Annotated in this window: 91 protein-coding genes, 2 tRNA genes, 1 rRNA gene and 3 pseudogenes (1 of these 97 cut by a window edge); 43 read left to right on the top strand and 54 right to left on the bottom strand. The window is 70.9% G+C overall.

Translation table 11 applies throughout. From position 1 onward, the window contains the following. The 4 genes from BLS99_RS17830 to BLS99_RS17815 form a co-directional block, all read right to left on the bottom strand. Nucleotides 1-123, bottom strand: a 16S ribosomal RNA gene (locus tag BLS99_RS17830); the annotation flags it as partial. A gap of 967 nt (nucleotides 124-1,090) precedes the next feature. Next, a complete protein-coding gene (gene rpmA, locus BLS99_RS17825; RefSeq protein ID WP_091052687.1) occupies nucleotides 1,091-1,360 on the bottom strand; it encodes a 50S ribosomal protein L27 in 270 nt (89 codons plus the stop codon). A gap of 11 nt (nucleotides 1,361-1,371) precedes the next feature. Next, on the bottom strand, nucleotides 1,372-1,671 hold the full coding sequence (gene rplU, locus BLS99_RS17820; protein WP_091052684.1) for a 50S ribosomal protein L21: 300 nt from the start codon (nucleotides 1,669-1,671) through the stop codon (nucleotides 1,372-1,374). A 290-nt stretch (nucleotides 1,672-1,961) separates the two neighbouring features. Continuing rightward, nucleotides 1,962-4,514: an Rne/Rng family ribonuclease gene (locus BLS99_RS17815; protein WP_218126614.1), complete on the bottom strand. Its 2,553-nt coding sequence runs from the start codon at nucleotides 4,512-4,514 to the stop codon at nucleotides 1,962-1,964. A gap of 658 nt (nucleotides 4,515-5,172) precedes the next feature. Between BLS99_RS17815 and BLS99_RS17810 the strand changes: the two genes are divergently transcribed. Next, on the top strand, nucleotides 5,173-5,856 hold the full coding sequence (locus tag BLS99_RS17810; RefSeq protein WP_091052679.1) for a hypothetical protein: 684 nt from the start codon (nucleotides 5,173-5,175) through the stop codon (nucleotides 5,854-5,856). Between the two features lie 503 nt (nucleotides 5,857-6,359). Further along, nucleotides 6,360-7,223, top strand: coding sequence for a flagellar basal body-associated FliL family protein (locus BLS99_RS17805; RefSeq protein WP_091052676.1), 864 nt, complete (start codon nucleotides 6,360-6,362; stop codon nucleotides 7,221-7,223). A gap of 63 nt (nucleotides 7,224-7,286) precedes the next feature. Here BLS99_RS17805 and BLS99_RS17800 read toward each other — a convergent pair whose 3' ends face one another. Further along, the gene (locus tag BLS99_RS17800; RefSeq protein WP_091052674.1) at nucleotides 7,287-8,948 is read right to left on the bottom strand and encodes a hypothetical protein; all 1,662 of its coding nucleotides are present in this window, start codon (nucleotides 8,946-8,948) and stop codon (nucleotides 7,287-7,289) included. Then, complete coding sequence (eccE, locus tag BLS99_RS17795) at nucleotides 8,945-10,201, bottom strand: type VII secretion protein EccE (RefSeq protein ID WP_176953415.1); 1,257 nt, start codon at nucleotides 10,199-10,201, stop codon at nucleotides 8,945-8,947. The genes BLS99_RS17800 and eccE overlap by 4 nt, the downstream gene beginning before the upstream one ends. A 186-nt stretch (nucleotides 10,202-10,387) precedes the next feature. On the opposite strand from eccE, the gene BLS99_RS17790 reads away from it, so the two are divergent. After that, a complete protein-coding gene (locus tag BLS99_RS17790; protein WP_091052670.1) occupies nucleotides 10,388-11,707 on the top strand; it encodes a S8 family peptidase in 1,320 nt (439 codons plus the stop codon). A gap of 246 nt (nucleotides 11,708-11,953) precedes the next feature. Here the strand turns inward: BLS99_RS17790 and BLS99_RS17785 are convergent, their stop codons facing one another. Both BLS99_RS17785 and BLS99_RS17780 read right to left on the bottom strand, forming a co-directional pair. After that, a complete protein-coding gene (locus BLS99_RS17785) occupies nucleotides 11,954-12,238 on the bottom strand; it encodes a WXG100 family type VII secretion target (protein WP_091052668.1) in 285 nt (94 codons plus the stop codon). Nucleotides 12,239-12,276: 38 nt separating this feature from the next. Continuing rightward, nucleotides 12,277-12,570: a WXG100 family type VII secretion target gene (locus BLS99_RS17780; protein WP_091052666.1), complete on the bottom strand. Its 294-nt coding sequence runs from the start codon at nucleotides 12,568-12,570 to the stop codon at nucleotides 12,277-12,279. A 487-nt stretch (nucleotides 12,571-13,057) separates the two neighbouring features. Between BLS99_RS17780 and BLS99_RS17775 the strand changes: the two genes are divergently transcribed. Next, the gene (locus BLS99_RS17775) at nucleotides 13,058-13,648 is read left to right on the top strand and encodes a hypothetical protein (RefSeq protein ID WP_143034855.1); all 591 of its coding nucleotides are present in this window, start codon (nucleotides 13,058-13,060) and stop codon (nucleotides 13,646-13,648) included. Between the two features lie 41 nt (nucleotides 13,649-13,689). After that, nucleotides 13,690-14,967 carry a hypothetical protein gene (locus tag BLS99_RS17770; protein WP_091052661.1) on the top strand — a complete coding sequence of 426 codons (1,278 nt, stop codon included), beginning with the start codon at nucleotides 13,690-13,692 and terminating at the stop codon, nucleotides 14,965-14,967. 116 nt (nucleotides 14,968-15,083) lie between these two features. On the opposite strand, the gene BLS99_RS17765 is transcribed toward BLS99_RS17770, so the two are convergent. Then, nucleotides 15,084-16,559, bottom strand: coding sequence for a S8 family serine peptidase (locus tag BLS99_RS17765; RefSeq protein WP_091052658.1), 1,476 nt, complete (start codon nucleotides 16,557-16,559; stop codon nucleotides 15,084-15,086). Between the two features lie 272 nt (nucleotides 16,560-16,831). Between BLS99_RS17765 and BLS99_RS17760 the strand changes: the two genes are divergently transcribed. Then, on the top strand, nucleotides 16,832-17,200 hold the full coding sequence (locus tag BLS99_RS17760; RefSeq protein ID WP_091052656.1) for a hypothetical protein: 369 nt from the start codon (nucleotides 16,832-16,834) through the stop codon (nucleotides 17,198-17,200). Further along, on the top strand, nucleotides 17,197-18,918 hold the full coding sequence (locus BLS99_RS17755; protein ID WP_091052653.1) for an alpha/beta hydrolase: 1,722 nt from the start codon (nucleotides 17,197-17,199) through the stop codon (nucleotides 18,916-18,918). The genes BLS99_RS17760 and BLS99_RS17755 overlap by 4 nt, the downstream gene beginning before the upstream one ends. A gap of 26 nt (nucleotides 18,919-18,944) precedes the next feature. Here BLS99_RS17755 and BLS99_RS17750 read toward each other — a convergent pair whose 3' ends face one another. Next, the gene (locus tag BLS99_RS17750; protein WP_091052650.1) at nucleotides 18,945-20,597 is read right to left on the bottom strand and encodes a hypothetical protein; all 1,653 of its coding nucleotides are present in this window, start codon (nucleotides 20,595-20,597) and stop codon (nucleotides 18,945-18,947) included. A gap of 108 nt (nucleotides 20,598-20,705) precedes the next feature. Beyond that, nucleotides 20,706-24,746: a type VII secretion protein EccCa gene (eccCa, locus tag BLS99_RS17745; protein WP_091052648.1), complete on the bottom strand. Its 4,041-nt coding sequence runs from the start codon at nucleotides 24,744-24,746 to the stop codon at nucleotides 20,706-20,708. A gap of 249 nt (nucleotides 24,747-24,995) precedes the next feature. Between eccCa and eccD the strand changes: the two genes are divergently transcribed. From eccD to BLS99_RS26350, 3 genes are all read left to right on the top strand, one after another. Further along, complete coding sequence (eccD, locus tag BLS99_RS17740; protein ID WP_176953414.1) at nucleotides 24,996-26,399, top strand: type VII secretion integral membrane protein EccD; 1,404 nt, start codon at nucleotides 24,996-24,998, stop codon at nucleotides 26,397-26,399. 36 nt (nucleotides 26,400-26,435) lie between these two features. After that, nucleotides 26,436-28,025: a type VII secretion protein EccB gene (eccB, locus tag BLS99_RS17735; RefSeq protein ID WP_091052644.1), complete on the top strand. Its 1,590-nt coding sequence runs from the start codon at nucleotides 26,436-26,438 to the stop codon at nucleotides 28,023-28,025. A gap of 130 nt (nucleotides 28,026-28,155) precedes the next feature. Then, the gene (locus BLS99_RS26350; RefSeq protein ID WP_176953413.1) at nucleotides 28,156-29,007 is read left to right on the top strand and encodes a hypothetical protein; all 852 of its coding nucleotides are present in this window, start codon (nucleotides 28,156-28,158) and stop codon (nucleotides 29,005-29,007) included. A 57-nt stretch (nucleotides 29,008-29,064) separates the two neighbouring features. Here BLS99_RS26350 and BLS99_RS17725 read toward each other — a convergent pair whose 3' ends face one another. Together BLS99_RS17725 and BLS99_RS17720 are read right to left on the bottom strand one after the other, a co-directional pair. Continuing rightward, entirely contained in the window at nucleotides 29,065-29,838 is a 774-nt protein-coding gene (locus BLS99_RS17725; RefSeq protein ID WP_218126600.1) for an SGNH/GDSL hydrolase family protein, read from the bottom strand. Nucleotides 29,839-30,012: 174 nt separating this feature from the next. After that, nucleotides 30,013-30,816, bottom strand: a complete 804-nt coding sequence (locus BLS99_RS17720; RefSeq protein WP_176953412.1) for a GntR family transcriptional regulator — start codon at nucleotides 30,814-30,816, stop codon at nucleotides 30,013-30,015. Between the two features lie 226 nt (nucleotides 30,817-31,042). On the opposite strand from BLS99_RS17720, the gene BLS99_RS17715 reads away from it, so the two are divergent. The 10 genes from BLS99_RS17715 (at nucleotide 31,043) to BLS99_RS17670 (ending at nucleotide 41,896) form a co-directional block, all read left to right on the top strand. Beyond that, nucleotides 31,043-31,945 carry a transporter substrate-binding domain-containing protein gene (locus tag BLS99_RS17715; protein ID WP_176953411.1) on the top strand — a complete coding sequence of 301 codons (903 nt, stop codon included), beginning with the start codon at nucleotides 31,043-31,045 and terminating at the stop codon, nucleotides 31,943-31,945. A gap of 9 nt (nucleotides 31,946-31,954) precedes the next feature. Further along, on the top strand, nucleotides 31,955-32,677 hold the full coding sequence (gene ehuC / locus BLS99_RS17710; RefSeq protein ID WP_091052636.1) for an ectoine/hydroxyectoine ABC transporter permease subunit EhuC: 723 nt from the start codon (nucleotides 31,955-31,957) through the stop codon (nucleotides 32,675-32,677). Then, nucleotides 32,677-33,342 (top strand): amino acid ABC transporter permease, encoded by a 666-nt coding sequence (locus tag BLS99_RS17705; RefSeq protein ID WP_091052634.1) that lies wholly within the window; start codon nucleotides 32,677-32,679, stop codon nucleotides 33,340-33,342. The genes ehuC and BLS99_RS17705 overlap by 1 nt, the downstream gene beginning before the upstream one ends. After that, a complete protein-coding gene (gene ehuA, locus BLS99_RS17700; RefSeq protein ID WP_281243616.1) occupies nucleotides 33,329-34,159 on the top strand; it encodes an ectoine/hydroxyectoine ABC transporter ATP-binding protein EhuA in 831 nt (276 codons plus the stop codon). Before BLS99_RS17705 ends, ehuA begins: the two co-directional genes overlap by 14 nt. A 194-nt stretch (nucleotides 34,160-34,353) precedes the next feature. Continuing rightward, entirely contained in the window at nucleotides 34,354-35,034 is a 681-nt protein-coding gene (locus BLS99_RS17695) for a potassium channel family protein (protein WP_091052632.1), read from the top strand. Then, complete coding sequence (locus BLS99_RS17690) at nucleotides 35,031-36,377, top strand: TrkH family potassium uptake protein (RefSeq protein ID WP_091052630.1); 1,347 nt, start codon at nucleotides 35,031-35,033, stop codon at nucleotides 36,375-36,377. Before BLS99_RS17695 ends, BLS99_RS17690 begins: the two co-directional genes overlap by 4 nt. A gap of 138 nt (nucleotides 36,378-36,515) precedes the next feature. Then, nucleotides 36,516-38,888 carry a sensor histidine kinase gene (locus tag BLS99_RS17685; RefSeq protein ID WP_143034854.1) on the top strand — a complete coding sequence of 791 codons (2,373 nt, stop codon included), beginning with the start codon at nucleotides 36,516-36,518 and terminating at the stop codon, nucleotides 38,886-38,888. Between the two features lie 11 nt (nucleotides 38,889-38,899). After that, nucleotides 38,900-39,301, top strand: a complete 402-nt coding sequence (locus BLS99_RS17680; RefSeq protein WP_091052626.1) for a roadblock/LC7 domain-containing protein — start codon at nucleotides 38,900-38,902, stop codon at nucleotides 39,299-39,301. Between the two features lie 235 nt (nucleotides 39,302-39,536). After that, entirely contained in the window at nucleotides 39,537-41,213 is a 1,677-nt protein-coding gene (gene ctaD, locus BLS99_RS17675) for an aa3-type cytochrome oxidase subunit I (RefSeq protein WP_091052623.1), read from the top strand. A gap of 128 nt (nucleotides 41,214-41,341) precedes the next feature. Next, nucleotides 41,342-41,896, top strand: coding sequence for an isochorismatase family protein (locus BLS99_RS17670; RefSeq protein WP_091052620.1), 555 nt, complete (start codon nucleotides 41,342-41,344; stop codon nucleotides 41,894-41,896). 71 nt (nucleotides 41,897-41,967) lie between these two features. Here the strand turns inward: BLS99_RS17670 and BLS99_RS17665 are convergent, their stop codons facing one another. The 11 genes from BLS99_RS17665 to BLS99_RS17615 form a co-directional block, all read right to left on the bottom strand. Continuing rightward, the gene (locus tag BLS99_RS17665) at nucleotides 41,968-43,200 is read right to left on the bottom strand and encodes a hypothetical protein (RefSeq protein WP_091052618.1); all 1,233 of its coding nucleotides are present in this window, start codon (nucleotides 43,198-43,200) and stop codon (nucleotides 41,968-41,970) included. After that, nucleotides 43,197-43,754 (bottom strand): RNA polymerase sigma factor, encoded by a 558-nt coding sequence (locus BLS99_RS17660; RefSeq protein WP_218126596.1) that lies wholly within the window; start codon nucleotides 43,752-43,754, stop codon nucleotides 43,197-43,199. The genes BLS99_RS17665 and BLS99_RS17660 overlap by 4 nt, the downstream gene beginning before the upstream one ends. Nucleotides 43,755-43,913: 159 nt before the next feature. Then, nucleotides 43,914-44,819 (bottom strand): hypothetical protein, encoded by a 906-nt coding sequence (locus tag BLS99_RS17655; protein WP_091052613.1) that lies wholly within the window; start codon nucleotides 44,817-44,819, stop codon nucleotides 43,914-43,916. Beyond that, nucleotides 44,816-45,355 carry an RNA polymerase sigma factor gene (locus BLS99_RS17650; RefSeq protein ID WP_218126593.1) on the bottom strand — a complete coding sequence of 180 codons (540 nt, stop codon included), beginning with the start codon at nucleotides 45,353-45,355 and terminating at the stop codon, nucleotides 44,816-44,818. Before BLS99_RS17650 ends, BLS99_RS17655 begins: the two co-directional genes overlap by 4 nt. Before the next feature lie 92 nt (nucleotides 45,356-45,447). Next, on the bottom strand, nucleotides 45,448-46,215 hold the full coding sequence (locus BLS99_RS17645; protein ID WP_091052610.1) for an isoprenyl transferase: 768 nt from the start codon (nucleotides 46,213-46,215) through the stop codon (nucleotides 45,448-45,450). A 63-nt stretch (nucleotides 46,216-46,278) separates the two neighbouring features. Further along, nucleotides 46,279-48,081, bottom strand: coding sequence for a phosphoenolpyruvate carboxykinase (GTP) (locus BLS99_RS17640; RefSeq protein ID WP_342761287.1), 1,803 nt, complete (start codon nucleotides 48,079-48,081; stop codon nucleotides 46,279-46,281). A 664-nt stretch (nucleotides 48,082-48,745) separates the two neighbouring features. Beyond that, on the bottom strand, nucleotides 48,746-49,300 hold the full coding sequence (locus BLS99_RS17635; protein WP_091052604.1) for a hypothetical protein: 555 nt from the start codon (nucleotides 49,298-49,300) through the stop codon (nucleotides 48,746-48,748). A gap of 93 nt (nucleotides 49,301-49,393) precedes the next feature. After that, entirely contained in the window at nucleotides 49,394-50,074 is a 681-nt protein-coding gene (locus BLS99_RS17630) for a hypothetical protein (protein ID WP_091052602.1), read from the bottom strand. 8 nt (nucleotides 50,075-50,082) lie between these two features. After that, nucleotides 50,083-52,920 (bottom strand): FtsK/SpoIIIE domain-containing protein, encoded by a 2,838-nt coding sequence (locus BLS99_RS17625; RefSeq protein WP_245712289.1) that lies wholly within the window; start codon nucleotides 52,918-52,920, stop codon nucleotides 50,083-50,085. Beyond that, nucleotides 52,917-53,720, bottom strand: a complete 804-nt coding sequence (locus BLS99_RS17620; RefSeq protein ID WP_091052600.1) for a hypothetical protein — start codon at nucleotides 53,718-53,720, stop codon at nucleotides 52,917-52,919. The genes BLS99_RS17625 and BLS99_RS17620 overlap by 4 nt, the downstream gene beginning before the upstream one ends. Nucleotides 53,721-53,733: 13 nt before the next feature. Further along, nucleotides 53,734-54,000 carry a hypothetical protein gene (locus BLS99_RS17615; RefSeq protein ID WP_198667119.1) on the bottom strand — a complete coding sequence of 89 codons (267 nt, stop codon included), beginning with the start codon at nucleotides 53,998-54,000 and terminating at the stop codon, nucleotides 53,734-53,736. A 216-nt stretch (nucleotides 54,001-54,216) separates the two neighbouring features. Between BLS99_RS17615 and phoH2 the strand changes: the two genes are divergently transcribed. The 3 genes from phoH2 to BLS99_RS27060 all read left to right on the top strand — a co-directional run bounded on the left by phoH2 (nucleotide 54,217) and on the right by BLS99_RS27060 (nucleotide 57,027). Next, entirely contained in the window at nucleotides 54,217-55,521 is a 1,305-nt protein-coding gene (gene phoH2 / locus BLS99_RS17610; RefSeq protein WP_425432621.1) for an RNA 5'-3' helicase PhoH2, read from the top strand. A 69-nt stretch (nucleotides 55,522-55,590) separates the two neighbouring features. Continuing rightward, on the top strand, nucleotides 55,591-56,274 hold the full coding sequence (locus BLS99_RS17605) for an aggregation-promoting factor C-terminal-like domain-containing protein (protein ID WP_091052596.1): 684 nt from the start codon (nucleotides 55,591-55,593) through the stop codon (nucleotides 56,272-56,274). A gap of 81 nt (nucleotides 56,275-56,355) precedes the next feature. Beyond that, nucleotides 56,356-57,027: an aggregation-promoting factor C-terminal-like domain-containing protein gene (locus BLS99_RS27060; RefSeq protein WP_091052594.1), complete on the top strand. Its 672-nt coding sequence runs from the start codon at nucleotides 56,356-56,358 to the stop codon at nucleotides 57,025-57,027. Between the two features lie 84 nt (nucleotides 57,028-57,111). On the opposite strand, the pseudogene BLS99_RS27795 reads toward BLS99_RS27060, so the two are convergent. Continuing rightward, nucleotides 57,112-57,588, bottom strand: a pseudogene (locus BLS99_RS27795) (DUF998 domain-containing protein); the annotation flags it as partial. Nucleotides 57,589-57,830: 242 nt separating this feature from the next. Here BLS99_RS27795 and BLS99_RS17590 point away from each other — a divergent pair. From BLS99_RS17590 to BLS99_RS17565, 6 genes are all read left to right on the top strand, one after another. Then, complete coding sequence (locus tag BLS99_RS17590; RefSeq protein WP_091052589.1) at nucleotides 57,831-59,612, top strand: thioredoxin domain-containing protein; 1,782 nt, start codon at nucleotides 57,831-57,833, stop codon at nucleotides 59,610-59,612. Between the two features lie 74 nt (nucleotides 59,613-59,686). Further along, nucleotides 59,687-61,372, top strand: a complete 1,686-nt coding sequence (locus BLS99_RS17585; RefSeq protein WP_176953409.1) for an ABC transporter transmembrane domain-containing protein — start codon at nucleotides 59,687-59,689, stop codon at nucleotides 61,370-61,372. Further along, a complete protein-coding gene (locus BLS99_RS17580; RefSeq protein ID WP_091052585.1) occupies nucleotides 61,372-63,120 on the top strand; it encodes an ABC transporter ATP-binding protein in 1,749 nt (582 codons plus the stop codon). The genes BLS99_RS17585 and BLS99_RS17580 overlap by 1 nt, the downstream gene beginning before the upstream one ends. 124 nt (nucleotides 63,121-63,244) lie before the next feature. Continuing rightward, nucleotides 63,245-64,147, top strand: coding sequence for an alpha/beta fold hydrolase (locus tag BLS99_RS17575; protein WP_091052582.1), 903 nt, complete (start codon nucleotides 63,245-63,247; stop codon nucleotides 64,145-64,147). A gap of 575 nt (nucleotides 64,148-64,722) precedes the next feature. Next, the gene (locus BLS99_RS17570) at nucleotides 64,723-64,983 is read left to right on the top strand and encodes a hypothetical protein (RefSeq protein ID WP_091052580.1); all 261 of its coding nucleotides are present in this window, start codon (nucleotides 64,723-64,725) and stop codon (nucleotides 64,981-64,983) included. 51 nt (nucleotides 64,984-65,034) lie between these two features. Then, the gene (locus BLS99_RS17565) at nucleotides 65,035-65,820 is read left to right on the top strand and encodes a hypothetical protein (protein ID WP_091052578.1); all 786 of its coding nucleotides are present in this window, start codon (nucleotides 65,035-65,037) and stop codon (nucleotides 65,818-65,820) included. A gap of 440 nt (nucleotides 65,821-66,260) precedes the next feature. Here the strand turns inward: BLS99_RS17565 and BLS99_RS17560 are convergent, their stop codons facing one another. Both BLS99_RS17560 and BLS99_RS17555 read right to left on the bottom strand, forming a co-directional pair. Further along, nucleotides 66,261-66,782: an NUDIX domain-containing protein gene (locus BLS99_RS17560; protein ID WP_176953420.1), complete on the bottom strand. Its 522-nt coding sequence runs from the start codon at nucleotides 66,780-66,782 to the stop codon at nucleotides 66,261-66,263. Then, complete coding sequence (locus BLS99_RS17555; RefSeq protein WP_143034852.1) at nucleotides 66,748-67,278, bottom strand: phospholipase D-like domain-containing protein; 531 nt, start codon at nucleotides 67,276-67,278, stop codon at nucleotides 66,748-66,750. The genes BLS99_RS17560 and BLS99_RS17555 overlap by 35 nt, the downstream gene beginning before the upstream one ends. A 198-nt stretch (nucleotides 67,279-67,476) precedes the next feature. Here BLS99_RS17555 and BLS99_RS17550 point away from each other — a divergent pair. Continuing rightward, nucleotides 67,477-67,791: pseudogene (locus tag BLS99_RS17550) on the top strand (tyrosine-type recombinase/integrase); the annotation flags it as partial. Between the two features lie 58 nt (nucleotides 67,792-67,849). Here the strand turns inward: BLS99_RS17550 and BLS99_RS17545 are convergent. The 4 genes from BLS99_RS17545 to BLS99_RS17530 form a co-directional block, all read right to left on the bottom strand. Beyond that, nucleotides 67,850-67,925 (bottom strand) — tRNA-Ala (locus tag BLS99_RS17545). Nucleotides 67,926-67,994: 69 nt separating this feature from the next. Next, on the bottom strand, nucleotides 67,995-69,545 hold the full coding sequence (locus BLS99_RS17540) for a dolichyl-phosphate-mannose--protein mannosyltransferase (protein ID WP_091052569.1): 1,551 nt from the start codon (nucleotides 69,543-69,545) through the stop codon (nucleotides 67,995-67,997). 22 nt (nucleotides 69,546-69,567) lie between these two features. After that, the gene (locus tag BLS99_RS17535) at nucleotides 69,568-71,709 is read right to left on the bottom strand and encodes a transglycosylase domain-containing protein (RefSeq protein ID WP_143034851.1); all 2,142 of its coding nucleotides are present in this window, start codon (nucleotides 71,707-71,709) and stop codon (nucleotides 69,568-69,570) included. A 257-nt stretch (nucleotides 71,710-71,966) separates the two neighbouring features. Continuing rightward, nucleotides 71,967-72,803, bottom strand: coding sequence for a hypothetical protein (locus tag BLS99_RS17530; RefSeq protein WP_143034850.1), 837 nt, complete (start codon nucleotides 72,801-72,803; stop codon nucleotides 71,967-71,969). A gap of 186 nt (nucleotides 72,804-72,989) precedes the next feature. Between BLS99_RS17530 and metG the strand changes: the two genes are divergently transcribed. Further along, on the top strand, nucleotides 72,990-74,783 hold the full coding sequence (metG, locus tag BLS99_RS17525; RefSeq protein WP_176953408.1) for a methionine--tRNA ligase: 1,794 nt from the start codon (nucleotides 72,990-72,992) through the stop codon (nucleotides 74,781-74,783). A 47-nt stretch (nucleotides 74,784-74,830) separates the two neighbouring features. Here metG and BLS99_RS17520 read toward each other — a convergent pair whose 3' ends face one another. After that, nucleotides 74,831-75,946, bottom strand: a complete 1,116-nt coding sequence (locus BLS99_RS17520) for a hypothetical protein (protein ID WP_091052561.1) — start codon at nucleotides 75,944-75,946, stop codon at nucleotides 74,831-74,833. Nucleotides 75,947-76,298: 352 nt separating this feature from the next. On the opposite strand from BLS99_RS17520, the gene BLS99_RS17515 reads away from it, so the two are divergent. Next, the gene (locus tag BLS99_RS17515) at nucleotides 76,299-77,159 is read left to right on the top strand and encodes a TatD family hydrolase (protein WP_218126582.1); all 861 of its coding nucleotides are present in this window, start codon (nucleotides 76,299-76,301) and stop codon (nucleotides 77,157-77,159) included. A gap of 43 nt (nucleotides 77,160-77,202) precedes the next feature. On the opposite strand, the gene BLS99_RS17510 is transcribed toward BLS99_RS17515, so the two are convergent. Next, nucleotides 77,203-78,924, bottom strand: a complete 1,722-nt coding sequence (locus tag BLS99_RS17510) for a copper resistance CopC/CopD family protein (RefSeq protein ID WP_091052558.1) — start codon at nucleotides 78,922-78,924, stop codon at nucleotides 77,203-77,205. 69 nt (nucleotides 78,925-78,993) lie between these two features. Here BLS99_RS17510 and BLS99_RS17505 point away from each other — a divergent pair, with 69 nt between their 5' ends. Beyond that, the gene (locus BLS99_RS17505; protein WP_091052556.1) at nucleotides 78,994-79,737 is read left to right on the top strand and encodes a DsbA family protein; all 744 of its coding nucleotides are present in this window, start codon (nucleotides 78,994-78,996) and stop codon (nucleotides 79,735-79,737) included. Nucleotides 79,738-79,796: 59 nt separating this feature from the next. Here BLS99_RS17505 and BLS99_RS17500 read toward each other — a convergent pair whose 3' ends face one another. The 4 genes from BLS99_RS17500 to BLS99_RS17485 all read right to left on the bottom strand — a co-directional run bounded on the left by BLS99_RS17500 (nucleotide 79,797) and on the right by BLS99_RS17485 (nucleotide 82,447). Next, the gene (locus BLS99_RS17500) at nucleotides 79,797-80,567 is read right to left on the bottom strand and encodes an energy-coupling factor ABC transporter ATP-binding protein (protein ID WP_091052553.1); all 771 of its coding nucleotides are present in this window, start codon (nucleotides 80,565-80,567) and stop codon (nucleotides 79,797-79,799) included. After that, nucleotides 80,546-81,307, bottom strand: a complete 762-nt coding sequence (cbiQ, locus tag BLS99_RS17495) for a cobalt ECF transporter T component CbiQ (RefSeq protein ID WP_091052551.1) — start codon at nucleotides 81,305-81,307, stop codon at nucleotides 80,546-80,548. The genes BLS99_RS17500 and cbiQ overlap by 22 nt, the downstream gene beginning before the upstream one ends. Nucleotides 81,308-81,389: 82 nt before the next feature. Then, nucleotides 81,390-81,740, bottom strand: a complete 351-nt coding sequence (locus BLS99_RS17490; protein WP_091052549.1) for a PDGLE domain-containing protein — start codon at nucleotides 81,738-81,740, stop codon at nucleotides 81,390-81,392. Continuing rightward, nucleotides 81,737-82,447, bottom strand: a complete 711-nt coding sequence (locus BLS99_RS17485; RefSeq protein ID WP_091052546.1) for an energy-coupling factor ABC transporter permease — start codon at nucleotides 82,445-82,447, stop codon at nucleotides 81,737-81,739. The genes BLS99_RS17490 and BLS99_RS17485 overlap by 4 nt, the downstream gene beginning before the upstream one ends. A 264-nt stretch (nucleotides 82,448-82,711) precedes the next feature. On the opposite strand from BLS99_RS17485, the gene bcp reads away from it, so the two are divergent. Further along, nucleotides 82,712-83,185, top strand: coding sequence for a thioredoxin-dependent thiol peroxidase (bcp, locus tag BLS99_RS17480; protein WP_091052543.1), 474 nt, complete (start codon nucleotides 82,712-82,714; stop codon nucleotides 83,183-83,185). 438 nt (nucleotides 83,186-83,623) lie between these two features. On the opposite strand, the gene BLS99_RS17475 is transcribed toward bcp, so the two are convergent. Next, nucleotides 83,624-83,881, bottom strand: coding sequence for a hypothetical protein (locus BLS99_RS17475; RefSeq protein WP_091052541.1), 258 nt, complete (start codon nucleotides 83,879-83,881; stop codon nucleotides 83,624-83,626). A 69-nt stretch (nucleotides 83,882-83,950) separates the two neighbouring features. Further along, nucleotides 83,951-85,357, bottom strand: a complete 1,407-nt coding sequence (locus BLS99_RS17470; protein ID WP_091052538.1) for an aminotransferase-like domain-containing protein — start codon at nucleotides 85,355-85,357, stop codon at nucleotides 83,951-83,953. Between BLS99_RS17470 and BLS99_RS17465 the strand changes: the two genes are divergently transcribed. Continuing rightward, nucleotides 85,356-86,273: a DMT family transporter gene (locus tag BLS99_RS17465; RefSeq protein ID WP_091052536.1), complete on the top strand. Its 918-nt coding sequence runs from the start codon at nucleotides 85,356-85,358 to the stop codon at nucleotides 86,271-86,273. The genes BLS99_RS17470 and BLS99_RS17465 overlap by 2 nt on opposite strands. Nucleotides 86,274-86,315: 42 nt before the next feature. On the opposite strand, the gene BLS99_RS17460 is transcribed toward BLS99_RS17465, so the two are convergent. After that, nucleotides 86,316-86,975, bottom strand: coding sequence for a hypothetical protein (locus tag BLS99_RS17460; RefSeq protein WP_143034849.1), 660 nt, complete (start codon nucleotides 86,973-86,975; stop codon nucleotides 86,316-86,318). Nucleotides 86,976-87,164: 189 nt separating this feature from the next. Then, nucleotides 87,165-87,246: transfer RNA gene (locus BLS99_RS17455), tRNA-Leu, on the bottom strand. A gap of 155 nt (nucleotides 87,247-87,401) precedes the next feature. Between BLS99_RS17455 and rph the strand changes: the two genes are divergently transcribed. Both rph and rdgB read left to right on the top strand, forming a co-directional pair. Beyond that, nucleotides 87,402-88,130: a ribonuclease PH gene (rph, locus tag BLS99_RS17450; RefSeq protein ID WP_091052532.1), complete on the top strand. Its 729-nt coding sequence runs from the start codon at nucleotides 87,402-87,404 to the stop codon at nucleotides 88,128-88,130. Continuing rightward, a complete protein-coding gene (gene rdgB, locus BLS99_RS17445) occupies nucleotides 88,127-88,711 on the top strand; it encodes an RdgB/HAM1 family non-canonical purine NTP pyrophosphatase (RefSeq protein ID WP_091052530.1) in 585 nt (194 codons plus the stop codon). Before rph ends, rdgB begins: the two co-directional genes overlap by 4 nt. A gap of 40 nt (nucleotides 88,712-88,751) precedes the next feature. Here rdgB and BLS99_RS17440 read toward each other — a convergent pair whose 3' ends face one another. Beyond that, complete coding sequence (locus tag BLS99_RS17440) at nucleotides 88,752-89,204, bottom strand: peroxiredoxin (RefSeq protein WP_091052527.1); 453 nt, start codon at nucleotides 89,202-89,204, stop codon at nucleotides 88,752-88,754. A 193-nt stretch (nucleotides 89,205-89,397) separates the two neighbouring features. On the opposite strand from BLS99_RS17440, the gene BLS99_RS17435 reads away from it, so the two are divergent. Both BLS99_RS17435 and BLS99_RS17430 read left to right on the top strand, forming a co-directional pair. Further along, entirely contained in the window at nucleotides 89,398-90,534 is a 1,137-nt protein-coding gene (locus tag BLS99_RS17435; RefSeq protein ID WP_091052525.1) for a lytic polysaccharide monooxygenase auxiliary activity family 9 protein, read from the top strand. Nucleotides 90,535-90,666: 132 nt separating this feature from the next. Then, the gene (locus tag BLS99_RS17430; protein WP_091052523.1) at nucleotides 90,667-91,551 is read left to right on the top strand and encodes a CHAD domain-containing protein; all 885 of its coding nucleotides are present in this window, start codon (nucleotides 90,667-90,669) and stop codon (nucleotides 91,549-91,551) included. Nucleotides 91,552-91,605: 54 nt separating this feature from the next. Here the strand turns inward: BLS99_RS17430 and BLS99_RS17425 are convergent, their stop codons facing one another. From BLS99_RS17425 to BLS99_RS17415, 3 genes and pseudogenes are all read right to left on the bottom strand, one after another. Continuing rightward, a complete protein-coding gene (locus BLS99_RS17425; protein WP_091052520.1) occupies nucleotides 91,606-93,252 on the bottom strand; it encodes a DUF885 domain-containing protein in 1,647 nt (548 codons plus the stop codon). Between the two features lie 50 nt (nucleotides 93,253-93,302). Then, nucleotides 93,303-93,794: an NADH-quinone oxidoreductase subunit J family protein gene (locus BLS99_RS17420; RefSeq protein WP_091052518.1), complete on the bottom strand. Its 492-nt coding sequence runs from the start codon at nucleotides 93,792-93,794 to the stop codon at nucleotides 93,303-93,305. After that, nucleotides 93,700-94,270 (bottom strand): annotated as a pseudogene (locus BLS99_RS17415) (4Fe-4S binding protein); the annotation flags it as partial. The gene BLS99_RS17420 and the pseudogene BLS99_RS17415, both read right to left, overlap by 95 nt. Nucleotides 94,271-94,474: 204 nt before the next feature. Between BLS99_RS17415 and BLS99_RS17410 the strand changes: the two are divergent. Continuing rightward, nucleotides 94,475-94,951: a hypothetical protein gene (locus BLS99_RS17410; RefSeq protein ID WP_143034848.1), complete on the top strand. Its 477-nt coding sequence runs from the start codon at nucleotides 94,475-94,477 to the stop codon at nucleotides 94,949-94,951. 69 nt (nucleotides 94,952-95,020) lie between these two features. Continuing rightward, the gene (locus BLS99_RS17405) at nucleotides 95,021-95,701 is read left to right on the top strand and encodes a class F sortase (RefSeq protein WP_176953407.1); all 681 of its coding nucleotides are present in this window, start codon (nucleotides 95,021-95,023) and stop codon (nucleotides 95,699-95,701) included. On the opposite strand, the gene BLS99_RS17400 is transcribed toward BLS99_RS17405, so the two are convergent. After that, on the bottom strand, nucleotides 95,698-95,958 hold the full coding sequence (locus BLS99_RS17400) for a hypothetical protein (protein WP_091052510.1): 261 nt from the start codon (nucleotides 95,956-95,958) through the stop codon (nucleotides 95,698-95,700). The two genes, BLS99_RS17405 and BLS99_RS17400, sit on opposite strands and share 4 nt — an antisense overlap. Nucleotides 95,959-96,331: 373 nt before the next feature. Here BLS99_RS17400 and BLS99_RS17395 point away from each other — a divergent pair, with 373 nt between their 5' ends. Together BLS99_RS17395 and BLS99_RS27675 are read left to right on the top strand one after the other, a co-directional pair. After that, nucleotides 96,332-97,177 (top strand): helix-turn-helix domain-containing protein, encoded by an 846-nt coding sequence (locus tag BLS99_RS17395; RefSeq protein WP_091052508.1) that lies wholly within the window; start codon nucleotides 96,332-96,334, stop codon nucleotides 97,175-97,177. 34 nt (nucleotides 97,178-97,211) lie between these two features. Continuing rightward, nucleotides 97,212-97,538, top strand: a complete 327-nt coding sequence (locus BLS99_RS27675) for a DUF397 domain-containing protein (protein ID WP_091052506.1) — start codon at nucleotides 97,212-97,214, stop codon at nucleotides 97,536-97,538. Here BLS99_RS27675 and BLS99_RS17385 read toward each other — a convergent pair. The 8 genes from BLS99_RS17385 to BLS99_RS17350 all read right to left on the bottom strand — a co-directional run. Further along, nucleotides 97,518-98,150, bottom strand: a complete 633-nt coding sequence (locus tag BLS99_RS17385) for a hypothetical protein (protein ID WP_091052504.1) — start codon at nucleotides 98,148-98,150, stop codon at nucleotides 97,518-97,520. The genes BLS99_RS27675 and BLS99_RS17385 overlap by 21 nt on opposite strands. Before the next feature lie 80 nt (nucleotides 98,151-98,230). Further along, nucleotides 98,231-99,943 carry an alpha/beta hydrolase gene (locus BLS99_RS17380; RefSeq protein ID WP_091052502.1) on the bottom strand — a complete coding sequence of 571 codons (1,713 nt, stop codon included), beginning with the start codon at nucleotides 99,941-99,943 and terminating at the stop codon, nucleotides 98,231-98,233. Next, nucleotides 99,943-100,329: a hypothetical protein gene (locus BLS99_RS17375; protein WP_091052500.1), complete on the bottom strand. Its 387-nt coding sequence runs from the start codon at nucleotides 100,327-100,329 to the stop codon at nucleotides 99,943-99,945. The genes BLS99_RS17380 and BLS99_RS17375 overlap by 1 nt, the downstream gene beginning before the upstream one ends. Before the next feature lie 208 nt (nucleotides 100,330-100,537). Beyond that, nucleotides 100,538-101,350 carry a sugar phosphate isomerase/epimerase family protein gene (locus tag BLS99_RS17370; protein ID WP_091052497.1) on the bottom strand — a complete coding sequence of 271 codons (813 nt, stop codon included), beginning with the start codon at nucleotides 101,348-101,350 and terminating at the stop codon, nucleotides 100,538-100,540. After that, nucleotides 101,347-102,438: a dihydrodipicolinate synthase family protein gene (locus tag BLS99_RS17365; protein WP_091052494.1), complete on the bottom strand. Its 1,092-nt coding sequence runs from the start codon at nucleotides 102,436-102,438 to the stop codon at nucleotides 101,347-101,349. The genes BLS99_RS17370 and BLS99_RS17365 overlap by 4 nt, the downstream gene beginning before the upstream one ends. Continuing rightward, nucleotides 102,435-103,592 (bottom strand): Gfo/Idh/MocA family protein, encoded by a 1,158-nt coding sequence (locus BLS99_RS17360; protein ID WP_091052491.1) that lies wholly within the window; start codon nucleotides 103,590-103,592, stop codon nucleotides 102,435-102,437. Before BLS99_RS17360 ends, BLS99_RS17365 begins: the two co-directional genes overlap by 4 nt. Nucleotides 103,593-103,838: 246 nt before the next feature. Further along, nucleotides 103,839-104,204 (bottom strand): hypothetical protein, encoded by a 366-nt coding sequence (locus BLS99_RS17355; protein ID WP_091052758.1) that lies wholly within the window; start codon nucleotides 104,202-104,204, stop codon nucleotides 103,839-103,841. Then, nucleotides 104,201-104,214, bottom strand: the 3' end of a protein-coding gene (locus BLS99_RS17350) for an SseB family protein (protein WP_091052488.1). Its footprint extends 2,452 nt past the window's final position; only the last 14 of its 2,466 coding nucleotides appear in the window; its start codon lies beyond the right edge, outside the window — the gene reads right to left on this strand; the stop codon is at nucleotides 104,201-104,203. The genes BLS99_RS17355 and BLS99_RS17350 overlap by 4 nt, the downstream gene beginning before the upstream one ends.

Here is a 104,214-nt window from a genome sequence, read left to right as displayed (position 1 = left end):
TTACCCACGTGTTACTCACCCGTTCGCCACTCGAGTACCCGCAAGCGGGCCTTTCCGTTCGACTTGCATGTGTGAAGCACGCCGCCAGCGTTCGTCCTGAGCCAGGATCAAACTCTCCAACAAAAACTTGTCGCGCACCGCGCTCTTGCGAACCCGGTGACTCACAGTATGTGTCGAAGCATGCCCTGACCGATTTTCACGAGACACTCAAGCAAAGTGCCCCAAGGAAAAGACAGTCAAAAACAGTACCAGCCAGAACCACTCAGGAACCTAGCCCCAAGCATCCCAGCCAGCCCACACGCTGACCATCCAAACACCCTGTTGAGTTCTCAAACAACACGCCAACTGAAGTGATCCACCTTCGGGATTCGGCCTCAGCCGGAGCAACCTCTCAACTCTAACAGTCTCGGATCGCTCTGCAAACTTCAGGTCGATTAACCTGTGTCACACACGATCGAGCCTCTAGTGAGTCTCAAGAACACCCGCGATTCAGCTTCCGGACCGCGCCTGACTCATTGAGTCTGTCGCTGGTCTCCGGCGGCTTCCGGACCAGACCTTCTCGGTTCTGTTCCGTTCCCCCGCGGGCAATGACAAATATACACGGGGTTTTGAGCGCACGAATCAGGGGGGTCCCTTTCCGCTCGCGACCGCGTTGACCTGCCGCCTTATCGCTGCGGCGCAGTCGAGTCGGCATTCGCCGACTGTGGTCGCCTTCGGTGCCAGCCGCAGATTCGCGCGGCCCCTCCGGGGTTCCCGGATTCGAACCTACGGGAGGGGTACGACATCCGAGGGTCGGCGCTGTGAACGGATGGTGTCGTTCAGTGTGTAGAGGAGGAGCGAAGCACTGGGGCCGGCCGGCGGAGGGAGGGGTGGAAGGAAGGAAGGGCTGAGGAGAGAAGGAGGGGAACGGAGGAACGGGCTTCCGCGTTCGCGCGGACACGACGCGATCGGCTTGGTCGACATCGGCGTCCGGGACCGAGCGGTCGCGTCCGCTCGAACACGTCCACTCCACGGGGACGGCAAAAGGGGCCGGGCCCGTCTTTCGACGGGCCCGGCCCCTTTGATGCCTTCGAGCGTTGCCGCTCCGGTCTTACGCCGCGACCTCGGTGGAGATCGGGACGATGTTGACCAGCTTGCGTCCGCGCTTCTGCGAGAACAGCACTTCACCCTCGGCGAGGGCGAAGAGCGTGTCGTCGCCGCCGCGGCCGACGAGGTCGCCCGGGTGGTACTTGGTGCCGCGCTGACGGATCAGGATCTCGCCCGCGCTGACGTGCTGGCCGCCGAAGCGCTTGACGCCAAGTCGCTTGGAGTTGGAGTCACGCCCGTTGCGGGAGCTGGATGCGCCCTTCTTGTGTGCCATCGTGCAACCCCTTACTTGGTGATACCGGTGATGCGCACGCGGGTCAGCGGCTGGCGGTGACCCTGGCGCTTGTGGTAGCCGGTCTTGTTCTTGTACTTGTGGATCTTGATCTTCGGGCCCTTGGTGTGCTCGAGAAGTTCACCGCTCACCGTGACGCCGGAGGCGTCGGTGACCACAGTGCCTTCGTCGACGAGCAACACCGCAGGCAGCGTAAGCGTGTCGCCGGACTCGCCCTGAAGCTTCTCGACTTCGAGGACGTCGCCCTCGGCGACCTTGTACTGCTTTCCGCCAGTCTTGACGATTGCGTACATGTCGACGCGGTCTCCTTGGGTCCTCCCCGATGCGGGGACATGCTGTCAGTTCCCCGCAGGGGAACGGTGTCTGTCAAATTTCGCGGTGTCACGCACCGTGCCAACTCCGGCTTCGCGAACGTCGCCTGGGCTGGCCCGCCGATCGAGCTCCGCGCTCGTCCCCGCTTGCGCGGGGACGAAAAGCTGAGGGCTCTATAGGCCGCTCACTAGGGTACGTCATGTACCCGCTGGTTCCGGCATGGGGATCAGGCGGACGCCGCGAACGTCACAGTCCGCGGCGCCGCCCGAACCTAAGTCCGGTCCGAATCGGTGCCGGCGTCGCCGGTGTCCGGTTCGGCGTCCGCCGGGTCGGGGTCCGACTCGGCGGAGGTCTGCTGCTCCTCGGCCAGGACCTGGTCGGCGTCCGCGGGGACGGCCTCCTCGGTCGCGGCCGCGGTGTCGGTCGTCTCGGTCTCGACCACGAGCGCGGTGTCGGGCCCGGTCGCCTCGGCGATCGGCTCGGCGGCCGCCTCGTCGACGATCTCGACCTCGACGGCGTCGTCGTGCTCGGAGGCGGCCGCGATCTTCGCGGTCGCGTCCGCCACGGACTTGGCGGGCTCGGACTTGTCCTGCTGGTCCTGCTGCTGTTGCTGCTGTCGGCCGTTCTTGGACTTGTCCTTCTTCTTCTTGCCGCCGCCGTTCTGACCCTGGCCCTGATTCTGGTTCTGCTGGCCCTGGTGCTGGTGCTGGCCGGCGTTGCCGCCGCCGTTGCCCTTCTTGCGGCCGTTGCCGAGGATCTCGTCGGTGTGGATCATGACGCCGCGGCCCTTGCAGTGGTCGCAGGGCTCGGAGAACGCCTCGATGAGGCCCTGGCCGACCCGCTTGCGGGTCATCTGCACCAGGCCGAGCGAGGTGACCTCGGTGACCTGGTGCTTGGTCCGGTCGCGGCCCAGGCACTCGGTCAGGCGACGGAGCACCAGGTCGCGGTTGGACTCCAGGACCATGTCGATGAAGTCGATGACGATGATGCCGCCGATGTCGCGCAGGCGGAGCTGGCGCACGATCTCCTCGGCCGCCTCCAGGTTGTTCCTGGTGACGGTCTCCTCGAGGTTGCCGCCCTCGCCGGTGAAGCGACCGGTGTTGACGTCGATCACGGTCATCGCCTCGGTGCGGTCGATGACGAGCGAGCCGCCGGAAGGCAGGTAGACCTTGCGGTCCAGCGCCTTGAGCAGGCCCTCGTCGACGCGCTTCTCGGCGAAGACGTCCTTCGTGCCGGTGTGCCGCTTGAGCCGCGGCAGCAGCTCGGGCGAGACCGACTCGAGGTACTTGTGGATCTCGTCGTACGCCTCGTCGCCCTCGACCAGGAGCTCCTTGAAGTCCTCGTTGAAGACGTCGCGGACGACCCGGATGAGCACGTCGGGCTCGGAGTGGAGCACCGCCGGGGCGTTGCCCTTCTTCGCCTTGGCCTGGATCTCCTCCCACTCGATCTGGAGGCGGGAGATGTCGCGGGCCAGCTCCTCGGGGCCGGCGCCCTCGGCGGCGGTGCGCACGATCACGCCCGCGCTCTCGGGGACCAGCTTCTTGAGCGCGGCGCGCAGGCGCGTGCGCTCGCGGTCGGGGAGCTTGCGGGAGATCCCCGAGGCGTTGCCGCCGGGGACGTAGACCAGGTGGCGTCCCGAGAGGGCGACGTGGCTGGTCAGGCGGGCGCCCTTGTGGCCGACCGGGTCCTTGGTGACCTGGACGAGCACGGCGTCGCCGGGCTTGAGGGCCTGCTCGATCGAGCGGGCCTTGCCGGCCAGGCCGGTCGCGTCCCAGTTGACCTCGCCGGCGTACAGCACGGCGTTGCGGCCGCGGCCGATGTCGACGAAGGCGGCCTCCATGCTCGGGAGCACGTTCTGGACCTTGCCGAGGTAGACGTTCCCGACCAGGCCCTGGGCCCCGGACTTGGAGACGTAGTGCTCGGCGAGGATGCCGTCCTCCAGGACGGCGGCCTGGGCCCGGCCGCCGCGCACGCGGACGACCATCTGGCGCTCGACCGCTTCGCGTCGGGCGAGGAACTCGGCCTCGCTCACGACCTGGACGCGGCCGCGGCCGGACTTGCGGCCGTCGCGGCGCCGCTGGCGCTTCGCTTCGAGGCGGGTCGACCCGGAGACGCCGCGCACTTCCTCGTTGGAGGAGGGGCGGCGCTGCGGGGAGCGGACCTTGACGACCACTTCGGCGTCGTCGTCGGAGTCGTCGTGGCGCGCGGAGCGGTCGGAGTCCTCGGACCCGGCGCGCCTGCGGCGGCGACGGCGGCGGCGGGTCACCTCGGGGCCGTCGGCACCCGAGTCCTCGTCGTCCTCGTCCGAGTCCTGGGACTCGTCCTCATCGTCGTCGTCCTCGTCGTCGGAGCCCTCGGCACCGTCGACGCCCTTGCCGCGGCCGCGGCCGCGGCGGCCCCGGCGACCGCGCCTGCGGCGGCCGGCCTCGGAGTCGTCATCGTCGTCGAAGTCGTCGTCGAAGTCCTCGGCGGCCGGCTCCTCGGCCTTCGGCTCGCGATCGGCGGCCTTGTCCTCCGGCCCCCGGTCCGCGGGCTTGTCGCCGGAGCGCTGCTCGCCGCGGTTGCGGGTGCGCTTGCGCGTCGGCTGCTGCTCCTGCTGGGGCTGGGCCTTCTTGGCCTGCGTCTTCTTCGCCTGGCGGCGGGGCTCGGCGTCCTGGCCTCGGCGAGACTCGGTGTCCTGACCGCGTCGCGACTCCGCTTCCTGGCCGCGGCGCGGCTCTGCGTCGTCGTAGCGGTCGTGGTCACGGTCGCGGTCGTCGGAGCGGGACCGCTCGGACCTGGGTTCAGCCGCCTTGGGGGCGGTCTTGGGCGGGGGTGCGAACATCGCGGCGGTCGAAGCGGCGGCACGGGGCCGCTCGCTGCGCGGCGCCTCGGGCGCCGGTTCGTCGCTCTTGGGTTTCTGGGGAGCCATGAAGGTCACCGCGATCGCGGGCACCTGTTCGCGCGGCTCATTCTCGCGCATACGAATAAATCTCCATTCCAGCCGCCGCCCGGGCGCGTGACGCGGTTTGCGTCCGCTGCCGCACGGGCGCGGCATCAGAGTGCGGTCCTCCCGACCGGGCGGGGGCCGGCTTCCGTCCCGCGTCGCCTCTCGGGCTCGCGGGCCTTGTTCCGGCGCTGTCCCCTGCCGTTCGGGCCGCACTGAAAGCCTCAACTCGCGCTGGGGAAACACCTCTGCCCCAGCCGAGTCGTCAAGTCCGTCGCCGTCGTGAGGGGCGCGGACAGGACATCTGCGGGTCGCACCGTCCGTAGAACTGTGCGGTACGACAACGTCGAGTATCGCACACTCTGTGTCTTTCGCCGAACAGGTGGACAAGCCGGTGCCCTCCCTCTCAGTGGGAGCCGTCACGATCGGGTGAGAAAACACGACTCCTCGTGGTTGGCACGATTCGAGCGTGGCCCGTGTCCCATGTACTCGATAAGCTGTCGAGTGGCGCAGCAGCCGCGGGCCGGAGACTGAAGGAAGAACCATCGCACTCCAGGTGATCGACTCGGACGAGTCCGAGGAGCCCCGGGCGGACGGGAAACCCTCCACCTACCAGGGGCGCCATCGCGGTGCCGACCTGTTCCGGCAGCTCACCAGCGTCGGATGGGTCCTCGCGGTCGTCGCGGTCCTGCTGCTCGCCGGCGGCACGGTGCTCTTCTGGAGCTCCGGGATCGGCGACGAGGAGCCGCTGGTCGAGGCCGACGGGGTCGGCGACCTCTGCGAGCGCCTCGTGAACCCCGAGCTGCTGACGCCCTGGGCCGACACCGAGCAGGCCCGCAGCCCCGAGGAGTCCTCGGAGGAGAAGGTCCGGGCGTTCGACTGCACGTACTCCGCGGAGTACGCCGGGGGCGACGCCTACCGGCTCGTGACCGTGTTCGCGACCGTGCAGGTGTACGAGGACGCGTCGAAGGCGCGCGCGGCCTACGCGGGCGTGCTGGAGTTCGAGGCTTCGGAAGGCCACACGACCGCCGAGGTCGGCGAGGTCGGGGAGCAGGCCGCCACGGCGGTGATCGCCGAAGGCGAGGAGACGGAAGTCCGCCTGCACGCCCAGGAGGCGAACACCACGCTGAGCATGAACGTGTTCGTCACGGGCACGCCGCCGGAGGGCGGCGATGTGGAGGCGTTGGCGGAGGGCCTGTCGTCGGGTCTCCTCGACTCACTCCCCCGGGCGGGGAATTAGGCGCCCCCCTCTAAGCTGACCGTGACTACCGCGGCGTCAAGTCGACACGCCGCAACCATTCGCGGAGGATCATCGTGAGCGCCACACCACCCTTTGGCCCGGCATACGACGAGCAGCCCGACGACGGGCGGCGGTCGGGCTCCGGCCAGTGGCAGCCCCGCGCGGGCAGGCCGCAGGGTGCCGGCGAGCCGTATCAGTCTCAAGGTGATCAGGGCCGCTACCAGGGCGGACAGCCCGAGCGCCCCCAGCAGGGCGGCGGGTACGGGCAGCAGGGCCGGCCCCAGGCGGGGCGTCCCTCCCCGCAGGCCGGACGGCCGTCGCCGCAGGCCGGAAGGCCCTCGCCACGTGCGGGCGGCCCCGCGGCCGGCCGCGGCCAGCAGCAGCCCGGGCAGTACCAGTCCCCCCAGCAGCAGTTCTCCCCGCAGCCCGGGGGCTATGAGTCACAGCCGGGAGGCTATGAGGCTCAGCCCGGTGGCTACGAGTCGCGCCGCCAGGGCGGGCCGGTGACCGGGTCGACGCCGCGCACCGGCGCGCCGCAGGGCGGCCGGGAGTACCGGCCGAGCCCGGGCGCGGCCCCCGAGTCGCCCCCGCAGCGCCACGACGAGCCGTTCGAGGAGGCCGCGTTCGTCGACGACCGCGGCAAGGACGAGTGGGGCGCCGGCGCCGAGACGACCTCGATCGGACGCCTCGGCTACATGCCGAAGGAGCCGCGCCGCCGCTCCGACTTCCAGAAGGTGCGCAGCCGGGCCCGCAAGTCGAGCCCGTGGCCGAAGATCATCGTCGGCGTGCTGGTGCTCGCGCTGGCGGGCGGCGGCGTGTGGTGGTTCATGAACCGCGACACGGGCGAGGGCGCGGGTGACGCGGCCGGCGCGGGCCTGACGTACGCGGGCAGCGAAGGGCCGTGCGGCCTGGTGGACGCCGGTCCGCTGGAGTCCGCGGTGAACGGCGCGGAGCCGACCGAGGCCGCCGAGGCCGAGCAGAAGAGCCGCGGCTGGGTGCAGAAGTGCACCATGACGTACGGCGAGCCGGACCAGGCCGCGGCGCTCCTGGAGGTCGAGGGGACGGTGTTCGACAGCGACGCCAAGGCCAGCGTCAACTTCGAGCTGGGCACGGGCGAGCTGGGCGAACTCGGCGACCTGTGGACCCCCGTGGACCCGGCACCGGCCGTCGGCGACCAGGCCGCGGCCGTGGCGCGGGTCGTGACCGACGGGACCTCGAACTACCAGCTGCACCTCCAGGACGACAACGTCTACCTGGTGCTGCGGCTCTCCGTGGCCAAGGAGGCCGGGGTCGACGAGGCGGCGCTGACGGAGATGACCACCCAGCTCGCCGAGGCGTACCTCGCGAACTGGCGTGACGAGAGCTGAACCTGAGCGAAGCGAACGGCCCTTTCACTCGGTCGAGTGAAAGGGCCGTTCCGCGTCCAGGTCCTAGTAGGTCCGCATCGGGGCGCCGAACATCTGGGACTCGATGGAGGTCGGGGCGCACCACAGGTAGCGCTCCTTCTGGCCCTTGCGCAGCATCGCGATCATGTCGTCGTGCAGCATCTGGAGCCACTGGAGCACCTCCTGGTTGACCCGGATCGCCGAGCGCGCGATCTGGGCCTCCTCGGCGGTGAGCCGCTGGAGGACCGTCATGTGGGCCTCCCCGGTGAGGTTGTCGGCGTAGTTCGTCAGGCGCGGGAGCACCGTCAGCTGCGTGCGCCAGGGGCCGAGGACCGGCTTGGTCTGGGAGCCGCGCTCGCCGACGTCGTAGACGTACAGCGCCGGGGAGTGCTGGCTCGCCTCGACGGTGACCGGCTGGTCGCCGTGCAGGACCGCGAGGCGGTCGTTGCGGCCGGTCGCGGTCTCGCCGAGGCCGTTCCACTCCTGCGGTCGGGTCGTGCAGACCGCGACGCGGGTGCCGATCGCCAGCGCGCGGAAGACCAGCAGGCGGGCGAGGTACACGCCGCCGATGAGGTTGATGCGGGTCTCCTCGGGCCGGAAGAACGGCGCCACGACCGGGACCTGCTCGGCGTCGCGGCCGATGACGAGGCCGGCGGGCGGGCTCGCGGAGGTCATGAGCTCCAGGGCCCGGGCGGTGGGGATCTGGGAGACGGACTTCACCGGCTCGATGGGCTTGCCGGCGTCGCGGGCGGTCTCGACGGCGCGGTCGGTGACCGGGAGGCCGTAGACGGTGCCCTCGGTGGGGCCGGCCGAGACCTGGGAGACGCCGAACAGGCCGGCCGAGGTCGGCAGGGAGCTGATCGGGCCGCCGGTGATCGGGGCGGCGCCGGAGTAGGGCATGCCGGAGTACGGCTGCGCGCTCGCGGGCTGGGCGGAGTACGGCTGGCCCGAGACGGGCCCTCCGGAGATCGGGCCGCCCGAGATGGGGCTGCCGGAGACCGGGTGGCCGGACACGGGCTGGGCCGAGACCGGGGCGGCCGACACGGGCGCGGCGGCGGGCGGCTGGGCCGGCCGCTGCTGCTGGGAGGTCGGCACGGGGGGCTGGGACGGCTGCGGCTGGTAGGGCTGGGCCGGGCGCTGCTGCTGCGAGGGCTGGCCCTGCGGCGGCGTGGCGGGCGGCGGCGCGACCGGGCGCGGCGGCTGCTGCTGGTACTGGGGCGGGGACGACGGGGGCTGGCCCTGCGGTCCGGTGGGCTGGCTCTGGGGCCCGGGGGGTTGCGGCGGGCGCATCTCCGGGGGCCGGGGGGTCTGGTACTGCGGCTGCTGGGGCCGCTGCTGCTGCGAGGGCTGCTGCGGCTGCTGGGCCGGGTGCGGGGGCTGGGCGCCGCCGCGGGCGGCGCTCGGCGGCTGGGGCGGCTGCTGGCCCTGCCGGGCGCCGTACGGGGGCTGGGCGGGCTGCTGGCCGGTCTGCCCGGGCGGGCGGCCGTACGCGGGGGCCTGCGGGTGCGCCGCGGGGGGCCGGGGCGGGGAGGACGGGGGCTGCTGGCCGGCGCGGGGCACGTTGAGGGTGCCGCCCTGGTCGTCGTCGACCGGGCGCTTGTCCTCGTCCTCGTCGTCGGAGTGGCGGCCGCCGGGGCGGTAGTTCCCGCCCTGGTACGAGCCCCCCTGGTAGGTGCCGCCGCCGTAGACGTTGCCGCGGTCGGTCATCGGGGTCCTCCTCCGGTCGGAGCGGATGCGTAGGCGGCGGGCCCGTGCTCGCCGTCGAGGCGCTGGAGCCGCACGCCGAGCTGGTCGGCGACGTTGAGCAGCTGGTTCTGGGCCGACTCCCACGACGCCTGGTCGAGCGCGAGGCGCACGATGGCGTCGACGGCGAGCTGGCGTCCGGTGACGCGGCCATCGGGGTTCACCTTGCCGTTCGCGCCCGCGGTGACCACTGTGGAGACGGTCACGAAGGCGGCGGGGACGCCGGAGAGCGCGTCGACGGTGCGGTGCAGGGCCACGGCGTCGGTGGGCCACTTGGTGATCCGGTAGGCGACGTGGCGCAGGCCGTCGGCGTACCAGTGGTTCCACTCCTCGGCGGTCCGCTCGCCGGGGACCGGCGCGAACGCGACGCCGAGGGACTGCTGGACCGCTTCGCGGACCCCCTCGGCGTCGAGAATGCGGTTGGGGACGCCGACGTTCCCCAGGAGCTTGCTGACGCGCTGCGCGGTCGAGGCGAGGGCCTTGTAGACGCCGTCGACCTCGCCGCCGCGCTCGGCGGTGGCCTCGCGGGCGTCGCGGGCGCCCAGGCGCACCGCGAGCCACGCCTTGTGGTGGACCACGGCGGGGTAGTCGCCGAGGAGTTCGCGGTAGGACCGCGAGGAGGGGCTGTTGTCGTAGGCGGCCAGGCCGACCGGGGTGGTGTGGCCGACGAGCTGGACCGCCGAGACGGGGACGGAGGTCTCGTCGAAGAGGCGCTCCAGGCGCTCCAGCGGAACGGCCTTGGTGCCCTCGTCGGTGGAGCCGATCTCGATGACCGTGAACCAGCCGCCGTTGTCGTGGCCGATGCCGACGTTCTCGTCGCGGTCCTCGACGCCGGTGATGCCCAGGTCGGGGGCGATCCGGTGCAGGACCTCGGTGAGCTGCTGCGGGTCGAGGGCGCGGATGCGCCGGCGCATGCGGGACTTGAGCGGCCAGGTCTGGTACCACCAGTAGTCGCCCTTGCGCCAGAAGACGACGATCAGCACGATGAGCGCCACGCCGCCGCCGGCGGCCAGCGCGATCATCCCGAAGGCCAGGCTCGCCAGTGCGATCGTGAGCGCGAGCTCCACCGCGATGAGCTGGGCGACGGTGAGCGGGCCGAGCCGTCCGGAGGAGCGGGTCGTGAACACGACCGACTCGCCGGCGACAGGGCCGCCTTGCTGCTGGGCCTGCACGGACGCGGTACCGCGTGCTTGCTGCTGCCCCTGAAGCATCGTCATTGGCGACGTCTCCATCATGAAGGTGAGTGGTCGTACCTATCGTAAGCGGACGAGTCCACCTCCTGGTCCCCCGCCCTTGCGGTGTTTCGGCCCGGTATACGGCGGACCGGCCCTTTGGCGCTGCGGCGTTAGACTGAGCGGGTGCGATTCCTCCCGCGTATTCCTCTCTATTCCGCCGCGGTCGCGATGGCGACGGCCGGAACGGTGCTGCTGGCGACCACCCCCGCGCACGCCGAGTTCGAGCTCGAACCGGCGCCGGCCGACGAACGCGTGCCATGCGAGCAGGTGAACGGCGGCGGCGACCCCTTGAACACCCGTCCCTGGTCGAAGAATTTCATCGGCCTCGACGACGCGCAGCAGTACAACCGCGGCACGTTCGAGCGGGGCGAGAAGGCCGGCGAGCCGGTGACGATCGCCGTCATCGACTCGGGCGTGTCGTCCACCCGCGACGACGTGTTCGGGGACCGGCTGCTCTCGGGCTACGACTGGTGGGACGTGAACGCCAAGGGCATGTGCGACTCGAACTCGCACGGCACGGCGGTGGCGTCGATCGCCGCCGGCGGCGTGGTGGGCAACAACGACTTCGTGGGGGTGGCGCCGGAAGCGGACATCCTGCCGATCCGGGTGTTCTCGGGCGCGGACGACGAGGGCGGCGACGAGCAGAAGAGCCGGATCACCGCGGGCGCGATCATCGACGCGGTGAACAACGGCGCCGACGTCATCAACCTCTCGCTCGTGGTCGTGCCGACCGACGAGCTGGAGGCGGCCGTCAACACGGCGCTCGACGCGGGCGTGGTCGTGGTCGGGGCGACCGGCAACGAGGCCAAGAACATGGACGACGACTCGATCGAGTACGACCAGCAGACGTTCTACCCGGCGAACTATCCGGGCGTCATCGCGGTCGCGGCCCACAACCAGTCCGGGAACTGGTACGCCAGCAGCAACTTCGGGAACCGCGTGGACCTGCTGGCCCCCGGCCAGGGCCTCGCCTTCCCGTACGCGGGCGGGGAGTGGAAGGACGGCGAGGGGACGAGCTACGCGGCGCCCTTCGTGACCGGTGCCGCGGCGCTGCTGAAGGGCGAGTTCGGGTCCGAGGCGACGCCCGCGTGGATCCAGAAGCGGTTGCAGGAGACCGCGATCCATCCGCCGGACGCGTTCAACATCTACCAGGGCCACGGGGTCCTCAACGTCGCGGCCGCGCTCACCGCGCCCGTGGACGAGTCCGAGGTGACCGCCGCCGACGTGGAGGAGGTGCCGACCGAGGACCCCTCGACCGCGCCCCTCGACGAGGGCGACCTGGAGTCCGTCGGCGCCCTGGACGTGGACTACGACCCGCTCGGCCTGGAGAAGTCCATCGCGTGGGCGAGCGTGGGCGGCGCGATCGTGCTCGTCGCGGTCGTCCTGGTGCTGCGGACGATCATCCCCAAGGGCCGCAAGCGCAAGTGGCGCGCTGGGACGCGGGAGCCGGAGCGGCCGCTGGTGAAGGCCGACAGCACGGGGACGTGAGGGAGCCGCGGGGCAGTCGCCTGCGGACCGTGCTGAAGGCACCTTCTGAAGACGTACCGAGCGGGGTGCGGCCGATGATCGGCCCGCACCCCGCTCGCGTTCACCGGGTCTTCGCCGAGGTTTCACTCGGGGCGAGAACGGTGGCGATGGATGGCTGCCTGCGGACGGCGAAAGACCCGGGTGATCAGGGATCGTCCCGGGTCTTCGCGTTGCAGCCTTGCTGGAAGGCGACGGTGTTGCGGATTCCTAGCCGAACTTCCGGGCGTTGGCGGCCTCGGTGTTCATGTAGTTCTCCTTGGCCGTGTTGACGGCCGCACCGACGTTGTCCAGGATCTCCAGCAGCTTCGCGAGGGACTGGTCCCACTCGGCGCGCTGGCCCTGGTACGCCTCGGCAGCGGCGTCCTGCCAGTCCAGGTTGTCGAGCTTGTTCGCGAGGTCGGAGAGCTCATCGGTGATGGCCTGCGAGTCGCTGATGATCCGCTGGCTGGCTTCTTCCAACTCGGCGTAATCGAGCCTGATCTGACCGCTCATGTCGGTTCACCTCTTTCCTTGGGTATCGGGGGGTTGGATTAGAGGAGACCAGCGAAGCTGCTGGCGTCCGCCTCGTCGGTCTCGGTGGACGCGGTCGCGCTCTCGTCGAGCATGTTCGCGATCGTCTCGAGGGTGTCGAGCAGGTCCGCCGCTTCCTTGTTCCAGACCTCGATGACGCCCTGGAAGGCCGTTGCGCCGGCACCCGTCCAGGAGCTCGCGAGGCCTTCGATCAGCGACTTGAGACCCGCGAGGATGCCGTCGACGTCCTGCCGCGTGGTCAGCGTGTCAGTGGCAGCCTGGTGGACTGTCTCGGCTGTCATTTCAGCAGCCATTGGTACACCTCCTGATTGATTGAACCGGGGCTGCGGCGCTAGAGGTCTAGGCCGTCAGGGGTATCCCAGTGAGTTTTTCATCGATTCCGCAGTCACCATAACCCGTCCGTGCAAACTCACCGGGCTGGCGGTGCGCCTCCGAGTTTACTAGTAGTGACCGAGCCCGTGTATCCCCACTTAGTGCCACCTCGGGCGTACGGGGCAACCAGGGCGACCCCTGGGGTAGTCGGGTCGAAAGGGACAGGGCCCCGGGGCCGGTGACACGGGAGCCGTCGGGTCCCGCCACAGGTCGCGCCGTCCGCAGCCGCTCCCTTGTGTCCCGATCTCCCCCGTTCGTGCCATGGCATGCCGCCAACGGCGTCCGGATTGCGGTGCATCGGTATGCTGGAACCAGCACAGATCGGAGCAGTCGCGTGCCCACCGCACGGCGTGACGCCGCGCGAGCGCCCCGACCATACCCCCTGACGAATCTCAACCCATCGAGGTGATGACGTTGCTTCCCGAGGACATGGGTGGCGGTGCGGTCCAGAACAGGGACGGCTCCTACACCGTTACCGACTCCAGCGGCACCCGCTTCCAGATGACCGAGTCTTCCTTCGACGACTTCATCTCCGAGATGGGTCTCACGGTCAGCGACCTGGAGTTCTACCGCAGCCAGGTGATGGGCGGAAGCGTGGTGCGACTGCGCGAAGGCGCCAACCCCGAGTACATGAACTCGGGGAGCCTGCGCGACGTCGACACCGTGAACCTTCCGTTCGGCGGCTTCGACGACGCCAAAGAGCTTGCGGAGGCGTACAAGTCGGTCGTCTACCCCACGCGTGCAGAGCAGATCGACCGCGTCGCGCACGGCCTCAACACCGGCAAGGTCATCAGCGAGGACATCAAGACCACGTACCTCCAGTCCGACGGCAACGTCACTGCGAGCGTCACGAGCATCGGCAGCGAGTTCGACACGCGCGGCGGCGGTCTCACCGAGAACGACGTCAACGAGGCCCGCGAGGACAACACCCGCGGATCGGACGACGCCCCGCCGGCGGATGCCCCGGCCGGTGACGACGAACAGCCCGGAATGCTCTAGTCCGCCGAGATCACTGACGTACCCCTAGGAAGGAGCTGAGGATGGCCGGCAAAGGCAAGGACTTCTACAAGAGCACGTACACCCATGAGCAGCTGTGGAACATGCTCAACGAAGGCGACGACTGGGCTGTCGACCAAGGCGGCACGCTCTGGAACTCGGCCGCCAGCGGCATGAAGGCCGCGCGGGAGGAGATGGTCGTCCACGTGCAGTCGCTTCGCACGCAGTGGACCGGTTCCGCCTCCGACGAGTTCGAGTACCGCATGAGCGTCGTCGAGGACTACAGCGTGGTCTCCGAAGAGGGCATGAAGCAGCTCGGCGAGTCGACGCTTCCCATGCTCGCGCAGGCGCTCAAGACCGCTCAGACCGACGCGCAGGGCGCCGACCTCTACCCGAGCTCGACCGAGACCTACGACGACTGGCTCGAGAGCAACAGCATCGACAAGACCAAGCCGGAGTACGAGGCCAAGAAGACCCAGTACGAGCGGCAGTACGAGGAGTACGTCGACGGGCGTCACGAGCAGATCGCGCTGATCGTCGCGCAGTTGGGCGACAAGTACGCGATCCAGAAGGAGAAGTTCGAGACCGAGGTCCCGTCTCCTCCCCCGAGCGACATGCCCGGCAACAACACCTACGAGAAACCGACCGGCGGCGTCTTCGCCAACGACGCGCTCTCGAACTCCAACGACATCGGCAACGCCCCCACCGACTCGACCGACTCCACGAGCGGGGGTCTCGACACCGCGGGCCAGGACGGCATAGTCGGCACCGACGACGACCTCGACCCGGTGGACAGCGGCTGGAACCCGGGCTCGTACGAGGACACCGACGGCCAGCTCGGCGGTGGTCTCGCGGCGGGTTCAGGCGTCCCGACCGGTGGCGGTGGCGGATACTCGCCTTCGTTCGGCGGCGGCACGGGCGCCGGTGGCGGCACCATCGCCGGCGGCGGTGCGGGCCTCTTCGGTCCGGCGCGCGGCGCCACTCCGGTCGGCGGCGCGGGCAACACGCCCGCCGGCCGCGGCACCGGCGGCACCAGCCCCGCTCGTGCGGGCGCGTCCTCCGGGACGGGCCGAACGGGTTCGGGCACGGGCGGTCGCCCCGGGTCAAGCACCGGCGGTCGCGGCGGCCTGAACGGCGGCAGTGGCAGCCGTCCTGGCGGCCCCGGCAGCAGGGGCGGCAGCGGCGGTGGCCGCGGCGGCACCCGCTCAGGCTACTACGACGATGACGACGACGAGACCTACACCAGGGAGACCTGGCTGCGGGAGGACGACGTCGACTGGAGCCGCAACCGCGTCCGCGACGAGGAACTCGACGAGGACTAGGGCGGCTGCTCCACGCAGTCGATGAGGGGCGAGCGGCCTGGGCCGCTCGCCCCTCTCGTGTGTTCGGAATGCGAATTTGAAGGGCCTCAGCCGATTCGGCTGAGACCCTTCATCGTCTAACGCTGGTTCGGATCGCTGGGGCGCCACGGACTCGGCTCAGCCGGGCCGCCGGGCTGGTTGTACCCCTGCGGCGGACTGCTGTAGCCCTGCTGGCCCGGCGGCGGACCGCCGTAGCCCTGGCCGCCCGGCGGAACGTACGTCGGGTTGGGCGGGGCCTGCTGATAGCCCTGCGGCGGTTCGCCACCCGAGTTGAATCCGGGTTGCTGTGCCTGCGCCGCCTCCTTGCGGCCGCGGCCGCGGAGCACCAGCCACACCGCGATGCCGGCGCCGAGGAGCACGACGGCCGCCGCGACGACGATGATGCCCGAGAGGTTCGACTCCTTGTTGCCCTCCGCGGAAACCGAAGGCCCGCCCGTGGCGGCTTCCGGTCCTGATCCTTCCGCCCCTTCGGCGTCGGAGGCCGGGTCGTCCGGCGAGGCGCCGCTGGCGCCCGCCTCGCCCATCGGGTACCCGAGCGGGTTCTCATCGACCGGCTCGATGCCCTCGGCGTTGACGGCCTCGTCGGCGTTGATCAAGCCGTAGCCGGAGTCCTCCTCGACCGTTCCCGAGCCGTCGCCCGCGGTCTGGATCAGCCGCTGAATCACATTGTTCGCATCCAGATCGACGTGCGCCGCCCAGATCAGCGCCAGGACACCGCCAGTGATGCCCGAGCCCATCGAGGTGCCGCCGCCTATCTCTCGGTACAGCTCGTCCTGACCGAGGCTTCCGGAGGCCGGATTCGGCACCGTCATCGTGAAGGCGGGTGCGGCGACATCCACTTCAGGCCCGACCGTGGTGCTCTCGTACCAGACCTCGCCGGTGTCGTCAGTGCCGGTCACGCCCACGACACCCGGAGCCGATGCCGGGAACGCCACGTCTTCCGAAGGATCGTTGCCGGCACCGGCGACGATGACAGCGCCCTTGTCGATGACGTACTGCATCACTTCGAGGTCCTCGTCCGACATGTTCCCGATGAGGCCCCACGGCACCACGAGGACATCGGCACCGTTGTCCACGGCCCAGCGGAACGCGTCGTACTCGGCCGCGCCCATCGCCCCGCCGAAGTCGGTCGCACCGGTCCCCAAGCGCACGGGAAGGATCGTGGCATCAGGCGCGGCGAGCAGGATACCGGCCGCGACCGCCGTTCCATGCCCATCGGCGTCGGCGCGACCGTCGGCCTCGCCCTCGAAGATCGAGTACCCCGGCTGCACGTCCTTGCCTTCGAAAGCCGGATGGTCGGCGACGCCGGTGTCCATGACCGCCACCGTGATCCCGGCGCCCGTCGAGGTCTCCCAAGCGGCGGGGGCCTCGATCAGGTCGGTAACCCAGGTGTTCTCGTCGTAGAAGGTCGTGTCCTGGGCCAGCGCCACGCCAGGAGCCGTCGCGACCGCGCCCGCGGCGGCCAGCGCGGTGAGGCCGGCGCCGATCGCGGTGCGGAGGGGGCGGCGTGGGGATCGGGGTTCGGCGGGGGGCGGCGTGAGAGGTATGGCCATAGGGTTCGGACCCCTTCCGTGTACCGGTCGTTACAGCGCTGTCCGCTCTGCCCCACAACATACCGGACCTGTTCCGGCCCTGCGAGCCACGGAGGATCGCCGCTCCGACATAACAATCCGATAACGGACGGGACGTTCCGCGCGTCGCCACTATCGGCCGTTTGCCTGGGATTTGTACGCTGTGTGTTGATCGACACACGTGAGGCCGGGCCTCCGTGCGCTCCCCATCGGTCACCCGCGCCCTGTCCACCCTTCTTCCCTTGGGACACAACATGGTTGATCTGTCGTTGGATCCGGATGAGATCAAGCAGGGAGGCGTCTCCATGTTCGCCGCCTCCGACGGGATGTACGAGGACTTCAAGCGGGTCGCCAGTGAGGGCGGCGCGCTGGCGGGGTCGGTGGACACCGGGTCGTTCACCGGCGTGAACGAGGTGGCCCAGGCGGTCGAGCGGTGGGAGGCCGCGATCGTGCCCGGGCTGCGGGGCCGGGTCGAGGAGCTGGGGGCGTTCCTGGCGGTGTACTCGGTGCAGCACGTGGACCTCGACGGGATGACCGCTGAAATGTTCGCGCAGTACGCCGACCCCGAGGTGTTCCCGGTGGATCCGGGTTCGCGCACGACTCCGGCGCCGGAGGGGTCATGAGCGTCTCGTACAGCGCGCTGCGCGAGGCCGACTTCGCGCCGCTGGCGGCCGTCGGCGAGGAGTGGCGGGCGCAGGCCGGGCGGTTGGAGGAGCGGGAGTCCGAGCTGGACGACCTGCGGCGCAGGCAGATCGGCGAGGCCCAGTGGACCGGGACGGTGGCCGAGGAGGTGCGGTCGCGGGTGAAGCTCATCGGCGACGACACCGTGGAGCGGGCCGGCGAGTGCCGCCGGATCGCGGCGGCCATCGAGGACGCGGTGGCGGTCTTCCAGGACCGGCAGGACGAGCTCATGGAGCTGCTCGCGTCGGTGCCGGCGGGCCTGTCGGTGGACGCCGACGGGGTCGCGACCGGCGAGGCGATGGACGTCATGGCGTTCGAGCAGCGGGTCGAGGCGATCCTCGACGCGGTGAGCGAGGCCGACGCGACCCTGCACGCGGCGGTGGCCGCGATCGCCGGGACCACCGACGGCGGCGAGCGCGCTGAACTCGCGGCCGGGGTCGCGCTGGCCGACGACTTCCAGGACATGCTGGCGCGGGGCGCGAGCCCGGCCGAGGTGAACGCGTGGTGGGACGGCCTGTCGCCGTTCGAGCAGCAGGGACTGCTGGAGGCGCGTCCGGAGCTATTGGCGCAGGTCGACGGGATGCCCTCGGACGTCAGGGACTCGGCGAACCGGACCCTGCTCGACGGGGAGCTGCACCGGCGCGAGAGCGAGATCGAGGCGGTGGAGGACCGGCTCGCGGCCGACCCCGGGAACGAGGCGCTGCAGGCGCGCCTGGAGGGCCTGCGCGGCACCCAGGAGGACCTGAACCGGTTGCGGGACACCATCAGCGTGCCGTACCAGGTCGGGTCCGGCGGGCCCGCGCTCGACCACTACCTGCTCGGGTACTCCTCCGCCGAGGACGGCCGGGCGATCGTGGCGGTCGGGAACCCCGACACCGCCGACAACGTCTCGGTGCTGGTCCCGGGCACCGGCGCCGACCTGGGCAACGCCACCGGGAGTCTGGACCGGGCGCAGCTCATGGCCGGGGACGCGTACTGGGCCGACCCGGGCGCGTCGACCACGTCGGTGATGTGGCTGGGGTACGACGCCCCGGACGAGATCGTGCCGCACGCGATGGACCGCGGGTACGCAGAGGACGCCGCGAAGGACTTGAGCTCGTTCGCGTCAGGCCTGCGGGCCGTCGACGAGGACGGCGAGTCGCACGTGACGATGACGGGCCACTCGTACGGGTCGACGACCGTGGGCATCGCGGCCCGCGACGCCGGGCTGGACGTGGACGACATGGTGTTCGTGGCCTCGCCGGGCGTCGGCGTCGACTCCGCGGCGGACCTGGGGATCGACCCGGACCGGGTGTGGGCCACCAGGAACGAGGAGGACATCATCGGCTGGGCCCGCGAGGACGCGATCGGCACGATCGCCGGCGGGGCCGGCGGCGGGCTGCTCGGCGGGCCGGTCGGGGGCCTCATCGGCGGCGCGGTCGGGTACTTCACCTCCGACCACGACGACCTCGTTCACGGCACCGACCCGGTCTCTGATGCGTTCGGCGGCCGGACCTTCCAGAGCGACGCCACGCGCGACGCCGACGGGATCGAGGAGCTGTGGAAGGACAACGTGGAGAACCACTCCTCCTACTGGGACGGCGACAACGGCCATCCCCGCAACGCCGCCCGCGACAACATGGCCTATATCGTCACCGGTCAGACCAGCGGCGTCCGGTGAGAGCCGGTGCCGTCCTCGCACTCCCACTACTGCTCGCAGGATGCTCGATGACCGAAACCGAACCGGCCCGCGCGACCCAGGCCGAGGTGTACGCCCCGATGGAGGCCGCCGCGGCCGCGGCGGTCGCGGCGCTGCCCGACTTCCCGGGCTTCGCGTCCCGGACCTGGCACGAGCTGCCGTGCGGCCATGAGGGGGTCGACGACCCCGACCACGTGGGGGTCGAGATCAGCTACATGTTCGCCGAGCCGCTGTGGGGCGACCCGCTGGTGCGCGAGACGTACGCGGAGGCGCTGCGCGGGCAGTGGGAGGCCGACGGCCTCGACGTGCACCGGGACGACGCGGTGACGCTCCAGAGCGGGCGCGTGGACCGGAACGTGGAGGCGCTCACCGAGGACGGCTTCAACCTCTGGTACCGGGTCTCGGGGGTCGTCGGCCTGGTCGTGCAGTCCGGTTGCGTGGCCCGCAGCGGGCCGGGCGAGATCGAGTACGTGCCCCCGGCGGGCGGGATCGAGCCGGGCGGCGAGGGCGACCTCGTCGGCGAGTACTTCCCGGAGGGGATTCCGACCGGACCGGCCGCGGGCGGCGCGGACTACTCGGGGCTGTAAGTCCCGGCAGGCGATGCCGAGGACCCGGTCGGTCGTCGGCTCGCCTTGGGCGGGGACGCAGGCGGGCTCGGCGTCGGTGCGTTCGACGCAGCCGCTGGCGACGGTGAGGAACGGGGCCTCGCCGCCGGTGTAGCCCAGGGCGATCTCGTCGGCCCGTTCGGCGGTGATCCGCCGGACCCCTTCGAACGTGGCGCCGTCGTAGGTGAGCGCGTAGTCGCCCTCATCCCAGCGGGCCCCGATCGCCTCCTCGTAGGAGGGGAAGTCGGCGGTGCGCAGCTCGTAGGTGACCGTGTAGCGGTACGTCGCGAGCCCGGCCGGGGTGCGGTAGCCGCACGCGGCGACGTCCACGGTGCGGGCGGCGAACCCGGAGAACGCCGGGAGCGCGCCGGTGGTCTCGCCGACCGCGTCCTCCAGGCGCTGCCAGGTGCCGGTCTCGGTGTACTCGCCGCGCGGCTCCCCCGGTTCGGCGGCGGCGAGGGCCCACTGGCGCACCTCGGTCCCGGCCGCGACGGCCAGGAGCAGCGCGAGGGACCACACGGCGGTCTCGACCCCGGCGATGCGGCTGCGCGGGCGGGCCGGCTCGGCCCCGAGCCAGGCGCGGGCGCGCGCGGTCACGGCGAGGACGGCCCCGGCGAACAGGATCGGGGCCGTGGCGGTCAGGAGCAGGATGCCGACGTTCGCGGCGCCGTCGGTCATGGCCTCGCGCACCGGCATCGCCGCCGGGGTCAGCAGGACCACGACCTGCACGAGCGCGAGCGATCCGGCGGCGGCGAGGTAGAGGCGGGCGCGCCGGCCGCCGCGGCCGAGCCAGATCGCGGCGAGCACGTTCACCGGGACCGAGGGCGCGAGCACCAGCAGGTAGGAGATCCCGCGCTCGGCCAGGCCGTTGTCGACGCCGGGCCACGCGTACGCCTGGACGCCCCGCCAGCTCCACAGCCAGACCGCGACGACCGCCGCGGCCTCGGCGAGCAGGAGCGCCTGGAGGGCCAGCACCCCGAGCGGCGGCCACGCCGGACGGGCCCGGGTCGCGAGCGGCGCGGGTTCGATGCCGGGGGGCGTGAGCAGTGGGTTCATTCGGGCCTCGGGTGTGCGGAGGCGCGAGGGGGATCCGCGCCGGTTCGAGCGTAGTACGCCGCAGGGCCGCCCTCCGGTTGCACCTGGAGGGCGGCCCTGCAACGCTCGCTAGGCGACGCCGTTCGGGGGCAGCAGCGTCGTCTGCACGAGCTGCTCGCCGTCCTTGCGCCGCACCAGGGTGCCGCGGCCCGGAGGCTGCGCGCTGGGGCGGAGCTTCCCGAAGATCGCGCCCTCCTCCCGCTTGCCGCTCATGAGCAGGCCCGGGGATTCGAGGGACTTGATCTGGCCCACGATCGGGTCCATCAGCGCCCGCGCGGCGCCGGTGGCGCGGCGGGCGATGATGACGTGGAAGCCGATGTCGCGCCCGACCGGGATGAGCTCCTGGATGGCCGTCAGCGGGTTCACGCGCTGGGCGACCATCTCGTAGTCGTCGACGATCAGGTACAGGTCCGGGCCGGTCCACCACGACCGGTCGCGCAGCTGCGCGGGCGTGACGTCGTCCCCGGGGAGCCGCTTCTCGATCGGCCCCTTCAGGTTCTTCACCGAGCCCTCGAAGTGCTTGCCGGACATGGCGTAGTCCAGCAGCGTCGGCTTCTGGATCTCCTCCAGCATGCCGCGCCGGTAGTCGGCCATGATGATCTTGGCCTGGTCGGGGGTGTACGTCGACTGGATCTGCCGCGCGATGTGCCGCAGCAGGTTCGTCTTGCCCGACTCCGAGTCGCCGAACACCAGCAGGTGCGGCTCGTTCTGGAAGTCGAGGTACACCGGCTTGAGGCCGGCCTCGTTGAGGCCGATCGGGATGCCCGGCTTGGAGCGGTCGACCGCCTTGAGGAAGTCGGCCACGTGGAGCTGCTTGGGCAGCAGGCGCACCGGCGGGCACGGCTGGCCGCGCCACGCCTGCTTGACCTTCTTGACGAAGTCCTCGACGCCGGGCTGGAGGTCGTCCCCGTCCCGGATCGAGTCGATGCGCGGCACCGCGGCGAGGATGTGCAGCTTGGAGAGCGAGAGCCCGCGGCCGGGGCGGTTCTTCGGCACGTTCGCCGCCGCCTTGCGGTCGAGCTCGGACTCCATGTTGTCCGAGAGCTTCAGCTCCAGCTTCAGGCCGAACATGTCCCGCATGTTCATGCGGATGTCGCCCCAGCGGGTGCAGGTGACCATGACGTGGACGCCGTAGGCCAGACCCCGGTTGCCGATGGCGCGGACCTGGTCCACGAACGGGTCGAAGTCCTCGCGCAGGGTCATCCAGTTGTCGATGACGAGGAACACGTCCCCGTACGGGTCCTCCTGGAACCGGCCCTGGTCCTTCATGCGCCGGTACGAGCCCATGCCGTCGATCTTGTTCGCGGTGAAGAACGCCTCGCGCTCGTCCAGGATCGAGTTGACCTCCTGGATCGTGCGCCGCACGCCCTCCTCCTCCTGCCGGCCGAAGACGCCCGCGACGTGCGGGAGGTCTTCGAGGCCGCGCAGGGTGCCGCCGCCGAAGTCGAGGCAGAAGAACTGGATCTCGCGCGGCGTGTGCAGCAGCGACAGCGACCCGATCATGGACCGGAGCATCGTCGACTTGCCCGACTGGGCCCCGCCGGCGATGGCCACGGTGCCCTGGGCGCCGGAGAGGTCGACGATGAACGGGCTGCGCTTCTGCTCGAACGGGCGGTCCTCCTCGCCGAGGACGGCGTGGAGCTTCCCGTTGAGCGAGAAGCCCTTCGGGGTCAGGCCCCGGACCGGGTCGATCTCCAGCGGCGGGAGCAGCTGGTCGAGGGTCGGCGGCTCGGCGAGCGGCGGCAGCCACACCTGGTGGGCCGGGCGGCCCATCCCGATGCAGTTGTTCACCATGACCTCGAGTTCGGAGAGCTTCTCGTTCTCGTCCTCGGCGGCCTCGGGCTCCACCACCTCTTCCTCGGGCTCCTCCTCGACCTCGGGCTCGGGGGGGAGCTCCACGAAGCCGGGCAGGAACCGCTGCACCTTGTGCTGGACGGCCGCGATGCGCTCGGCGCGCGAGGCGACCCGCTTCGGCGGCTTGTAGGCCCCGCCGACGTAGGCGGCGCGGAAGCGCACCAGGTCCTGGGTGCCGACCTGGAGGTAGCCGTGGCCGGGGGCCTGCGGCAGCTCGTAGGCGGCGCCCGAGCCGATGACCGTGCGCGACTCCTGCGCCGAGAAGGTGCGGAGCGCGACGCGGTACGACAGGAACGTGTCCAGGCCCTTCAGCTTGCCCTCTTCGAGCCGCTGCGAGGCGAGCAGCATGTGCACGCCGATCGAGCGGCCGATGCGGCCGATCTGGAGGAACAGGTTGATGAACTCGGGCTTCGCGACGAGCATCTCGGAGAACTCGTCGGCGATGATGAGCAGGGTCGGCATGGGGTCGAGCGGCTGCCCGGCCTTGCGCGCCTTCTCGTACTCCCACCGGTTGGTGAAGTTGCCCGTCGCGCGCAGCACCTCCTGGCGGCGCACCAGCTCGCCTTCGAGCGCGTCGGCCATGCGGTCGACCAGCTCGATCTCGTCGGCGAGGTTGGTGATGACCGCGGAGACGTGCGGCAGGTCGTCGAGGGCCGCGAAGGTCGCGCCGCCCTTGAAGTCGACGAGGATGAAGTTGAGCTCCTCCGAGGAGTGCGTGGCGATGAGCGAGCCCACGATGGTGCGCAGCACCTCGGACTTGCCCGAGCCGGTGGCGCCGATGAGGAGCCCGTGCGGGCCCATCCCGCCGACCGCCGACTCCTTGAAGTCGATGTCGACGATGGCGCCGTCCGGGCCGGGCCCGATCGGGACCTTCAGGTAGTCCTTGACGGGCTTCTCGCGCCAGTGCACGGCCGGGTCGAGCGCCGCGGCGTCGTTGAAGCCGAGCATCTCGGGGAGGCTCGACGGGGCGGCCATCGGCGAGGCGTCCTCGTCGCCGGACTCGGTCGCGCCCGAGGCGCCCTTGAGCGTCAGGCGCCACGGCGCCAGCGAGCGGGCGATGCCCTCGGCCTGGTTGTACGACAGCAAGTCGGGCTTGCCGAGCACGCGGCGCCGGCCGGCCTGGTCGGTGTAGATCTCCTCCGCGGTGACGTCGTAGAGCTTGATCTGCGGTCCGGGCTTGCGCGGCAGGTAGCCGGAGAAGTCGAACACGGTCACGCCGGCCATGCCGTCGGCGGCGATGATGCCGGTCGGGTCGACCTCGCCGCCGTCGAGGATGACGACCAGGTGCGCCTGGCCGTCGCCCGCGGTCGCGCCCGGCGACCAGGCGCCGCGGCTCGACAGCTGGTCGCGCAGCGAGTTCTCGAGCTGGGTCGTGGTGTTGAAGAACATGCGGACCGGACCGGCCCCGTCCTCGGCGGACGGGTGCTGGAGGTGCGGCAGCCACTTCATCCAGTGCCACTCGGGCATCCGCTCGGCGTCGGCGACGACCGCGATCATCGCGTCGTCGGGCGAGTGGAGCACCGCCAGCTGCGTGAGCTGCGCGCGGAGGTTGTCCATGACCAGGGCCCGGTCGCCGCGCAGGACCAGCCGCGCGGCCTCGGTGTACTTCATCGACCGGGGTATGTCGATCACGTTCGAGTGCGCGGCGACGAACCGTCTGAGCGCCATCGAGGTCATCGGTTCGAGGTCCTCGACCGGTTTGGTCTCGGGGGGCACCAGCTTCATCGTCATGCGCTGCTTGCCGATGCCGACGCGGACGTCGAGCGAGTCGTCGTCCTTGGCGCGCCGCTCCCACATGCGGCGGGAGCCCACGAGCGACCACAGGGCCTTCGGGTCGGGGTGGCGCCAGCGCGCCGCGCGCCACTGGCGCTCGGCGCCCTTGCGGGCGCGGCGCCGCACCTGGTTGAGGTAGCGCATGTAGTCGCGCCGGTCGGCGTTGAACTCGGCCTTCTTCTGGGCCCGGTTCCCGCCCAGGTTGGTGGCCATCATGCCGACCATGGAGATGCCCATCATCGCGCCCATGGCGATGCGCATGGTGTTGCTGCCGGCGGAGGCGGTGGACCCGGTGCCGACGCGGGTCATCATCATCATGGCCATGGCGGCGGCGCCGGCGAGCATCGGCAGGATCATCAGATACTGCGAGATGTTCTTCGGCTGCGGATCGGGCATGTCCGGCGGCGACTCCAGGAGGATGTCGCCGCGGGGGGCCTGCGGTCCGCGCTTACGCGGCGGCCTGCGGAAGAGTTTGGTCGTCACAGAGGGTCCTTGTACTCACCGGGGGATGCGCCTACCACGTCCCGCCGGGCCGTCGCCCCGGGGACTTGGGAGAGGCTGCCTGCCAGACGAAACGTAGCGCTGCCGTATAAAAGATATAAGTGCGCTCTGTCGAGTATCGCACTGTCAGGGTAGAACCGCATCGCCACTCGGCCGGTACACCCGCCGTTGCATGCGGGATTTATCCTTTTACAGTCCCCCCGATTCCGACCCGACCCGGAGGTTCGCGCGGTGAGCACCAAGTCGGCCACTCTCTCCAGGGTGACGATCGTCAGTCCTCGTACCAGGATCGACCTCGCACTGCCCTCTGACATCCCCCTCTCCGACCTGCTGCCCACGATCCTGCACCAGGCCGGCGAGTACTACATCGACGAGGCGGGAGACAACGGCGGCTGGATCCTGTCCCGGCTCGGCGACGCCCCCCTCGACACCGGCCACTCGTGCTCGCAGCTGGCGATCACGGACGGCGAGATGCTCTACCTGAACCCCGCGGACGCGGCGAAGCCCGAGATCGTGTTCGACGACGTCATCGACGCCGTCGCCACCGCGACCGAGCAGCGCGGCAACCGCTGGGACCACATCGCGACCAAGCGCTTCAGCGTCGGGGTCGGCACCGCCGCCCTCGGCGTCGGCGCCATCGCGATCCTCCTGACCGGCCACCTCGCGAGCGCGATCGTGGGCCTGTCGGTGGCGGTGCTCCTGGTCGGCGCCTCGGCGCTTCTCTCGCGCGCCGTCGGCGACTCCCGCGCCGCCACGTACTTCGGCGTCACGGCCGTCCTGTACTCCGGCGTGGGCGGCCTGCTCATCGCCGCGGGCGACCGGAGCCTGTTCGAGCTGGCGGGGCCGCACGTGCTCATCGCCTCCGCCGCGATCCTGCTGTTCAGCGTGCTCGCGATGGTGGCGGTGGGCGACATGGCGTCGGCTCCGGTGTTCATCGTGACGATCCTCGGGTCGGTCGTGCTGGGCGTCTCGACGGCGCTGGCGCAGATCATCCCGAACGGGTCCGCGGCCACCGCCGCCGGCATCGCCGCGCCGCTGGCGCTGGTGATCCTGCCGGCCGCGCCGCGGCTGTCGCTGACCATGGCGATGGTGCCGACCCCGACGCTCCCCACGACCACCGAGGAGCTGAAGGAGGGCGACACCGAGGCCATCGACGGCAAGCGGATCCTGAAGCTCTCCGAGCACGCCGGGAACTACCTGGAGGCCCTGTACTCGTTCGCGGCGGTCACCGGCCTGGTGTCGGCGATCGCGCTGGCGTTCTCGGGGATGCTGCCGGGCCTGATCCTGGCGACGATCCTGTCGCTGGTGCTGCTCAGCCGCGCCCGCACGATCGAGGACCGCCCGGCGCGCATCGTGATGCTCACCGGCGGCATGGGCGGCCTGGCGGCGACGCTGGCCGCGATCTTCGTGGCGAGCCAGGACAGCATCCTGGTGCGCCTGACGGTCATCCTCGGCGCGCTGACGCTGCTGACGCTCATCGCGATGGTCTACGGCCTGGCCGTGGCCGGGAAGAAGATCGCCCCCACCTGGGGCCGCAGCCTCGACATCATCGAGGCGCTGCTCATCGTGTCCATCCTGCCGCTCGTCGGCTGGGTGTGCAGCCTGTACGACATCGCACTGTCGCTGCGGGGCTAGCCCCGACTCCCCCTTCGATCCGAGAGGCGTATTCCGATGCCCCAGATGCGTTCCCGCCGCGAGCAGGTGGACGCCCACAAGTTCATCACCTCGCGGATGAACCAGGCGCTGGTGCTGGCCAACCCCGACTCGATCGAGCGGCCGCTGCGGCGCATCGGCCTGTCGATCTTCGTGTCGGTGATGGTGCTGGCGCTGGTGTTCGGCGGCTTCGCCATCGCGACGCTGTTCAACAAGGGCAACGCCCTGCCCCAGGCCGGGCACATCATCACCATCAAGGGCTCGAACTCGGTCTACGTCTACACGACGAAGAGCGGCGGCGAGGAGACCGAGGACGACAAGCTGCGGTTGTGGCAGGTCACGAACTACACCTCGGCGCTGCTGCTGGTCAAGCCCGGCTCGGACGGCAAGCCGCCGGTGCAGGACCTGAAGGCGTCCTCGATCGCGGGCCTGCCCCGCGGCAGCTTCACGATCGGCATCCAGGGCATCCCGACGCAGCCGCCGGACCCCAAGGAGCTGCTCCAGCACGAGAACTGGAACACCTGCTCCATGCCGCGCACGTCCGGCGGCACCGCGAGCTTCCAGTTGACGCAGCTCATCCTCAAGGACCTCCCCGAGCCCTCCGCGTGGCTCGGCGACGACCACTGGATGCTCGCGAAGACCGCGGTGGACGAGGGCGAGGTGCCGGACTACTACCTGCTGTGGAACGGCGAGAAGTTCCGGATCGGCACCGACGAGGCTTCGGCGATCGAACTCATCGGCGCCCTGGAGCTGAACGCGGCCGACGCGATGTCGCTCAACGAGAGCATGCTGAACACGATCACCGACGGGCCGCCGATCGAGGCGCCCGTCCAGGACGGCTTCGGCGAGGCGTCGGCGGTGCTGGACGACAACAACGAGCCGCTGGAGTACGGCCGGCCCGTCCAGTCCGGCGACAGCCTGTACACGCTGCTGAAGACGCCGGCCGGCGACCAGTTCGCGGCCATCACGCCGACGATGGCGCTGGTGCTGGCCTCGACGTACGGCGGGGTGGTCGAGGTCGACCCGAGCACGCGCAGCGACGTCGGCACCGACGCGGTGTACCTGCCGCTCGGGTACCCGGACGAGGACCTGAGCGAGGAGGTCTGGTCGGTCGCCACGGCCCGCCCGGCGGTGTGCGCGGTGTTCGACCCGGATGCGCAGAACGACGAGTCCACGAAGCTGGAGATCGCGCTGTACGAGGCCGCGCCCGATGCGCTCACCGATCCGGCCGAGTCGGTGGAGTTCACCGAGGACGACGAGATCTTCTCCGACGTGGACAACATCCAGGCGCAGACGGTCCTGCCGCAGGGCACGGCCGCGCTCGCCGACGCCCGCACGCCCCAGGGCGCGACGATCCAGGGCTTCACGTACATGGTCAGCGACCAGGGCATCCGCCACGGCCTGGTGGACGACGGCGTCACCGACTCGACTCAGCAGATGCTCGGGTACGCCGACATCGCGCCGATCTCAGTGCCGAACATGATGATCGATCTCATCCCGATCGGCAACGACCTCGATCCGCGCGACGCCCGCAAGCAGATGTTCCTGGACGACGCCGACGCACCGGTGTACGAGTCAGCCTCGCCTTCGGCCGAGGCCGGGGGCTGACGCGCACCTGACGCCTGATGCCGCCGGAGACTCGCTGGTCTCCGGCGGCTTTGGCGTTTTCTGGGGATTCAGGGGCGGTGCACCCGTGTTAGCCTGGCGCGACACACTCCCGACAAAACGAGGAAGCGTCATGGCCTACCCGCCGCAGCAGCCGGGGTTCGACCCCAATCAGCAACCGCCCTACGGGCAGCAGCCGGGTTACGGCCAGCAGCCCCAGCAGCCCGGGTACGGCCAGCAACCCGGATACGGGCAGCAGCCGGGCTACGGCTCGCAGCCGCCCGGGTACGGGTCCCAGCCCCAGCAGCCCGGCTACGGGCAGCAGCCTGGTTACGGCCAGCAGCCCGGCTACGGCCAGCAGCCTGGTTACGGCGCCCAGCCCGGCTACGGCGGGCCCGGCCTGCCGCCGGCCCCGAAGTCGAAGACCCCCCTCATCCTCGGCATCGGCGGCGGCGCGATCGTGCTGGTCATCGCCATCGTCCTCCTCGTCCTCAAGCCCTGGGGCTCGGGCGCGGGCGACGCCCCCTCGGCCGGGGACTCCCCCGAGGTGGTGGCCGAGAACTTCCTCCAGACGATGACCGCGCTGTTCGACGCGGCGATGGACTCCGACGCGGACGCCGCGGCCGCGGTGGTCGAGGACCTCGGCGCGTTCGTGTGCGCCGACGCCCAGACCGCCGTCGACGAGCTCGCCACCGTCATCGAGGAGGGCTTCGACCCGAGCGCCTACGAGGACCTGGGCATGGAGGCCCCGCCGGAGGTGGACCCCGACTTCCAGTACGAGGTCACCGGTTCCACCGAGGACGGCGACACGGCGACGGTGGACTACTCGATGAGCTTCACCTACATGGAGCCGGAGTTCGACGACAACTTCAACGTCACCGGCTGGAGCGAGACCCGCGACGAGACCACGGACTCGGTCGACATGGCGAAGGAAGACGGCGTCTGGAAGATCTGCGACCAGAGCATGGTCATGGGCGGCGAGTAGCCCCCTGACACCGAAGGGCCCCTGCGGGATCGCCGCGGGGCCCTTGCCGTGTCCGGATCAGACGAGGGCGTTCAGGAGCGCGAAGTAGCCGTCGCGCTGGCCGGCGGTGTTGGGGTGGTAGGACTCGGCGATCGGGTACGAGATGCCGTTGACCCACTCGGTGTCGTCGCAGACGGCGTGGCCCTCGAAGGCGTCGCGCACGTCGACGTAGTCGAAGCCGTGGCTCCCGGCGACGGTGCCGACGGTGGTCGCGAGGAGGTCGGCGGCGGCGTTGAGCTGGGACTGCTCGCCGGGGCTGATGCGGGTGATGGCGTTGCACTGCTCCCCGTTGAACAGGCGCGGGTAGCCCAGGACGACGACCTCCGCGTTCGGCGCGGCCGACTCGATCGCGTCGTAGACGGCGTGGAGCTTCGCGGGCAGCTGGTTCCTGATGAACGCCTCGGCCGCGTCGATCTGCGCGTCGCAGGTCCACGGGTACGGGTACGCGCAGCGCTGCACCACCCCGGCCCAGCCGGTGTCGTTGCCGCCCACGGTGATCGTGACCAGGTCGGTGGAGGCCGAGAGCGCCCCGAGCTGGTTGTTCAGCACATCGCCGGTCTTGGCGCCCGCGCACGCGGCGAAGTCGAGGTCGGCGCCGAGCTCCTCGGCGATGAGCGAGGGGTAGGCGGCGGCGGAGCGGGAGCAGCCGCTGCCGTCGTCGAGGTACGAGCGGGTGCCCACGCCGGAGGCGTAGGAGTCGCCGAGGGCGACGTACTCGATCGTCTGGGCTTGGGCGGCACCGCTGGTCAGGGCCAGGACCGACACGACGGCGGCGGCCAGAGCCGCCGCCATTGTGGAGATTCGTCGGGGGGAGGGCATTTTGGGCTCCGTCTCGAATTTTGTCCGGACTGGGGAGCCTTATTTATATCGGTCGCATAACGCACAGTCCACCAACGGAACGTGCCAAGTCGGGAAATCTACGCCGTTCGATGGACCCTGCGCCGCAGGGCTTCTCAGCGGGGCGGCTCAGAGCCCTTCGGGGAGGTCGAGGCGGTCGAGCGGCTGCGGCTCGTCGGGGGTCTCGGCGTGGAGGCGGTCGGAGTCGTCGTGCTTGGGGTCCTCGGGCTCGGCGAGGAGCCGGCGGACCTCGGCTTCGAGGTGGGCCTGGACGAGCATCCCGAAGCGCTCGCCGTCCTCGGCGGCGAGGGCCTCGACGAACGCGACGTGCTCGGGCACGAGGTCGCGGTGGACCTCGAAGTGCTCGAACATCGAGAAGGTGCACAGGCGCGTCTCGATGAGAAGGGTGCCGAGCATGCGGGCGAGGCGCAGCGAGCCGCCCCAGACGGCGAGGACCCGGTGGAAGTCGAGGTAGGCGTCGCCGAGGGCGCGGGCGTCGTCCTTGCGGAGGGCGCGCTGCATGCGCTTGACCTCGGCGCCGAGTTCGGCGAGAACGGCGCGGCGCTCGGCGGGGGGCAGGGTGAGGATGCGGCGGCCGAGCTCGGGTTCGATGCGGGCGCGGAGCCAGTGGATGTCGCGGACGTCCTCGGCGGTCATGGTGCGCACGGCGAGGCCGCGGCGGCGCGGGATGACGAGGAGCCCTTCGGCGGTGAGGCGCTGCATGGCCTCGCGGAGGGGGCCGCGGCTGACGCCGAGCTGGTAGGCGAGCTCGGCCTCGCCGAGGACGGTGCCGGGCGGGAGGGAGCCGTCAACGACCGCCTCGCGGAGGCGCTCGGCGATGAGGTCCACGGTCGAAGCGCGGCGCACGGGGGCGAGGCGCCCCACCTGGCGGCCGCCTTCGAGCCCGCTCAGTCCGCTGCTGCGAGTCGTCACTGCTGTCCGCTTCCCCTCTGTCGCTTCTGGGCAGCATCTTACTGCCGACCCGTACACCACGTTCGGTCTCGGGACCGGGTTGCGTCCGGCGGACGGGGTGTCTCGCGGGTCGCTCCCGTTGGCGTGCGCTTTCGTTACCGAACGTCGATCATCAGATTGTCGACAAACTTACAATAGAACGTTAGGGTCGGCAAGACACCCGAGTCCGACTCAGGAGGCGACCAACGTGTCGAACGAACTGCATCTGAACCGCCGTCATCTGCTCCTCGGCAGCTCAGCCGGGGCGGCGGCCCTCGCACTGGGGGCCTGCTCGCGGACGGACGGCGGCGGTGACGGGGGCCTGCTCGAAAAGGCCCAGGACGGCGGCACCATCCGCGTCGCCTACGCCGACGAGGCCCCGTACGCCTACACCGGCGACGACGGCGCCGTCACGGGACAGTCGGTGGACACCCAGGTCCACCTGCTCGACCGGCTGGGCATCAAGGCCGACCAGATCGAGTGGAAGCTCACCGAGTGGGACTCCCTCATCACCGGCCTGGGCACCAACCACGACATGGTCATCGCGGGCATGTACATCACGCCCGAGCGCTGCGAGGCGGTCGCGTTCGCGAACCCCGACTACGTCATGCCCGACGCCCTCATGACCCTCGCCGGCAACCCCGGCGGGTACACCGACTTCAACACCATGGCCGACTCCGACGGCGTGATCGGCGTCATGAACGGCACCAGCGAGCACGAGATCGCCGACAAGACCTACGGCGAGGAGCGCATCAACGTCCAGGCGAACCTGGACTCGCTCATCCTCGAACTCAAGGCCGGCCGCTGCGACGCCATCGCGCTCACCAGCGCGAACCTGCGCCTCGCGGCCGACGCCGACCCGGAGGTCGAGGTCACCGACGGGTTCTGGCTCGTCGACCCCGACACCGGCGACGACATCATCGGCGCCGGCGCGGCCGTGTTCCAGCCCGGCGACTCCGACTTCCGCGACGCGGTCAACGAGGAGCTCGACAAGCTGCTCGCCGACGACGCGACCTGGGGCGAGCTGACGAGCCCGTACGGGTTCACCGTGGAGGAGAACCACCCGGCGGGCCTGACGGCCGAGGACCTCTGCCCGGACACCTACCAGTAGGGGCTGCCCATGGACTTGCAAGCGGTCATCGAATCACTCCCCCGGTACGGCGAACCGCTCCTGGTCACCATCGGGGTCACCGTCGCCTCGGCGGCGCTGGCGCTCGTCCTCGCGTTCGCGCTCGGGCTCATGACGGGCTCGCGCCACCTCGCGGTCCGCACCCCGGCCCGGGTGTTCGTGGAGTTCTTCCGCGGCTCCTCGGTGGTGGTGCAGCTGTTCTGGTTCGCGTTCGCGATGCCGGTGGTGCTGGGGATCCAGTTCGACTACCTCATCGCGGCCGGGATCATCGCCCTCGGCCTCAACTACGGCGCCTACTCCTCCGAGGTCGTGCGCGGCGCGATCGCCGCCGTCCCGCAGGGGCAGCTCGAGGCGTCCACGGCGCTCAACCTCACCCCCCTCCAACGGATGCGGCTCGTCGTCCTCCCCCAGGCGTGGCCCGAGATGATCCCCTCGCTGTGCGCGTTCGCGATCATGCTGCTCAAGGCGTCCGCGCTGGTCTCGGTGATCGGCATCCTCGACATCACCTGGCTGGCCGGGCTCATCGGCAAGCAGCCCGGGCAGGACCGGCTGCTGCACTACGGCGTGGTCCTGGTGATCTACTTCGTCCTCGCCTGGCTCATCTGGACCGGCATGCGCGCCCTCGAACGCAAGGCCAAGCGCGGGATCGGCATCGACGCGAAGTCCGTCAAGGGCCGGCTCGCCCCCACGGTCGCCACCGGAGGTGTCCACTGATGCAGACCGGTTGGAGCAACGAGACCCTCCGGGAGATCTTCCCGGCCATCTGGGACGGCTTCGTGGTGGTCCTCCAGGTCACGCTCGTGGCCGGGATCATCGCCGTCGTCCTGGGGCTGCTCGTCGCGATCGGCGAGCGCAACGGCCCGGTGTGGCTGCGGCGCCCGCTCGGCGCGGTCTTCCAGTTCATCCGCAACACCCCCCTGCTGGTGCAGGTGCTCATCGTCTGGACGGCGACGAGCCTCTACATCAACCCGGACTGGAGCGCCTTCGCCGTCGGCTCGGCGGTGCTCGGCGTCCACTACGCGTCCTACACCTCCGAGTCCTACCGGGCCGGTATCGACGCGATCCCCAAGGGCCAGTGGGAGGCGGCGACCGCGCTCAACCTCCCGACCGGCCGGGTCTGGGGCGCGGTGGTCCTCCCGCAGATGTTCCGCCGCTCCGCGGCGGCCGTCGGGAACTGGGTCATCGCCATGTTCAAGGAGGTCCCGACCCTGTTCATCATCGGCGTCATGGAGATGATCGCCGAGGCCCGCGCCTTCCAGGGCCAGCACTACACCGGCGCGGTCGAGGGCTACACCCTCGCCGGGCTGCTGTTCCTCGCCGCCTCGTACCCGGTCGCGGTAGCGATGCGCAGATTGGAGAACCGCCTTGCGTCAGAATGAAGCACCGCGAGAACCGTCCGGACCCGGTCCGATCATCGAGTTCGACCGCGTCGACAAGTCCTTCGGGGACCTGATGGTCCTCGACGAGCTGAGCTTCCGGGTGGACCCCGGCGAGCGCGTCACGCTCATCGGGCCCTCCGGCTCGGGCAAGACCACGATCCTGCGCCTGCTCATGACGCTGGAGAAGGTCACCCCCAAGGCCGACCCCGAGCGCGACGGCGGCGTCGTCTGGCTCGAAGGGAAGCCCTACTCCCACATGGAGAAGAAGGGCGTCCTGGTCCCGGCGAACGAGAAGTGGCTGCGGCGGCGCCGCTCGCGCGTGGGCATGGTCTTCCAGCAGTTCAACCTGTTCCCGAACATGCGGGTGCTGCGCAACGTCACCGAGGCGCAGGTCCACGTCGCCGGCCGCTCGAAGGAGGAGGCCGAGGCCAAGGCGAGGGAGCTGCTCGAACTCGTGGGCCTGGCCGAGAAGACCGACGAGTACCCCTCGCGCCTGTCCGGCGGCCAGCAGCAGCGCGTGGCCATCGCCCGCGCGCTCGCGATGGACCCGGACATCCTGCTGCTCGACGAGGTCACCAGCGCCCTCGACCCCGAGCTCGTCGCCGACGTGCTCGCGGTCCTGCGCGACGTCGCCGAGTCCACCAGCATCACGATGCTGTGCGTGACCCACGAGATGGGCTTCGCGCGCGACGTCTCCGACCGCGTGATGATGTTCGACAGCGGTCGGATCGTCGAGCAGGGGCCGCCCGACGCGATGTTCTCCGAGCCCCAAGAAGCCCGGACGCAGGACTTCCTTCGGGCCGTGCTCGCGGAGTAGGATTGGGGTTCTCCTCCATCCTTGGAGAGTGTTAGGGGTGTTCGAGGGGGGCGGTCATGAGGGGTTATCGACCGCCCTCCTCATTCTTTTCCCCCACCGGCGGCCGCGGCACGCGCGGGGTGCGGGCGGGTGGCAGAATCAGACTTCGTGTCAGCACCTGATCATGTCCAGGGGATGAGCCGAGGGATGCGCGGATGAACCTGTTCGGCCGGGGCGAGAACCTCCCCGAGGAGTCCATCGCGGTGATCGGCCTGGGCCGCTTCGGCTCCGCCGTCGCCGAGTCGCTCACGCGCCTGGGCCACGAGGTCCTCGCCATCGACGAGCGGCCCGAGATCATCCAGCGCGCCTCCGAGACCCTCACGCACGTCGTGCAGGCCGACTCGACCGAGTCCGCGGTCCTCGTGCAGCTCGGCATCGGCGAGTTCGACCACGTCGTGGTCGCGATCGGCACCGACATCGAGGCGAGCGTCCTCACCGTCCTCGCCTGCGAGGAGGCCGGCGTCCGCGAGATCTGGGCGAAGGCCATCAACGCCAAACACGGCCAGATCCTCCACCGCACCGGCGCCCACCACGTCGTCTATCCCGAATGGGCGATGGGCGAGCGGGTCGCGCACCTGGTGAGCGGGCGGATGCTCGACTTCATCGAGTTCGACGACGGCTTCGCGATCGTCAAGACCAAGGCCCCGACCGAGGCCGTGGGCCGCACCCTCGCCGAGTCGCGGCTGCGCTCGAAGTACGGGGTCACCGTCGTCGGCGTCAAGCAGCCCGGCGAGGACTTCACCTACGCCACCCCGGACACGGTCGTCTCCGAAGGGGACACCCTCATCGTCTCCGGGGCCACGACCAAGGTCGAGGCGTTCGCCTCCACGACATGATCCCGAAGGTCAAGGCGTTCTTCCGCCACCCTGGCCGCCTCATCCCGCTCCTGTTCATGGGCGTGATCCTGGGCGGGACGCTGCTGCTCATGCTGCCGATGTCGCACCTGGGCGACCGGCGCACCTCGTTCGCCGACGCGCTGTTCACCTCCACCTCCGCGGTGTCGGTGACCGGCCTGGCCGTGCTCGACACGCCCGTGCACTGGTCCTGGTTCGGGCAGTTCGTCATCATGCTGCTGTTCCAGATCGGCGGCCTCGGCATCATGACGAGCGCGGTCCTCATGGCCCTGCTCGTCACCCACAAGCTCGGCCTGCGCACCAAGCTCGCCACCCGCATGGAGATCAGCCAGGCGCTCAACCTCGGCGACTTCCGCGCGATCCTGCTGCGCACCATCGCGTTCACGTTCGCCGTGGAGGCGGTCGTCGCGCTCGCGCTCGCGATCCGGTTCTCCTCGCTGGACTTCGGGCTCGGCAAGGCGGTCTGGTACGGGGTGTTCCACTCGGTGAGCACCTTCAACAACGCCGGGTTCGCGCTGTTCTCCGACTCGATGATGAGCTACGCGACCGACCCGTGGATCTGCGTGCCGATCGCGCTCGGGTCGATCCTCGGCAGCCTCGGCATGCCGGTGATCTACGAGATGACCCGCCGCCACTGGGGCCGCCGCCAGTGGTCCGTCCACACCAAGCTCACCCTCGTCGGCTCGGCCGTGCTCATCCTCGGCGGCTGGGCGTTCTACCTGGCGTTCGAGTGGTCGAACCCGGCGACGTTCGGCCAGTGGCCCTGGTACGACCGCATCCTCCCGGCGTTCTTCCAGTCCTCGGTGGTGCGCGCCAGCGGCTTCAACTCGATCGACATCGGCGCGATGCGCGAGGACTCGCAGCTCGCCTCGATCATCCTCATGTTCATCGGCGGCGGCGCCGCCTCGACCGCCGGCGGCATCAAGGTCACCACGTTCTTCCTGCTGCTGCTGGTGATCTGGGCGGAGGTGCGCGGCGAGCCCGACGTGACCGCGTTCCGCCGCCGCATCGACCCGCCCGTCATCCGCGAGGCCCTCGCGGTCGCCCTGGTCTACGTGGCGTGCAACGCGTTCGGCGTGTTCCTCATGCAGCGCTTCGAACCCGGCATCGAGATCACCGCGATCATGTTCGAGGTGACCAGCGCGTTCGCCACCGTCGGCCAGTCCACCGGCATCACCTACGACCTGTCCGAACCCTCGGTGTGGCTGCTGACGATCGCCATGTACACCGGGCGCGTCGGACCGGTGCTTTTCGCCGCGTCGCTGGCGCTCCGCACACGAAAACGCCTATACCGGTACCCATCGGCGCGCCCGCTCGTGGGGTGAGCCCCGCCTCAACTGCCCCTCCGGCGACAAGCGAAGATGGTGTCCAGCACGCCGCAGCGCGGATCGTCGCCCCCAGAAAGGACGCCCCCCGAGATGTCCCGTAAAGCCCGGCAGCGCACCAGTCGTCTCCCCATCCGGATGCAGTTGATGCTCCCGATCGCCGCGGCGCTCATGGGGATGCTGGTCCTCGGGCTGTTCCAGACCGTCAACGTCTGGGACGAGTACCAGAACGCGACGGACGCCGAGGTGCTCGCGGGGCTCTCCGCCGATCTCAACGACGCCCTGGAGGCGCACCGGCTCGAGGCCGGGCCCCTCGTGCAGTCGGTCATCAACGACGGCGGCGGCCAGTTCGACTCGGCGGTCGCCCGCCGCGAGACCGACTGGGCCTTCGACCACCTGGAGGAGAGCACGCCGTCGGTGACCGCGCGCTTCCCCGACCTGGAGGACGACCTCGCGTCGCTGTTCGCCAAGGCCGAGGACCTGGAGACCGCCCGCGCCGCGTTCGACCGCCTCTCCACCGGCGAGGCGGACATCGACGACGACGAGGTCGCCGACGCGTACCTGATCTACCGGGACGTCGCGAACAAGATCGTCTCGATCGCCGCGATCCTCCCCCGCCTCGTCGACGACGCCGAGGTCGCCGCGCACCTCGACTCCCTCGCGGCCCTCATGCAGGCCAGCCGGATCGCCGCCGAGATCCAGTTCTCGCTCGCCACCGACCTGGTGGGCCTCGCCGAGGACCAGGCGGTCGTCGTCGGGCGCTCCGAGCTCTCCAACGTGTCGTACCTGTCGGGGAACTTCGACCGCCAGATCACCGAGTTCCAGGCGAACGCCTCGGCCGAGACCAGCTCGGTGTACAAGGCCGCCATGGACTCCGAGGAGGTCGGGATCGCGCAGGAGGCCCTCGGGATCTACACCCGCGGGAACGTGCCGACGATCAGCCCCGAGGACTTCGCGAACGCGCAGGGCGCCATCGTCGCGGCCCTCGACACCACCCAGGAGTCGGTCCTCGACGCCATGCAGGCCGACGTCGAGCTCATCCGCGACGCGTCCTCGCGGACCCTGCTCACCACCTTCGCGCTGGTGATCGTGCTGGCCCTGACGTCGATCATCTCCGCGGCGATGCTGGCGCGGCGCATCAGCCTCCGCGTCGACGGCGTCCGCGAGGCGACCCTGACCGCCGCGTACGACACGCTGCCCAAGACCGTGGCCGCGGTGTCCCAGGCGGCCAACGCGGACGAGGTCGACCGGCTGCTCCAGACCGCGAAGCGCCAGACCGTCCAGACCTCCGACTCGCGCTACTCCGACGAGCTCGACAGCCTCGCGGAGGCGTTCAGCGCCGCGCACCACCAGGCGCTGCGCCAGACCGCGAACCAGGCCCTGCTGCGCATCGACGTCGAGGCGATGATGAAGACGCTCGCCCGCCGCGGGCAGAGCCTCATCCGCCGCCAGCAGCAGGTCATGGAGTCCCTGGTGGAGCAGGCCCCGGACCACGCGGTCCCGGAGGAGTGGCGCAGCGTCTACCACCTGCTGGCCCGCATGCGCCGCAACGAGGAGAACCTGCTCCTGCTCGCGGGCGGCGACCCGCAGCGCCGCTACAACCACCCGGCGAACCTCGACACGATCATCCGCGACGCGGTCGCCGAGATCGAGGACGCCGGCCGCGTCCTGGTCGAGAACCAGGTGTCGGCCCGCCTGGAGACCAAGCCCGCCGGCGACCTGGTGCGCATCCTCGCCGAGCTGCTCGACAACGCCGCCGCGTACTCGCCGCCGACCCAGTCGGTGCGGGTGACCTCGCGCCGCTCGGGGTCGGAGATCGTCATCTCCATCGCCGACGACGGCATCGGCCTCGCGCCCGAGCCGATGGCCGCGATCAACCGCCGCCTGGCCGAGCCGACCCAGCTGAACTCGGAGCTGACGGCGACCATGGGCCTCCTGGTGGTGGGGCGGCTCGCCGCCGAGCACTCGGTGAGCGTCCAGCTGCACTCGACGATGGGCAAGGGCACGCTCGCGCTGGTGCGCATCCCGGCGAGCGCCCACGCGGAGGACCCGGTGGGCCTGTCGCCGGACCTGACGGGCTCGGCCGCGCGCCTGGCGCTGTCGGCCCGCGCCGCGAACCTGCCGGTGACCGGGACGGGCGCCGAGACGGCCGCGCCGAGCGCCGTGGAGCCGATCGTGCCGCGTCCCCGCAAGGCCGGTCCGACCCCCGGGCCACGCCCCGTAGCTGGGGGAACACTCAACGGAGGCAAGGTCGCGCAGGCCCCTGCGGGCCCCGCGCCCGAGACGCTGGATGTTACCTTCAGGAAGGTGAACCGAGCACTCGAAAACTCCGGCAGGACCAACGGCGCCGAACTGCCCCGTCGCGCGCCGGGCTCCCGACTGCTCCCCGGCTCCGTCCCCACTGCCCGGCAGGGCGGCGGCGCCGATCTCGACCCGGCGGAGATCCGGGACCGGCTCGCCGGTTTCGCCTCCGGCATCGCGGCGGCCGCCGCGCACGAACAACGCCAATAGAAAGCAGCGAGATGGATAGCAAGGACAAGAACGTCGGTGAACTCGACTGGCTCCTGACCTCCTTCGTGGAGAAGGTCCCGGACGTCTCAGAGGCGCTCACGGTGTCCGTCGACGGCCTCGCCATCGCCGCCTCCAGGGGGCTGTCGACCGACCGGGCCGACCAGCTCGCCGCCATCACCTCCGGACTCGCGAGCCTGACGACGGGGGCCGCGAAGGTCCTCGACGCCGGCCGCATCCGCCAGTCCGTCATCGACATGGACGAGGGCGTGCTGCTGCTCATGGCCGTCGGCGACCGGGCCCAGCTCGCGGTCCTGGCCAACGCCGGCTGCGACCTCGGCCAGGTCGGCTACGAGACCGCCCTGCTCGTGAAGCGGGTCTACGCGGCGCTCGAGCCCGACGCCCGCGGCCTCTAGGCCCCGTAGGAGATTGCTCACCGCGCCGGGCCCCGCCCATCGACGGCCCGCGCGGAGGGCTCCCCGCCATGACCGGTCGCGGTCCCGCACGACGCGGTCGACCTGCGACGACCACTGAGCGCCCATCGAACCGTCACGCACCGCCACGCCGCACGGGCTGCGACCCTCCGCGTCGGCGGCGTTTCGCGGGGCTATGCTGCGTTCGCTACCTGGAAATGAATCTGGAGGCCCACAGGTGACCACGGTTGAGCCGAAGCTTGAGCCAACGCCTATCGTCGCGCGCCCCTGGCCGGTGCGCCGCGAGCCGAAGGGCTCCTGGCTCGCCCGAACCCTCCGCACGACCGACGCCAAGCAGATCGGCCTGCTCTACTTCGTGACGTCGTTCGCGTTCTTCGCGATCGGCGGCATCCTGGCCCTGCTGATCCGCGCGGAGCTGTTCCAGCCCGGCCTCCAGATCGTGTCCTCTGAGCAGTTCAACCAGCTGTTCACGATGCACGGCACCATCATGCTGCTGATGTTCGCGACGCCCATCGTGTTCGCGTTCGGCAACTACCTGGTGCCGCTCCAGATCGGTGCGCCCGACGTCGCGTTCCCCCGCCTGAACGCCTTCGCGTACTGGCTGTACCTGTTCGGCTCGACCCTCGCGGTCGCCGGCTTCATCACGCCCGGCGGCGCGGCCTCGTTCGGCTGGTTCGCGTACCAGCCGCTCTCGAACGCCGTGAACTCCCCCGGGATCGGCGCCGACATGTGGTTCGTCGGCCTCTCCATCTCGGGTGCGGGCACGATCCTCGGCGCCGTCAACATGATCACCACGATCGTGACGATGCGCGCGCCGGGCATGCTCATGTTCCGGATGCCGATCTTCACCTGGAACATCCTCATCACCAGCCTGCTGATGATCCTGGTCTTCCCGATCCTGTTCGCCGCGCTCCTCGCCGTCATGGCCGACCGCACCCTCGGTGCGCACGTCTTCGACGCCGAGACCGGCGGGGCGATCCTGTGGCAGCACCTGTTCTGGTTCTTCGGGCACCCCGAGGTGTACATCGTGGCGCTGCCGTTCTTCGGCATCGTCTCGGAGATCTTCCCAGTGTTCAGCCGCAAGCCGATCTTCGGCTACAAGACCCTCGTCGCCGCCACGCTGGCGATCGCGGGCCTGTCGATGGCGGTGTGGGCCCACCACATGTACGCCACGGGCGCGGTCATGCTGCCGTTCTTCTCGCTCATGACGTTCCTCATCGCGGTGCCGACGGGCGTGAAGTTCTTCAACTGGATCGGCACCATGTGGAAGGGGCAGCTGACCTTCGAGGCCCCGATGCTGTTCAGCATCGGCTTCCTGGTGACGTTCCTCCTCGGCGGTCTGTCGGGCGTCCTGCTGGCGAGCCCGCCGGTGGACTTCCACGTCTCCGACTCCTACTTCGTGGTGGCGCACTTCCACTACGTGCTGTTCGGCACGATCGTGTTCGCGGTCTACGCCGGCGTGTACTTCTGGTTCCCGAAGGTCGCCGGGCGCATGTACGACGAGCGCCTCGCGAAGGTCCACTTCTGGCTGACCTTCATCGGCTTCCACACGACGTTCCTGGTGCAGCACTGGCTCGGCGCCGAGGGCATGCCCCGCCGGTACGCCGACTACCTGGAGTCGGACGGGTTCACGACGCTGAACATGATCTCGACGATCGGCGCGTTCATCCTCGGCCTGTCGACGCTGCCGTTCATCTGGAACCTGTTCAAGTCCTGGAAGGCCGGCCGCGTGGTCGAGACCAACGACCCGTGGGGCTACGGCGGCTCGCTCGAGTGGGCCACCAGCTGCCCGCCGCCGCTGCGCAACTTCGACCGCCTGCCGCGCATCCGCTCGGAGCGCCCTGTCTTCGACGAGAAGTGGGGACACCTGGTCAAGGAGGTCAAGGGCCACTAGCCCGCGACCTCGCCGAAAAGCCCGGAAGCGCTGCTTCCGGGCTTTTCGCGTGCCCCGGAGGTGACATTCGGGTCGCGATCGCGCGCCTGGACTACCGGTGGGGCGGCGCCGTCACTAGGATCGGTGACATGAGCCGGGCACTGATCGTGGTAGACGTCCAGAACGACTTCTGTGAAGGCGGGTCGCTGCCCGTCGCGGGCGGCGCCGCGGTCGCGGCGGCCGTCACCGAACTCATCAGGGCCGCCCCGGGGCGCTGGGACCACGTGGTCGCCACCCGGGACTGGCACATCGACCCCGGTCTGCACTTCTCGGCCGAACCCGACTTCCGCGACTCGTGGCCGCCGCACTGCGTGGTCGGCACCGCGGGCGCGGGCTTCCACCCCGACTTCGACCACTCGCTCGCCGAGGCGGTGTTCGACAAGGGCGCCTACGAGGCCGCGTACTCGGGCTTCGAGGGCTCCTCGGGCGAGACGGGCCTGACCGAGTGGCTGCGCACGCGCGACGTGGACGCGGTCGACGTCGTCGGCATCGCCACCGACCACTGCGTGCGCGCCACGGCCCTCGACGCGGCCGCCGAGGGCTTCACGACCACCGTGCTCCTCGACTACACCGCGGCGGTCGCCGAGGAGACGAAGGCGAAGGCCCTCGCGGACCTCGAGAAAGCGGGCGTGGCCGTCGCATAGCGGTCGTTCGCCTGAAGGCGCAGTCCAACGGAGAGCAGGAGGGCGGGCCGGGGTTCCGGCCCGCCCTCCGTTCACGGCGTCTCGGCGACGTCGTCGGCGATGAGGGCCATGGCGCCGTAGTCGTTGGAGTTGTCGTAGTCGAAGGCGAACGCGTCGGAGCCGTAGGCGCGCATGTCGACCGAGACGTCGAAGTACGCCCCGCCGGCCTGCGCGTCCCCGCTCCACTCGTCGAACGGCGCGGGCGTCACGGTCCATTCCGCGCGCACGGTCTCGCCGGGCGCGAGCGCCTCGTACTCGGCGGTGGGCTCGCGCGCCTCGGTGCACGCGGGCAGGCCGTCGAGTCCGTCGACGGCGAGCGCCGGGTCGGCGCACAGCGACAGCGTGAACGCCTGGGACTCGTGGTCGCCCGCGTTGGTGACCGTGGCCTCGGCCGTCCAGGTGCCGTCGCCGTTGTCGCGCTTCTCGACCTCCACGGCGAGGTCGGTGATCCCCCACAGGTACGCGGTGTCGGTGACGTCCTCGAGGTCGGCGCCGGTGCGGTACCGGTAGATGTCGTAGTCGAGCGGCCCGGACTGGTCGGTGCCGTGGGGCTCGGGGACGAGCAGGAGCACGCCGGTGACCGCGGCGGGCGCGATGTCGAGCAGCGGGAACTCGTTCGTGTCGCCGAGGGCGACCGCCTCGGTGGCCTCCCAGCCGCCTTCGCCGTCGCCCGCGACGGACACCGCCTGGGTGACCAGCGCGTCGCCGGGGGTGCAGCCGAAGAGCGCGACCGCCTCGACCGGTCCGTCCTCCTCCAAGGTCGTCTGCACGACCTTGAGGAGCCGGATCTTCCCGTCGCCGTAGGCGCTCCCGGCGGCGTCGGTGATCGTGGCGGGCGCGACCGGGCAGGCGTCGTTCAGCTCGCCGGCGCCGGGGAAGAACTCGGGCAGTTCGATCTCGGCGCCGACGAGGTCGGTGAACGTCGGCAGGACGAGGTCGTCGCCGCCGGTGGCCTGGCCGTCGGGGACGCTGTTGGTGCCGCCGCCGGCCTCCTCGGGGGAGGTCTCGGCCTCGGTGGTCACCGCGGTGGTGTCGTCGGCGGGCGGCGGGTCGACCTCCTGGCCGTTGGACTCCTGGAGCCACCAGGCGGCGGGCACGGCCACGACAAGCGCGGCCAGCGCGGCGGCCATGGCGCCCTTGGTGGTCCGGCGCCGGCGCACCCTGCCGTGGATGACGGCGGAGTCGACCGGGTCGACCATGAGCTCGGCGGCGTGGGCGAAGTCGGCGAACGCCTCTTCGAAGAGGGTGTCGTCTGGCGTGCTCATCGCTGCTCCATCTCGTCTTGGACGGTGAGTCGGCCGGCGAGGGCGGCCTTCCCCCGGGTCAGCCAGGAGCGGACGGTGGCTTCGGCGACGCCTTCCTGCTCGGCGATCTCCGCGACGGTGAGGCCCGCCATGTACCGGAGGATCACGGCCTTGCGGTGGTGCTCGCCGATGCCGGCGAGCGCGCGCATGAGGTCGACGCGGTCGCCGTCCGGCGCCTTCTCGTGGGTCTCGCGCTGCCGGTTGAGGAAGCGCTGGACGACCCCGCGGCGGCGCAGGTGGCTGGTGGCGAGGTTCCAGGCCACGCGGCGCACCCACGCGGTGGGGTTCTCGTACTCGCGCACCTTCCGCCAGCGCGCGAGCGCGCGGCAGAACGCCTCGGCCACCAGGTCCTCGGCTTCGGCCCGGTCGCCGGTGTAGGCGTAGATCTGGCCGGTGATGACCCTGACGTTGGCGGCGTAGAAGTCGTCGAACTCGAGGCTGGCGCGCATCGGCAGCAGTTGCGCGGCGGCGCCGCCCTCCCCTGGTGGCGCAGAGCTGTCGCGGGTGGGCGTCATGGGGGCTCCTCGTTCACGGTGCGGCGGGTTGGGGGTCCGCATCAGATACACGAGCGCCGGTCCGCTTCTGATGCAGCCGGTGCCAGGTAATCCAGGCCACGTCCTTTCCGGACCCCGAAGGCCCCCGCGAGCGGTGCTCGCGGGGGCCGGGATCGCGGTCTACTCGGCGAGCAGGTGCGAGGTCATGTCGATCACCAGGCTCCAGTAGTCGTAGTCGGAGGGCTCCCGGGTCACGGCCCCGTCGTCGTCCAGGACGACCTTGTCGATCCAGTAGTCGTCCTCGTCGAGTTCGGCCTCGGGGGCCCACCGGCTGGCGAATCCGATGAGGAGCTCATAGCCCTCGTCGGTGGTGAAGAACCCCTTCAGGGTCTCGCCGCCGGGTTCGGAGTGGACGAGCTGCTCGGCGGTCCAGGTGCCGTCGCCGTCGTCGACGACGACCGCGGCCTGGAAGAGGATCTCGCCGCCGGTGTCGCATCCGAAGAGCCCCGCGAGGCTGAGGTCGCGGTAGTCGTAGTCGCCGGTGGCGACCAGGGCGCGGTCGGCCGCGGTGACGGCGGCGTACGTGACGCCCACGAAGAACGCCTCGCCCTCCACGTAGTCGCCGATGTCGCCGGCCCCCTGGTACATGCCGTTGCCGAGGACCGTGTCGCCGACGGTGCACGCCGCTTCGAGTTCGGCGTCGCCGGGCGCGAACGACGGCATGTCGACCGTGTCGCCGATGAAGTCGACCGAGTAGGCGGCGCCGACGTCCCCGCCGTCCGTCTCCACTTCGGATTCCGACTCCTCCGCCCCGAGCTCCGCCGCCCGGGAGGACTCCGTCGCGTCGGGTCCGAACGCCCCGGGCGGCGCCCCGGCCGGCTGGTCGGCTCCGGCGGCGTTGAGCAGGAGCCAGCCCGCCGGGGCCAGGAGGGCGAGGGCGGCGGCGCCCGCGGTGGCGCCGCGGCCGATGCGGCGGCGCTTCGCCTTGCGCCACAACGCGTCGGTGCCGGAGTGCTGGACTTCGGCGGTGGTGTCGGCGGTGTAGTCGGTGAAGACCGGTTCGAGCGGGTCGGGGGTGGCGGTCACGGATGCTCCTTGATGTCGTCGGTGCGCAGGCGCTCGGCGAGCGCGGTTCTTCCCCTGGCGAGCCAGGTGCGGACGGTCGACTCGGCGACGCCCTCCTGGTCGGCGATCTCCGCGCCGGTCATGCCGGCGATGTAGTGGAGGATGATCGCCTTGCGGTGGCGCTCGCCGAGGGCGGCGAGGGCGCGTTCGAGGTCGACGCGGTCGGGCCCGGGCCCTTCGACGTCGGCGATGCGCTGGCGGCGCAGGAAGCGCCGGATGAACGTGCCGCGCCGGAGCCTGGAGGTGGCGAGGTTCCAGGCGACGCGGCGGACCCAGACGGCGGGGTTGTCGTACCCGCCGATGGTCTTCCAGCGGGTCAGGGCCCGCAGGAACGCCTCGGCGACGACGTCCTCGGCTTCGGCCCGGTCGCCGGTGTAGGCGCGGATCTGCGCGGTGATCGGCCCGATGTTGGCGGCGTAGAAGGCCGCGAACTCGGCGCGGGGGTCGGGGGCGGCGCGGGATCGGTGCATGGCGGAGGTGGTGGCGGTCGCGGCCATGTGGCTCCTCGTGGTCGGGTTGCGGCGGTCGCACCCTCCACACGAACGGGGGCCCCGGCGCGTCTCAGCCGCGCGGGGGTTTTCTCAGGCGCTCATTTGCCGTAGCGGCGGTCGCGGGTGGCGAAGGAGCGGACGGCGCGCAGGAAGTCGACGCGGCGGAAGTCGGGCCAGTTGGAGTCGCAGAAGTAGAACTCCGAGTACGCCGACTGCCACAGCAGGAACCCGGAGATGCGCTGCTCGCCGGAGGTGCGGATGACGAGGTCGGGGTCGGGCTGGCCGGTCATGTAGAGGTGGCGGGCGATGGAGTCGGCGTCGATCGCCTCGGCGGCCTCCTCCAGGCCGGCGCCGGCGGCGGCCTGCTCGAGCATGAAGGAGCGCACGGCGTCGGCGATCTCGCGCTGGCCGCCGTAGCAGACGGCGAGGTTGACCTGCATGCCGCGCTTGTCGGCGGTGCGCTGCTGGGCGCGTTTGAGGGCGGCCTGGTGCTCCTCGGGGAGGAGGTCGAGGGCGCCGACCATGCGCAGCTGCCAGGGCTGGTCGTCGTCGGAGAGCTCGCCGGCGAGTTCGTCGATGATGTCGAGGAGGGGGTCGAGCTGGTCCTTGGGCCGGGAGAGGTTCTCGGTGGAGAGCAGCCAGATGGTCACGTGCTCGACGCCGAGTTCGTCGCACCAGCCGAGGAACCGCTCGATGTGCTTGGCGCCGGCGCGGTGGCCGTCGTTGGGGTCGGTCAGGCCCATGTCGCGGGCCCAGCGCCGGTTGCCGTCGACCATGACGCCGATGTGCCTGGGCAGCGGCTGTCCGGTCAGCTCGCGCGCGAGCCGACGCTCGTATATCCGGTAAAGCAGGTTCGAGATCGCCACAACCGGCAATTGTAGGCCGGGGTCCATCGGGCCCCGGCCCTGCCCGCTGCCGGTGACGGCTGGTTACCGCCCGTCGAGGCGCTGCTTGAGGGCGTCCAGCTCGGCCCACAGGACGGTGGGCAGGCGGTCGCCGAAGCGCGCGAACCAGCTCTCGACGAGCGGGACCTCCTCGGCCCACTCGGCGGGGTCGACGGCGAGGGCGGCGGCGACGTCGTCCTCGGTGAGGTCGAGGCCGTCGACGTCGAGGGCCGCGGGGGTCGGGCAGTACCCGATCGGGGTCTCGACGGCTTCGGCGCGGCCTTCGAGGCGCTCGACGACCCATTTGAGGACGCGGGCGTTCTCGCCGAAGCCGGGCCACAGGAAGCGGCCGTCGTCGCCGCGGCGGAACCAGTTGACGTAGAACACCTGCGGCATGAGGGCCTCGTCGGTGGCGGCCTTGCCCATCTCGATCCAGTGGCCGAAGTAGTCGGCGGCGTTGTAGCCGATGAACGGCAGCATCGCCATCGGGTCGCGGCGCACGACGCCCACTTTGCCGGTGGCGGCGGCGGTGGTCTCGGAGGAGAGCGTGGCGCCCATGTACACGCCGTGGACCCAGTCGCGGGCCTGGGTGACGAGCGGGACGGTGGTGGCGCGGCGGCCGCCGAAGAGGATCGCGTCGATCGGGACGCCGCGCGGGTCGTCGTACTGCTCGGCGAGCACCGGGCACTGCTTGATGGGCGTGCAGAAGCGGCTGTTGGGGTGGCTGGAGGGCTCCTCGGACTCGGGGGTCCAGTCGCGGCCCTTCCAGTCGACGAGGTGGCCGGGCGCCTCGCCCATGCCCTCCCACCACACGTCGCCGTCGTCGGTGAGGGCGACGTTGGTGAAGAGGGTGTGGCCCTTCTCGATGGTGCGCATGGCGTTGGGGTTGGTGTGGTAGTCGGTGCCGGGCGCGACGCCGAAGAACCCGTACTCGGGGTTGGAGGCCCACAGGCGGCCGTCCTCGCCGAAGCGGAGCCAGGCGATGTCGTCGCCGAGGGTCTCGACCTTCCAGCCGGGGATGGTGGGTTCGAGCATGGCGAGGTTGGTCTTGCCGCAGGCGCTGGGGAACGCGCCGGTCACGTGGTAGACCTTCCCTTCGGGGCTGGTGAGGCGCAGGATGAGCATGTGCTCGGCCATCCAGCCCTCGTCGCGGCCCATGGCGGAGGCGATGCGCAGCGCGTAGCACTTCTTCCCGAGGAGGGAGTTGCCGCCGTAGCCGGAGCCGAAGGACCAGATCTCGCGGTCGCCGGGGAAGTGGGAGATGTACTTGGTCTCGTTGCAGGGCCACGGGACGTCGGCCTGGCCGGGGGCGAGGGGGGCGCCGACGGAGTGGAGGCACTTGACGAACTCGGCGTCGCCGCCCATCCGCTCCAGGACCTGGGCGCCCATGCGGGTCATGATGTGCATGGAGGCGGCGACGTACGCGGAGTCGGTGAGCTCCACGCCGAACATGGGCTCGTCGGCGTCGAGGGAGCCCATGCAGAACGGCACCACGTACATGGTGCGCCCGCGCATGGAGCCGCGGTAGAGGCCGGTCATGGTCTCGCGCATGTAGTCCGGGGCGGTCCAGTTGTTGGTGGGGCCGGCGTCCTCGGGGTCCTCGGAGCAGATGAAGGTGCGCTCCTCGACGCGGGCGACGTCGCCGGGGTCGGTGCGGGCGAGGAACGAGTCGGGCTTGGCCGGGACCGGGACGAGGGTCCCGAAGGCGACGAGCTCGGCGGTCAGGCGCTCCCATTCGGCCCGGGAGCCGTCGCACCACACGATCTGGTCGGGGTTCGTCAGCTCGGCGACCTCGCCGACCCAGGCGAGCAGCCGGTGGTGGCGGGTGGGCGGATCGGTGAGTCCGATCGCGGGTTCGGTGTCGGCGGCGGTGGCCGCGGGCGCTGCGGCGGCTACGCCGGTGGCGACTTCGATGCTCACGGTGGCTCCTTCGGTCGGCTTCTGGGCACGGACGCGGGCGCTCCGGCCGGGGCCGGTCCTTCGGACGCTACGGGAACGGGCGCGAACGCGCAGGAACTCGTGCGTGATTGAACGGCCGTTGAACAGGTGTTCCGCCTGAGGGTTCCCTCTCGGTGCGCATTCAAGCTCGGAACGATCACAACTACTTGTGATTCCTGCTTCACCGCGCAGCATCGATCACCGGAGGCGGAATTTGACCGTCGCTCTCAACTAATGCGATCGGTTTCGATCATGGATCGAGCGCGTTAGATCGCCGTCACGAAAGCGTCACGAAACCATGACACCGCTGTGTCGGATCGTTTTACCGTGAAACGGCACACAGCAGGGCGAGTTGGGCGAAGATGCACAGCAGCAACACACAGCGACGAACCGTTGGAGACGCCGATGGCGCACCGTGAACCGGAACCGCAGCCGGGCCGCACCAGGACCGGGGTCGTCGCCTTCACGGTCGCCATCGTGCTCGTGACGGCGATCGTCCTGGTCTACTTCCTCATGCGGTGAGCACGACGAACGGGCGGAGGCGCATCGCGCCTCCGCCCGTGATCGATCGTGCTCAGACCGCCGGGCCCCGCCGGCGCAGGTCGTCGACGCTGAGCATCGCCTCCCGCAGCTCCTTGAGCCAGTCCTCCGCGTGCTGCTCCACCAGCCGCACGCACCACGCGAGCGCGTCCTGGCGCGACGCGGCGACCCCCGAGCCCACGAGCGTGTCGAGGATCAGCCGCTCGGGCTGGCGCAGCCGGGTCGTCACCGGCAGGGACTGGTGCGTGAAGACCATCGTGGTCGACCCGCAGCGCGCCCCCCACGACGCCTGCCGGTGGTACCGGTACTGGAGCTGCTGCGCGATCTGGACCCGCATGTCGCGGGTCGCCTCCCGGAAGCGGGAGATCCGGCCCTCCTCGGTCGCGGCGCGGTCGGACTCGGTGGCGTCCGCCGGGTGGTCCGGGGTCGGCAGCGGGCAGATGATGATCATCTCGTCGCGGTCGACCGTGACCTCCGGCATCCCGGCGATCCAGCCGTCGGGGACGATCCCGTAGATCCAGGCCGGGGCGTCGTCAGTGGACGGCAGCGGGCCGTAGTGCCACGAGCCGGTGTCGTCGATGGCGGCCATTGACGGGTCTCCTCACGTTTCAGGAACGCTCCAGGTGTACCCCATCGAGTCAAGCAGAGCCAAGTGAGGGCTCGCAAGCCTCGCCCGGCGCGGTCACAGTCCGCGCATGAAGAACCCCGCCAGCGCGCACACCGCGAACACCGCCGCGCCCACGCACGCGAGGGTCTGGCCCGGGCGCGGGCGCACCCGGTACTGCCAGGACAGCCACACCCCCAGCGCGATCGGGCCGGCCGCGATCCCCAGGAACAGGGTCAGCGCCGCGAACGCCTGGCGCACCGCCGAGCCGTCCGCGCGCAGCACCCCGAGCGCCACCGCCACCGCCAGCGCGCCGGTCGCGGCCCCGATCGCGGCGGCCGTCACCTCCGTGTGGCGGGGCGCCTCGATCGGGAGTTCACCCTGCCGGGCGAGCGCGAGCAGCCGCCCCGAGCGCTCCAGGCGGGTCCGGACCCGCTCGGTGTCGGGCTCGGGGTCGGGGACCCCCGCCGAGGGGGTCGGGCCGGTGCGACGGTGCCCCACGAAGTCGCCGAGAGCCCGCCACAGAATCGCGACGGCCTTGTCGGTCTCGGCCACCAGCGCCGCGGCGGCCACAGAGGACCGGTTCGCCTCGTCGCGCGAGGTGCGCGCGGCCTCGACGGCGGCGGCGAGCTTCGCCGACTCGTCGCGGTAGGCGGTGTCGGCGGCGCGGATCTCGGCGTCGGCGTCGGCGCGGTCCTCGAGGTACGCGGCCACGGCCCGCGCGTACTCGTTCGGGGCGCTCTCGGTGCTGGCGGTCATGGCGCTCCTCAGGGCAGGTCGAGCACGGCCGACGGGTTCGGCAGCAGCGCGGTCGTCCGGTACGGGATGACGACCTGCGGGACCCGGTGCCGGGCGCGGTCGAAGTAGAGGCCGCGGCGGGTACGCGGGTACCAGGCGGGGCCGCCGCTGGCGGGCGAGAGCGGCGCCAGCTCGGGGCCCTGGACGTCGAGGGCGAGCCAGGCGTCGACGGCGTCGAAGCGGGCCGAGAAGCCGCCGAGGTCCTCGCGCAGGCGCGGCACCGAGCGCCACCAGCCGAGCGTGTGGAGGTGGCGTTCGGGGCCGTCGATGAGCATGGCGCGCAGGCGGGCCGACCCGGCCGCGTCGAGGCGGGCGGACCCGGCGTCGACGGCGTGGAAGAGGTTGAGGCGGAGCATCCCGTCGCAGCGGGACTCCCAGTCCTTGCACGCGGCGTCGAGGTCGTCGTGCCAGTCGACGTCGGCGCCCTCGGTCTCCAGGGCGGCGGCGAGCGCGAGCGCGGAGGCGGCGGCGTCGGGTTCGAGGCAGCAGATGTCGACGCCGATGCGCTGGCCGCGTTCGCTGGCGCCGCGCGCGGCGGTGAGCGCGGCGGCGGCGAGGATGTCGGCGGCCTCGACGGTGCGGGTGCCGAGGACGGCGAGGTTGCGGCCGGGGGCGCGGTGGAGCGCGAGCGCGGCGCCGCGGGAGGCGACGTCGATGGTCTGGCCCAGGAGCGCGGTCTCGGGTTCGGGGACGGCGGTGGTGAGGTCGGGGACGTGGTCACCGTCGAAGAGCGCGGGCGGCTCGTTGTCGCTGGCGCGGGCCTCCCACAGACGCTGCTGGAGGGGCTCCCAGGCGTCGGCGTGGCCGGCGTTGGGGACGGCGACGACCCGGTTGGCGCCGGTGTGGCCGGACTCGTCGTTGACGACGGCGTGGAAGCGGGCGACGGTGTCGGCGGCGTGGTTGGACTCGGCGAGGACCCTGCGGGCCTTGGGGAGGGCGATGCGGAGCGTGAACTGGGCGACCAGGCTGGGGCGGCCCCACAGGGCCTCGATCCCGGCGATGTCCTGCGAGGCGAGGACGAGGTGGATGCCCTGGCTGCGGCCGCGGCGGGCGAGGTCTTCGAGGAGCTGGACGGCTTCGTCGGTGACGGCGTCGCGGGCTTCGAGGAGGACCTGGAACTCGTCGACGACGGCGACGATGCGCGGCCAGTGGCCGTCGGGGTCGGCGTCGCGGAGCTCTTCGAGCTTGGTGGCCTCGTGGGCCTTGGCGGCCTCGGCGCGGCGGCGCAGCTCGTCCTTGAGGTGGCGCAGGAGCGCGAGGCCGAACTCGCGGTCGTCGTTGATGTTGACGCCGACGAGGCGCACGTGCGGGAGCCAGGTGGGGTCGCGGCGCCCGGAGGCGAAGCGCGCGAAGGAGACGCCCTCTTTGAAGTCGAGGAGGTACAGCGCGAGCTCGTCGGGGCTGTAGTTCGAGGCGAGTCCGGCGATCCAGGCGTAGAGGAGGTTGGTCTTGCCCGAGCCGGAGGGGCCGCCGACGAGGGCGTGGGGCGGGTTGTCGCCGAGGGCGATCCTGGCGACGTCCCCGGCGGCGGTCTCGCCGATGGGGGCCTGGAGGCCGGTGGCGGAGGAGGCGTTCCACAGCCGCTGCGGGAGCAGGTCGACCAGGCGCGCGGGTTCGCGGCCGGCGCGGTGCTTCTCGGCGATGAGCTTGGCGGCCTTGGTGACGGCGGTGGAGGGCGGCGGCGGGTCGAGTTCGACGGTGGCGCCCGGGAGCGCGGTGGCGCCGGTGGCGGTGAGGCGCGGGAGGTCGGCGGGTCCGGCGTCGTCGTCGCCGACGATGACGAGGTGGACTCCGGCGGCGACCCCGGTGCGGCGCAGGCGGGCGAGCTGGGCCTGGTCGTGGGCGGGCCAGGCGGCGAGGTCGGCGTTGAGGAGGACGAGGACGCGCCAGGGCTCGGGGCGCCGGCCGGTGGCGGCGGCGAGCGCGGCGAGTGATTCGTGCTCGCCGGCGAGGACATCGGCGTTGACGCGGCGGACGGTCTCCACGAGGGCGTCGAGCTCGTCGCGCAGGCCCGAGGGGCCGACGAAGGAGAGCAGTCCGGCCTTGCCGAGCGCGGCGAACGCGGACAGGGACCCGCCGAGGCGCTCGGGGTCGTACATGTGGAGGCGCACGAGCCCGGCGGGCACGGATCCGACGGCGCGGAGCAGCAGCCCGGGAAGCGCGTGCGCCGCATCGGTGTCGATGCGCAGGTGCGAGCGGTCGAGCAGCGGAATGAGCGCGGGGAGTGAGGTCTCGGTCACTGAGGGTCCTGGATTGTCGTACCCCCCTGCCACAATGGACGAGCCGGCTGATGCAGTCGCGGCCCCCGGAGTGATCCCTCCGGCGGCGGCGAGGTCATCGCCACTCTCGACCGGAGCGCGCCCGGTCGAGGCGGTCTCCGGCATGGCGGTGGAGGTGGTGGGTGGGGTGGGGGGGAGGGAGGGCCCCCGAAGCGGTGCGGAGCTGTCGGCGATGCGGCCGACGCGAAGCAGCGGCGCGGGCCCGCGCCCGAGACCCGACTCCGTCTTCCATTCGCTCCACAGTGCCCCCGCGGCGGCGGGCGCCGCGAGCGCGGCGGCGGCGAGGGCGGCGCGGTGGCCGGCGTCGACGGCGGCGGCTTTGCGGGCTTCGAGCGTGGCGGTCATCTTGTCGTGGATGCGCCGCAGCTGCGTCTGCTTGCGGCTCGCGTCGCCGATGACCTGCTCGGCGCGCCCGCGCTCGGACTCGGCCCGCTCGGCGGTGCGCTCGGCGAGGAGGCGGGCCTCGCCGCGGGCGCGGCCGAGCTCGTCGCCCATGGCCGCCACCAGTCTTCTGCGCCAGCTGCTCATGTCCGGGGCCTCCGCTCGGTCGTCTCGTGCGCGTCTTGCGGGCGCTGCCTGGGCAGGCGGTGCATGGCGGCGACCAGCACGGGGCCGATCGCGGCGGTGCGGGCGGCGTCGTCGCCGGCCCCGGCGCCGAGAGTGCACGCGGAGGCGAGCGCCTCGGCCACGTGGAGCGGTTCGGCCCCGGGCACGAGGGCGCGGACCTTCGCCACGCACTTGTCGCGCAGAACAGGGACGTCGCTCGCGTTCGGGTTGCGGCCCAGGTGCTCGGCGGCGAGGCTGCGCACGAGCGGCCAGGCGAGGCCCGGGAGCTTGACACCGGTCTCGGGGCCGGCGTCGCGCAGGCGCTTGCAGTAGGCGTCGGCGTTGCCCTCGCCGGCGGCCTTGAGCAGGTCGTTGAAGAGGCGGGTCGGGGGGACCTTCTCGGGTTCGGCGTCGCCGGCGCGGTCGCACAGCTCGTTGACGCGGTCGGTCCACCACTGCCGCGGGTCCACCGGGGGCGGTGCGGCGGCGGGGGCGCCGCGGTCGGGCGCGGCCTGGGCCGGGGCGGGCCCGGCGCCGGCGCCGATGGCGGCGAGGTAGTCGTCGACGGCCTCGCTCGCCTCGGCGAGGCGGGTGCGGGCGGCGTCGAGGCGCTCGCGGGCGGAGCCGAGCTTGTGGAGGCCCACTTCGGCGTTGGACTCGCGGGCGGCCTCGGCGAGTTCGGACTGCGCGGCCTCGAAATGGCGGTCGGCGGTGTCGAACGCGGGGAAGGGGAGGTCGGCGGCCAGGGCCTTGAGGCTCCCGGCGAGGGCGGCGACGTCCACAGGGGTCTCCGTTCTAGAGGGTCGCGGCGTACGCCTCGGCCTGCTCGGCCGCGGCGAAGGTCGCGGCCAGGGACTGCTCCAGCTCCGCGGCGGCCTGCGCGAGCGCGGCCTGGGCGGTGGCGACGGAGTCGTGGCCGGAGCCGGCGGTGACGGCGGTCAGGCCGCCCTGGGCGGCCTCGATGTTCTGGCTGGCGGCGGAGATGGCGGCCTGGCCGTCGCGGACCTGCTGGAGGGCGGCGGCGATGGCGGACTTGAGTTCGGCGACGCTCACGGTGGACACGCGCTTATTCTCGCGGAGATCCCGCCCACTTTCCGTGATGATGTCGCAACCCGGCGTGTCTGGTTTGTCGGATTCCCGACTGTCCAGTGACAACCAGTGTTGCTTTCGATGCATTTTTAGGTGGCGCAGTGACGTACCTCCCAACTACAGTGTGATTACCAACAGGGCAGAGCCGGTCTTACGGTTCGCAAGCTTCACCGAAGCCGGCCCTCACACATCGACACCCGGGAGGCGACCGTGCCAGTGCAACGCACTTACGTCCTCGACACTTCGGTTCTGCTGTCAGACCCAGGAGCGTTCTCACGGTTCGACGAACACCACGTGGTCATCCCGCTCGTCGTAGTCAGCGAGCTCGAGGCCAAACGCCACCATCCCGAGCTGGGCTGGTTCGCCCGGGAGTGCCTCAGGCGCCTCGACGAACTGCGCATCAAGCACGGTCGTCTCGATCAGCCCATCGACATCGGGGACCACGGCGGCTCCATCCGGGTCGAGCTCAACCACGTGGACACCTCCGGGCTCCCGGCCGGGTTCGCGCTGGACACGAACGACTCCCGCATCATCGCCGTCACCCGGGCCCTCGGGCTCGAGGGCGCCGACGCCGTCCTGGTCACCAAGGACATGCCGCTGCGGGTCAAGGCGTCCGCGGTCGGCATCCCCACCGAGGAGTACCGGCACGGCCAGGCGGTCGACCCGACCTGGTCGGGGATGGCCGAGCTCGCGGTGTCGGACGAGGTGATCGACGCCCTGTTCGACGGCGGCGACGTCGACCTCCCCCACGACGTGGAGCTGCCCTGCCACACCGGCCTCGTGCTCAACGGCACGGGCTCGAAGGCGCTGGGCCGCGTCACCGTCGACAAGAAGATCCGCCTCATCCGCGGCCGCGAGGCGTTCGGCATCCACGGCCGCTCGGCCGAGCAGCGCGTCGCCATCGACCTGCTGCTGGACCCCGAGATCGGGATCGTCTCGCTCGGCGGCAAGGCCGGCACCGGCAAGTCCGCGATGGCGCTGTGCGCGGGCCTGGAGCAGTCGCTGGAGCGCGAGCTGTTCAAGAAGGTCATCGTCTTCCGCCCCCTGTACGCGGTCGGCGGCCAGCAGCTCGGGTACCTGCCCGGGTCCGAGGGCGAGAAGATGAGCCCCTGGGGCCAGGCGGTGTTCGACACGCTCGGCGCGGTCACCAACGACCACGTCATCTCCGAGGTCGTCGAGCGCGGGATGCTCGAGGTCCTGCCGCTGACGCACATCCGCGGCCGCTCCCTGCACGACGCGTTCGTCATCGTCGACGAGGCGCAGTCGCTGGAGCGCGGGGTGCTGCTCACGGTGCTCTCCCGCATCGGGCAGGGCTCCAAAGTGGTCCTCACCCACGACGTCGCCCAGCGCGACAACCTGCGGGTGGGCCGCTTCGACGGGGTCGCCAGCGTCATCGACGTGCTCAAGGGCCACCCACTCTTCGCGCACGTGACACTTACGCGCAGTGAGCGTTCGGAGATCGCCGAGATGGTCACCAACCTGCTGGAGGGCTGACCGGCCAGCTCTGGCATGCTGTGTCCCGGGCGTCTGTGGACAGACGCCCGGGACACAGGAGTAGAGCGCATGATCCCACTGCTGACCCGCTACGGCGCGAAGATCGCCGCCGTGCTCGTCCTCGCACTGGGGGCCGTCATCGTCGTCAACGCCGTGACCGACGACCCCGCCGAGCAGGACGCCCAGCACCCGAGCCAGGCCGCCGCCGAGCAGCAGGCCGAGGCCGAGGAGGCGTACGAGGAAGTCCGCTACCTGCACGTCAACTACATCGACGAGACCGCCGGCGCCGCGGTCGACGTCAAGGCCGACGCCCTGGCGGACTTCGCCGCCGACCGGGCCGCGAGCCTGAACAGCGCCCAGGAGGACGCCGACCAGGCGGAGGCCGAAGCGGAGGCCGAGGCCGAGGCGAACACCAACCCGACGTCGGTCGACGTCCCGTCGGACTGCTCCGACTACTCCGGAAACAAGGCCACGGGCTGCGCCATGGCGCTCGAACGCGGCCACGACCTGGAGCAGGTCGGCTGCCTCGTCGCCCTGTGGGACCGCGAGTCCGGTTGGAACGAGTACGCGGCCAACGGGATCGGCGCCTACGGCATCCCGCAGGCCCTGCCCGGCGACAAGATGGCCAGCGAGGGCTCCGACTGGGAGACCAACCCGGTCACCCAGATCAGCTGGGGCCTGGGCTACATCGAGGGCCGCTACGGCTCGCCCTGCGAGGCGTGGAACCACTCCGAAGAGGTCGGCTGGTACTAGCGACAGTGAACGGGGCGGGCGCACGAGCGCCCGCCCCGTTCCACCTCACTCCCCCTTCTCCTCCTCCCCCAGGAGCCCCCTGTGATCCCCAAGCTGACCCGCCACGCCGCGCGGATCGCCGCGGTCCTCGTGCTGGCCCTCGGGGCCGTCATCGCGGTCCTGGCCGCGACCGACCGGCCCGCCGACGAGGACGCCCAGCACCCGAGCAACGCCGCCGCCGAGAACCAGGCCGACGCCGAGGCCGCGTTCGACGAGGCCCGCTCGCACCACATGAACTACATCGCCGCGACCGCCGGGGCCGACGTCACCGTCAAGGCCGCGGCGGTCGCGGAGTACGCCTCGGACAAGGCGCAGGGCCTGGACGACGCCCAGGAGGACGCCGACCAGGCCGCCGAGGAGGCCGCGATGAACACGAACCCGACGTCAGTCGAGGTGCCGGCCAGCTGCGGCGAGTTCTCCGGGAACCGGGCCACCGGCTGCGCGATCACCCTGGAGCGGGGCTACGACCTCGAGCAGTTCGCCTGCCTGGAGCTGCTGTGGAGCAAGGAGTCCGGCTGGAACGAGCTCGCCGAGAACTCCATCGGCGCCTACGGCATCCCCCAGGCGTACCCCGGGAACAAGATGTCCAGTGAGGGCGACGACTGGGCGACCAACCCCGTCACCCAGATCCTGTGGGGCCTGGGCTACATCGAGGGCAAGTACGGGACGCCCTGCGACGCCTGGGCGTACTCCGAGGCCGAGGGCTTCTACTGACGCGGTGCGGGTCTTGAGGTAGCCGCCGATGACGACCAGCGCGACGATGCCCGAGGCGATCGTGAGGCGCTGGAGCAGGCCGGCCATCTCCAGCCACTGCGGGCGGGGGACGCCCCACCATTCGAGGACGTACGGCAGCGACGTGAACGTGAGGACCGTGACGGAGAACCAGGCGCAGCCGATGACGGTGTTGGCGCGGCGGGCGCGGGAGGGCTCGGTGCGGCGCAGCCAGCGGCCGAAGGCGATGCCGAGGACCGCCATGATGCAGAAGGCCACGAACGCCGAGTAGCGGTGCACCAGGTGGTGGGTGGTGAAGACGGTGACGCCGTCGCGGTCGGAGGGGACGATGGCGACGACGGCGATGGCGGCGGCCCACGCGAACAGCGACCACGACAGCCACTTCGGGGCCCCGACGTTGCGGGCCTGGAGCCCGTACGCGGCGGCGCCGAGGGAGAACAGGCCGAGCGCGACGGGCAGGAGCCAGCCGAGCGGGGTGTAGAGGTGGATGCTGATGACCTTGTACAGCGGGTTGAGGCCGGAGGTGGCGTGGAGGACGACCATGGCGACGAGGCCGGCGAGCATCGACGTGTTCCCGAATCCGACGAATCCACTGGGGACCGACACGGCGGCCCGGTCCGCTGCGGGGGCAAATGAAACCATGCCTTAAAGACTCGCGATTTTCGGGACCGGAATCAGTCACGCGGACACCCGAATCCCTCCCCCCGCCTGCACCCTGCCCGAGGTAGCGCCTGCCCTACCGCCGGTCCTCCTCCGGGGGCCGGGCGGTGTGCGAGGCTTGCGGGATGAACGAGTTGGCCGGAGCGCTGTCCCCGTACCTTCGCCAGCACGCCGGGAACCCGGTGGCGTGGCGCCAGTGGGGGCCGGCGGCCCTGGAGGACGCGGCCGCGCGGGACGTGCCGCTGCTGGTCTCGATCGGGTACTCCACGTGCCACTGGTGCCACGTGATGGCCCACGAGTCGTTCGAGGACCGGACCGTGGCCGCGGCGATCAACGACCGGTTCGTGCCGGTGAAGGTGGACCGGGAGGAGCGCCCGGACCTCGACGCGGTGTACATGCAGGCGACGATGGCGATCACCGGGCAGGGCGGCTGGCCCATGACCGTGTTCGCGTTCCCCGACGGGACGCCGTTCTTCGCGGGCACGTACTTCCCGAAGCCCCACTTCCTGCGCCTCCTCGACGCCGTGGACGCGGCCTGGACCGGCCAGCGCGAGGAGCTGCGGCACCAGGGCGCGGCGATCGTGGAGGCGAGCGCGCAGGGCGGGCCGGCGTTCGCCGACGTCACGGTGGCGTGCCCGCTGGACGGGCCCTGCCCGCCCGCGCCGCCGATCCGCGAGGCGATGCTCGACCGGGCCGCGCAGGTGATCCTGGCGTCGGCGGACACCGTCAACGGCGGGTTCGGGTCGGCCCCGAAGTTCCCGGGCGTGCCGTCGCTGCGGTTCCTGTGCGACGCGTACGTGCGCACCGGTGACGCGGCGCTGCTCGACCATGTGAGGCTGACGGCCGAGCGGATGGCGCGGGGCGGGATCTACGACCAGCTCGAAGGCGGGTTCGCACGCTACAGCGTGGACGCGTCGTGGACGGTGCCGCACTTCGAGAAGATGCTGTACGACAACGCGGAGCTCCTGTGGCTGTACGCGCGCCTCGCCGGGGAGGGCGAGTTGTTCGCGCGGGTCGCCGACGAGACCGCGGCGTTCCTCCTGGAGCGCTTCTCGACCCCCGAGGGGGCATTCGCGGCGGCGTTCGACGCCGACACGGAGGGCGTGGAGGGCAAGACGTACGCGTGGACGTTCGGGGAGATGGAGGCGGTCCTGGGCGAGGACGCGGCCTGGGCCGCGGCGGCGTTCGGGGTCGACCCGCGGAGCCCGAACTTCGAGCACGGCGCGAACGTCCTCGAACTCCCCGAGGACCCCGCGGACGGGGCCCGGTTCGCGGCGGTGCGGCACCGGCTCCTGGAGGCGCGCCGGAAGCGGGCGCAGCCGGGCCGCGACGACAAGGTGGTGGCGGCCTGGAACGGCCTGGCGATCGCGGCCCTCGCCGAGTACGCCTCGCGGACGGGCCGGCGCGACGCGCTCGTGGCGGCCGAGCGGGCCGCCGCCTTCCTGGCCCAGAAGCACATCGGCGCGGACGGGCGCCTGGCGCGGGCGTCGCTCGGCGGCGAGGTGTCGGCGGCGCCGGGCATCCTGGAGGACTACGCGGCGGTCGCGCTCGGGTTCCTGCGCCTGGGCGGGGAGTGGATCGGCCGGGCGCGGGCGCTGCTGGAGCAGGTGCGCGCGCATTTCGGCGACGGCCTCGGCGGGTTCTACGACACCGCCGCCGACGCGGAGCGGCTGGTGTCGCGCCCGGCGGACGTGCACGACGGGCCGACCGCGTCGGGCTGGGCGCTGGCGGCGGCCGCGCTGCTGGAGGCATACGGGGCCACCGGCGACGAGTCGTACAAGGACGACGCGTGGCGGGCCGTCGCCCGCGCGGAGCCCGTCATGGGCCAGAACCCGCGGTTCACCGCGGGGCTCCTCGCCGCCGCGGAGGCGCTGGTCAGGGCCCAGCGGGTGCCGCCCGCCGAATAGGGCTGGGGATCACACCGGCCCACGGCGCAAATGGCCTTGCCGGTCGGCAAGCGGCCCGCTTACGTTTGAGAGTTGTGAAGCCCGTACCGCTGCGCCCTCCGAGGCTGTCCCCCGCCGACATCCCCGCCGACCCGTGGCGGTACCTGCTGTACATCGCGAAGGAGCAGACCGGTCCGGTCGCGCTCGGGTTCGTGCTCTTGAGCGTCTCGGGGGCGGCGTGGGTGCTGCTGCCGTGGACGATCGCGCGGATCATAGACGAGGTGCTCCTCGCGGGCACCGCCGAGCCGCTGCTGCCGTGGGGCCTGGCCCTGGGCGGGGTCGCGATCGCGTCGTCGTGGGTGTTCGTGGCGGGCTACCGGGCGCTGTTCATGGCCGAGTCGCGGGCCCGGGTGCGCACGGTCGAGCGGCTCACCGACCACCTGAACCGGGCCGGCACGGGCGTGCGCGGCGCGGTGTCGTCGGGCGAGATGGTGAACCTGTCGACGCAGGACGCCCACAAGACCGGGTCGTTCATCTTCCAGCTGGGCTTCGGCTGGATGGGCGTGGTCATGATGGTCCTGGGGACGGTCCTGCTGTGGGACGCGAGCCCGGCCCTCGGGCTGGTCGTGCTCGGCGGGGTCCTCGTCATCGGCTTCGTCGTCGGCCCCGTGCTCGGGCGCCTCCAGCACCACCAGATCGCCTACCGGTCCTCGGTCGCCACCCTCACCGGGCAGGCGTCCGACGTGGTCGGGGGCCTGCGCGTGCTCCGCGGCGTCGGCGGCGAGGAGCAGTTCTCGCGCCGCTACCGCGACGCCTCGACCGACCTGCGCGACGCCGGATACGGGGTCGCCACCGCGGACTCGTGGGTCCAGGGCCTGCGCACGAGCCTGCCGCTGGCGCTCATCGCCGCGGTCACGTGGGTGGGCGCGCGCCTGGCGCTGAACGGGTCGATCACCATCGGGGAGCTGTCCGCCGCGTTCGGCGTCACGGCGCTCGTCGCCCAGCACTCCGGGGCGATGATCGGGATGGCGCAGGCCGTCATCGCCGCCCAGGTCGCGTCCCGGCGCCTCACCGCGTTCTTCGCCACCCGCAGCGACATCGCCGACGCGCACGACGGCACCGGCGCGGCCGGGCCGCTGCGCGACCCCGAGTCGGGGCTCGCGATCGCGCCCGGGGAGCTCACCGTCGTCGTCAGCGCCGAGGCCAAGCCCGCCGAGGCGGCCGTGGAGCGCCTGGCCCGGTACCGCGAGTCCGGCGCCGAATGGGGCGGCACCCGCCTCGACGCGCTCGCGCTCGACGAGGTCCGCGAGCGGGTCCTGCTCCTGCGCGAGGACTACCTGTTCGCGCAGTCCCTCGGCGAGACCCTCCGCGTCGACCCGGCGCTCGCGCTCGCCGCGATCGAGGCCGCCGGCGCGGGCGACGTCTACTCCAGCCTCGGGTCCACCCTCGACGGCGAGATCACCAACGGCGGCCGGAACCTCTCCGGCGGCCAGCGCCAGCGCCTGCGCCTCGCGCGGGCCCTCGCCGCCGACGCCGAGGTGCTCCTCGCGGTCGAGCCGACCAGTGCCGTGGACGCGCACACCGAGAACCTCATCGCCGAGCGCGTGGCCGCCGCCCGCGCGGGGCGCACCACCGCGGTCGTGTCGGCGTCGCCGCTGTGGCTGGCCCGCGCCGACCGGGTCGCGTGGCTCGTGGACGGCAAGGTCCACGCCGTGGGCTCGCACGCCGCGCTGTCGGCGCACGACGAGTACCGGTCCCTCACGTCCAGGCAGGAGTCCTGATGAGCGCCTTCGACAACACCCGCCTGCCCGTGGCCGACCGGGCGGCCATGACCGGCGCGATCAAGCGCCTGGTCGCGGCCGACCGCCGCTCGTTCACGGCGGTGCTGCTGCTGTACGTGGCCGCCGCGGGGGCCGGGGCGGCCCTGCCGGTGATGCTCGGGGCCGTCATCGACGGCATCGGGACGGGCTGGACCGCGACCCGCGTCGACGTCATCTGCGGCGCGATCGTCGCGTGCGTGGTGCTCCAGCTCGTGCTCATGCGCACCGGCCGCAGGCTGGGGTACCGGCTCGGCGAGCGGGCCGCGGCGCGCCTGCGCGAGTCGTTCGTCGACCGGGTGCTGCGGCTGCCGCTGGGGACGGTGGAGCGCGCCGGGACCGGCGACCTCGCGACCCGGACCTCCGGCGACGTGGGCGCGGTGGCCGAGCTGCTGCGCAAGACCGCGCCGGAGGTGGCGGTCGCGATGATCGAGGGCGCGGTCATCATCGTGGCGGCGTTCGTCGTGGACTGGCGGCTCGGGTTCCTGTTCCTCGCGGGCATGCCGATGCTCGTGCTCGCGGGGCGCCGGTACCTGCGCCTGGCGAGCCCGGTGTTCCTGAGCGAGCGCGCGGCGATGAGCGAGATCGCCGAGACCGCGACGGCCTCGGCGTCGGGGGCGACCACGGTGGCGGCCTACCGGATGCAGGGCGAGCGGCGCGACGCGGGCTACGCGCGGGCCGCGACCCACATGGACCGCCTCAAGGGGATCATCCGGCTCCAGACCTGGTTCTTCCCGGCGACGGACCTGACGTTCCTGACCCCGGCCGTCGTGGTCACGGTGGTCGGCGGCCTGTGGTACCTCGAAGGGTGGGTCACCGTCGGCGAGGTGGTCGCGGTGGCGATGCTGACGCTGCGCCTCGACGGGCCGGTGTTCCGGTCCATGATGTCGCTCAGCGAGTTCCAGATGGGCGGGGCCGCGATGGCGCGCGTCGAGGGCGTGCACCTCATGCCCGACGAGGTCCGCGACGCCGCGCCCGAGGGCTCGGAGGTGCGCCTGGACGACGTGGTGTTCGGGTACGGCGACGGACCCGACGTGCTACACCGGCTCAGCCTGCACCCCAGGCGCGGCGAGCGCCTGGTCGTCGTCGGCCCGTCGGGGGCCGGGAAGTCCACGATCGCGCGCCTGGTGGCCGGGATCGACCGGCCGCGCTCGGGGTCGGTGACCCTCGGCGGCGTGCCGGTGGCCGACGTGCCGCTGGAGGTGCTGCGCCGCAAGGTCATTCTCGTGACCCAGGAGCACTACGTGTTCACCGCGAGCCTGCGCGAGAACCTGAACCTGGCCGCGCCCGAGGCCGGCGACGGGGCGCTGCTCGACGCGCTCGCCGCCGTCGACGCCCGCTGGGCCGCCGACCTGCCCGAGGGCCTGGACACGATGCTCGGCGAGGAGTTCCACGAACTGAACCTGGCCGAGTCGCAGCAGCTCGCGCTCGCGCGGGTGATCCTGGCCGACCCGGACGTGGTGATCCTCGACGAGGCGACCGCGGGCATCGACCCGGGCAGCGCCGGGAACGTGGAGGCGTCCCTCGCGGCGGCCCTCCACGGCCGCACCGTGATCGCGATCGCGCACCAGCTCCAGGCGGCCGAGTCGGCCGACCGGATCGCGGTGGTCCAGGACGGGCGGATCGCCGAGGAGGGCCCGCACGCGGACCTCCTGGCGGCGGGCGGGGTCTACGCGGAGCTGTACACGGCGTGGAAGGGCGTCGCGGCGTGAACCCACCTGATCGAGGGACATACGCGTAGCCGCGCCACAAAATACCAGTAATTCGCATTTACGACACTAAGGTGGTCTCCCGTACCTGCGGCGCCCGCGCCGCGAACCTGGAACGGGAGCCTCCATGCCGCGCACCACCTTTCCCCCGCACGTCCGCAAGCACCGCTGGGCGAGCTACACGTACTGGTCGCGGATGTCGTGCGCCGAGGCGCCCGTGCTGGACCCGGTGGTGCTCATCGGCGGTGCGCTGCACCGCAAGGAGGACTGGGGCCGCGTCGAGCAGGGCATGCTCGCCTCGGCCGACGTCCTGTGCCCGGACCTGCCCGGCTGGGGCGAGGCGGACCTGCTGCCGCCCTACGTGGGGCCGGACGTGCCGGTCGAGGCGCTGGTGCGGCTCCTGGACGACCTCGGGATCGAGCGCGTCCACGTGTTCGCGGGCTCGTACGGGTCCTCGGTGGGCTACCGGCTCGCGCAGACGCACCCGGACCGGATCGGCCGGATGGTCCTGGCCGGGACGATGGGCGGCATCCCGCTCGAGTCGCGGCCGATGATGCGCTCGGCGGTGGCCCTGGCGGAGTCGGGCCCGCGCGAGCGCTTCGGCCCGGCCGCGATCGAGGCGCTGATGAGCCCCGAGCCGGACATCGCCGGCAAGGCCGTGGTGCGGCGGATCATGTCGATGCGCTTCGGCTCCGCCGACGAGGCCGATCTTGCGAAGTTCATCGCGAACACGCACCGGCTGCTGTCGCGCCAGCTCATCGACCCGTCCATTCCGCCTGCGGCCCCGATCCTGTTCACCACCGGCGAGCACGACCACCTCACCCCGCCCGAGCTGTGCCGCGACCTCGCGCTCACCTGCCCCGAGAGCTGGTACGTCGAGTTCGCCCGCGCCGACCACCTCATCCACCTGGAGCGCCCGGCCCAGCTCGTCGACCTCATGACCCGCTTCTTCGGCGGCGAGAACGACTTCCGCGGCCTCCCGTACGCCACGACCGCCGAAGACCTCCGCCGCATCCCGGTTCCCGCCTGACGCAACGAGAAGAGGCCGGTCCCCCTCACGGGAGACCGGCCTCGGTTGTGGAGCTTAGGGGATTCGAACCCCTGACCTTCTCATTGCGAACAAGCCGCACCGGGGCCCATAGGGGTCATCCGAGGTGCATCAAGGCTGGTCAGAGCCGTTCCTGTCCAGCTTCGGTTTCGACGGTTGCTGTACTTTGCTGCTGTACAGCAAAGAAGGCTTCTGGGCAGCATCAGAGCCCGTCCGGGTGACACTGAAAAGAAATCATTGCTTCGCAGCCTGACAGTGCCCAAAATCGAATCAAATGGAATTAACTGAGCGATAGACTCAAGTATTGGCTCACCTGTCCGATTATACTTCCCCAACAACATCATCCTCATCACCCGCACCTGGGTTGTGAATATTCCACCCAGGAGCCCCTCTACCACCACTCCATAGCGGCTGAGCTGCGGAAACAGACGCCGGTGGGCCCTGTAGGCGACGCCTTCGAACGCGACACGGCCAACATTGAAAGCTAGGCCATGGCGGTAGATGCTGGTACTGTGGTACCAGACAGATTGCTCGCATATTCCAAGGAGAGTTCGGTCATGGCTGCCGCCACTGCGCCTATCAAGGTAGACGCCTCGACCGATGAACTCGTGTCCCACGCAGCTCATTTCATGTCGCGTACCAAAAAAGACGTGGTTGAAGCCGCCGTTCGCGAGTACATCGACACACACCGTGATGAAATCAACGCTGGCATCAAGACTGCACTTGGGCAACTCAACGGCTCCGATGCAGCCGCCATCTCTCTTGTCACTGGACTGAGCCTCGATGACCTCAATGACCTCGGGGGTTTGCCTGAGTAACCGGGCAGCACCCGGTGGTCACACCATTACAGGGCCCTATAACATCTAAGTATGACTGAGGCTCACGATGGTGTGCGTCCGACAAAGAGGTGCCTTGATGATCTCGACTTGAAGGCGCCAGACCTCGGGCAACCCCTCGAAGAAATAAACGATTCTCTTGTTATCGCAGCTCAGACAATTCCGGCAAGACGGGACACCGGAGGCGCCGAGCGGATTGCCTCGCTTAAAGATCGCATATGGTTCAAGGTTAAAACCGGAACCAAGAGAGCCGTGGTTACTCAATTGCGCGGCGGCGACCTGCCCGGCAGGTTGCCGCCGGGAGTTGCCACCTGGTGGCTCGGAGCAGCAGGTCACCGACAGGCGGACAGTCCACAGCGGGACTTCTACGCATGCCTAGCAAGGGAATGTACTAAGGGGACGCTTGTTTCAACCGAGCATCTTCTCCCGCAGGACTGGGACTGGAACCGGCTCCTGGCAGAGCAGGCCGTTGCTTGGAAACGTGAGATGAAGCAACTTGTTATCCGCCTAATTGTCATGTCGTTGAGAAGCGGTGACCTCGCGATCGCTGAGTTCCAAAATTACCGACTCAAGGCATTGGTACGCGCGGATGAAGGACACGAGTCGTTTCTTGCCATCATGACTGAAGGCGTATTGTACCCTGAGGTTTTTGCAGTGCTTCTTGCCAGTGTTCCTGGAATCGATCCTGGCGATTGGTTTCCCGAGCCGTCTCCTCTGGCAGACATGGAACCGTCGTCAGGAGAAATCATCTGGTCGACCGTCATGCCACCTGAGGTGGCGAATTCATTGCTGGAACTCGGTGATGAAATGGATCAATAGCCACCCACTATCCAAGCCCTCAGTCAATGCGCTGTTAATTGAACGTTGACAGCGCTTTTGCCTTAGCGTGAGGATAAGATCGAGGTTGAGGTCCCGCAACATCGAGGTAAACCTATCTTCATTCGTGTCAAGAAGGTCGGGTTCATTGGCCGGGGCGGGCGCGCGATACGCTCGCCCAAGCGACAGGGCGGGCCCGCAGGGATCGCCCTCAATCCGACCTGAGCGCGCGCCCGCAGGGGTCCCCGGCCAAGGGTTCCGGCCGGAACCTTTCTTTCCCGTGTTTAAGGCGTCCCCTGGGCCGTGGCCGGCCGAGGACCGGACCGCAGGCCTGCCACGCGGCAGCGGCCGCAAGGCCGCCTTGAAGATGTATAGAAAGTTCTCACAGGCCCTGCCGGGCTGGGTCTCTGCGGCTGCCCCTCGCGGAAGTCGCTTGAAGCCGATCAACCGAGGTACGGGGTTGCTCGATGCTCAAACCCGTGCCGGATTCTCAATCGCATCCCCGAGTTGATCGAGAGGCCGTCAAGATCGCCGGGTCCGAACCAACGGACCTGTGTCGACTCGCTCGATGTCTTGATCTCGCCGCCAACAGTTGTCGCCCTGAAGTTCAGCGAGAACTGTTGACGGACCTCGCCATCGCCGTACTCGATGAGGTGGTTGGGGTTCGTATAGACACCGATCAGACCAGTGATTTCGATGTCGAGGCCGGTCTCTTCGTTGGCTTCACGGACGGCGGCGTCTTCGATGATCTCGCCGAGGTCGTGTGCCCCACCAGGAAGTGCCCAGTCGCCGTTGTCGGACCGCTTGATGAGTAGGACCTCACCGTGCTCGTTCTCGATGAACGCCACCGCTGAGGGCACCACGCTGTTGGGAGGAGGTGCATCAGGATTGTTGATGTGGTCGATCCTCGACACGGCGTCCTCCCAGCGATCAGGCTTCCGACGGCTCCCACACTCTGGCGCCATCCCACAGGAACTCAAGGTGCTCCATGTAGCGCTGGAACGGCCCTCCGTCCTCCAACTTCTTCAGATGGAGCGTAAGCCAGTTATGCCCCATCTCGTTACCGATACTCTCGCAGACAAGGGCTTCACGATCGAACTGAAAGACCGAGCACAGCGCGTGAGCTTCAGCATTGCGCTCCGAGAAGCGAACTTCCAGGTTGCCGAAGGTGTCAAGCCGCTGAACAGCGGCAAGGGTCATGTGGATGCGGCTACTCAACGACATGGGCCCATTTTGGATGTTCTCCCTGTGGCGGGTTACGTCGCCGTCTGGATCGCCGAGCAAGATCCGAACCCGCACACCATCGGCGAGCTTGCTAGCAAGGGTCTCTTCAAACCCAGGCTGCTGGGTCCAAAAGAAGTAGTTGGTGTAACCGGCGAGAACGATCTCAGTTCGCGCTGAACTGATGAGTCGATTCCAAAGAGCATCGGGCACCTCAGCCCGCCGGGCATACGCGTCCACGATCTCTCTCGTAGATTTCCTGCGCACACCCTGCATCAACTCTGTAATAAGCACTTCGTCGCTGAGCTGGGTCGGATCGGTGTGGTAACGCAGCTCTTCCAGCTCGGCGTCACTGGGAACCCAGAATCCCAGGCCCTCTCGCACCTCAAGAAGGGGGAGGTCGAGAACCTCGGCGATCTTGGGCGAAAGCTCCTCGGGGCCTGGCATGAGTCCGGGCTGGTCTTCACCACGGCGTTCGGGACCCCGATCGACCCTCGCAACTTCCTGCGCTCGTTCACCCGGCATCTGACCGACGCGGGGCTGCGGAAGATCACCGTGCACGACGCCCGGCGGACCTGCTCCACGCTCCTGGTGGACCTCGACGTGCATCCCCGGGTGGTCATGGCGATCATGCGGCATTCGGACTTCAAGGTCACGATGGAGGTCTACGCGCAGGCGTCCGACAAGGCCACCCGGGAGGCGCTGCGCAAGCTCGGCGACAGCCTCGGAAGTGGCGAATACGCGTTGCTGTAAATCGCTGCTGTAAATGCATTCAGGGCCGGTTCCCCGTGATGGGAAACCGGCCCTGACCTGGTGGAGCTTAGGGGATTCGAACCCCTGACCTTCTCATTGCGAACGAGACGCGCTACCAACTGCGCCAAAGCCCCTTGCGGCGACAAGATTAGCACGTCTCCGGGAGGGGCCCGCGCGGGCGTTGTGTGGGCCGGGTTACTCGGTCAGATCCAGGAGTCGAGCCACATGCGCGCCTGCCACTCGTCCCTGGGGAGGGCGTCGCCGGTGTAGATCGGCCAGAAGTAGGCGAAGCACAGGACGACGACGGCGACGAAGGCCCCGGCGATCAGGGCGCCGGTCAGGCGGCGCTCCGGGGACGCCAGGGAGGTTTCGCCGCGCCGGTGGCGGCCGATGATGAGGCCGAGGGCCCAGGTGACGGCGCCGATGAAGAACGGGACGGCCGGGGCGGTGTAGAAGAAGAACATCGTCCGCTCGGGGTAGAAGAACCACGGGATGATGCCCGCGCCGAGGCCGGTGAGGAGGAACCAGGCCCGCCAGTCGCGCTTGGCGACCGCCCACGCCAGGAGGGCGAGGGTCGCGGGCACGAACGCCCACCACAGCAGCGGCGTGCCGAGCAGGAGCACCTCGGCGGCGCAGTCGGCGGCGCCGCAGTCGACGTCGGAGCTCCAGTAGAAGACGACGGGCCGCAGGTCGAACAGCCACTGCCACGGCCACGACTGGTAGGCGTGCTCGGAGGAGAGCCCTTCGTGGAACTTGAGGACGCTCAGGTGGTACTCCCACCAGTTCACGAGCGCGCCGAGCACCGGCGGCTCGCTCCGGCCCTGCTCGGCGAGCCAGTGCCGGTAGGAGCCGGTGTCGTTGAGGAACCAGCCGGTCCACGACAGGACGTACACGCCGACCGCGAGGACCCCGAACCACAGGTTCTGGCCGAACTCGTAGATGACGGTGTCGCGGAAGGGCTTGCGCGCCCCGGCGTCGGCGCGCAGGCGCCAGTCCCAGACGATGTAGAGGACGATCGCGGCGATGATGTACCACAGCGCGGACCACTTGGTGCCCATGGCGAGTCCGAGGAGCACCGCGCACAGGATCCGCCACCAAGGGACGCCGAGCCGGGGCCGGCGGCGGCGAACGTCGAGGCCGTCCTCGATCGCGGCGAGCCAGCCGGCGCGGCGCCAGTCGCGGTCGCGCACGATGCAGTACATGGCGCCGAGCAGGAGCGTCGCGATGAAGATGTCGAGCAGCGACGTGCGCGAGAGCACGAAGTGGCTGCCCTCGACCGCGAGCAGGAGCCCGGCGGTGCCGCCCAGGAGCGTGGAGCCGGTGAGGCGGCGCATGAGGCGGATGAGGATCGCGACGCCGGTGATGCCCGCGGCGGCCGCGGCGATGCGCCAGCCGACCTCGTCGTAGCCGAACGCGATCTCGCCGAGGCTGATGAGCCACTTGCCGAACGGCGGGTGCGCGACGTACGCCGAACCCGTGGTCCCGGCGTCCCATTCGACGCCGTGGGACAGCATCGAGTGGGCGTCCTGGGCGTAGTAGACCTCGTCGAAGATCAGGCCCTTGGGGTGGTTCAGGCCGATCAGTCGCAGGGCCGCGGCGATCCCGGTGACCGCGAGGGTCACCCAGAGGGCGCGGCGGGAGTCGTCCGGCAGGGTGCTCGCAAGGCGCGCCCGGACGGCGGGGAGGGGGCCGGGGAGCGGCGTCGGCCGCCAGGCGGCGGGCGGCTGCTCGGGCCGGACTGCGGTGGCGCTCACCGGCCCGAGTCTAGAGTCACCCTCAGTGCACCAGCTCGGTCGGGGGCGTGAAGTCCCCTTCACCGTTGATCTCCCACTGGGCCGCCAGGATGTCGGCGACCGCGTTGGCGGGCTTGCCGAGGTTGCCGTCGCCCACGAAGTTCTGCGGGCTGTCGGGGTCGGCGACGAACGCGGCCGCGGCGGCGTTCGGCGTGAAGCCCACGAACCAGTTGGTGGAGTTGGAGTCGGTGGTCCCGGTCTTGCCCGCGACGGGCCCGTCCACGGCGGCGCTGACCTGCTCGGCCGTGCCCCACGTGCAGTTGCCCGCGGCGGCCCCGTACCCGGTCGGGCAGCGGGCGGCGTCGACGGCGGCGCGCGCCACCTCGACGCTGATCGCCTGGTCGCACTCGCTCTCGAACGCGATGGTGCCGCCCGAGTTCGTGACCGCCGAGTGCACCGGGATCGGCTTGCAGTACACCCCGTCGGCCGGCAGCGCCGCGTACGCGGCGGCCATGTCGAGCGGCGTGGTCTGGGTGACGCCGAGAACGAAGGGCCCGTAGGTCTCCGGGTAGTTCTCGACGTGGCTCAGGTCGAGCGGGTTGCGGAACTTGATGCCGAGCCGCTCGGCCACGTTGATGGCCTTCTCGACCCCGATGCGCTCGGCGAGCTGCACGAAGTAGGTGTTCACGGACTCGCCGAAGCCGGTCCACATGTTGTAGTCGCCGACCTCGGAGGCCGAGGCGTTCTTCGGGCACCAGTAGTTCCCGCACGACGCCGCGCCGTCGCCGACGACGTACTCGGAGGTGTACTGGTACGGCGAGTAGATCGTGGTGTCCAGCGGCAGGCCCTCTTCGAGCGCCGCGAGCATCGTGAACATCTTGAACGACGAGCCCGCCTGGTACCCCGGGACGTCCGAGTTGCCGCTGAGCAGCGGGTTCGTGGTGTTCGGGTAGGAGCCCTTGTACTCGTCGTTCGCGGTGTTGGGCCCGTTGTCGGACACGTCGTTGGAGTACTCGCGGTTGACCGCCATGACCTCGATCGCGCCGGTCCCCGGCTCGACCACGACCGACCCGAGGGCGTACTCCGAGCCGGTCTCGAGCTGGTCCTCGACCGCCTCCTGCGAGGCGTCCTGCAACTCGGTGTTCAGCGTCGAGGTGATCTCGTAGCCGCCCCGGTAGAGGCGGGCCTTGCGGATCTCCTCGGTCTCGCCGAAGTCCTCCTGCTGCTCCCACCACTTCTCGAAGTAGTCGACGAAGAACCCGTAGTCGGAGTCGATCGCGCCGCCGGAGGTGTTGTTGGCGTCCTGCGGGTTCAGGTTGAGCGCCTCCTCCTTCGCGGTCGTGCCCTCGTCGGAGGTGAGGTAGCCGACGTCGACCATGCGGTTGACCACGTGGTCGCGCCGGGCCGTCGCGGCCTCGGAGGAGCCGTTGATCGGGTCGTACACGCTCGGGGACTGGATGAGCCCCACCAGCATCGCCGACTCCGCGACCGTCAGGTCCGCGGGGACCTTCCCGTAGTACACCTGGGCGGCCGCGCCGATCCCGTACGCGCCGTTGCCGAAGTACACGGTGTTCAGGTAGTTGGTGAGGATGTCCTCTTTCGGCATCTCCTCTTCGAGGGCCAGCGCGTAGCCCATCTCCTTGACCTTGCGGTCGATGGTGACCTCGCTGGCCGCGGCGACCTCGTCGGGGGTGGTCGCGGTGTAGGAGAGCACCTGGCGCACGTACTGCATGGTGATCGTCGAGGCGCCCTCGGAGGTGCCGCCGTCGGCGATGTTGGTGACCAGGGCGCGCATGACGCCTTCGGGGTCGACCCCGTTGTGCTCGAAGAAGTTCGAGTCCTCGGTGGCGACGAGCGCCTCGATGACCGACTCGGGGATCTGGTCGTACTCGAGCTGGACCCGGTACTGGTCGCCGAACGTGGCGATGACCGTCTCGCCGTCCGCGGCGTAGAGCGTGGACGACTCGGGCGCCGGGGGCAGGGTCAGCTCGTCGGGCAGGTCGAGGACGGCCTCGGACCCGACCTTGGCCAGGCCGCCGATGCCGCTGGTCACCGGCAGGAACGCCAGTCCGACGACGAGGCCGAACGCCACCGCCACCGGCACGAGCGCGAACATGGCGCGGCGCTGCACGGCGGTGATGGGTCCGAACCAGGTCTGCGCCACCGGTTTCGAAGAATCACTCACGCTTGTCTCCCGAGGAGCCCCGCAACGGGGTAGGAACGGTCAATTCAGTTGGGCGCGGTGAACGCGCCGACTCAGGCGGAGTTCCGGGGGCGCCCCAACTCTACGACGCGCCGGGTGGACGGTTCTGACGCAGTCCTCCCGGGTGGGGGCGATTACAGCTCGTCCGGCCCTTTGGCGCGCCGCCGGTCGCGATCATGCACCGGCTGCTACGAGACGGGGACGGACCGCGGGTGCGGCGCGGCGGGCCGTTCGGCCGCTCACCACGCGAAGGCGAGCGCCGCCGCGAGGACCGCACCGGCGAAGGCCCAGCACAGGCCGACGGCGGCGGAGCGCCCGTCGTACAGGCGCGTGGCGCCCGAGACGGCGACGAGCGCGAACGCGGCCACCATGAACAGCACCAGGGCGGGCGCCCAGCGCAGCAGCAGCCCGGCGGTGCCGCCGACGTACGCGGAGTGGGCGCCGGGGCCGGTGGCGCGGGCGGCGAGCTCGGTGCCGACGTCGGCGGCGGCCGCCTCGCCGGTGATCGACAGCGGCTTGGACCACCCGGAGTCGGCGGTGAACACGCCGGTGCACGCGGGCGCGAAGCCCTCCTGGCAGGAGGTCACGGCGACGGTGCCGCGGTCGGCGTGGCCGATGCTGATCCACAGCGCGGGCGCGGCGGCCCACGCGAAGAACATGAGCAGGCAGGCGCAGACGAGGACGCCGAGGAGCGCGGGCCCGAGGCGCTTGGGTTCGCGGCGGCGCTGGGGCCGGCCGGGGCGGGCGGGGCGGCGCCTCTCGGATTCGGCGGCGCGTTCCCACACGGCGCGGATCGCGGCCATGCCCTCGGCCTGTGAGCCGAGGGGGCTGCGCTGCGAGACGGGACGGGGCTGCTCGGCGGCGGGGTCCCAGTCGACCGGGCCAATAGGTTCAGGGCCAATGGGATCGAGGCCAACCGGATCAGGGCCGTTGTGATCAGGGCCGATGTGCTCGAGGCCGGCGCTGCGGCCGTCGGCGCCGTAGGCGGCCGGGACCTCCGGCACGGGGGTCCCGCGGCCGTCGTCGTAGCCGGCGGGCTGGGGCTGGGGATCTGCCGCGCGGTGTGTTCCAGACATACCGGTTATTGCATCACCGAATCACCGAAGCCGGGCGCAATCGCGCAGGGATAGTGTGTCGGCGTCCACCCCGGCGGCGCCCGCGGGCCGCGCCCCGGGGCACGGGTCGGGCGGTGACCGCCCGTGACCTGGCGGTCGAGGTCGGACGGCGGCCGTCCATTCTGCGGGACGGATACCATAAGGCCCATGACTCACGTACTGACCGCGCTGGCCTGGCCTTACGCCAACGGCCCCCGGCACATCGGACATGTAGCGGGATTCGGGGTCCCCGCCGACGTCTTCGCCCGCTACATGCGCATGCGCGGTCACGACGTGCTCATGGTCTCGGGGACCGACGAGCACGGCACCCCGATCCTGGTGCAGGCCGACTCGGAGGGGCTCAAGCCCGCGGAGGCCGCCGCGAAGTACAACCGGATCATCGTCGAGGATCTGGACGCCCTGGGCCTGTCGTACGACCTGTTCACGCGCACCACGACCGGGAACCACTACAAGACGGTGCAGGAGCTGTTCGCGACGCTCTACGGCAACGGGTACATCCTGCAGAAGAAGACGCTCGGGGCGATCAGCCCGTCGACGGGCCGCACGCTGCCCGACCGCTACATCGAGGGCACGTGCCCGCACTGTGGGTTCGACTCCGCGCGCGGCGACCAGTGCGACAATTGCGGGCGCCAGCTCGACCCGGTCGACCTCATCGACCCGAAGTCGCGGATCAACGGGGAGACCCCGAAGTTCGTGGAGGAGGACCACTTCTTCCTCGACCTGCCGGCGTTCGCCGACGCGCTGCACGCGTGGCTCGACACCCGCACCGGCTGGCGCACGAACGTCGTGCGGTTCACCAAGAACCTGCTCGACGACCTCCAGCCGCGCCCGATCTCGCGCGACCTCGACTGGGGCGTGCCGATCCCCCTCGACGGCTGGGTCGACCGCAAGGACAAGCGCCTGTACGTGTGGTTCGACGCGGTCATCGGGTACCTGAGCGCGACGATCGAGTGGGCGCGGCGCTCGGGCGACCCCGAGGCGTGGAAGCGGTGGTGGCAGGACCCCGAGGCGGTCTCGTACTACTTCATGGGCAAGGACAACATCGTCTTCCACTCCGAGATCTGGCCGGCGATGCTCCTGGGCGCCGACGGCGAGGGCGCGAAGGGCGGCGAGCCGGGCGCGCTCGGGAGGCTGAACCTGCCGACCGAGGTGGTGTCCTCGGAGTTCCTGACGATGGAGGGCAAGCAGTTCTCCTCCTCCCGCCGCGTGGTGATCTACGTGCGGGACTTCCTGGAGCGGTACTCCCCCGACGCGCTGCGGTACTACATCTGCGCGGCGGGCCCGGAGAACCAGGACTCGGACTTCACGTGGGCGGAGTTCCTGCGCCGCAACAACGACGAGCTGGTGGCGGGCTGGGGCAACCTGGTGAACCGGTCGGTGGCGATGGCGGCGAAGAACTTCGGCGCGGTCCCCGAGCCGGGCGAGCTGGAGCAGGTGGACCGCGAGCTGCTGGAGGCCACGCGGGCGTCGTTCGACGCGGTCGGGGACCTCATCGGGCAGAACAAGGTCCGCGCCGCGATCGGCGAGGCGATGAAGACCGTCGCCGCCGCGAACAAGTACCTGGCCGACACCGCGCCGTGGAAGATGAAGGAGGACCCGAAGCGCCAGGGCACGGTCCTGTTCACCGTCCTCCAGGCCGTCTCGGACCTGAAGACCGTCATGAGCCCGTTCCTGCCGCACTCCTCGCAGAAGGTGCACGAGCTGCTCGGCGGCGAGGGCGTGTTCGCGCCGATGCCGCGCATCGAGGAGGTCGTCGACCTCGACGAGGGCGCGGGCGCGACCGACGGCCCGTACCCGGTCCTCACCGGCGACTACTCGGACGTCCCGAAGTGGGAGTCCGTGCCGCTGGTCCCGGGCACGCCGCTGGACAAGCCGGTCCCGGTGTTCGCCAAGCTCGACCCGTCGATCGTTGACGAGGAGATCGAGCGGCTGAACGCGTAAGCGATGCCTGAGCGGCCCCCGGCTCTCGCCGGGGGCCGCTGCGCGTCTCAGACCGCGGGGGCGATCTCGGCGCGGCTGACCCACTTCTCGTAGACGCCGCGGCGCACGGCCTCGGCGCCGGTGCGCGAGAGGACGTCCGGGCTCGGCCGCGAGAGCCGGAAGCGCGCCCAGTCCTCGTCGGCGTCCACGAGCGAGCCGGGGACGCCGTTCCAGACCGCGCGGGCGGCCTCGCGCAGGACGCGGCGCACCTGGTGGGCCCGGCCGGTCTCGACGCCCGCGATCGGCACCGCGGCCGCGTGGACGGGGGTCCACTGCTGGCCGCCGTACCGGAACAGCTCGGCCTCGGCGCCGCTGTCGTTGTAGCCCAGCAGGGACGCGCCCTCGGGCAGCGGCAGGTCGGTGAGGTCGGCGGTGACGTGCTCGGGCAGCAGGTGCGCCGAGGAGATCGCGAACCCGGTCCCCAGGACGGGCGCTCCGCGCCGGTCGGAGGACGGCATCGCCGTGAGCCCTTCGTAGTCCGGGGCGGTCGGCGCCTGGTAGTCGGCGGGGTCGGCGACGGCCCAGCGCAGCGCGTACACCCACGGCTCGCCGTGCTCGGACTCGCCGCCGAGGACCGAGCGCGACGCGGGCGTGCGCAGGTGCGCGGTGTCTCTGCGGCGGTAGCAGAACCCGCCGGGGACCGCGGCGGTCTCCATGAGGCGGGCGATCTGCGCGGCCGTGACGGGCCGCTCCATGAGGTCGCCGGGGGCGAGCGGCGCGGAGGAGCGGACCCGGTCGAGCAGGACCCGCGCGGCCGGCTCCAGGTGCGCGGTCTGGGTGAGGCGGCGGACGTACGCGAGGTCGATCCCGGGCGCGAGCGGCACCGTCAGGGCGTGCGCGTCGTTCACCGAGACGGGGACGCCGTCGCGGAGCACCTCGCTGGCGTGGGCGAAGGCCCGGTACGGGTACTCGCCGCCGGGCCTGGTGCTGGGGAGGAAGTCGGGGCGCGGGAGCGCGGAGAACAGCTCCCACGCGGCCCCGTCGGCGAAGGGGGCGCCGGGGAACCGCTCGCCCTGCCATTCGACGGTGACGGTCTCGGGATGCGTCGGTTCGGCCGGGACGGCGGGGCGGCGTTGCTGGAGCGCTGCGGCGCGGTTGCGGCGGGACGCGAGGTCGCGGGTCATGTGCGGCTCGATTCGTCTGCGCGGGTGCGACGGCGGTGTCGCCTTGGTGTGGGCGGTCGGGTCGTGGCAGTGGGGCCGTGGCCGATGGACCGGGCTGCACGCCAACGTAAGCGCGCCCTGTCAGGCCCGCATGTCCGGAACATGAAGAAGGTGTTACGGGCCGTCCGCGGCGCAGTTCGCGGGCCGGAGGCATCGACGGCCGTCGCTGAGACGCGCGAATACCATCCCGAGCCCCCACCCACCCGGAGGGGGACCGTAGCGGCCAGCATTGCCGAGGGGTCCGACAAGAACCCGGGCGCGGCGGCCGCATATCACCCGATCGGGTGAGCGTGATCCGTGGCATGGTTGGGGCGTGTACCGATCCGAACCCGCGCCGGCGCCCGAGCCGCTCCCGTTCCCCGTCGCCGACAGCCACACCCACCTCGACCTCGTCGACACCTTCGGCGACGAGGACGAGCCGCCGGTCCCCGCGCCCGGCGCGCCCGAGGTCCGCGCGCGCCTCGACGAGGCCGAGGCCGCCGGGGTCGCGCGGATCGTCCAGGTCGGCACCGACGTCGCGTCCTCGCACTGGGCCGCCGCGCTCGCCGCCGCCGACCCGCGCGTGCTCGCCGCCGCCGCGCTGCACCCCAACGACGCCCCGCGCCTGGACGACCTCGACGCCGCGCTGGCCGAGATCGACGCGCTCGCGGCGCTGCCGCGCGTGGCGGCCCTCGGGGAGACCGGGCTCGACTACTTCCGCACCGACGAGGCCGGGCGGGCCGAGCAGCAGCGCTCGTTCCGCGCGCACATCGCGATCGCCAAGGAGCGCGGCAAGGCCCTCGTCATCCACGACCGGGACGCCCACGAGGACGTCCTCGCCCTCCTCGACCGCGACGGCGCCCCCGACCGGGTGGTGCTCCACTGCTTCTCCGGCGACGCCGCGTTCGCGAAGGAGTGCGCGCGGCGCGGGTTCTTCATGAGCTTCGCCGGGAACGTGACGTTCAAGAACGCGCAGCACCTGCGCGACGCCGCCGCCACGGCCCCGCCCGAGCTGGTCCTGGTCGAGACCGACGCGCCGTTCATGGCCCCGATCCCCGTGCGCGGGCACCGGAACCACCCGGCGCTCGCCAACTACACGGCCCGGTTCCTCGCCGAGTACCTGGAGCGCGACCTCACGGCCTGGTGCGAGCGGCTGTGGGCGAACACCGAGGCCGCGTTCGGGGACTGGAAGTAGCGCCGGTTCCGGACGGGCCCTGGAAGACCGGCTCCGGGAGCCGCTACGACACGTCGATCTCGGCCGTCGCCGTGGCGGTGTTCCCCGCGGCGTCGGTCAGGGTGAACTCCACGATCCACCGGCCCGCCTCGCCGAGGTTCGCCTCGCCCGCGAGGATGCCGGTGCGCAGCTCGATGAGCCGCAGCTCCTGCGGCTCCTCGCCTTCGAGCCCGTAGACCGCCTCCCATTCGACGGCCGCGAAGGCGGCGCCTTCGAGGTCGTCGGCGAGGATGCGGACGCTGTTCGCGCCCGGGCGGCCCGGTTCGAGCACGACCTGCGCGGTGTACACGTCCGTCGTCACGAGCGTCGCCGTCTCCGTGGAGGCCGCCGCGGAGGTCTCGGCCTCCAGCAGCGCGGTCTTCGCGGGCACGGCCTGCACGAGCACCGCGACGGCGCCGAGGACGACGGCGAGGAACACGGTCTCGACCCCGGCCATCACCCGCAGGCGCCGCGGACCCTCGGCCCGGCCCACGAGCGCGCGGCGCGTGAACACGCCGATGGCGACGACCGCGATGAGGATCCCGGACTTGAGGAGCACGAGGCGCCCGTACTGCGTCTGCGTCAGGGCCTCGACCGAGTCGATGTGGAGCAGCGACGACGCGATCCCGGCGACGATGAGGTTCGCGAGGAGCCACGGCACCAGCGCGATCCACACCTCCGCGGTGCGGTCGGGGATCTCGGTGTCCTTGCGCAGGGCCAGGACCAGCAGCGCGAACACGCCGCCGCCCCAGGCCAGCGCGGTCACGAGGTGGACCCAGTCGGCGATGAACGCGACCACGACCGGGTCGGAGGCCATCGGGTGCCCGGCGAGCGGCCAAGTGGCGCCGAGCGCGAGCCCGACCCCGGCGAGTCCGGCGGCGACCGCGCGCTGCGGGGCCTCCGCGTCGTCCGTGCTCGTGACGGCCGTGCTCGTGACGACCGCGCGCATGAGCGGCAGCGCCAGGAGCACCAGCAGGAGCCGCAGGAGCGCGGCGAGGCCGATGTTGGACTGCATGACCGACTGGAGCCCGGCCGCGTCGAGGTCGGAGACGCCGGTGCCGGTCTCGTACGCGGCCTGGAGCGGGAGGCCGAGGACGGCGGTCATCGCGACCACGGCGAGGCCGAGGGCGACGAGCCGGGCGACGGCCTCGCGGGGGCGGGCGCCGGCGATCAGGAGGACGCCCGCGCCGAGCGCGAGTGCCAAGGCGGCGTAGCCGAACCAGCGGTTGCCGTACAGGAGCGCCTGCACGAACGGGTCGGTGCCGGCGGCGGTGAGCGCCTCGGCGCTCGGGGCCTCGGTCTCGGTGGCGACCGAGTAGGTGAAGGTGCCGGAGACGGGGTGGCCGTCGTCGGAGACGACGCGGTATCCGACCAGGTAGGTGCCTTCGAGGTCGGCGTCGACAGTGATGGTGATCTGCGTGCCGTCGTCGCTGCGGACCACGTCGGTGTCGGCTCGGTCACCATCGGGAGCCACGACGCCGGTGCCCGCGTCTACGGGGGTGACTGGTTCGTTGAACTCGACGACGACTTCGCTCGGGGCCGCGTCCAGGACCGCCCCGGATCCGGGGGTGGTCTCGGTGGCGGCCGCGTGCGCCGATGCCGCCGACGCCCACAGCACTCCGACGAGGGCCGCCGCGAGCGACGACCAGGCGAGGCGGGCGGCGAGCCGCCGGCCGGGGGCCGCGCCGCGGCGGGCGCGGGGGCTCCGGGCGGAGGGGCGGCGTCGGGTGCTCAGGCGGTACGGCATCGCCGCTGAGCGTACTCGAATCCGCTTCGTGAATCGAGTGTTGGACCTGAGAAAGGCTGAGCGAGGCACATGGGCTCATCAGAGCGGAAGACCGAGCGCAGGAAGGCCGCCGAGGCCCTGCGCAAGCAGCAGGCGGCCGAGGCCCGCCGCCGCAAGACCCTCCTGTGGGTGTCCGTCGGCGCCGCGGTGGTGCTCATCGGCGGGCTCCTGGGGTGGGGCATCTGGTACAACAGCCAGGGCGACGACTACGAGGTGAACGAGCCGACCGCGGCCGTCACCGACTCGTTCGGGGTCCAGGTCGGCGACGGGCCGGTCCAGGTCGACCTGTTCATCGACTACATGTGCCCCGCGTGCAACCAGTTCGAGTCCGCGTACGCCGCGCAGCTCCAGTCCTGGATCGACGACGGCTCGGTCACGGTGAACTACCACCCGATCACGATCCTCGACCGGCTCTCCTCGGGCACCCAGTACTCGACGCGCGCGGCCGCGGCCGCGGTGTGCGCCGCCGACGCCGGGGAGCAGCAGTTCCTCGACTACACGCTGGCGCTCTACGAGAACCAGCCCGCCGAGAACTCCACGGGCCTGACCGACCAGGAGCTCATCGCGATCGGCACCGACGACGTCGGCCTCGACGCGGCCTGGCAGTCCTGCGTGGAGGACGGGACCTACAAGGGCTGGGTCCAGGACGGCACCGCGTGGGCGACCGGTGACGGCGGCGTCTCCGGCACCCCGACCGCGAAGATCGACGGCACGACGGTCGAGGACAACTCCCAGTTCGCCGACCTGGTGCAGGCCGCGATCGACGCCGCCTGACCGACGCATGTGAAGGGGCGCAGCCGGTTCCGGCTGCGCCCCTTCGCGGTGTGCCCCGGTCAGCGCCGCAGCGCCGCCAGGGCGGTCTCCAGGGAGAAGCCGAAGGGCAGTTCGAGCCGGTGCCGGGCCAGGAGGTCGGCGTCGGCCAGGACCTCGGCCACGGGGGCGTCGGCGGCGACGCGCCCGGCGTCGAGGATCACGGCCCGCTCGCAGAGCTGGAGCGCGTACGGCAGGTCGTGGGTCACCAGCAGGAGCGTCGGCGCGGTCCGGTGGAGGATCGCGGCGAGGTCGCGGCGGCTCGCGGGGTCGAGGTTCGCCGAGGGCTCGTCGCACACGACGATGTCGGGCCGCATGGCGAGGACCCCGGCGAGCGCGGCGCGGCGCTGCTGGCCGACCGAGAGGTGGTGCGGGGGGCGGTCGGCGAGGTCGGCGAGGTCGACGTCCCGGAGGGCGGCGGCGACGCGTTCGGCGAGCTCGGGCCCGCGCAGGCCGAGGTTCGCGGGGCCGAAGCCGACGTCGTCGGCGACCGTGGGCATGAACAGCTGGTCGTCGGGGCTCTGGAAGACGATGCCGACCCGGCGGCGGACCTCGGTGAGCGTCTTCTTCCCGACCTTGGTGCCGCCCACGCGGACCTCGCCGGCGGTGGCGGTGAGGAGCCCGGCGAGGTGGAGCATGAGCGTGGTCTTGCCCGCGCCGTTGGGGCCGAGGATCGCGACGCGCTCGCCCTCCTCGACGTGCAGGTCGACGCCGTCCAGGGCCCGGTGGCCGTCGGGGTAGGCGTGCTCGAGGCCGCGGATGTCCAGGGCGCTCACAGGGTCGCCGCCGTCCATGCGGCGAGGGCCGCGGCGGCGAGGGGGACCGCCATGGCGGTGGACCACTGGCGGGCGCTGGCGGGGGCGGGGCCGACTTCGAGCGGGAGGCGCCCGGTGTAGCCGCGGGCGGCCATGGCCTGCCAGACGCGTTCGCCGCGTTCGAAGGAGCGGATGAAGACGGTGCCGAGGCTGCGGGCGAGGGCGCCGGCCTGCCACAGGAACCTGGGGTCGTCGCAGCGGGCGAGGCGCGCGAGGCGCATCTGGGTGACCTCGGCGACGGTGAGGTGGGCGTAGCGGATCGCGAACGCGGTGATCTGGAGCAGGATCTCGGGGCAGCGCAGGCGCGAGAGCCCGGCGAGGACCCCGGCGACGGGCGTGGTCGCGGCGAGGAGCAGCGCGGCCCACACGCCGAGGGTGGCCTTGGCGAGGAGGTTCCAGCCGGCCCACAGGCCCGGTTCGGACACGGTGAGGACGCCGATGTGGACGGCGGGGCCTTCGACCATGAACGGGAACGCGAGCGCGAGGACCAGGAACGGGGACTCGACGAGGCTGCGGGTGACGACCCAGCCCGCGGGGACGCGGGCGAGCGCGAACAGGCCCGCGAGGATCGCGGCGTGGATCCCGAAGGCCCACACGGCCTCCCGCGGGGTGGCGGCGATGGCGCAGGTGAAGGCGACGAGGCCGACGATCTTCACCTGCGGGCGGAGCCGGTGGAGCGGGGAGTCCCCGGGACGGTGGAGGCCGTCGACGGGGTTCACCGGCGGTCCTTCGGGCGCCGGTTCGCGGGCGCGGCGGCGGTGCGCCGCAGCGCGGTGTCCGGGTGCGCCTCCCTGCCGGCGCTCACGCCTGCACGTCGTTCGCGGGTTCGGCGGGCTTCCTCCCGAGGGCGAGGAGCTTGAACAGGCCGGTCGCGACGGCGAGGGTGAGCAGGACGCCGAGGATCCCGGCGAGGGAGGCGCCGAGGACCTCGTTGTCGAGGAAGGCGATGCCGTAGTCGGCGAAGGCGCCGCCGATCTCGTGCTCGCCCGCGGCCTGGAGGACGCAGGTGCCGCCGGTGATCTCGCCGTCGGCGGTGTCGCATCCGGTGAGGAGCACCGATTCGAGGCCGTCGGGGGAGGCGGAGGCGAACAGGGACACGAAGCCGGCGAGGACGAGTGTGACGATCGTGCCGGTGATCAGGAGCTTCTTCATGCGGCGTCCTTCGAGGGCAGGGTGGCGGCCGGGCGGGCGAGCGGGGTGCCGCGCAGGGCGTGGACGAGGTCGGGGCGGGCGACGGCGACCGCGGTGACGGCCCCGGCGGTGATGACGGCCTCGCCGATGCCGACGAGCACGTGGGTGCCGAGGATCGCCACGGCCATCGCGCCGAGTGACTGGCCGACCTCTTCGCCGCCGAGCCAGAACTGGAGCACGAACCCGGCGGAGGCGGCGACGACGCTGACGATCGCGGCGGCGAAGACGGCGGCGCCGAGGCCCCAGCGGGTGCGCGGGAGGACCTTGAGCGCCAGGGCGAGCACGCCGTAGGCGGTGAAGGTGGCGATGAGGGCCATGTTGACGACGTTCAGGCCCAGGGCGGTGACGGCGCCGTCGGCGAACAGGAGCGCCTGGATCGCGATGACGACGGTGACGCACAGGGCCCCGAGCCAGGGCCCGAGGAGCGCGGCGGCGAGCGCGCCGCCGAGGAGGTGCCCGGAGACGCCGGCGGCGATGGGGAAGTTGAGCATCTGGGCGGCGAAGATGAACGCGGTCGCGAGGCCGGCGAGCGGGACGAGCCGCTCGTCGAGGCCGCGGCGGGCGGCGACGGTGCACCATCCGACGGCGAGCACGGCGATCAGGGCGAACCCCAGCGACGTGGGGCCGTCGATGACGTCGGTCGGGATGTGCAGCGCGAGGTCTTCCACGGGCGGCGCGCCTTCCTGTATGTGTCCGGGGGGAGTTTTCGAGGTGTCCGGGGAGTTCGGCGGCCGCCCTGCCGGATGCAGGGCGCCCACGCTGGAATCAACAACCCACGTCGGGCTATTGCAATTATTTTGCAATAGCTGGGCGGTGGTCGTCAACCGCAACGGCGCATATTGGGACGGGCCGGCGGGGCGGGTCGGCGCGGACAGGGAGCGTCGAGCGTGCTCCCAGGGGATTGTCAGGGACGGAAGGTAGGGTTGCGACCTGTGAACGTACGACTTCAGGCCGGTGACTCGGCACCGGATTTCACGCTCGCCACGGACACCGGCGACACGATGACCTTGTCGAGCCTCCAGGGCCGCAAGGTGATCCTCTACGCGTACCCGCGGGCGATGACCCCCGGCTGCACGAAGGAGGCATGCGACTTCCGCGACAGCCTCGCGAGTCTCCAGGCCGCGGGGTACGCGGTGCTGGGGGTCTCCCCCGACGAGCCGGAGGAGCTCGCGAAGTTCGTCGAGCGCGACGGCCTGACCTTCCCCCTGCTGTCCGACCCCGAGCACAAGGTGCTCGAGGAGTACGGCGCGTGGGGCGAGAAGAAGAACTACGGCCGGACCATCACGGGCGTCATCCGCTCCACCTTCGTCATCGACGAGCAGGGGGACATCGAGGCGGCGCAGTACAACGTGAAGGCCACCGGCCACGTCGCGCGCTTGAAGAAGCAGCTCGGACTCGAGGAGTAGCCGGTCGCGGCCGCACGGCCGCGACGCGCCGCCCGCAGGGCGGGTGGGTGGGGTAGTGGTACTACCATCCCTACCCCCCACCCTCCCGGGGAAGCATAAGGTGCCATCCTCCCGCCGGGGTCCGACAGAAACCGGCCCCGCGAGCCGCCGTGTCACCCGAAGGTGTGCACGCAAGAATGCGGGAACGTGTGAACGCAGCGCGGACGGGCCGGTCCCTCGGGACCGGCCGTCGTCGTGCGTGCCCGGCCGTCCGGCCGTACCGGTGCAGTCCCGGCGGCGGTCGGGATGCCGAGCGCCCGGGCGTCGACCGCGCCCGTGCGACCACGCTCGCTGGCGGTCGTCTCACCTGATGCGGCGGTCCCGCCGGACGAGAGCGCGAGGACGCGGCGGCGTGATCTCGGCATGTGGGGATCACATGCGGCGATCCTCGACCGGATCTCAAAGACGACTGAGCACCCTCGGACCCTCGGCGCCGTCGAGCGCACCGCCGGCAGGACCGCCGGCAGCACCGCCGCCAGCACTGTCGAGTTCGGCGAGGCGCCGCACGGCGTCCTCGCTCCCCTGCCGGAGCACCCGCTCGCGGGCCCTGCGGTAGGTGTCGAGCAGTGCGGCCTGCTCCTCCAGCGGCAGCATTCCGGACCGCTGCACCGCCAGCGCCAGCGCCGCCACCCGGGCCACCTCATCGACTGCACTCATCCTCCGAACCTCCGCGATCCAGTGGGCCGCAAGGCGAATAGCAGGTGAACGGCAGTCCACGCGGCGGCCTCAATCGGCGCCGAGGGCGCGGCCGATGGTGCAGGCGGCGTCGGGGAAGGCGCCGGGGTTGGGGCCGGAGTAGTTGAGGCGCAGGTACGCGCCGGTGGGTTCGGCGGGGAACCACTCGTCGCCGGGGACGACGAGCACGCCGGCGTCCTCGCAGGCGCGGGCGAGCGCGAGGAGGTCGGTGGCGTCGGGCAGGCGCACCCAGAGGTTCAGGCCCCCTTGGGGAACGGCTTCGAGGTGGGCGCGCGAGGCGTGCTCGGCGAGGCCGGCGACCATGAGGTCGCGGCGGGCCGCGAGCTGGTGCCGGAGTCCTTTGAGGTGGGTGCGCCAGCCGGGCTGGGTGACGACGTCGACCGCGACGGCCTGGAGGAGGCCGCTGACGTACATGGACTCGGCCTGGGCGTCGGCGAGGATCCGGTCGCGGGCGGGCCCGCGGGCGACGACGGCGGCGACCCGGACGGCGGTGGACACGCTCTTGGTGAGGGACCTGACGTAGACGACGTGCCCGCTGTCGTCGCGGGCGGCGACGGGCCGGACCTCGGCGGTGATCCCGAACTCGTGGGCCCAGTCGTCCTCGATGAGGAACGCGCCGTGGGCCCGCACCACGTCGAGGATGCGGTCGGTGAGGCCGGGGGTCCACTGCACGCCGGTGGGGTTGGCGAAGTTCGGCTGGGCGTAGAACGCGCGGGCGCCGGTGCGCGCGAACGCATCGGCGAGCACGTCGGGGTCGGGTCCGTTGGGGCCGATGGGGATCGGGACGAGGTCGACGTGCTCTCGCGCGGCGGCGACGATCGCGCCCCAGAACGTGGGCGACTCGACCAGGAGCGGGCGGCCGGGGCCGACGAGGACCCGGAACAGGGAGCTGAGCCCGGTCTGGCTGCCGGGGACGATGAGCACGTCGCTCGGGGTCGGCGGCGCGACCCCGGCGGGGGCGTCCTCGCCGAGTTCGGCGGCGAACCAGTGCTGGAGTTCGGGCAGGCCCGCGGCGGGCGGACGGCTCATGACGGCGTCGCCGCGCGCGGCCCGCGTGAACGCGGCGCGGACCAGGCGTTCGGGGAGCAGTTCCCGGTCGGGGTAGCCGGAGTGGAGCGCGATGACGTCGTTCGGGGCGGTCTTGAGCGCGGTGGGCAGGCGCGGGACGCGCGCGGGCGGGGCGCCGAGCGCGGCCGTCTGCCACCGGTAGTCGCTGGGCCGGGCGGTGCGCACGGCCCGCACGAACGTGCCGACGCCGGGGCGGCGCTCCAGGAGCCCTTCGGTGTCGAGGGCCAGGAGCGCCTTCTGCACGGTCACCGGGCTCGCGGCGAACTCGGCGACGAGCGCGCGGGTGGACGGCAGCCGGGTCCCGGGGGCCGCCGCCGCGATGCGTTCGCGGAGGGCCTGAATGATCCGCGCACTGCTATCGTTGAACATGAGAGACAACAGTAGCGCTACCGCGCTGGCGACGCCTCCGCTATCGCGCACGCGCGCGGGCCTGTGGTGGGGCCTGCTCGGCGTGGCGGCGTTCTCGCTCACCCTGCCGTTCACCCGGATCGCCGTCGACGGCATGTCCCCCTTGTTCATCGGCGCGGGCCGCGCGGTGATCGCCGCGGTCCTCGCGGCCGGGGCCCTGGCGTTCACGCGGCAGCGGTTTCCGACCCGGGCCCAGTGGCGTCGGCTCGTGCTCGTCGCGGCCGGGGTCGTCGCGGGTTTCGGGCTGCTCACGTCGTTCGCGCTGGAGCACACCTCGGCGAGCCACGGCGCGGTCGTGATCGCGCTCCTGCCCGCCGCGACCGCCGCGGTCACGGTGCTGCGCACCCGCGAGCACCCGCCGCCGCGCTTCTGGCTCGCCGCCGGCGCGGGCGCGGTCGCCGCGGTCGTGTTCGCGGCCTTGGGGAACGGGGGCCTCGGGGGCCTCGGCTGGCCCGACCTGCTGCTGTTCGCGGCGGTCGCCGCGGCCGCGGTCGGCTACACCGAGGGCGGCCTGCTCGCACGTGAACTCGGTGCGTGGCAGACGATCTCGTGGGCGCTGGTCCTCGGCGCGCCGGTGATGACGGCCGCGACCGCGTTCGCGCTCGCCGCCGGGCCCTTGCACGCCACGCCGGTCCAGTGGGGCGCGTTCGCGTACCTCGCGGCGGTGAGCATGTTCCTGGGCTTCTTCGCCTGGTACCGCGGGCTCGCGCTCGGGCCCATGGCCCAGGTGTCGCAGGTCCAGCTCGTCCAGCCGGTCATGACGATCGCCTGGTCGGCGCTCCTGCTCGGCGAGCCGCTCGGCCTCCCCACGGTCCTCGGCGGCCTCGCCGTCGTCGGCTGCGCCGCCCTCGCCGTCAGGTCTCGCCTGCCGCAATGAGAACGGCCCCCGCCGGAGCGGGGGCCGCCGGACCACTGGGGCCTAGTCGTTCTCGAGCGCGTGCCAGACCGGCTCGGTGTCGAAGTCGGCCACGAAGTTCGTGATCTCCTTCGTGGACGGGAGCTCGCCGCCCTCGCCCTCGCCCCACCAGGTCCAGCCGACCGAGCCGTCGGGGAAGAACGCCGCGGCCTCGACGTAGGTCCCGTCGGTGGTGTACGCGACGACGGTGCCGTCCTTGAGCGTCTTCTCCTTGCACTTGGTGTCGCTCTCGCGGCAGTGGAGGAGGTAGTGCCCGTCGAACTCGCCGCCGTCCGAGACGTCCTGGATCCCGGGGGTGATCCCGCCGGGCAGGTAGATCGCGGTCTCGAAGCCCTCGCCGGTCCCATCGACGGAGAAGTCGGCGCGGAACTTGCGGTGCACGGGCGTCTCGTTCACGCCGTCGATGTAGTAGTTCTGGAGCCGGATCGACTCCAGGCCGGACGTGAACGTCCGGTCCTCGAAGTGCTCCGCGAGCAGGTCCTCGGTGTCGGCCTGCGCCTGGGCGGTGAACTCGTCCCGGACGAAGTCCCACTGCTCGGAGTACTCCCAGCCCTCCTCGGGGATCTCGGTCCCCTGCGCGGCGGCGGCGGTCGCGGGGAGGAGCACGGCGGCTGCGGCGGCCGCGGCCAGGGCGGTGCGCGTAGCGGTCTTGAAAGCGGACATGAAGATCACCTTTCGGGAGAACCGTTCACTTGCCCTCTTTATAGTTGCTTACCGCTCAAAGGTAAACGAACTTGTGCAATACATCCTTTTTCCGGCGTCGATGCAACCGAACCGGCCACAGTGGCGTCACCCTCCATACGCGCGACAGGCCCCGGCGGGTTGCCCGCCGGGGCCTGTCGTCTCGTCGAGTGCGCAAGGGGGGACTTGAACCCCCACGTCCGAGGACACAGGAACCTAAATCCTGCGCGTCTGCCAGTTCCGCCACTTGCGCGAAGCGCCGCGCGGCGGACGGGGAACGCGGGGCCGCCGCCTGCGCGGGCCGGCGCGCGAGCGGCCGGACGGGACCGGCCGGGCAGCGTGCCGACGCTCTCATTTGAGCAGCAACTAGTGTGTCACACGCCTGTACGCTGCCGTAGGCTGGTCAGGATGACTCGACCTGACAAGCGCGCGGCCGACGAGCTGCGCCCCGTGAAGTTCACCCGCTCCTGGACCGACCACCCGGAAGGGTCGGTCCTCGTCGAATTCGGCCGCACCCGCGTGCTCTGCACCGCGACGGTGACCCCGGGCGTCCCCCGCTGGCGCCGCGGCTCGGGCGAGGGGTGGGTGACCGCCGAGTACTCGATGCTCCCGCGCTCGACCCACTCGCGGTCCGACCGCGAGTCGATCCGCGGCAAGATCGGCGGCCGGACCCATGAGATCTCCCGCCTGATCGGCCGGTCGCTGCGCGCCTGCGTCGACTTCAAGGCCCTGGGCGAGAACACGATCACCCTCGACTGCGACGTCCTCCAGGCCGACGGCGGCACCCGCACCGCGTCGATCACCGGCGCCTACGTGGCCCTGCACGACGCCGTCGACTGGCTCAAGGAGCAGAAGATCGCCCGCAAGCCCGACAAGATCCTCACCACCTCGGTGTCGGCGATCAGCGTCGGGGTCGTCAACGGCGTGCCGGTCCTCGACCTCCCCTACGAGGAGGACGTCGCCGCCTCGGTCGACATGAACGTGGTCTGCACCGGCGAGGGCGACTTCGTCGAGGTCCAGGGCACCGGCGAGGAGGCGGTCTTCAACCGCACCGAGCTCGACCAGCTCCTGGACCTGGCCCTCAAGGGCTGCAAGGAACTCGCCGGCCTCCAGGCCCGGACCCTCCTCAGCCCGTGAAGGTGCTCCTGGCGACCCGCAACGCGGGCAAGGTGGACGAGCTGCGCGAGATCCTGGCCGCGGCGGCCCCGCACGTCGAGCTCGTCGGCCTCGGCGCCGTCGACGAGTACCCCGACACCCCCGAGACCGAGCTGACCTTCGCGGGCAACGCCCTGCTCAAGGCCCGCGACGGCGTCGCGCACACCGGCCTGGCGACCATCGCCGACGACTCCGGCCTGGCCGTGGACGCCCTCAACGGCATGCCCGGCGTGCTCTCGGCCCGCTGGGCGGGGACGAAGAAGGACGACGCGGCGAACAACGCGCTGCTGCTCGACCAGCTCACCGACGTCCCCGACGGCCTGCGCGCGGCGCGGTTCGTGTGCGCCGCGGCGATCGTGTGGCCCGACGGGCGCGAGCTCGTCGTCCACGGCGAGATGCCCGGCCGCGTGATCCGCGAGCCGCGGGGCACCGGCGGGTTCGGCTACGACTCGCTGTTCGTCCCCGACGGCGCCGAGCTCACCAGCGCCGAGATGACGGCGGCCCAGAAGAACGCGATCTCCCACCGCGGCAAGGCGTTCCGGGAGCTCGCGACCAAGATCTGAAGGACGGCAAGGGAAGAGGCGGCCTTCGGGCCGCCTCTTGCTACGTCCGGGCCTTGAGGAGCTCCAGGGCCTTGTCGGCGTGCGCGCGCATGTTCAGCTCGCTCTTGACGACCCCGACCACCTCGCGGCCGGCGCCGATGATGAACGTCTTGCGCTTGGTCGGGACGATCGCGATCCTGCGCCGCACCCCGAAGTCCTCGGCGATCCGGCCGTCGGCGTCGGACAGCAGCGGGTAGCCCAGCGAGTGCTTCTGCGAGAACTCGGCCTGGCGCTCGACCGCGTCGGTGGAGATGCCGACCGGGGTCGCGCCCAGGGCGCCGAACTCGGCGGCGAGGTCGCGGAAGTGGCAGGCTTCGGCGGTGCAGCCCGCCGACATGGCGAGCGGGTAGAAGAACAGCACGACCGGGCCGTCGGCGACGAGGTCGTCGAGACTGCGCGGCTCCCCCGTCTCGTCGGGGAGGGTGAATGCCGGGGCGGTGTCTCCGATGTCCATGACGCCCAGTCTATCCACGGGGCGTCCCGTATCCGCCGGTCCGACCGGCCGCCGAGGGGGCCGTTTGCGCTCCGACCCCTGATATAGATACACTCCAATATAGCAATTCGCGTCAGCAGCAGTCCACAAGATCGCGCGCGGGCTCGCAGGGCCTGGTTGGGAGCGCTCCAGAACCGGCATAGGGAGTTACTCCATGTCCACCACCGCCACGGCGGTACTCGGCGGCAGACGCCGCCGCATCGCCCTCGTCATGTCGATGGTCCTGGCCGCAGTGGCGGCGATGACCATATCGACCCTGTTCACCAAGTCCGACGCGGAGGCCCACGGCGCCACCGTGTTCCCGGGCTCCCGCCAGTACCTGTGCTACTTCGACGCGGTCAGCGCCAACGGCGCGCTCGACCCCTACAACGAGGCGTGCCAGTCGGCGCTCGACCAGGGCGGGGCCACCCCGTTCTACAACTGGTTCGGCAACCTCGACTCCAACGGCGCGGGCAAGACCGTCGGGTACATCCCCGACGGCCAGATCTGCGACGGCGGCGGCCGCGGCCCGTACGACTTCTCCGCGTTCAACGACCCGGGCAACTGGCCCCGGACCCACGTGACCGCCGGCGACACCGTCCAGTGGCGCTACAACAACTGGGCCCACCACCCCGGCAAGTTCGACCTGTACATCACCAAGAACGGGTGGGACCCGAGCCAGCCGATCGCCTGGGACGACCTCGAGAAGTTCCAGACCTTCACCAACCCGGCCTCCAACGGCGGGCCCGGCAGCAACGACCACTACTACTACGCGAACCTGACACTGCCGCAGAAGTCCGGTTACCACGTGGTCTTCACCCACTGGGTGCGCTCGGACTCGAACGAGAACTTCTACGCCTGCTCCGACGTCGTCTTCGACGGCGGCGACGGCGAGGTCTCGGGCATCCGCCCGGGCGCCGACCTGCCGGGCAACGACGGCGGCGTCGTCGACCCGCCGACCGACCCGACCACCACGCCGGGCGGCGGCGACCCCACGGGCAACCCGACCGGGGCCTGCTCCGCGACGGCCACGGTCTCGTCCTGGAACGGCGGCGCGACGGTGAACATCACGGTGAGGAACAACGGCACCTCGCCGGTGAGCGACTGGATGATCCACTGGCTGTGGGCCCCGAACTCGGGGGTCGTGGTCAGGGACTACTGGAGCTCGACGATATCCACGATGGGCGACATGCAAATGGCCGGACCGGCCGCCTGGAACGGCACCATCAACGCCAACGGATCGGTGAGCTTCGGCTTCAACGTCACCGGCTCGCTGACGACCATGCCGGCCATGGAGTGCATGCCGGGATGACAACCGGGTGATCGCCAGGAGGCCCCGGCACGGCCGAAACCTGAATGATCATCGAAGAATCACCGCTTCCGCTCCTCCCCCCGCGAACCCGCTGGAATACTCAGGTCAGCAGGTCTTCCGGGGGGAGGAGCCATGTCAGCAGCCGCAGCGGCACCCATGAGAGCCGCGTCCGAGCCCATGACCGCGTCCACACGTGCGGGCGCCGTCATCCAGCACTACATCTCCAGCCAGGTCGACGCGCTCAACCGCGCGATCGCCGCCACCGAACGGCACGCGCCCGGCTCCGCCGCGCAGGTCCGCGCCGTCATCCACCGCCTCCGCACCGCGATCCGCGGCTACGAGCACCTGTTCACCGAGACGCCGCACGGCGGCCCGCAGCTCGACCAGCTCCTGGCCGCCCTCAAGCACACCGAGGACCTCGAACGCCTCCGCGTCCACTTCGCCGACCGCTTCGACCAGCTCGGCCTCACGGTCGCCGAGTACCCGAAGTGGTACGGCGCGCTCGACGAGGAGGTCCGCGAGTCCTACCGGCAGATCGAGCGGGTCCACTCCCAGGCGTGGGTCGCGGCCCTGCTCGGGCAGGTCCGGATGTTCGCCGAGCACGCGCGGTTCACCCGCGACGGCGACAAGCCCGCGTCCTCGCTCATGGGGGTCCTCTCCAGGTCGAAGGCCCACCTGCTCGACACGTACGCGAAGACGAGCCACACCACGGACCTCGTGGCCGCCCGGGACCAGACCCGCATCGCGGCGCGGGAGACGCACCTCCTCGCCGAGGCCGCCGAGCCCGCGCTCGGGCGCGCCGCCGACGAGGTCATCGCGCCCGTGTCCGATCTGGGCCACCTGCTGGTCCAGTACCGGCAGTCGGTGGTCGCCCGCAACTGGCTCCTGCGCCTGCCAGGTTCCGACCGCGCCGACCGGCTCACCGCGAGCCTCGCCGACCTGGAGAAGGAGCACCTGCGCCAGCTCGGCGAGCAGATCGACGCCGCCACCGCGGACATGTCCGAACGCTGGCAGTAGCACCGCACGCGAACGGCGGGCGCCCGATGGGCGCCCGCCGTTCCTGTCGTGTTCTTACTGCCCCCGCAGCACCGACGCGAGGTTGTCGAGGCCGATCGGACCCAGGTTCAGGGCCGCGGTGTGCCACGCCTTGAGGTCGAAGCCGGCGCCGCCGGCGGCCTTCGCCTCGTCGCGGGCGCCGATCCAGGCCCGCTCGCCGAGCTTGTAGCAGATCGCCTGGGCCGGCCAGCCCGCATAGCGGACGATCTCGGGGTGGGCGCGGTGCTCGGCGATGCGGCCGCGGCTGGTGAGCACGTCGAGCGCGACGTCGAAGTCCCACTGCCCGCCGTGGCGCTTCGCCTCGGCGGCCGGCAGCGGCAGGCCCAGGTGCCAGCCGACGTCGATGACGACGCGGGCCGCGCGCAGGGCCGAGCCCTTGAGCATGCCCAGGCGGGTGCCCGGCTCGGTGAACCAGCCGAGGTCGTCGGAGAGCCGCTCGGCGTACAGGGCCCAGCCCTCGGCGTGGCCCGAGACCGAGCCGAAGACCTTCGCGAAGCGCGAGATGCCGTCCCCGGCGACCTTCGACTGCCCGATCTGGAGGTGGTGGCCGGGCACGCCCTCGTGGAAGACCGTGGTCAGCTCGGCCCAGGTGCGGAACCGCTCGCGGTCGGCCACGGGCCACCAGGTGCGGCCCGGGCGCGACAGGTCCTCGCTGGGGCCGGTGTAGTACGCCGACCCGGCCGAGGAGCCGTGCACGAGTTGGACGTCGAGGTTCATCAGCTCGGGGGCGATGTCGAAGTGGACGCCGTTCAGCGCCTCGAGCGCGCCGCGGTGCTTCGCCTGGAGCCACGCGAGGTACTCCTCGGCGGTGTCCACCGCGACCGTCGCGTCGAGGTGCGCGATGACCTCGCTCAGCCCGGCGCCGGGGAGGATGCGCTCGGCCTCGGCCTCCATCTCGTCCTCGATGCGGTGCAGCTCGTCCCACGCCCACGCGTAGGCGTCGTGCGGGTCGAGGACCGCGCCGAGCGTGGACCGGGCGGCGAGCAGGTACCGCTCCTCGCCGACCCCGTCCTCGGCGACGGCGTGCGGCGCGTAGGTCCGCTCCAGGTAGTCGGCGGCGGCGGCGAACGCGGCGTACGCGGCCTCGGCCGCCTCGCGGAGCTCGTTCGCGAGCGCGCCGTCGCCGTACGCCTTGAGGTGCTTGTCGAACACGCGGGACTCGGCGTTGCGGCGGGCCTGCTTCGCGCCCTCGACGGCCTGGCGGACGGCCACCGTCTCGCCGGCCTCGATGCCCGCGTTCATGGTCTGGCGCCAGGTCGCGAGCATCTCGGGGATCGCGCGCATGCGCGCGGCGTTGAGGCGCCAGTCGGTCTCGGTCTCGCGGGGCGCGAGGTCGATGTACCCGACGAGGGTCTGGAGCAGGCCGTAGGGGACGCGGAGGGCGCGGCGCCACTCGCCGGCGTCGTGGCGGTCGACGAAGACCTGGAGGCGCTCGGCCATGTGGAGCCGGGCGAGGTCGTCGGCGGGGCCGGTCGAGTCGAGGGCGTTCAGGCGCGCGAGGGTGTCGCGGTACAGCTTCGCGCGCTGGGCCTCGGCGTCGGGGCCGAAGTCGGTGGCGACGCCGAAGTCGCCCTTGATGCCGACGGCGCCGGCGAACATGGGGTCGAGCTGCGCGTACGAGGTGATGTACTCGTCGGCGAGAGCGAAGATCGGTGAGGTCATGCCCGCTAGCTTACCGCGCGGCTAGGAAACGTTTGTTTCAAGATCCGCGGTCACCGTGACCTGGTCGAGACCGCCACGGCGCCCACGAGCGCCGACAGCAGCAGCAGCGACAGGACCTCGAACGGGAGCACCCACTCGCTGAACACCGCCTCCCCCATGGCGGCCGCGTCCCCCGCGCCGCGCGCCTCGGTCCTCGTCCACCCGAACGCCCCGGTCATCACCGCCGCGAGCGCGAGCCCGACCCCGCCGGCCACGACCGCCCCGGGCCAGCGCGCCCGGTCCAGGTCGTCCGACGGGTCGGTGGGCGCCTTGGTGAGCATGGTCGCGAACAGCAGCAGCACCACGATCGCGCCGACGTAGACGAGGACGAGGACCCACGCCAGGAACTCGGCGGCGAGCACGAGCGCGGCCCCGGCGATCCCGGCGAACGCGACCGCGAGCCACAGTCCCGCGCGCACGATCCGGTCGGTGGTGACCACGGCGAGCGCGGCGCCGAGGGCGAGGAGCCCGAACGCCGCCAGGAGCGCGTCGGCGAGGGTCACTCCCGCTCCTCGGACGGCGGGGCCTCCGCGGGGAGCGCGGCGGGCGGCACGTGGTCCAGCCACTCCCCCAGGTGCTCCTTGTCGTGGAGGAGGTCGCGGATGTCGCCTTCGGCGTACGCGAAGTCGGGGGCCCAGAAGAGGGCGTCGAAGGGGCACACGTCGACGCAGATCCCGCAGTACATGCACAGGGAGAAGTCGATGTCGAAGCGGTCGAGGACGTTCACCTGGCGGGGCCGGGCCGCGCCCTCCGCTTCGACCGTCTCCTTGTGGGAGTCGATGTAGATGCACCAGTCGGGGCACTCGCGGGCGCAGAGCATGCAGGAGGTGCAGTTGCCCTCGTGGAGGGCGATGACGCCGCGGGTGCGTTCGGGCAGTTCGGGTTCGTGCTCGGGGTACTGGCGGGTGACGGCGCGGCGCGTGGCGGTGCGCGCGGTCGCGGCGAGACCGCTGACCAGACCGCTCCCGGGAAGCCTCATGTCCTCATCGTGGCAGACGGGGCCCCGGTTTTCCAGACCCGGCGAGCGTCCCGGGCCTGTCGCTGTCCGATTCCCGACTCCCGCGGGCCCCACCCGTTTTCCGATGAAAACCCCTGCCCCACTGGTGGCAGCCGTTACCGTGAGCACTTGACACGTCACATCGAACCGGGTCGGTCCCGGTGACGATCGGGAGGAACCGTGCCCATGCGAATGACGCAGCCCATTCGGGGGATGCTCGCGGCGATCGCGCTCAGCGCCGCGGTGGTGCTGTCCAGCGCCGCCCCGGCGAGCGCGGCGATCACCGTCACGCTCTCGCCGACGACGGGCACTCAGGGGACGCTCGTGGGCGTCCTCGCCTCGAACTGCAACCAGGACGCCACCGGCGATGTGGAGGGCACGAACGTCAGCTTCAAGCTGCCGAAGAACAACAACAACGCGACGGGGACGTTCACCGTCACCGACGCGATGAAGCCGGGGACCTACACGATCGCGATCACGTGCGGTTCGGACACGGCCTCGGCAAAGTTCACGGTGACCTCGGGGACGGCCCCGGCGACCGGCGGCGGCTCGACCGCCTCGGACGCGGCGTCGATCGCCCTGTGGTCGGGCGCGGGCATCGTGGCCGCCGCGGCCGCGGGCATGTGGCTCCTCAAGCGCCGCAGCGGCGTCACGGCAGCCTAGATGGACCGACCAGGGCCTCCCGAGGCCGATGAGAAACCAATCCACCGGCCGGAACCCGCGTTCCGGCCGGTGGCCGCTGTCGTGCTCTCGATGCTCCTCGCCGGCGGGCTCGGCCTGATGATCGGCAGCGTCACCCCGGTGCCGTCCCTGCGCTGGCCGGAGTTCCACAGTCCCTTCGACGACGACCCGTTCCTGGTGGCCGACCCTGCGGGCGGCGACTGGCTCGACCGCTCGGCGCCCACCCGGGTCGACATCGAACGCCTCGACGTCCACGCCCCGCTCACCGCGCTCGGCCTCGACTACCAGGGGAACTTCGAGGTCCCGAGGATGTGGCGCCCGCACGAGGCGGGCTGGTTCGAGCCGGGCCCGACCCCGGGCGAGTTCGGCCCCACGGTGCTCATGGGCCATGTGGACACCGACCGGAGCGGCCCGGCGGTGTTCTACGGCGTGAAGCGCCTGGAGGAGGGCGACGAGATCGAGCTGACGCGCGAGGACGGCGTAGTCGTGGTCTACGAGGTGACCGGCGTCGAGTCCTTCTCCAAGAAACGCCTCCCCTACGAGGACGTCTTCGGCGTCGAGCCCCGTCCCGTCCTGCGCCTCATCACCTGCGGCGGCGAGTTCGACCGCAAGGCCGGCGACTACACCGAGAACGTCGTCGTCTTCGCCGAGTACGCGAGCCACCACCAGGCCACCGACAAGGAACTCGACCGCCCCCTGAACGGCCGGGACGCCTTCAAGGACCGCGACTAGCGGGCGATCGCCCGCGACCGGGCCTCGATGCTCGGACTCAACCGATCACCGTCCCATACGGGCCGCCACACCGTCGGCCCGGCGGCGGGCTCGGTGAAGTGCGCGACCAGAGTGGGTTCGCGCTCGAACCCCTCGTCGTAGCGGATCCGGTGGAGCGCGAGGTCGCCGACCGATCGCTCGACCAGGAACCGGACCTTGGCGCGCATCCCGATGTCGACGGTGAACTCCCCCAGGTAGAGCCAGGGGAACTCGAACATCTCCGCACGGAGGGTGCCGCCGTCAGGGGTCGGCCGAAGGTCAGGTGGCGCTTCGCTGGGGGCTATGGCCAGAAGATCCATGAGAGTCAACCTCTCGTGAGGTAGGCGGCTACCGACTTCCCTCAAGGGAGCTACCGGCAGACCGTCGCCTGAGATGCCTATGCCGTTGTGCGAGTTGGCAATTGACCTTCAACCAGTCCTCATACCCCCGACTGGACCGCCTGTGAGCAGCGGTCGCGCTCGACCTGTTGCGAAGTCGTCGCCGTTTCGTGACCTTAAGCATACATGCAAGTCAATACATATGCAACTTGCATGAGACTCGATTGAGTGACTGGTTTTTGCCTAAACGCGGTCTGCATGAAATACTCAGCCCATGTACGAGCTGCGCAGCCCTACAGTCAAGCGCCGCCGCATCGCCAAGGAGCTCACCCACCTCCGCGAGCAGGCCGGCCTGACCCGTACTGCCGCCGCGAAAGCCCTCGACATGACCCCGGGCAACCTGAGCCGCATCGAGAACCGGGAGATCACCGCACGGCCGGTGGTGGTCCGTGCCGCGCTCGCCCTCTATGGAGTGACCGGTGAGGAGGCCGAAACCCTCGTCGAACTCGCCCGAGGCGCGACCGAGCGGGGATGGTGGCAGAAGTTCGGCCGGATCATCCCCGACTGGTTCGGGTTCTATGTCGGACTCGAAGAGGAGGCGACCTCGATCGAGACCTACGAGTCAGAGGTCGTGCCCGGCCTTTTCCAGACCGAGGACTACGCCCGGGTGCTCTTCCGACTCACGACGCACGAACCGGAAATCGATCAGAAGGTCGATGCCCGGATGCAGCGGCAGAAGATCCTCACCCGCGAAAACCCCGTTCACATTTCCGCAATCCTCAATGAGGCGGTACTTCTACGCCCGGTAGGCTCGTCCTCGCAGTTCCGCTCGCAACTCGAGCACTTGATCGAACTGACCGCATTGCCCAATATCTCCATACGAGTCCTTCCGTTCAACGCGGGCGGTCACCCCGCAATGACAGGACCGTTCATGCTGCTGCGGTTTCCCGACGCCGTCGACGGCCCGGTCGTCTACCTGGACAACTACACGCAGGGCCAGGTACTCGAAGAGTCCTCCGAGGTCGCGGCCTACCATGAGGCTCACATGCGTCTCACAAATCTCTCTCTGTCACAGGAAGAGTCCCGCAATCGAGTCAGGGAAGCTGTGACTAGGATCTAGGGATCCTATTCCCGATTCTCGAGGGTGTTGACGAATGAATTCTTCTCAATGGCGCAAATCCAGTCGTTCTGCGGGGAACGGCAACTGCGTCGAGGTAGCGCCGATCGCCGCATCGATCGCGGTTCGAGACTCGAAGCTGCCCACGGAAGGCGACTTCCCGCGACTGCTGCTTGACACCGACACCTGGACGGGCCTGGTCAGCGCTATCAAGTCCGGCGAACTGGCGTTAGCAAACCCATATCGTGTACGAAAGGGCCGCCCGCGGGCGGCCCTTTCTCGTGCCGGCGACCGGACTCCGACACGGCACATCACCAGGTGTCGCTGCCGCTTTCGGCGCGCTTCAGAGGTGCTCGTCGTATGAAGCCGGCACCGGGATCGCCTCCGGTTCTCGAACCGGCACCCCGAACGGCCTGACCACCGCCTGCCCGTCTTCGAACGGGGCGGCGGCATCAGCGCTCGCGTCCTCGGACTCCTCCGGCTCGACGACCGTGCAGTGGCTTGCGCGGTCGTCTTCGGGAAGGACCCCGCCCAGCGGGGGTCCGCACTCGACAGGCCCTCCGCCCGGGGACACGCACGCGACCTGGGCGTGGATCACGATCTGTCCGAGCATGTTCGAGTACCAGACGTTGACACCGTCCGGCCGGATCGCTTCAATGCCCTTCATCGCGCCGTCCGGATACTCGCGCTCGCCGTGCACTTCCCAACCGAGGGAGGGCCAGTACTCCTTGAGCACGGCGAAGTAATCCTCGGTGACCAGTTCGGAGCCGATCGTCGATTCCGGGAGGGTGTAGTTGATCTCGTAGGACTCACGATCCGGGTCGGGGCATTCGAACTTCAGGGTCGTCCGCTCATGGAAGCCGGGGAAGTCCGGAAGTCCCGCGATCGTCTCGGCGACGGCGTCGTCCATGCGAATGAAGGCTTCATCGAGCGTGAATTCGAGTTCGGGCATTTCCGAGGACGAGTCGTCGGGCATTTCAGAGCAACCTCCGACTAGGGCCGCGGCAACGACCGCGAGGGCGGGCAGGGCGTGGTGGGCACGACGCGAATCGGGCCTCATTCGACCTGCCCTCCGTTGCCGGTGAAGATGAGCGCGAGGTTCTCTCTCGCGATGTTGCCTTGATCCCAGTAGTTGCTGTGGATGTCGATGGCGTTCCCGTCCATGTCCTCGCTGGTGAAGGTGTTCCCGCCGAAGCCTTCCCAGTCCACACCCACGTGCTCACCGTCCCAGTTGACTCCGCTGTCGTTCGGGTCGGCGCCGTGCGTTCCGGTCTCGGCCGCGACGTTGATGACGTCGCCCGGAGCCGTGGTCGTGTAGAAGTCGTCGGGATCGATGCCGAGTTCACCGGCGTGATCCACGTTCATCCCCGGACTGGCCACGGCCACGATCTGGTCGGTGGCGAGTCCGTGTTCGCCGGCGCTCTGGCCGATGACCGTGGTGCCGTAGGAATGCCCCACGACCGTGGTCGTCGTTCCGTCCGGGTCGTGGTTCGTCGCTTCGAGACCGCTCATGAACGAGGCGAGCGGTGCAGAGGCGTCTTCGGCGTACGAGATGCTCGGGGAGTCGGTGATCGGGTTGTTCGGGGCGTCGTAGCCGAGCCACAGCACCACGGCCGTCTCACCGCTTCCGGCCGGCTGGGATGCGTCCGTCGCCATGGCGTCGACCCGGTCCAGCAGCGTTCCGCTCGCGCCGTCGAGGTCGGCACCGGTGCCGGGCACATAGACCGCGGTGTTGTCGGCGGTGTCGGGATTGCCGACGGCGACGATCGCCTTCCCGTCCTCGGCGGAGTCGTAGCCGAGCAGGAGGTACTCCTGGCCGCTCGGGGCCCGTCCGGCGATCGCCTCCTGGAGGTTCGCCAGCGAGTCCCGCTGGTCGCGCTGGGTTTCAAGGCCCTCCAGTTCCGCCTGAAGGTCTTCGAGTTCCATGGCGCGCTCGCGGTCGTCGGAGGCGACGATCTCGTCCCAGTCGGCTTCCAGTTCGGCGATCCGGTCTTCGAGAGAGGCGATGTCGCCGTCGAGCGTCGGGGCGAAGCGGTCGAGTTCCGAATCGAGGAGGTCGCGGTTGGCGGCGTCGCGGGTGTCGGTGGGGATGCCGTCCAGGCCCGCGATCAATCCCGGGCTTCCTTCGAGGACGCCGAGACGTTCGGCTTCGCTGAGTCCGCTCCACCAATCGTTGACCGCGTCGGGCGAAGCGCCGGAATCGATCAGCTCGTGAAGCTCCTGCGCTTCATCGCCCGCCCCGTGGATCAGATCGAGCCGTTCGGATTCACTGAAGGTCCCCGCCCATATCCCGATCGCCGCCTTGAGCGCCTCGTCGGCCGCGGTCGCCCGTTCGAGGACGGCGTCGATCTCCCCTCGGACGATGACGACCTGCTGCTGCTGTCGGGTCGACGCGGTATGGGGCGTGGTGACGGAGCCGTCTTCGGCGACCTGCACACCGCGCGACGGCGCTTCCTCGACCAGTGCCTGCAATTCGCGCTGGCAGAGACCGAACTCCTCTGCCGCCTCGGTGATCGCCGCCCAGACCCGCCTCGCCTCCGCTGCACGGTCGTCAAGAGCGACGGTGAGGTCACGGACCCTCGCTCGGCCGGCTTCGGCGGCGTCGCCGTCCCAGTTGTCCGCTCCGAGACTCGCGCCGTCCCCGCGTTTGCACTGCTCGACCGCTCCGGCTTCGGATTCGAGGGTGTCGGCCATCGACTTCCAGGTCTCGGCGACGATCTCGAGCCGGCCGAAGTCGGCTCCGAGCAGACCGCCGTGGGTGATGCCCATCAGACCGCCAGGCTCTCGCCGTCGACCGCGAGCCGGTCCTCCGGCGCGGTAGCGGGCGTGATCGGCGCCGGAGCATCACCGCGCGCCTCCGTGAACTCAGGTGCGTACTGCTCGAACTGGGAGGCCGTGAAGTCGTCGGCCTCGACCATCGTCTCGGCGTGAACGGCGAGGAACATCGCGAAATCCTCGACGTCGCACCGATGCGCGGCGATCAGATCGTCCAGCCACCGACCGGCGGCTCCGACGGCCTCGGCGACTCCGGAGAAACCGCCTGGTTCGAGCCTCCCGCTCTCATCGGCGATCCTCTTCACCGCGTCGTAGAGGTTGCCCGAGGAGGCGAAGAGTGCTTTCGACACCTCGGTGAGACGGTCGGGATCGACGATCATCGTGCCGCTCCTCGGTTCACGGGGAACGGCAGCAGGGATTCGACTGGCATCCGGGGCACAAGGAGCCTTTCATGGTTTGTCGGCTTTGCCCTAGGATTCTAGTCGCTCTCTGCAAGCAGTCGAGTACACCAGTGCCGCACCGCGCTTCGCGCCCCTTGAACGCGGTGGCGGGGCGGCGCTCACTCCGCGACCGCGCCACTGCGTTCGGTCACGATACGACGTTCTCGAAGGCGGTCTTGGTCTCTGCGAAGACTTCGGGGCCGGGGCGGGCCCAGAGGGTGTCGTTGAAGAGTTCTACCTCGATGGGGCCGGTGAAGCCGGTGGCGTTCACTTCGGTGAGGTAGCGCTTGAAGTCGATGCAGCCGTCGCCGAGTTGGCCGCGGCCGGTGAGGACTCCTGCGGGGAGGGGGGTGATCCAGTCGGCGAATTGGAACGAGGCGATGCGGCCTTCGGCTCCGGCGCGTGCGATGCCCTGCCAGACTTGGGGATCCCACCAGATGTGGTAGGTGTCCACTACGACGCCGACGGCTTCGGGGGCGAACGGTGCCGCGAGGTCGAGGGCTTCGGCGAGGGTCGTCACGACGCAGCGGTCGCTGGCGAACATCGGGTGGAGGGGTTCGATCGCGAGGGTGACGCCGTGGTCGAGGGCGTAGGGGGCGAGGGCGGCGAGGGATTCGCGCACCCCCTCGCGGGCGGTGTCGATCGTGCCGCCCTCGGGGATGCCCCCGGAGACGAGGACGAGCGTCGGGGCGCCGACCGCGGCGGCCTCCTCGATCGCTCTCTTGTTGTCCGCGATGGCCTCCGGGGTCGGGTCGGTGAAGAAGCCCCCGCGGCACAGGCTCGTGACCGCGACGCCGGCGTCCTGGACGAGTTTCGCGGTCGCCTCGACGCCCATCTCCTGCAAGGGTTCGCGCCACAGGCCGATGCCGGCGCCGGCCCGCGCGCACGCCTCGACGGCCTCGCGCTGGTCCCAGAACTTGGCGGTGGCATGGTTGAAGGAGAAGCGGTCCGCGGCGCTCATGCGAGGGTCCTCGGGGGCTGGCCCGCGGTCGCGAGCAGGGCGTTGAAGCGGTCGATCGCCAGCTGCTCGTCGGGGAACAGCTTCACCTCCAGGGCGAGGTCGACGATCTGTCCGAAGTGCTCGATGGAGCGGGCCGACTCCAGGCCGCCGACCATCTTGAAGTGGTCCTGGTAGCCCGAGAGCCACGCGAGGAACACCACGCCGGTCTTGTAGTTGAACGTCGGGGCCTCGAAGACCTTGCGCGCCAACGGCACCGTCGGATCGAGGATCGCGTGGAAGCCCGCGACGTCGCCCTCGTCGAGGCGCTTGGCGGCCCGGGACGCGAGCGGCGCGAGGGGGTCGAAGATCCCCAGGAGCGCGTCGGAGTACCCGAACTCGTCGCCCGCGATGAGGCGCGGGTAGTTGAAGTCGTCGCCGGTGTAGCAGCGGACCCCTTCGGGGAGCCTGCGGCGCAGGGCGATCTCGGCGTCGGCGTCGAGGAGGCTCATCTTGATGCCGTCCACTTTGGCCGCGTTCTCGGTGATGATCTCGACGAACACGTCCGCGGCCTCGTCGAGGTCGGCGGCGCCCCAGTAGCCTTCGAGCGCCGGGTCGAACATCGGGCCGAGCCAGTGCAGGATCGCCTTGCCGCTCACCTCGCCGAGGAGCTCGGCGTAGAGGGCCTTGTACTCGTCCGGGCCCTTCGCCGAAGCGGCCAGGGCCCTGGAGCACATGAGGATCGTGCCCGCGCCCGCGTCCTCGACGAAGGCGAGCTGCTCGAGGTACGCCGCGCGGATGTCGTCCATCGCCGCGGGGGCCGCGCCGATCTGGTCGGTGCCGACGCCACACGCGAGCAGGTCGTCCGGCCCGGCGGCCGCCGCCGAGCGGCGGATGAGCTGCTTGGTGGCCTCCCAGTCGAGGCCCATGCCGCGCTGGGCGGTGTCCATGGCGTCGGCGACGCCGAGGCCGAGGTCCCACAGGTGGCGCCGGAACCCGATGGTGGCGTCCCAGTCCACCGCGGCCGGGCGGCCGGGGCCGTTGTCGGCCAAGGGGTCCGCGACGACGTGCGCGGCGGAGTAGATGACGCGGGAGGTGAACTCGCGGGTCACAGGACCAGCTCCTCAAGCTCGATGCGGCGGCCCTCGCGCGCGGACCGGTAGCCGGCCTCGGCGAGCTGGACGCCGCGGGCGGCGGCCAGGAAGTCATGGTGCCACGGCTCGTCGTCCACCACGTGGCGCAGGAACTCCTCCCACTGGAGTTTGAAGCCGTTGTCGAACACCTCGTTGTCGGGCACCTCGTGCCACTGCTGCCGGAACGGGATCGGCTGGTCGATGTCGGGGTTCCACACGGGCTTGGGCGTGTGCGCGCGGTGCTGGGCGCGGGCCTTGCGGAGCCCGGCGATCGCCGAGCCCTCGGTGCCGTCGACGTGGAACTCGACGAGCTCCTCGCGGTCGACGCGGGTGGCCCAGGAGGAGTTCATCTGGACGACGGTGCCGTCCGCCAGCTCGAAGATCGCGTACGCGGCGTCGTCGGCGGTCGCGGCGTACGCGCGCCCCTGCTCGTCGAAGCGCTCGGGGATGTGGGTGGTCACGTTCGCGATCACCGACGCGATCGGCGAGCCGAACGTGCCTTCGAGCAGATAGGACCAGTGCGGGAACATGTCGAGCACCATGCCGCCGCCGTCCTCGGCGCGGTAGTTCCACGAGGGGCGCTGGGCCTCCTGCCAGTCCCCCTCGAAGACCCAGTAGCCGAACTCGCCGCGCACGGACAGGACCCGCCCGAAGAAGCGGGAGTCGACGAGGCGCTTGAGCTTGCGCAGGCCGGGCAGGTAGAGCTTGTCGGCGACGGCGCCGTTCTTGACGCCGGCGTCGCGGGCGGTGCGGGCGAGGGAGAGCGCGTCCTCCAGGCTGGTCGCGATCGGCTTCTCGGTGTACACGTGCTTGCCGGCCTTGATGGCGGCGTTGACGGCGGCGAGGCGGTGCCGGGTGGTCAGGGCGTCGAAGTAGACGCCGATCGACTCGTCGTTCAGGGCCTCGTCGAGGCTGGTCGTGTACTTGTCGAGGCCGTGCTGATCGGCGACCGCGGCGAGCTTGTCGGCGCTGCGGCCGACCAGCGTCAGCTCGGGCCAGATGACGCCGCCGTCGGCGCGCTGCACGCCCCCCTGCTCGCGGATGGCCAGGAGCGAGCGCACGAGGTGCTGGCGGTAGCCCATGCGCCCGGTCACCCCGTTGAGGGCGATGCCGACGGTGATTCTCTCTGCCATAGGGATCTGCTCCAAGTAAAGAGGCAAGCGCTTTCATACAGTCCAGTGAAGCATACAGCAAACTCGGGTCCGTTTGAAAGCGGTCTCTACACAGATTTACACAAGTCGATGCGCATCGTCCAGGGCACGGACCAGGGCACAGACCAGGGCACAGACCAGGGCGCATTCCAGGCCCTCGCACCCCTGGACGACGCGCGACCCCGGTCCAGGAGGACCGGGGTCGCGGAGCACGGTTCCGAGGAGCGCCTAGAGGTACTGCTCGCTGATGTCGGTGACCTCTTCGGCCGGGGCCCAGATCTGGTACACCCCGTTGTCGTACGGCTCCAGGCCCAGCGCGCGGGCCGTGTCCGAGCGCCCGCCCCGGTACTCCAGGCGGTACCAGTCGCCGGAGGCCCCCAGCAGCAGGAACGGCTCCCCGCGCCAGGTGCACACCGTGCGCACGTAGAAGAAGTCCTCCAGCTCGCCGATCGGCACGCCGCGGCGGTAGCGCCCCTCGGCGACCTGGACGAACCCGTCACCGCCGGTGGGCGAGTAGAGCCGCACGTGCGCCCCGTCGGGGCTGGAGTCGTACTCGGCGCCCTTCCAGCGGGCGATGTAGCCGTCGCGCATCAGGCGTCCTTCC

This window comes from Glycomyces sambucus (assembly GCF_900102815.1).
Lineage (GTDB): Bacteria > Actinomycetota > Actinomycetes > Mycobacteriales > Micromonosporaceae > Glycomyces > Glycomyces sambucus.
The sequence above is the reverse complement of the archived record's forward strand: the minus strand, read 5'-3'. Positions and strand labels throughout refer to the sequence as shown.

What these genes read in the sequence shown, in the direction of transcription:
- rpmA (WP_091052687.1), bottom strand. Translation starts at nt 1,360, where the DNA reads ATGGCACACAAGAAGGGCGCATCCAGCTCCCGCAACGGGCGTGACTCC.
- rplU (WP_091052684.1), bottom strand. Translation starts at nt 1,671, where the DNA reads ATGTACGCAATCGTCAAGACTGGCGGAAAGCAGTACAAGGTCGCCGAG.
- BLS99_RS17815 (WP_218126614.1), bottom strand. Translation starts at nt 4,514, where the DNA reads ATGTTCGCACCCCCGCCCAAGACCGCCCCCAAGGCGGCTGAACCCAGG.
- BLS99_RS17800 (WP_091052674.1), bottom strand. Translation starts at nt 8,948, where the DNA reads ATGACCGACCGCGGCAACGTCTACGGCGGCGGCACCTACCAGGGGGGC.
- eccE (WP_176953415.1), bottom strand. Translation starts at nt 10,201, where the DNA reads ATGACGATGCTTCAGGGGCAGCAGCAAGCACGCGGTACCGCGTCCGTG.
- BLS99_RS17790 (WP_091052670.1), top strand. Translation starts at nt 10,388, where the DNA reads ATGGCGACGGCCGGAACGGTGCTGCTGGCGACCACCCCCGCGCACGCC.
- BLS99_RS17785 (WP_091052668.1), bottom strand. Translation starts at nt 12,238, where the DNA reads ATGAGCGGTCAGATCAGGCTCGATTACGCCGAGTTGGAAGAAGCCAGC.
- BLS99_RS17780 (WP_091052666.1), bottom strand. Translation starts at nt 12,570, where the DNA reads ATGGCTGCTGAAATGACAGCCGAGACAGTCCACCAGGCTGCCACTGAC.
- BLS99_RS17775 (WP_143034855.1), top strand. Translation starts at nt 13,058, where the DNA reads ATGACGTTGCTTCCCGAGGACATGGGTGGCGGTGCGGTCCAGAACAGG.
- BLS99_RS17770 (WP_091052661.1), top strand. Translation starts at nt 13,690, where the DNA reads ATGGCCGGCAAAGGCAAGGACTTCTACAAGAGCACGTACACCCATGAG.
- BLS99_RS17765 (WP_091052658.1), bottom strand. Translation starts at nt 16,559, where the DNA reads ATGGCCATACCTCTCACGCCGCCCCCCGCCGAACCCCGATCCCCACGC.
- BLS99_RS17760 (WP_091052656.1), top strand. Translation starts at nt 16,832, where the DNA reads ATGGTTGATCTGTCGTTGGATCCGGATGAGATCAAGCAGGGAGGCGTC.
- BLS99_RS17755 (WP_091052653.1), top strand. Translation starts at nt 17,197, where the DNA reads ATGAGCGTCTCGTACAGCGCGCTGCGCGAGGCCGACTTCGCGCCGCTG.
- BLS99_RS17750 (WP_091052650.1), bottom strand. Translation starts at nt 20,597, where the DNA reads ATGAACCCACTGCTCACGCCCCCCGGCATCGAACCCGCGCCGCTCGCG.
- eccB (WP_091052644.1), top strand. Translation starts at nt 26,436, where the DNA reads ATGCCCCAGATGCGTTCCCGCCGCGAGCAGGTGGACGCCCACAAGTTC.
- BLS99_RS26350 (WP_176953413.1), top strand. Translation starts at nt 28,156, where the DNA reads ATGGCCTACCCGCCGCAGCAGCCGGGGTTCGACCCCAATCAGCAACCG.
- BLS99_RS17725 (WP_218126600.1), bottom strand. Translation starts at nt 29,838, where the DNA reads ATGGCGGCGGCTCTGGCCGCCGCCGTCGTGTCGGTCCTGGCCCTGACC.
- ehuC (WP_091052636.1), top strand. Translation starts at nt 31,955, where the DNA reads ATGGACTTGCAAGCGGTCATCGAATCACTCCCCCGGTACGGCGAACCG.
- BLS99_RS17705 (WP_091052634.1), top strand. Translation starts at nt 32,677, where the DNA reads ATGCAGACCGGTTGGAGCAACGAGACCCTCCGGGAGATCTTCCCGGCC.
- BLS99_RS17695 (WP_091052632.1), top strand. Translation starts at nt 34,354, where the DNA reads ATGAACCTGTTCGGCCGGGGCGAGAACCTCCCCGAGGAGTCCATCGCG.
- BLS99_RS17690 (WP_091052630.1), top strand. Translation starts at nt 35,031, where the DNA reads ATGATCCCGAAGGTCAAGGCGTTCTTCCGCCACCCTGGCCGCCTCATC.
- BLS99_RS17685 (WP_143034854.1), top strand. Translation starts at nt 36,516, where the DNA reads ATGCAGTTGATGCTCCCGATCGCCGCGGCGCTCATGGGGATGCTGGTC.
- BLS99_RS17680 (WP_091052626.1), top strand. Translation starts at nt 38,900, where the DNA reads ATGGATAGCAAGGACAAGAACGTCGGTGAACTCGACTGGCTCCTGACC.
- BLS99_RS17670 (WP_091052620.1), top strand. Translation starts at nt 41,342, where the DNA reads ATGAGCCGGGCACTGATCGTGGTAGACGTCCAGAACGACTTCTGTGAA.
- BLS99_RS17665 (WP_091052618.1), bottom strand. Translation starts at nt 43,200, where the DNA reads ATGAGCACGCCAGACGACACCCTCTTCGAAGAGGCGTTCGCCGACTTC.
- BLS99_RS17660 (WP_218126596.1), bottom strand. Translation starts at nt 43,754, where the DNA reads ATGACGCCCACCCGCGACAGCTCTGCGCCACCAGGGGAGGGCGGCGCC.
- BLS99_RS17650 (WP_218126593.1), bottom strand. Translation starts at nt 45,355, where the DNA reads ATGGCCGCGACCGCCACCACCTCCGCCATGCACCGATCCCGCGCCGCC.
- BLS99_RS17635 (WP_091052604.1), bottom strand. Translation starts at nt 49,300, where the DNA reads ATGGCCGCCATCGACGACACCGGCTCGTGGCACTACGGCCCGCTGCCG.
- BLS99_RS17630 (WP_091052602.1), bottom strand. Translation starts at nt 50,074, where the DNA reads ATGACCGCCAGCACCGAGAGCGCCCCGAACGAGTACGCGCGGGCCGTG.
- BLS99_RS17625 (WP_245712289.1), bottom strand. Translation starts at nt 52,920, where the DNA reads ATGAGCAGCTGGCGCAGAAGACTGGTGGCGGCCATGGGCGACGAGCTC.
- BLS99_RS17605 (WP_091052596.1), top strand. Translation starts at nt 55,591, where the DNA reads ATGATCCCACTGCTGACCCGCTACGGCGCGAAGATCGCCGCCGTGCTC.
- BLS99_RS17590 (WP_091052589.1), top strand. Translation starts at nt 57,831, where the DNA reads ATGAACGAGTTGGCCGGAGCGCTGTCCCCGTACCTTCGCCAGCACGCC.
- BLS99_RS17580 (WP_091052585.1), top strand. Translation starts at nt 61,372, where the DNA reads ATGAGCGCCTTCGACAACACCCGCCTGCCCGTGGCCGACCGGGCGGCC.
- BLS99_RS17575 (WP_091052582.1), top strand. Translation starts at nt 63,245, where the DNA reads ATGCCGCGCACCACCTTTCCCCCGCACGTCCGCAAGCACCGCTGGGCG.
- BLS99_RS17570 (WP_091052580.1), top strand. Translation starts at nt 64,723, where the DNA reads ATGGCTGCCGCCACTGCGCCTATCAAGGTAGACGCCTCGACCGATGAA.
- BLS99_RS17565 (WP_091052578.1), top strand. Translation starts at nt 65,035, where the DNA reads ATGACTGAGGCTCACGATGGTGTGCGTCCGACAAAGAGGTGCCTTGAT.
- BLS99_RS17560 (WP_176953420.1), bottom strand. Translation starts at nt 66,782, where the DNA reads ATGGCGCCAGAGTGTGGGAGCCGTCGGAAGCCTGATCGCTGGGAGGAC.
- BLS99_RS17530 (WP_143034850.1), bottom strand. Translation starts at nt 72,803, where the DNA reads ATGTCTGGAACACACCGCGCGGCAGATCCCCAGCCCCAGCCCGCCGGC.
- metG (WP_176953408.1), top strand. Translation starts at nt 72,990, where the DNA reads ATGACTCACGTACTGACCGCGCTGGCCTGGCCTTACGCCAACGGCCCC.
- BLS99_RS17520 (WP_091052561.1), bottom strand. Translation starts at nt 75,946, where the DNA reads ATGACCCGCGACCTCGCGTCCCGCCGCAACCGCGCCGCAGCGCTCCAG.
- BLS99_RS17510 (WP_091052558.1), bottom strand. Translation starts at nt 78,924, where the DNA reads ATGCCGTACCGCCTGAGCACCCGACGCCGCCCCTCCGCCCGGAGCCCC.
- BLS99_RS17505 (WP_091052556.1), top strand. Translation starts at nt 78,994, where the DNA reads ATGGGCTCATCAGAGCGGAAGACCGAGCGCAGGAAGGCCGCCGAGGCC.
- BLS99_RS17500 (WP_091052553.1), bottom strand. Translation starts at nt 80,567, where the DNA reads ATGGACGGCGGCGACCCTGTGAGCGCCCTGGACATCCGCGGCCTCGAG.
- BLS99_RS17490 (WP_091052549.1), bottom strand. Translation starts at nt 81,740, where the DNA reads ATGAAGAAGCTCCTGATCACCGGCACGATCGTCACACTCGTCCTCGCC.
- BLS99_RS17475 (WP_091052541.1), bottom strand. Translation starts at nt 83,881, where the DNA reads ATGAGTGCAGTCGATGAGGTGGCCCGGGTGGCGGCGCTGGCGCTGGCG.
- BLS99_RS17465 (WP_091052536.1), top strand. Translation starts at nt 85,356, where the DNA reads ATGAGAGACAACAGTAGCGCTACCGCGCTGGCGACGCCTCCGCTATCG.
- BLS99_RS17470 (WP_091052538.1), bottom strand. Translation starts at nt 85,357, where the DNA reads ATGTTCAACGATAGCAGTGCGCGGATCATTCAGGCCCTCCGCGAACGC.
- BLS99_RS17460 (WP_143034849.1), bottom strand. Translation starts at nt 86,975, where the DNA reads ATGTCCGCTTTCAAGACCGCTACGCGCACCGCCCTGGCCGCGGCCGCC.
- rph (WP_091052532.1), top strand. Translation starts at nt 87,402, where the DNA reads ATGACTCGACCTGACAAGCGCGCGGCCGACGAGCTGCGCCCCGTGAAG.
- BLS99_RS17440 (WP_091052527.1), bottom strand. Translation starts at nt 89,204, where the DNA reads ATGGACATCGGAGACACCGCCCCGGCATTCACCCTCCCCGACGAGACG.
- BLS99_RS17435 (WP_091052525.1), top strand. Translation starts at nt 89,398, where the DNA reads ATGTCCACCACCGCCACGGCGGTACTCGGCGGCAGACGCCGCCGCATC.
- BLS99_RS17430 (WP_091052523.1), top strand. Translation starts at nt 90,667, where the DNA reads ATGTCAGCAGCCGCAGCGGCACCCATGAGAGCCGCGTCCGAGCCCATG.
- BLS99_RS17425 (WP_091052520.1), bottom strand. Translation starts at nt 93,252, where the DNA reads ATGACCTCACCGATCTTCGCTCTCGCCGACGAGTACATCACCTCGTAC.
- BLS99_RS17410 (WP_143034848.1), top strand. Translation starts at nt 94,475, where the DNA reads ATGCGAATGACGCAGCCCATTCGGGGGATGCTCGCGGCGATCGCGCTC.
- BLS99_RS17400 (WP_091052510.1), bottom strand. Translation starts at nt 95,958, where the DNA reads ATGTTCGAGTTCCCCTGGCTCTACCTGGGGGAGTTCACCGTCGACATC.
- BLS99_RS17395 (WP_091052508.1), top strand. Translation starts at nt 96,332, where the DNA reads ATGTACGAGCTGCGCAGCCCTACAGTCAAGCGCCGCCGCATCGCCAAG.
- BLS99_RS27675 (WP_091052506.1), top strand. Translation starts at nt 97,212, where the DNA reads ATGAATTCTTCTCAATGGCGCAAATCCAGTCGTTCTGCGGGGAACGGC.
- BLS99_RS17385 (WP_091052504.1), bottom strand. Translation starts at nt 98,150, where the DNA reads ATGCCCGACGACTCGTCCTCGGAAATGCCCGAACTCGAATTCACGCTC.
- BLS99_RS17380 (WP_091052502.1), bottom strand. Translation starts at nt 99,943, where the DNA reads ATGGGCATCACCCACGGCGGTCTGCTCGGAGCCGACTTCGGCCGGCTC.
- BLS99_RS17375 (WP_091052500.1), bottom strand. Translation starts at nt 100,329, where the DNA reads ATGATCGTCGATCCCGACCGTCTCACCGAGGTGTCGAAAGCACTCTTC.
- BLS99_RS17370 (WP_091052497.1), bottom strand. Translation starts at nt 101,350, where the DNA reads ATGAGCGCCGCGGACCGCTTCTCCTTCAACCATGCCACCGCCAAGTTC.
- BLS99_RS17360 (WP_091052491.1), bottom strand. Translation starts at nt 103,592, where the DNA reads ATGGCAGAGAGAATCACCGTCGGCATCGCCCTCAACGGGGTGACCGGG.